Annotated in this window: 82 protein-coding genes and 19 pseudogenes; 26 read left to right on the plus strand and 75 right to left on the minus strand. The window is 33.9% G+C overall.

Annotated features, from left to right (window positions below; genetic code table 11):
• Positions 1 to 75: 75 nt before the first annotated feature.
• The 5 genes from MHH59_RS30120 to MHH59_RS30140 all read right to left on the minus strand — a co-directional run bounded on the left by MHH59_RS30120 (position 76) and on the right by MHH59_RS30140 (position 6,670).
• A complete protein-coding gene (locus MHH59_RS30120; RefSeq protein WP_340853672.1) occupies positions 76 to 615 on the minus strand; it encodes a helicase in 540 nt (179 codons plus the stop codon).
• A gap of 385 nt (positions 616 to 1,000) precedes the next feature.
• Positions 1,001 to 1,573 (minus strand): tyrosine-type recombinase/integrase, encoded by a 573-nt coding sequence (locus MHH59_RS30125; RefSeq protein WP_215551254.1) that lies wholly within the window; start codon positions 1,571 to 1,573, stop codon positions 1,001 to 1,003.
• A 646-nt stretch (positions 1,574 to 2,219) separates the two neighbouring features.
• On the minus strand, positions 2,220 to 3,668 hold the full coding sequence (locus MHH59_RS30130; RefSeq protein WP_340853677.1) for a serine hydrolase domain-containing protein: 1,449 nt from the start codon (positions 3,666 to 3,668) through the stop codon (positions 2,220 to 2,222).
• A gap of 313 nt (positions 3,669 to 3,981) precedes the next feature.
• Positions 3,982 to 5,925 (minus strand): FtsX-like permease family protein, encoded by a 1,944-nt coding sequence (locus MHH59_RS30135; RefSeq protein WP_340853679.1) that lies wholly within the window; start codon positions 5,923 to 5,925, stop codon positions 3,982 to 3,984.
• Positions 5,897 to 6,670, minus strand: coding sequence for an ABC transporter ATP-binding protein (locus MHH59_RS30140; RefSeq protein WP_340853680.1), 774 nt, complete (start codon positions 6,668 to 6,670; stop codon positions 5,897 to 5,899). The genes MHH59_RS30135 and MHH59_RS30140 overlap by 29 nt, the downstream gene beginning before the upstream one ends.
• A gap of 827 nt (positions 6,671 to 7,497) precedes the next feature.
• On the opposite strand from MHH59_RS30140, the gene MHH59_RS30145 reads away from it, so the two are divergent.
• Entirely contained in the window at positions 7,498 to 8,091 is a 594-nt protein-coding gene (locus MHH59_RS30145; protein WP_340853682.1) for a DUF4030 domain-containing protein, read from the plus strand.
• A gap of 338 nt (positions 8,092 to 8,429) precedes the next feature.
• Here MHH59_RS30145 and MHH59_RS30150 read toward each other — a convergent pair whose 3' ends face one another.
• Together MHH59_RS30150 and MHH59_RS30155 are read right to left on the minus strand one after the other, a co-directional pair.
• Positions 8,430 to 9,002, minus strand: coding sequence for a hypothetical protein (locus MHH59_RS30150; RefSeq protein WP_340853684.1), 573 nt, complete (start codon positions 9,000 to 9,002; stop codon positions 8,430 to 8,432).
• A 13-nt stretch (positions 9,003 to 9,015) separates the two neighbouring features.
• Positions 9,016 to 9,153: pseudogene (locus tag MHH59_RS30155) on the minus strand (transposase); the annotation flags it as partial.
• 1,268 nt (positions 9,154 to 10,421) lie between these two features.
• Here MHH59_RS30155 and MHH59_RS30160 point away from each other — a divergent pair.
• Positions 10,422 to 11,852 carry an IS4 family transposase gene (locus MHH59_RS30160; protein WP_340853777.1) on the plus strand — a complete coding sequence of 477 codons (1,431 nt, stop codon included), beginning with the start codon at positions 10,422 to 10,424 and terminating at the stop codon, positions 11,850 to 11,852.
• 257 nt (positions 11,853 to 12,109) lie between these two features.
• On the opposite strand, the gene MHH59_RS30165 is transcribed toward MHH59_RS30160, so the two are convergent.
• From MHH59_RS30165 to MHH59_RS30205, 9 genes and pseudogenes are all read right to left on the minus strand, one after another.
• Positions 12,110 to 13,537, minus strand: a complete 1,428-nt coding sequence (locus tag MHH59_RS30165) for an IS4 family transposase (protein WP_340853685.1) — start codon at positions 13,535 to 13,537, stop codon at positions 12,110 to 12,112.
• 173 nt (positions 13,538 to 13,710) lie between these two features.
• Positions 13,711 to 14,337, minus strand: coding sequence for an ABC-2 transporter permease (locus MHH59_RS30170; protein WP_149191162.1), 627 nt, complete (start codon positions 14,335 to 14,337; stop codon positions 13,711 to 13,713).
• Positions 14,330 to 15,199: an ABC transporter ATP-binding protein gene (locus MHH59_RS30175; RefSeq protein ID WP_097914508.1), complete on the minus strand. Its 870-nt coding sequence runs from the start codon at positions 15,197 to 15,199 to the stop codon at positions 14,330 to 14,332. Before MHH59_RS30175 ends, MHH59_RS30170 begins: the two co-directional genes overlap by 8 nt.
• A 2-nt stretch (positions 15,200 to 15,201) precedes the next feature.
• Positions 15,202 to 15,576, minus strand: a complete 375-nt coding sequence (locus MHH59_RS30180) for a GntR family transcriptional regulator (protein WP_340853690.1) — start codon at positions 15,574 to 15,576, stop codon at positions 15,202 to 15,204.
• Positions 15,577 to 15,925: 349 nt separating this feature from the next.
• Positions 15,926 to 16,087, minus strand: a pseudogene (locus MHH59_RS30185) (DNA cytosine methyltransferase); the annotation flags it as partial.
• A gap of 753 nt (positions 16,088 to 16,840) precedes the next feature.
• Positions 16,841 to 17,674, minus strand: a pseudogene (locus tag MHH59_RS30190) (anthrax toxin lethal factor-related metalloendopeptidase); the annotation flags it as partial.
• A gap of 157 nt (positions 17,675 to 17,831) precedes the next feature.
• Positions 17,832 to 18,185, minus strand: a pseudogene (locus MHH59_RS30195) (IS4 family transposase); the annotation flags it as partial.
• 518 nt (positions 18,186 to 18,703) lie between these two features.
• A complete protein-coding gene (gene tnpB / locus MHH59_RS30200) occupies positions 18,704 to 19,825 on the minus strand; it encodes an IS200/IS605 family element RNA-guided endonuclease TnpB (protein WP_041867962.1) in 1,122 nt (373 codons plus the stop codon).
• Positions 19,826 to 20,565: 740 nt separating this feature from the next.
• Entirely contained in the window at positions 20,566 to 21,378 is an 813-nt protein-coding gene (locus MHH59_RS30205) for an S-layer homology domain-containing protein (protein WP_340853779.1), read from the minus strand.
• 199 nt (positions 21,379 to 21,577) lie between these two features.
• Here MHH59_RS30205 and MHH59_RS30210 point away from each other — a divergent pair, with 199 nt between their 5' ends.
• The 3 genes from MHH59_RS30210 (at position 21,578) to MHH59_RS30220 (ending at position 23,290) form a co-directional block, all read left to right on the plus strand.
• Positions 21,578 to 21,811, plus strand: coding sequence for a hypothetical protein (locus MHH59_RS30210; RefSeq protein ID WP_016127790.1), 234 nt, complete (start codon positions 21,578 to 21,580; stop codon positions 21,809 to 21,811).
• Positions 21,812 to 22,035: 224 nt separating this feature from the next.
• Positions 22,036 to 22,281 (plus strand): hypothetical protein, encoded by a 246-nt coding sequence (locus tag MHH59_RS30215; RefSeq protein ID WP_002169373.1) that lies wholly within the window; start codon positions 22,036 to 22,038, stop codon positions 22,279 to 22,281.
• A 31-nt stretch (positions 22,282 to 22,312) separates the two neighbouring features.
• Positions 22,313 to 23,290, plus strand: a complete 978-nt coding sequence (locus tag MHH59_RS30220; protein WP_113938468.1) for a CgeB family protein — start codon at positions 22,313 to 22,315, stop codon at positions 23,288 to 23,290.
• A gap of 124 nt (positions 23,291 to 23,414) precedes the next feature.
• Here MHH59_RS30220 and pseI read toward each other — a convergent pair whose 3' ends face one another.
• Genes pseI through MHH59_RS30265 form a run of 9 tightly spaced genes read right to left on the minus strand, consistent with a single transcriptional unit; the run spans position 23,415 to position 32,553 of the window.
• Positions 23,415 to 24,464: a pseudaminic acid synthase gene (gene pseI, locus MHH59_RS30225; protein ID WP_002169371.1), complete on the minus strand. Its 1,050-nt coding sequence runs from the start codon at positions 24,462 to 24,464 to the stop codon at positions 23,415 to 23,417.
• Positions 24,457 to 25,017: a UDP-4-amino-4,6-dideoxy-N-acetyl-beta-L-altrosamine N-acetyltransferase gene (gene pseH / locus MHH59_RS30230; RefSeq protein ID WP_002016604.1), complete on the minus strand. Its 561-nt coding sequence runs from the start codon at positions 25,015 to 25,017 to the stop codon at positions 24,457 to 24,459. The genes pseI and pseH overlap by 8 nt, the downstream gene beginning before the upstream one ends.
• Before the next feature lies 1 nt (position 25,018).
• Positions 25,019 to 26,119 carry a UDP-2,4-diacetamido-2,4,6-trideoxy-beta-L-altropyranose hydrolase gene (gene pseG / locus MHH59_RS30235; RefSeq protein ID WP_061675967.1) on the minus strand — a complete coding sequence of 367 codons (1,101 nt, stop codon included), beginning with the start codon at positions 26,117 to 26,119 and terminating at the stop codon, positions 25,019 to 25,021.
• Positions 26,120 to 26,158: 39 nt separating this feature from the next.
• Positions 26,159 to 27,154, minus strand: coding sequence for a cytidylyltransferase domain-containing protein (locus MHH59_RS30240; RefSeq protein ID WP_033729003.1), 996 nt, complete (start codon positions 27,152 to 27,154; stop codon positions 26,159 to 26,161).
• A complete protein-coding gene (pseC, locus tag MHH59_RS30245; protein ID WP_201039821.1) occupies positions 27,155 to 28,360 on the minus strand; it encodes a UDP-4-amino-4,6-dideoxy-N-acetyl-beta-L-altrosamine transaminase in 1,206 nt (401 codons plus the stop codon).
• The gene (locus MHH59_RS30250; protein ID WP_340853696.1) at positions 28,360 to 29,322 is read right to left on the minus strand and encodes a dTDP-glucose 4,6-dehydratase; all 963 of its coding nucleotides are present in this window, start codon (positions 29,320 to 29,322) and stop codon (positions 28,360 to 28,362) included. The genes pseC and MHH59_RS30250 overlap by 1 nt, the downstream gene beginning before the upstream one ends.
• Positions 29,319 to 30,344, minus strand: a complete 1,026-nt coding sequence (locus tag MHH59_RS30255; RefSeq protein WP_002191469.1) for an SDR family NAD(P)-dependent oxidoreductase — start codon at positions 30,342 to 30,344, stop codon at positions 29,319 to 29,321. The genes MHH59_RS30250 and MHH59_RS30255 overlap by 4 nt, the downstream gene beginning before the upstream one ends.
• Before the next feature lie 33 nt (positions 30,345 to 30,377).
• The gene (locus MHH59_RS30260; protein WP_340853699.1) at positions 30,378 to 31,781 is read right to left on the minus strand and encodes a CDP-glycerol glycerophosphotransferase family protein; all 1,404 of its coding nucleotides are present in this window, start codon (positions 31,779 to 31,781) and stop codon (positions 30,378 to 30,380) included.
• Between the two features lie 4 nt (positions 31,782 to 31,785).
• On the minus strand, positions 31,786 to 32,553 hold the full coding sequence (locus tag MHH59_RS30265; RefSeq protein WP_016093944.1) for a glycosyltransferase family 2 protein: 768 nt from the start codon (positions 32,551 to 32,553) through the stop codon (positions 31,786 to 31,788).
• Between the two features lie 307 nt (positions 32,554 to 32,860).
• Between MHH59_RS30265 and MHH59_RS30270 the strand changes: the two genes are divergently transcribed.
• The gene (locus MHH59_RS30270) at positions 32,861 to 34,150 is read left to right on the plus strand and encodes a glycosyltransferase family 2 protein (RefSeq protein WP_098168522.1); all 1,290 of its coding nucleotides are present in this window, start codon (positions 32,861 to 32,863) and stop codon (positions 34,148 to 34,150) included.
• A gap of 489 nt (positions 34,151 to 34,639) precedes the next feature.
• Here MHH59_RS30270 and MHH59_RS30275 read toward each other — a convergent pair.
• The 4 genes and pseudogenes from MHH59_RS30275 to MHH59_RS30290 all read right to left on the minus strand — a co-directional run bounded on the left by MHH59_RS30275 (position 34,640) and on the right by MHH59_RS30290 (position 36,452).
• Positions 34,640 to 35,353 (minus strand): annotated as a pseudogene (locus tag MHH59_RS30275) (IS6 family transposase).
• A 32-nt stretch (positions 35,354 to 35,385) separates the two neighbouring features.
• Positions 35,386 to 35,559, minus strand: a complete 174-nt coding sequence (locus MHH59_RS30280; protein WP_340853791.1) for a hypothetical protein — start codon at positions 35,557 to 35,559, stop codon at positions 35,386 to 35,388.
• 108 nt (positions 35,560 to 35,667) lie between these two features.
• Positions 35,668 to 35,901, minus strand: coding sequence for a hypothetical protein (locus tag MHH59_RS30285; protein ID WP_098169172.1), 234 nt, complete (start codon positions 35,899 to 35,901; stop codon positions 35,668 to 35,670).
• A 353-nt stretch (positions 35,902 to 36,254) separates the two neighbouring features.
• The gene (locus MHH59_RS30290) at positions 36,255 to 36,452 is read right to left on the minus strand and encodes a hypothetical protein (protein WP_002069589.1); all 198 of its coding nucleotides are present in this window, start codon (positions 36,450 to 36,452) and stop codon (positions 36,255 to 36,257) included.
• 640 nt (positions 36,453 to 37,092) lie between these two features.
• Between MHH59_RS30290 and tnpA the strand changes: the two genes are divergently transcribed.
• Both tnpA and MHH59_RS30300 read left to right on the plus strand, forming a co-directional pair.
• On the plus strand, positions 37,093 to 37,479 hold the full coding sequence (tnpA, locus tag MHH59_RS30295; RefSeq protein ID WP_340853705.1) for an IS200/IS605 family transposase: 387 nt from the start codon (positions 37,093 to 37,095) through the stop codon (positions 37,477 to 37,479).
• 11 nt (positions 37,480 to 37,490) lie between these two features.
• Positions 37,491 to 38,603, plus strand: a complete 1,113-nt coding sequence (locus tag MHH59_RS30300; protein ID WP_340853707.1) for an RNA-guided endonuclease TnpB family protein — start codon at positions 37,491 to 37,493, stop codon at positions 38,601 to 38,603.
• A gap of 332 nt (positions 38,604 to 38,935) precedes the next feature.
• Here the strand turns inward: MHH59_RS30300 and MHH59_RS30305 are convergent.
• Positions 38,936 to 39,445 (minus strand): annotated as a pseudogene (locus MHH59_RS30305) (DUF6944 family repetitive protein).
• A gap of 1,726 nt (positions 39,446 to 41,171) precedes the next feature.
• Between MHH59_RS30305 and MHH59_RS30310 the strand changes: the two are divergent.
• Both MHH59_RS30310 and MHH59_RS30315 read left to right on the plus strand, forming a co-directional pair.
• A pseudogene (locus tag MHH59_RS30310) lies at positions 41,172 to 41,311 on the plus strand (IS6 family transposase); the annotation flags it as partial.
• A 19-nt stretch (positions 41,312 to 41,330) separates the two neighbouring features.
• Positions 41,331 to 41,762 (plus strand): annotated as a pseudogene (locus MHH59_RS30315) (DUF6998 domain-containing protein); the annotation flags it as partial.
• A 22-nt stretch (positions 41,763 to 41,784) separates the two neighbouring features.
• Here the strand turns inward: MHH59_RS30315 and MHH59_RS30320 are convergent.
• Entirely contained in the window at positions 41,785 to 41,895 is a 111-nt protein-coding gene (locus tag MHH59_RS30320; protein ID WP_078401698.1) for a YjcZ family sporulation protein, read from the minus strand.
• Between the two features lie 270 nt (positions 41,896 to 42,165).
• Complete coding sequence (locus tag MHH59_RS30325; RefSeq protein ID WP_340853708.1) at positions 42,166 to 42,375, minus strand: hypothetical protein; 210 nt, start codon at positions 42,373 to 42,375, stop codon at positions 42,166 to 42,168.
• A 204-nt stretch (positions 42,376 to 42,579) separates the two neighbouring features.
• On the opposite strand from MHH59_RS30325, the gene MHH59_RS30330 reads away from it, so the two are divergent.
• Entirely contained in the window at positions 42,580 to 42,876 is a 297-nt protein-coding gene (locus MHH59_RS30330; RefSeq protein ID WP_002068911.1) for a metalloregulator ArsR/SmtB family transcription factor, read from the plus strand.
• A 219-nt stretch (positions 42,877 to 43,095) separates the two neighbouring features.
• Here MHH59_RS30330 and MHH59_RS30335 read toward each other — a convergent pair whose 3' ends face one another.
• Both MHH59_RS30335 and MHH59_RS30340 read right to left on the minus strand, forming a co-directional pair.
• Positions 43,096 to 43,539: a DUF5065 family protein gene (locus MHH59_RS30335; RefSeq protein ID WP_151304161.1), complete on the minus strand. Its 444-nt coding sequence runs from the start codon at positions 43,537 to 43,539 to the stop codon at positions 43,096 to 43,098.
• Positions 43,540 to 44,007: 468 nt separating this feature from the next.
• Positions 44,008 to 45,437: pseudogene (locus MHH59_RS30340) on the minus strand (IS4 family transposase).
• Positions 45,438 to 45,711: 274 nt separating this feature from the next.
• Here MHH59_RS30340 and MHH59_RS30345 point away from each other — a divergent pair.
• A complete protein-coding gene (locus MHH59_RS30345) occupies positions 45,712 to 45,951 on the plus strand; it encodes a DUF4318 domain-containing protein (protein WP_445290626.1) in 240 nt (79 codons plus the stop codon).
• Positions 45,952 to 46,465: 514 nt separating this feature from the next.
• Here MHH59_RS30345 and MHH59_RS30350 read toward each other — a convergent pair.
• The 6 genes and pseudogenes from MHH59_RS30350 to MHH59_RS30375 all read right to left on the minus strand — a co-directional run bounded on the left by MHH59_RS30350 (position 46,466) and on the right by MHH59_RS30375 (position 50,587).
• Entirely contained in the window at positions 46,466 to 46,630 is a 165-nt protein-coding gene (locus MHH59_RS30350) for an aspartyl-phosphate phosphatase Spo0E family protein (protein ID WP_201054985.1), read from the minus strand.
• Between the two features lie 73 nt (positions 46,631 to 46,703).
• Positions 46,704 to 47,412: pseudogene (locus tag MHH59_RS30355) on the minus strand (IS6 family transposase).
• Positions 47,413 to 47,466: 54 nt separating this feature from the next.
• A pseudogene (locus tag MHH59_RS30360) lies at positions 47,467 to 48,891 on the minus strand (IS4 family transposase); the annotation flags it as partial.
• 121 nt (positions 48,892 to 49,012) lie between these two features.
• On the minus strand, positions 49,013 to 49,195 hold the full coding sequence (locus MHH59_RS30365) for a hypothetical protein (protein WP_269481993.1): 183 nt from the start codon (positions 49,193 to 49,195) through the stop codon (positions 49,013 to 49,015).
• Between the two features lie 520 nt (positions 49,196 to 49,715).
• Positions 49,716 to 50,318: an SdpI family protein gene (locus MHH59_RS30370; RefSeq protein ID WP_340853712.1), complete on the minus strand. Its 603-nt coding sequence runs from the start codon at positions 50,316 to 50,318 to the stop codon at positions 49,716 to 49,718.
• On the minus strand, positions 50,318 to 50,587 hold the full coding sequence (locus tag MHH59_RS30375) for an autorepressor SdpR family transcription factor (RefSeq protein WP_340853715.1): 270 nt from the start codon (positions 50,585 to 50,587) through the stop codon (positions 50,318 to 50,320). The genes MHH59_RS30370 and MHH59_RS30375 overlap by 1 nt, the downstream gene beginning before the upstream one ends.
• Positions 50,588 to 51,191: 604 nt before the next feature.
• On the opposite strand from MHH59_RS30375, the pseudogene MHH59_RS30380 reads away from it, so the two are divergent.
• Together MHH59_RS30380 and MHH59_RS30385 are read left to right on the plus strand one after the other, a co-directional pair.
• Positions 51,192 to 54,051, plus strand: a pseudogene (locus MHH59_RS30380) (Tn3 family transposase).
• A 98-nt stretch (positions 54,052 to 54,149) separates the two neighbouring features.
• A pseudogene (locus MHH59_RS30385) lies at positions 54,150 to 55,415 on the plus strand (IS4 family transposase); the annotation flags it as partial.
• A 157-nt stretch (positions 55,416 to 55,572) separates the two neighbouring features.
• Here the strand turns inward: MHH59_RS30385 and MHH59_RS30390 are convergent.
• Both MHH59_RS30390 and MHH59_RS30395 read right to left on the minus strand, forming a co-directional pair.
• The gene (locus MHH59_RS30390; protein ID WP_086389219.1) at positions 55,573 to 56,802 is read right to left on the minus strand and encodes an NAD(P)/FAD-dependent oxidoreductase; all 1,230 of its coding nucleotides are present in this window, start codon (positions 56,800 to 56,802) and stop codon (positions 55,573 to 55,575) included.
• Between the two features lie 595 nt (positions 56,803 to 57,397).
• Entirely contained in the window at positions 57,398 to 57,676 is a 279-nt protein-coding gene (locus MHH59_RS30395; RefSeq protein ID WP_340853717.1) for an AbrB/MazE/SpoVT family DNA-binding domain-containing protein, read from the minus strand.
• 799 nt (positions 57,677 to 58,475) lie between these two features.
• Here MHH59_RS30395 and MHH59_RS30400 point away from each other — a divergent pair.
• Positions 58,476 to 59,738, plus strand: a complete 1,263-nt coding sequence (locus MHH59_RS30400; protein WP_340853719.1) for an MFS transporter — start codon at positions 58,476 to 58,478, stop codon at positions 59,736 to 59,738.
• Between the two features lie 132 nt (positions 59,739 to 59,870).
• On the opposite strand, the gene MHH59_RS30405 is transcribed toward MHH59_RS30400, so the two are convergent.
• Positions 59,871 to 60,098, minus strand: a complete 228-nt coding sequence (locus MHH59_RS30405; RefSeq protein WP_340853720.1) for a hypothetical protein — start codon at positions 60,096 to 60,098, stop codon at positions 59,871 to 59,873.
• A 29-nt stretch (positions 60,099 to 60,127) separates the two neighbouring features.
• Positions 60,128 to 60,315 (minus strand): annotated as a pseudogene (locus MHH59_RS30410) (hypothetical protein).
• Positions 60,316 to 60,376: 61 nt separating this feature from the next.
• On the opposite strand from MHH59_RS30410, the gene MHH59_RS30415 reads away from it, so the two are divergent.
• Entirely contained in the window at positions 60,377 to 60,529 is a 153-nt protein-coding gene (locus MHH59_RS30415) for a hypothetical protein (protein WP_340853721.1), read from the plus strand.
• Between the two features lie 214 nt (positions 60,530 to 60,743).
• Here the strand turns inward: MHH59_RS30415 and MHH59_RS30420 are convergent.
• Together MHH59_RS30420 and MHH59_RS30425 are read right to left on the minus strand one after the other, a co-directional pair.
• Positions 60,744 to 60,824, minus strand: a pseudogene (locus MHH59_RS30420) (restriction endonuclease); the annotation flags it as partial.
• Positions 60,825 to 60,844: 20 nt separating this feature from the next.
• On the minus strand, positions 60,845 to 61,246 hold the full coding sequence (locus tag MHH59_RS30425) for a DUF3888 domain-containing protein (RefSeq protein ID WP_061660631.1): 402 nt from the start codon (positions 61,244 to 61,246) through the stop codon (positions 60,845 to 60,847).
• A 313-nt stretch (positions 61,247 to 61,559) separates the two neighbouring features.
• Here MHH59_RS30425 and MHH59_RS30430 point away from each other — a divergent pair.
• Positions 61,560 to 64,539 (plus strand): annotated as a pseudogene (locus MHH59_RS30430) (Tn3 family transposase).
• Positions 64,540 to 64,722: 183 nt separating this feature from the next.
• Here the strand turns inward: MHH59_RS30430 and MHH59_RS30435 are convergent.
• Together MHH59_RS30435 and MHH59_RS30440 are read right to left on the minus strand one after the other, a co-directional pair.
• Positions 64,723 to 65,202: a hypothetical protein gene (locus tag MHH59_RS30435; RefSeq protein ID WP_078176714.1), complete on the minus strand. Its 480-nt coding sequence runs from the start codon at positions 65,200 to 65,202 to the stop codon at positions 64,723 to 64,725.
• A gap of 21 nt (positions 65,203 to 65,223) precedes the next feature.
• Positions 65,224 to 68,088: an S-layer protein gene (locus MHH59_RS30440; RefSeq protein WP_131829210.1), complete on the minus strand. Its 2,865-nt coding sequence runs from the start codon at positions 68,086 to 68,088 to the stop codon at positions 65,224 to 65,226.
• 210 nt (positions 68,089 to 68,298) lie between these two features.
• Between MHH59_RS30440 and MHH59_RS30445 the strand changes: the two genes are divergently transcribed.
• On the plus strand, positions 68,299 to 68,859 hold the full coding sequence (locus tag MHH59_RS30445; RefSeq protein ID WP_078176713.1) for a recombinase family protein: 561 nt from the start codon (positions 68,299 to 68,301) through the stop codon (positions 68,857 to 68,859).
• A 66-nt stretch (positions 68,860 to 68,925) separates the two neighbouring features.
• Positions 68,926 to 69,174 (plus strand): annotated as a pseudogene (locus MHH59_RS30450) (IS4 family transposase); the annotation flags it as partial.
• A 405-nt stretch (positions 69,175 to 69,579) separates the two neighbouring features.
• Here the strand turns inward: MHH59_RS30450 and MHH59_RS30455 are convergent.
• Positions 69,580 to 69,744: an aspartyl-phosphate phosphatase Spo0E family protein gene (locus MHH59_RS30455; protein ID WP_002166777.1), complete on the minus strand. Its 165-nt coding sequence runs from the start codon at positions 69,742 to 69,744 to the stop codon at positions 69,580 to 69,582.
• Between the two features lie 569 nt (positions 69,745 to 70,313).
• Between MHH59_RS30455 and MHH59_RS30460 the strand changes: the two genes are divergently transcribed.
• From MHH59_RS30460 to MHH59_RS30475, 4 genes and pseudogenes are all read left to right on the plus strand, one after another.
• On the plus strand, positions 70,314 to 70,796 hold the full coding sequence (locus MHH59_RS30460; protein WP_002166778.1) for a thioredoxin family protein: 483 nt from the start codon (positions 70,314 to 70,316) through the stop codon (positions 70,794 to 70,796).
• 39 nt (positions 70,797 to 70,835) lie between these two features.
• Positions 70,836 to 72,008 carry a DUF418 domain-containing protein gene (locus tag MHH59_RS30465; protein WP_113937441.1) on the plus strand — a complete coding sequence of 391 codons (1,173 nt, stop codon included), beginning with the start codon at positions 70,836 to 70,838 and terminating at the stop codon, positions 72,006 to 72,008.
• Positions 72,009 to 72,135: 127 nt separating this feature from the next.
• Positions 72,136 to 72,354: a hypothetical protein gene (locus MHH59_RS30470; protein ID WP_000240392.1), complete on the plus strand. Its 219-nt coding sequence runs from the start codon at positions 72,136 to 72,138 to the stop codon at positions 72,352 to 72,354.
• A 113-nt stretch (positions 72,355 to 72,467) separates the two neighbouring features.
• Positions 72,468 to 73,727, plus strand: a pseudogene (locus MHH59_RS30475) (IS4 family transposase); the annotation flags it as partial.
• Here the strand turns inward: MHH59_RS30475 and MHH59_RS30480 are convergent.
• The 10 genes and pseudogenes from MHH59_RS30480 to MHH59_RS30525 form a co-directional block, all read right to left on the minus strand.
• A pseudogene (locus MHH59_RS30480) lies at positions 73,717 to 74,376 on the minus strand (VanW family protein); the annotation flags it as partial. The pseudogenes MHH59_RS30475 and MHH59_RS30480 sit on opposite strands and share 11 nt — an antisense overlap.
• A gap of 241 nt (positions 74,377 to 74,617) precedes the next feature.
• Positions 74,618 to 74,776 carry a hypothetical protein gene (locus tag MHH59_RS30485; RefSeq protein ID WP_181777933.1) on the minus strand — a complete coding sequence of 53 codons (159 nt, stop codon included), beginning with the start codon at positions 74,774 to 74,776 and terminating at the stop codon, positions 74,618 to 74,620.
• 100 nt (positions 74,777 to 74,876) lie between these two features.
• On the minus strand, positions 74,877 to 76,022 hold the full coding sequence (locus tag MHH59_RS30490) for a hypothetical protein (RefSeq protein WP_340853728.1): 1,146 nt from the start codon (positions 76,020 to 76,022) through the stop codon (positions 74,877 to 74,879).
• A complete protein-coding gene (locus MHH59_RS30495; RefSeq protein ID WP_340853729.1) occupies positions 76,019 to 77,356 on the minus strand; it encodes a F390 synthetase-related protein in 1,338 nt (445 codons plus the stop codon). Before MHH59_RS30495 ends, MHH59_RS30490 begins: the two co-directional genes overlap by 4 nt.
• Positions 77,349 to 78,200 carry an MBL fold metallo-hydrolase gene (locus MHH59_RS30500; RefSeq protein ID WP_044438644.1) on the minus strand — a complete coding sequence of 284 codons (852 nt, stop codon included), beginning with the start codon at positions 78,198 to 78,200 and terminating at the stop codon, positions 77,349 to 77,351. The genes MHH59_RS30495 and MHH59_RS30500 overlap by 8 nt, the downstream gene beginning before the upstream one ends.
• The gene (locus MHH59_RS30505; protein ID WP_044438642.1) at positions 78,197 to 79,183 is read right to left on the minus strand and encodes an NAD-dependent epimerase/dehydratase family protein; all 987 of its coding nucleotides are present in this window, start codon (positions 79,181 to 79,183) and stop codon (positions 78,197 to 78,199) included. Before MHH59_RS30505 ends, MHH59_RS30500 begins: the two co-directional genes overlap by 4 nt.
• Positions 79,180 to 80,343: an ATP-grasp domain-containing protein gene (locus tag MHH59_RS30510; protein ID WP_340853733.1), complete on the minus strand. Its 1,164-nt coding sequence runs from the start codon at positions 80,341 to 80,343 to the stop codon at positions 79,180 to 79,182. Before MHH59_RS30510 ends, MHH59_RS30505 begins: the two co-directional genes overlap by 4 nt.
• Positions 80,333 to 81,322 (minus strand): beta-ketoacyl-ACP synthase III, encoded by a 990-nt coding sequence (locus tag MHH59_RS30515; RefSeq protein ID WP_044438638.1) that lies wholly within the window; start codon positions 81,320 to 81,322, stop codon positions 80,333 to 80,335. The genes MHH59_RS30510 and MHH59_RS30515 overlap by 11 nt, the downstream gene beginning before the upstream one ends.
• Positions 81,323 to 81,849: 527 nt before the next feature.
• Complete coding sequence (locus MHH59_RS30520; RefSeq protein ID WP_044438729.1) at positions 81,850 to 83,790, minus strand: M56 family metallopeptidase; 1,941 nt, start codon at positions 83,788 to 83,790, stop codon at positions 81,850 to 81,852.
• A 2-nt stretch (positions 83,791 to 83,792) separates the two neighbouring features.
• Positions 83,793 to 84,191, minus strand: coding sequence for a BlaI/MecI/CopY family transcriptional regulator (locus MHH59_RS30525; protein WP_340853736.1), 399 nt, complete (start codon positions 84,189 to 84,191; stop codon positions 83,793 to 83,795).
• A gap of 188 nt (positions 84,192 to 84,379) precedes the next feature.
• Here MHH59_RS30525 and MHH59_RS30530 point away from each other — a divergent pair, with 188 nt between their 5' ends.
• The 3 genes from MHH59_RS30530 to MHH59_RS30540 all read left to right on the plus strand — a co-directional run bounded on the left by MHH59_RS30530 (position 84,380) and on the right by MHH59_RS30540 (position 86,976).
• Complete coding sequence (locus MHH59_RS30530; protein ID WP_340853738.1) at positions 84,380 to 85,813, plus strand: IS4 family transposase; 1,434 nt, start codon at positions 84,380 to 84,382, stop codon at positions 85,811 to 85,813.
• Positions 85,814 to 86,338: 525 nt separating this feature from the next.
• Complete coding sequence (locus tag MHH59_RS30535; RefSeq protein WP_016121334.1) at positions 86,339 to 86,545, plus strand: helix-turn-helix transcriptional regulator; 207 nt, start codon at positions 86,339 to 86,341, stop codon at positions 86,543 to 86,545.
• Entirely contained in the window at positions 86,542 to 86,976 is a 435-nt protein-coding gene (locus MHH59_RS30540) for a hypothetical protein (RefSeq protein ID WP_098318343.1), read from the plus strand. The genes MHH59_RS30535 and MHH59_RS30540 overlap by 4 nt, the downstream gene beginning before the upstream one ends.
• A gap of 154 nt (positions 86,977 to 87,130) precedes the next feature.
• Here the strand turns inward: MHH59_RS30540 and MHH59_RS30545 are convergent, their stop codons facing one another.
• The 16 genes from MHH59_RS30545 to MHH59_RS30620 all read right to left on the minus strand — a co-directional run.
• Positions 87,131 to 87,814, minus strand: a complete 684-nt coding sequence (locus tag MHH59_RS30545; RefSeq protein WP_340853743.1) for a CPBP family intramembrane glutamic endopeptidase — start codon at positions 87,812 to 87,814, stop codon at positions 87,131 to 87,133.
• 129 nt (positions 87,815 to 87,943) lie between these two features.
• Entirely contained in the window at positions 87,944 to 89,743 is a 1,800-nt protein-coding gene (gene ltrA, locus MHH59_RS30550; RefSeq protein WP_340851458.1) for a group II intron reverse transcriptase/maturase, read from the minus strand.
• A gap of 1,413 nt (positions 89,744 to 91,156) precedes the next feature.
• On the minus strand, positions 91,157 to 91,330 hold the full coding sequence (locus tag MHH59_RS30555) for a hypothetical protein (RefSeq protein ID WP_340853745.1): 174 nt from the start codon (positions 91,328 to 91,330) through the stop codon (positions 91,157 to 91,159).
• A gap of 83 nt (positions 91,331 to 91,413) precedes the next feature.
• A complete protein-coding gene (locus MHH59_RS30560) occupies positions 91,414 to 91,842 on the minus strand; it encodes a hypothetical protein (protein ID WP_113937429.1) in 429 nt (142 codons plus the stop codon).
• A gap of 18 nt (positions 91,843 to 91,860) precedes the next feature.
• Complete coding sequence (locus MHH59_RS30565) at positions 91,861 to 92,052, minus strand: hypothetical protein (protein WP_113937428.1); 192 nt, start codon at positions 92,050 to 92,052, stop codon at positions 91,861 to 91,863.
• 322 nt (positions 92,053 to 92,374) lie between these two features.
• The gene (locus MHH59_RS30570; protein ID WP_002169762.1) at positions 92,375 to 92,674 is read right to left on the minus strand and encodes a DUF2325 domain-containing protein; all 300 of its coding nucleotides are present in this window, start codon (positions 92,672 to 92,674) and stop codon (positions 92,375 to 92,377) included.
• Positions 92,671 to 93,054 carry a hypothetical protein gene (locus tag MHH59_RS30575; RefSeq protein WP_340853749.1) on the minus strand — a complete coding sequence of 128 codons (384 nt, stop codon included), beginning with the start codon at positions 93,052 to 93,054 and terminating at the stop codon, positions 92,671 to 92,673. Before MHH59_RS30575 ends, MHH59_RS30570 begins: the two co-directional genes overlap by 4 nt.
• A 165-nt stretch (positions 93,055 to 93,219) precedes the next feature.
• Complete coding sequence (locus MHH59_RS30580) at positions 93,220 to 93,795, minus strand: hypothetical protein (protein ID WP_002166785.1); 576 nt, start codon at positions 93,793 to 93,795, stop codon at positions 93,220 to 93,222.
• A 16-nt stretch (positions 93,796 to 93,811) separates the two neighbouring features.
• Complete coding sequence (locus MHH59_RS30585) at positions 93,812 to 96,022, minus strand: lysozyme family protein (RefSeq protein ID WP_340853752.1); 2,211 nt, start codon at positions 96,020 to 96,022, stop codon at positions 93,812 to 93,814.
• Positions 96,019 to 100,413: a hypothetical protein gene (locus MHH59_RS30590; RefSeq protein WP_340853753.1), complete on the minus strand. Its 4,395-nt coding sequence runs from the start codon at positions 100,411 to 100,413 to the stop codon at positions 96,019 to 96,021. The genes MHH59_RS30585 and MHH59_RS30590 overlap by 4 nt, the downstream gene beginning before the upstream one ends.
• Before the next feature lie 30 nt (positions 100,414 to 100,443).
• Complete coding sequence (locus tag MHH59_RS30595) at positions 100,444 to 102,543, minus strand: VirB4 family type IV secretion system protein (protein ID WP_340853755.1); 2,100 nt, start codon at positions 102,541 to 102,543, stop codon at positions 100,444 to 100,446.
• Positions 102,544 to 102,545: 2 nt separating this feature from the next.
• Positions 102,546 to 103,460 carry a hypothetical protein gene (locus MHH59_RS30600; RefSeq protein WP_002139685.1) on the minus strand — a complete coding sequence of 305 codons (915 nt, stop codon included), beginning with the start codon at positions 103,458 to 103,460 and terminating at the stop codon, positions 102,546 to 102,548.
• The gene (locus MHH59_RS30605) at positions 103,461 to 103,811 is read right to left on the minus strand and encodes a PrgI family protein (RefSeq protein WP_002139686.1); all 351 of its coding nucleotides are present in this window, start codon (positions 103,809 to 103,811) and stop codon (positions 103,461 to 103,463) included.
• A gap of 66 nt (positions 103,812 to 103,877) precedes the next feature.
• Positions 103,878 to 104,297: a hypothetical protein gene (locus MHH59_RS30610; protein ID WP_201063550.1), complete on the minus strand. Its 420-nt coding sequence runs from the start codon at positions 104,295 to 104,297 to the stop codon at positions 103,878 to 103,880.
• Positions 104,298 to 104,453: 156 nt separating this feature from the next.
• Positions 104,454 to 104,636 carry a hypothetical protein gene (locus MHH59_RS30615; RefSeq protein ID WP_137059664.1) on the minus strand — a complete coding sequence of 61 codons (183 nt, stop codon included), beginning with the start codon at positions 104,634 to 104,636 and terminating at the stop codon, positions 104,454 to 104,456.
• A 330-nt stretch (positions 104,637 to 104,966) separates the two neighbouring features.
• On the minus strand, positions 104,967 to 105,952 hold a 986-nt coding region (locus MHH59_RS30620; RefSeq protein ID WP_445290627.1), incomplete at its 5' end, for a DUF7035 domain-containing protein.

Raw genomic sequence — 105,952 nt, forward strand, 5'->3', positions numbered from 1 at the left:
GACCGTCTAACGACGGTCTCATGAAGTAAAGCCCCCCTTTAGTTGAACAAAAGCAGGTAAGTTTCTCATGATTTCTCACTTCTTAAAATTTTTTTGTTTGACAAAGATAAAGTGGTCTTCAGGCTTCCAAACGTGCAGATGGTCAGCGATGTATCCGCGTAGCCAAAACACGCCATTAATTTGTCTAAGATAAAAGCCTTTCGGAAAATCATCGTCTTTAGTTAATATTTCCGATGCTATTGTGATGGAGCCAGATGGAGCTTGATGTTGTTGTGAGGCATTCCCCAAATAACCTTCAGGCTGTTCCAGATACTCCAATCTTAGTTGAGGTCCCAGCTCAAGCGGACACAATTCCAAACCAAGTTCGCTCGCTCTTTTAAAGAGCTGAGCCGTAGTAGCTCCATCAGGAAAGCCAAGGTCTATAACGGTTAGTTCAACGGTCTCCAGGCTGTACTTTGTATTAGAAGTCGTAAATTTATCATCAGCTAGCAGTCTTTCTCCATACTCATTCATCAAAATGGAGTATTGTTGCAATTTCTGAATAAGCTGTGATTTCGTAAGTCCGCCAACCTCTACTGTTCTAGTAATAATTGGACAATCAGGGTATATTCGCATTTGTAGTCACTCCTAAAAAATTGGGTATAAGAATTTAAAATTAATACATTCTACAATTTTCCATAAATCCCTTTGTTGGAGTAAAGACCCATTGCTATTAAGCTAACAAAACTAAACTTTCTTAAAATGAAAAAATACGCTATTCTTTCTGTAGAATCATAGGTAAGGATGGCGTTTTTTATTGATTACAAATGGTCAATTGGTGTTCCCGTCCGAAAGAGGTATGAAATAGAGTCTTAAATTACAGTCCAGTTTATAAAAATCACCCTATAAAGGGGACTATGGAAAATGCTAATCCGTCCTATATGAGGTACCATCAACATTTTAACGTTTGTTGATAGTACCTCATATATTTTCAACAAAACAAAAAAGCATTTCATTTAAATTAGATGCGGAATGTGTCAAGTACATTATCTTTTTCTTCCTTATTAATCCCGATGTATCTTAGTGTAATTTGTGGTGTACTATGATTCAATATTTCTTGTAACATAGCAATATCCTTTGTTTGCTTGTAAAACCAATATCCAAATGTTTTACGCATGGTATGGGTACCTAAAGATTCGACTCCGGCAAAATCCCCGGCTTTTTGTAACTGTCGATAGGCTTGAATTTTACTAATGGGTTTATCACCTTTTCGAGAAGGAAATAACCAGATACTTTTTAGATCTTCAGCGTATGGAAGTACTTCCTCAAAAATGGATGTAATATTTATGATACGCTCCTTTTTTGTCTTTCCTTCTTTCACTTTAAATTCTTTCCGTTTTTTTCGCTTCAGTTTTAAAATTTCATTCGTTTCCATTTTGAGTAAATCACTTACACGTAACCCCGTATTAATACCAATTAAAAATAATATATAATCACGATCTGAACAATGACGTTTGAGCGACCATTTCATATCATTAAGCTGTTCTATGCTCCGAATTGGTTGTACATCAATTAAATGTTGCTTTTTATCCATCTGCTTTTCAATCCCTTTATTTTCAATGATTTGAATGTATACTTTTTTGTCTATTTTTATTATATCAGTGAAATTAGATAAAAGTCAATGTTTAAGGAAAAATGAATGTAAACTTTTGGCTAAAAGTTTACATTGGAGACACCTTATTATTATGATTGGAATTTTACATCTGGAATGAAATTCCGAATACAATAGTGAAAAATAGGGAAATGAAAATTTTGAAAACTTAAAATAAACATTGCAATCTGAATATAAGGAATGCGGCAACCATTCCTTCTTTTTGGATCCACTTACAAATGATTAAGTCAACAGTGTCAAGAGAAATTGGAACAAACACAGATTAATCTTGGTATATTGTTTAACATATTGAAGGTGCAGACTCAATCATATTTAGTGATTGAGTCTGCACCTTCAATTTTTTGTTGTACAGAGATAATAAAGTTGTTTAATTTACAATAAAGTCATTTAAAAAATAATATAGTAGTTTAAAAATCCTTCTTCTACTAACGAGGCAGGTTAGTGGAAGAAATAGCAAGTGGGTTTAACTAGGAGAAGTGTCGATGACATTACAGAAGACACCGAGGTGTCTTCTGTTTTTTAAATTAAGGATATCGATAAATTAAGATTTATTTACTTAACATTGTACTTATTTTCGGACCGAGGCATCTAATCGGTGAGTATATACAAACCAAGTAATGCTTGCTGTTAATAATGTTGACGAAATTAAAGCTGTAAGAACACTATATGTTTGCCAAATAAGTATCGTTGACCAATCGAAGGCAAAAAACATTATACACTGGGCAATCGTAGCGATTAGGAAAATAATTGTTACGATTGTTCTCTTTTTTGTCATTGGCTGCTGCTCATTCGTTTTCCTTTTTCTTAATCCTAAGAAAAATAACAGAACGGCTAATAGGCAAAGAATAATTGTGGTAGACGACAAAATGATGTCCAAAAGCTGTGTGCCACTTATCTCATATGACTGAGTTAGATTGCCGTTTAATATATTTTTAACTTGTAGTACCAGGTTTATATTGGTATTTGCGCCGTTGCTCAGTAAGCAGATGGCTGTTCTTTCATTTGGCAGTATGGCTACTTTGGTACTAAAATTTGGATTACCCCCAGTGTGTTCTATAAACGTTTGTTCGGCGTTTACCGACCAACCTGCCGCATAATACATATCATTGACAGCCGAAACAGACATATCACCCCTATGTGATTTTTCGATGGCCCTGTGAAATATTTCGGGTATGTCCTGCACGATACCCATCTGTATGCCCATCCAACGCGCCATATCTTTTGTATTAGAAATGATATAGCCGGCAGGTTTATTCCCAGTATAATCCGGAGCGTTAAATGGAGTTGTTATAAAAAAGGAAGAACGGTAACCCTGTGCTAACTGTCCAGTGGCTTGAGCATCTTCTTTATAAACATACGTCTGGTGAAGACCTAAGGGTAGAAATACCTGCTCCTTCATAAAGTCTTCATAGCTTTGTCGTGATACAATCTCAATAACCAAACCCAATACGTCATAATTAACGGTTCCATAGTTATATTGTTCACCAGGAGAGAACGCCAATTCTGCATCTACCAGCGTTTCCACAGTCTTTTGCAACATATCAGGCGTATTACCTTGTGGAATATTTTGAAGATGTCTAATATTTGTTAGGCCGCTGGTATGGTGAAGAAAGTTATTTAATATAAGGTTTTGCATATCAACAGGTTTACCTTGATACTTTAACGTAAACCAAGGTAAATATTTTTGGATAGGGTCAGTCATTGATAGCAGCCCTTGCTCTTCCAATAGCAAAATCCCCATACCAGTAAAAGCTTTACTCACCGAGGCCAACTCATAGAGTGTATTTTCACTTGCAGACAGTCCCTTTTCAAGATCTGCATACCCAGAAGAAAAGTAGAACACTTCACCATCAGCAAGTATTGAGAGTGACATTCCAGGCACACCTGACGTACGACAGGCATCATCTAGCAATGCTTGTATTGCCACAGATTTCGAATCTGACAACGCATAACTTTGTGTTGCGAATCCTGAGAATAATATAAATATCGTTAATACAAAAACAATAGTCTTTTTCATACACTCTCCTTTCTGAAGAATTATAAGGGTATAAATAACTTATTTTTATAACTATAAACTAAATTCTGATTTATATTTCTATTTATCTATATAATATCAAATAATTGCGAAGAGTTACACTTAAACTAACGGGGGCGTTAGTTTAATAAGAAGTAAACAACTTTATTATTCATTTTTTAAGCATTACATAAGCAGATGGATATAATTTGAAACAACTTTAAAGAGCCTTGCTGCATATAGAATGTAGTAAGGCTCTTATCTTTTTTAATCAAAATTCAATAACTTTATTATCACTATACATTTGTTTCTCTTTTTATGAATATATTTTTGTACATATGCGTTTTATATAGTGATTTCTAATAATAAGGAAGTAAATAATTTGCATACAAATAAAGCTTACTAATACAACAATTGAGCTTTGAATAACGGACAGTTCTCTACTTACTGTTTGTCCTAATTGGTGAAAAGTTATAAATGCAAAACTGCTGTGAACCATAGCTATTACAATCGGCAAGAAAAATAGAATCATCATTTGTCTTGTCACAATTTGCTTTAACTCTTTTTGTCTTAAACCTAATTTTGAAAGCATCTGATATTGCTCTTTATCACGTTCTAAATCAGTAAATAGACGGAAATATAGAAAGCTTAGTGTAAATACGAAAAATACAATCCCCACCAATACACTTGAAATAGAAAGTAATCCATTTTGTTGTTTCAGTTCAAGCCATTTTACATACAAAGATGAAAAGGCATAATAATCATCTTGACTCGTACCAATGAACTTCATAAGTTTTGTAGAAATTGCACTTGTTTCAGGCCAATTTTTTATGATAAAACCGTATATGGTGTAATCTCGGAGTACGCCTTCTTGTTGTACATTTAGAACTTTACTGTAAACAGCATCAGAGACAATAAAAGGGTTGTCAATCTCGGTGAATTCTGGGATATAAATTGTTTTTTGAACAGAAAGTGGTACTTCTAGTTCGCCATGTTTTAATTCCAATGTTTTTTGATCCTCTGCACTTGTGGGATTTTTCTTTGGTAGTATAGCGATACTTTCAGTTTCATTTGTTAATTTTTCTATTTCATACCCTAATTTTTTTGCGTATTCATTATACGTAGAAAGATTAATTAACACCGGACCGTTTTGTGACCTTTTAAATTTTGTTGCTACAAGTTTATAAGAAAATCCAGATTCTTTTAATTGTTTCTTTATCTCTTCAATATGGGATTTTTCTTGTGTATTTCCATTATCCGATCGATAGGTAAATGCATATGGCGTCGCACTTTTTGCCAATTCAGGATTTGCGATTGCCGTACAAACTCCAATTGCTGTAAAAGATACAGCTGATATAATTGTAACGATAAAGAACGTTCTCGCATTATCTTTCATTCGGAACGCTAATTCTGAAATAACAAGGAGATTGGTTCTTTTAAAGAATGTAGTTTCTCTATTTTTTAAAGTGTATATCACATATACACACAATTGAGTAAAGAAAAAATAGGTTCCACATACAATTAATAAGACACCTACTCCTACGAGTAGAAGTAATTGTTTTAAACTCATAAAATCGACCGCGACGATACAGTAGTGGACGGCGGAGTAACCTGCTCCAATTAAGATTATTGCCAACAAGGATATCCAAACGGACGCTTTCGGCTCAGGTTTTGGTTTTTCCTCTGATTTTATGAGTTCTACAAGTTCATTCATTTTCACCATTTTTGATGTAAATAATGAAATGAGTAGGAATAAAACAAAAAAGGAAATAGCTGTTACTCCCATAGACTTTAATGGAAAGTACAAGGATAATGTATGCTCTACTCCTAATAAAGACCCACTAACTAGTAAAAATAATTTAGAAAAAACCATCCCAAGTCCAATGCCTGCTAGTATAGAAGGGATTCCAATCAACATGTTTTCGAAAAAAATTAATTGATGAAGCTGTTGATGAGACATTCCATGTAACATTAATAATCCAAACTCTTTTTTTCTATTTTTTAAAAATGCGCTAACAGAATAGAAAATAAATAAGAAAGAGAAAACAAAGATTAAGTAATACGATAGTTGAAATCCTATTTTCCCAAATGTATTCATTATGGTACTTGCATGAGTCAGTTCGCCTTGTAGATTTGGATGAAAGACAAGTAGCCCATAAGTAAAGAAAATCATTACCGCAAATGTACTACTAAAAAAATGTCCAAGATATATTCGTTTATTCCGTATAACATTATTGAATGCGAGCTGTCGAAAAGTCATGTTTATTCCCTCCTAACATAGAAAGAATGTCCATAATATTTTGATAAAATAACGAACGATTGTCATTGTAGAAAATTTCATTATATAACTCTCCATCTTTAATAAAAATAACGCGGTCACAGTAACTTGCAGCAACTGGATCGTGCGTTACTAACATCATTGTTGCCTTTTCCTCTTTATTTAATTGTGTTAATATCTCCATTACATCTTGAGAAGCTTTAGAATCTAAGTTTCCTGTTGGCTCATCGGCAAGAACCAATTTAGGAGCATGAATGAGTGCACGGGCAATCGCTGTTCGCTGTGCTTGTCCTCCAGATATTTCATATGTTCGTTTATTCAAAATTTCACTGATTCCTAATTTTTTTGAAATAGATTCTACTCGTTTATTTATTATTTTCACATTCATACCATCTAATACGAGCGGAAGAACCATATTCTCTTTTACTGTTAATGTATGCAACAGGTTAAAGGATTGAAAGACGAATCCTAATTCCTGTCTGCGAAATACGGCCAAATCATTGGGTGATAGTTGATAAGGATTTTTACTATTAATGAATACACTACCTGATGTTGGCGAGTCAATAGTAGAAATCATATTCAATAACGTTGTTTTCCCACTACCAGAAGGACCCATAATCCCAACAAATTCTCCTTCTGTAATTGTTAAATTAATATTTGAAAGTGCTGTATGTGAAACCTTGCCTGTGTATTCTTTACTAAGATCTTTTACTTTTACTATTTTCATATGAGAAATTCCCTCCAAATTTACACACTAAGAATGAGCGTCGATAGATGATGCCTGCCAACATTTTTATTTTTTTAAAATACGAGTAATTTACCATTAATTGTTGGTCTAGTTTCGTATTTCCTTATTTAAGCTGTAATACTTGGTCGAATGTTTTAAGCACTAAAATAACTTGATATTGCATCACAGGTATTTCATGAATGTTTCTGTTATTCATTGTAGTAGTAAGAGTGTTTTTCTCATATTGAATTGTCTTACATTATACTTACATGCTTGTCATATTTCTGAAAATACAGTTTATAAGGTCCTCGGCAACGATTCTTTTTTGGGGAGGTAACAAAGAGGGATTTTTTATATGCACTTTACTATACCGAACTAGATTTCGGTATAGTTTTTATTTGCAATTCATTGTGTCTTCTTTACCAAACACTTATAAAAATCAATAGTATGAAAGTAAACTACTGGGTAAAAGTTTACTTTCGGATTTTGAATCATTTATAGCTAATTTTGTAATAAATTTCTCAATATAGATATACTTGCGAATTATGGATTTAATATTCAAAATTAACAAAAATTAAAGTATAATAAAAATATGATGGTTATCACTTATGTTTACTCCTTGTGCTGAAGATAAGATCGTATTCTCCGATCTTATCTTTTTTTGTTTGTAGAAATTTAATGCAAAAAAATAGAATCCTTGTGATAAGGATTCTGCAACAGGAAATAACAGACTTATAAGAAATTGAATGTAGTATATACAAAATATGATTACCACAACAATTATAATAAATGATATAAAGACAAGAATAATTTAGGAGGTTATTACGATGAGAAAAGGAAAAAGATTATTTGTACCTCTATTTTCCCTCGTTTTATTGTGTTCCTGCCAGAGTGATATAGAGGAATCAAAAAGTGAAGGTTCAAAAGTCATGGATACTGTTAAGAATACGGTAAATGAAAAATCTTTTCTTAGCACTTCTATAAGTGAAGAAAAAACAAGAGTATTAGATTTAGAAGTAGCTGATACTGAAAAAACAGAAAAGGTAAAAAAGGAAATTAATACTCAGCTAAAGAACCAAGGTATTCAGCCGTATACAATTAATGTAACTGAAAAAAATATGGATATTGTGAAGATAGAAAATAGATGGGACAAAATTTTCGGTTATATTTTCGATGATGTGTTTATAAAAAACGAATATAGTTTTGGAATCCAGCAAATGAACTTTGAAGCAAAACAACCTTATATTCTAGCTATACATACAAAAATAAATAATTCTGATCCAGAAGCCAAAGAATTTGGAAGGAAAGTAGAAAAAGAAATTGATGATTTGCTCAAAACAAAGAAAGTAAATAAGTGGGTTGGAAATGATTCATATACTATTGAAATTTATAGTGAAGATAAGCAAAAAATTAACTTATAAGGGTTTCGCTACATGTCCATCAAGTTTTTAAGGGGTACAGCCGAGATACATGTAATTTTGAGTCATAGCCTTACTTTTATTTCCAAACACAATCAGAACGAGGGGTTTCTCTAAGATTTTTGAACCTAATATCATACACCCTAATCACACAATTGAAACGAAGTATTTTCAGTAGATAACTAATGGGTGATTAGGGTTAACCCCTAATAGACAAAACGATATTTAGTTATAAGTTCAATAGGGCTTATTTTGGAAATAAAAGTAAGCCTATGATCTATTTTTATACGTATCTCGGCTGAACCCCAATATTAGTTTAAATTTATTATTCACTACATTTTTTAGCATCTAGTCTTTCCTTTGATATATTGTTCTTTTAAATGAATATCTGTTTTAAAATTCATATACTCTTCATCAAGAATATCATTTGGTATTTTTGTTTTCTGATTTAACTTTAATATTCTTAATATCTTGTTTTTCATCTTACTATTTTCAATTTGAATCTTTTGTTTGCATCTACAAGCAGAACAAACCCAAATATCTTCACTATGCATAGGCTCAATTTTTGCATATATTGTTTGGAGGTTTAAATGTTTGGCAATACAGGTTCTATGTTGACCATCAGTAAATTCATAATGACCACAATGTCTTTGGTGCATTCTAATGGAGTAAGCTTCTTTTTGAAAGGTTATATTCTCAAAATAATTCATTTGGAATAACCTCTTAGCTAAATTACGACAATACAGTACATCACTTTCATCAGTTATTCCATCCTGTTCGTGGATACTTTCTGCTTCACTTTCGCTTAGATATAAAGAACATTTTCCAGATCTTAATTCATAGCAATCATATGAATTTAAACAATAAGAAAAAATATATTTTGTTGGATTGATTTCTTTTAATTCATATCCCAATGTTATCCTCCATTCTATGATTCAGTTGTACAAATTTTGTATATTCCCTACGAAGCCAATTAGAAATGCGTTCTTTTTGTTGTTGTCTGAGATGCGACCATTTCTTATTTGTTTGACGGATCTGTCCATTAACTTTTATATGATGTTTCATAGACACGCCCCCTATTACTGTCAAAGCGAATATATAACTATCGTAGCACATTGAATCCACAAAATGGAAAAAAACCTGGTAAGGATGTTTATTTTTTTACTTCTAAATACGGTACGTGAAATTATTTAAAGTTCTAATTAAAAGCCCCCATAGACCATAAATCTATGAGAGCTGCCTAAGGGTATTTAGACTTTCGACTCGATTCTATTGTAGCAAGCTTCACCAAATAGCAAAAACATAACGATCCAAAACCAAATAATCAAACTAAATGCACTCTTGAAACCTCCCCAGAGAGGGGTCCTGCCGCATGCCCATCAAGCTAAGAAATTCATTGTTCCCCAAAACGAAAAAAATGACCTAAATTCTCATAAATAATGGTTGTAGTTATATAAAATTTTTGTTTTAGGGATACCTCAAAGTGTTAGCTTAATAAGAATAATACTTAGCCTCCTTTAGATAAAAAAGGGGCTTTTTTACATATAAAATCACATGGGTCTTGATTGAAACTGAACTACCAATAACATTTGAAATAAAATCCCTTTTAATAACTAATGTAGATATATTTGCGAAATATATGAGAGCAACCGCTCAAAAGTAAAATGGTGATTTAAGTTAGCAAAAAGTACTCATCTGAGTACTTTTTCGCTCCATTTACGATGATATAAAGGGGGTTGTAATATACGTATTAATATTTCTTGTTGCTGAATATGTTTAAAAGAGATCGTTCTGCAATTCACAGAATGGTTAAATGAAAATACTTTTATATACGATTAATTTTAGTAATCATTCAACTTGGAAGATGTTAAAATATACCTATATATCTTAGGATATGAAAAAAGGCGGTAATTTATAGATAGTGGGATATACCATTCGAAATTAAGTATATGTATGGAGGGATAGTTTGAAAATATTAAAAGTACTTTACCGTATTTTACTGATAGTATTTCCGGTATTTCTATTAATTTTTTCTATATTGAATCTCAGTGCAAGAGCCTTTGGTCAACCAGCTAACTTTGATTACTATTTAATATGGGTATTAATTTTTTTACTTTTAATAGGGTATATTGTTCAGTTCTTTTCAAAATATAGAATAGTTGGATTTATAATTATTTTGGTTTCACCCATAATAATTATAAGTTGCTCGGTCTTTTTTCATCAATATTAGGGGTCCCGCCCTATCGCTATCAAGCTAACAAAACTAAACTTCCTCAAAATGCAAAGATACGCTATTCTTTTTGTAGAAACATACAGAAAGGATGGCGTTTTTGATGAACCCTATCATTTCAAATGAACTGAATCTTTTTGCACAAGAGCTACAATACTTTTTATCTCCAGTAGTCCTACAAGATATCGCCAGACAAGTTGGCTTTGTACAGCGATCTAGTAAGTATCAAGCAAACGAACTCATTACCCTTTGCGTATGGCTCAGTCAAGAAATCGCTAGCACATCACTTACACAATTGTGCGGTCAGTTAGAAGCCTCAACTGGGGTATTGATGAGCTCAGAAGGATTGAATCAACGCTTTAATCCAGCAGCTGTCGCATTTCTTCGAGAAGTCTTTACTTCTCTTCTCAAACAAAAACTCTGTTCAAATCACTCACTTTCTGCACACGTGATCTCTACTTTCAATCGTATCCGTATTTTAGATGCAACAGTGTTTCAACTGCCTGATCATTTCGCCACTGACTATCAAGGTTCAGGTGGAAGTAGTAATACGGCAGGCGTGAAAATCCAATTGGAATATGATTTACTTAGTGGTCAATTGCTTAACGTGCAGCTTGGACCAGGAAAGAATAATGATAAAACATACGGTACCATCTGCCTTGAAACCGTAGAGGCGGACGATTTATGTTTACGTGATCTTGGTTACTTCGATTTAGGAGACTTACAAACTATCCATGATAAAGGGGCTTACTACATCTCGCGGTTGAAGCTGAATACAAGGATTTATATCAAGAACCCTGAGCCGGAATACTTCAACAACGGCACGTTAATAAAGCAAACAGAATACATCCAGCTTGATATGACACAAATGATGTTGGGTCTAATCCCTGGTGAAACGATAGAAATTCCCGAGGTATACATTGGCCAAAATCAGAAACTTCCAGCACGTGTCATTATCCATCGTTTAACCGATGATCAAACGCAAACACGCCTGAAAAACCAAGCGATACGTGAAAAGAAAAAAGGCATTGTCATGAAGGATAAAAGTAAACGTTTAATGGGTATGAATGTATATATCACGAACACTTCTCTAGAAGGGGTACCAACGAACTACGTGCACTCACTGTATTCACTTCGTTGGCAGATTGAAATTTTGTTTAAAACGTGGAAGTCATTTTTTGAAATCGATGAATGTAAAAATATTAAAAGAGAACGCCTAGAGTGCCATTTATATGGACAACTCATCGGCATTCTCCTCTGTTCTTCTACGATGTTTCAAATGCGACAGTTTCTGCTTGAAAAGAAAAAGCAGGAGCTGAGTGAATACAAAGCGATTTATATGATTAAAGATTACTTTCCGTTACTGTTTCAAGCGATAGCCATTGGCACAGAAGAACTTTTGAAAATTTTGCATCGTCTTTATCTACTGCTCAAAAAGAACGGTCGTAAATGTCATCGGTATAAGAAAATGACCGTCTTTGATATTTTAGGGATTGTGTATAAAACGACGGTGAAGTATAGACAAACTGCCTAGCGAAAAAATCACGCTTTAATAGGCTTCTTTAGTATGCCTACTTTTCTATCAATTGCTAGTCTTAAACCAAGGATCGCTTCATATCTAGTAAGTTACTTGGTTAGCTTGATGGGCATGTGGCGAGACCCCATCGCTATCAAGCTAAGCTTATGCAAAGTCAATTTTAGGCGAGATTGTTTCTTTTTTCTAAGGGGCAAGTGTAGGTGATTGAAAGATTTGCATACGAAATAAACCCTAATGGGTTTCACTTTTTTGAATTAAGCGGCTTGATTATCAAACATGGAATTGTAAACGACACCTAATATATCAAAGACCGTTTTTTTCTCATATCGATGAGATTTCCGCCCGTTTTGCTGTAGGAGATTGAACAGACGAAGTAACACCTTTGATAGCTCTTGGGTGTTTTTTTGTATAGTTTGGAATAGAAGAAGAAAATAGTCTTTAATCATATATATGGCTTTATACTCACTAAGCTCTCGTTTTTTCTTCATGAGGAGCAATTGGCGCATTTGAAACATGATAGAAGAACAGAGTAGAATGGCAATCAACTGACCATATAAATGGCACTCCAATCGTTCTGGTTTTATCTTTTTACAATGATGAATTTGAAAGAATGACTTCCACGTTTTAAATAAAATTTCGATTTGCCAACGCAAAGAATACCAGTCATGTACCTGTCCCATCGGGACAATATCTGTAGGGGTGTTTGTCATATATACATTGATACCACTGAGTCGTTTACTACGAGGAGAATACTTCATTCCTTTCTTTTTTTCTCTTACAGCTTGATCTTGTAATCGTTTTTGTTGCTGTTGTTTTGTTAATCGATGAACAATTACACGAGCTGGCACTTTATCAATCATTCCTACATAAGCATCAGCTATTTCACATGTTTGTCCTGGTTGAAGGGAGCTCATTAACGTCTCCATATCTATCTGTATATACTCTGTACCTTTCTTAATTCTTCCGTCTTGAAAATAATCAGGGTTAGGATTTTTTTGATAAATACGTGTATTCGACTTGATACGAGAGATATAGTAGGCCTCTTTATCTTGTATATATTGAAGGTCTTTTAAATGAAAATAACCTAAATCTCGGATACATAAATCATTCGCTGTCACAGTTGGGGCACACAGAGAGCCGTAAGTGCGATCATGTTGTTTACCTGGACCTGTATGAATATGTAGGAACTGTCCACTTAACAAATCATACTCAAGCTGAATTTTTATCCCAGCCGTATGACTGCATCCTCCTGCACCCGGATAAACAGATGAAAATACATCGGGAATTTGAAACCCAGTTGAATCTAGGATACGAATACGCTTGAACATAGAAGTGTATGGAGAAAAGGGCAGCTTAGTTGAAAATAACTTTTGGTTGAGAAGTTCGGCTAACACTTGTTGTAGAAATTGCACGGCTGTGGCATTAAATCGTTGATTCAGTCCTTCAGGACTGATGAGCACTTCTGTTGACGCTTCTAAACAGCTACATAACTGAGTTAAAGAGGTTTTAGCAACATTTTGACTAATCCATACACATAAAGCTACTAAATCTTGTGCTTGATACTTACTGGTTCGTTGTACAAAACCAACATCTCTAGCAAGATTTCGTAAGAAATTTGGAGATAAAAAACTTTGAATCTCTTGAGCAAATAGTTGTAATTCGTCGGACACAGAAACAGACATAAAAAACGCCATCCTTTCCTATGATTCTATAGAAAGAATAGCGCATTTTTTCATTTGAGGGGAGAACTTTGTTTTATTAGTTTGATAGCTATTGAGTAGCACCAAAGTGTTTAAGAATAAAACTGTACAACAGTTATTTGTTAGGTATTCTATATTTCAGTTAAAAAGAATTTTTAAAAATCAGTACGTTTATAAATTCTCACCGTTAAGAAGTAAGAACCGATAAATATAAGCATGGTAACGATTGAAGCAAGTGTAATTAGTTGATTAATAGTAAATTGTGTAGTAACGCTATATACAAGGTCGGTAATATTTACATATTCCTCAATTGGTCTCCATAAAACAACACATACAGGGAAAATAATGCTGACAGCAGCCATCAAATATTTATTGGTGAAGCGATAGAAAAATGGTAAGTAGATAGACGTAAACAACATGACAGTAAGAACACTAACCACAATTGTCTGTGGAGTTTCAATTTCAACTCCATAAGTCGGGGATGCAACTTGAATTACTGCTTGTATCAATAATGAGAATAGAACTACTAGAATTGTAAACAACACTGTACCAATATATTTTGACATAATAATTTTATTTCTACTATAAGGCAAGCTATTAATAAATTTGTGACTATTATTCTTTTCGTCGTAATAATGTAGATTTATCATATAAGAACCAGCCACCAAAACGACTATGAACCCAAAACTTCCAAACGTCCCTATAAAAAAGCATATACCAAGTAGATAGAGTAAGATCAATAATTTTTGCAATCTAAAATCCTTTAATATTAAATTATACATATTGAACATTCCCCTTTTTTGTATAGTACATAATATCTTCTAATGTTGCTTCTTCAATTAATACATCATTCCCTAATTGCGTACGTGAACGGCTGGCGTTACTTGTGAGTGCTTCAAACCCCATGTTTGTTTCACGAATCCCGATTAATTGTTCTCTGATTTTAGGCGTAAGTAAGGATTTATCCCCTTTTACAGTTGCATATTCTTCAGAAATACTATGTATATCTTTTTCAAACACAATCTCACCATTATGAATAAATACAATATAATCAGCAATACGATCTAAATCAGTGGTAATATGTGTGGAGAAAAAAATTGTTTTATCTTGATCGACCATTAAATCATAAAGGATGTCTAAAAGTTCTCTTCGAAATACAGGATCGAGTCCAGATGTCGGTTCATCCATAAGTATAAATTCAGCATGGTGTGAAAGTGCAAACGCTAGGGAAGTCTTCATTTTCATCCCTGTAGACATCTCTTTCATTTTTATGTTAGTCGGTAACTCAAAGCGCTGTAAGTAGGATTGGAACTGATTTTCATCCCATTTTTTATACGCTGGAGCAATGAATTTTTTCAGTTGATGAATTGTCATATCTTCATAATAGATATTGTCATCGTATACGAATCCTATACGCTCTTTAATAGAAACTTGGTCCTTTTGATGATCTTTACCGAAAACTGTGATATCTCCGCTATCCTTGCTAATAAGATCCATAATAAGTTTAATTGTCGTACTTTTCCCAGCACCATTTGCGCCAATAAATCCCGTTACAAACCCCTTTTTGATGTTGAACGATGCATTTTTTAAAGAAAATCCCTTATATGTTTTTGAAACATTTTTCACTTCTACAATGTTCTCCATTTTTATTCCTCCTCATAAATATGATTAATAATTTGTATTAACTCATCCCTTAATAAATGATTAGCCTTACTCTCTCGAACGATTGTACTGAACTTTTCACGTATTGGATCACTTGGTTCATCCGCTCGTTGTTTCTTTGTTTGTTTTGCAACAAACGAGCCTTTCCCTACTATAGAGTAGATGTAACCCGCCTTTTCAAGTTCTTCGTACGCTCTTTTTGAAGTAATAACACTTACCTTCAAGTCTCTTGCTAATGAACGCATAGAAGGTAACAAATCATCTACTTTCAATGTTTCATTTGATATTTGTAATATAATCTGATCAATGATTTGTTGATAAATAGGAGACTTAGACTTATTAGATAGTAAGACCCTCATGATTCAACTCCTTGCGTCTTAAATGCTTATGAACACATTATACACAATGTGTACAATATATACAATATATACATTTAGGACGGTGTTAATTTTTCATATAGGATACCGTCATATTGATATAAAGACGTTATCCTTTCCTAAGATTTCTCAGAAAGAATAACGTCTTTTTCATTTTAGAGGGTATTTTGTTTTGATAGCTTGATAGCGATATGGCGGGACCCCATCACCATCAAGTTAATTAATTTATTGCTCCATAAAATTTTCTTTATGGAGTTACTTTGAAATCCTAGGTCGATGGGCATTTGTTTTTTTTAGCTTGATAGCGGTGTGGTAGGATCCCTTGTTAATCAGCCTGATTACAAGAAGTATCTAATGTCTGAGCAACACCTTTCCCTCCTCTTCCCCTTCTAGTTTTACTCCCTGGAACAGAATAATTAACACTATCCCCCACTTCAGCTACTGCATATCCTTTTTTTGTAGCTTCTTTAATATGGATTTTATAGCTTTTCATCATTTACACTCTCCATTTAATTCATTTCTAATTAAGCTGCCTTTTTATTAGGAAGTAAAACCCTGGGATCATCTTTGCATGTAATCGTAGGGGATATCCCCATAGGATTACACATCTCTCCACCCCTTCTCCAACCACTAGAATTAATATTTCCTATTATTTAAATACGATTTTGTCCAATTTTTCTTCTGATAGGAAATACTTTTCTTGTACATTTTTTTCGAGAATGTCTAATAATAGCATCCTTTAACGAATTCCCCGAAAGAATTCTCCTTCCTCAAGCTTGTGAAGGGCGTAGCCCAACGGTAGGTGGGAGATGAATTTCGGTTTGGCATAGCCAAAAACTTTTGATAAACTAGCTATATGAAGTTCTTTGATAACTTGATATATGAGGTTGCAGGAAGAAAATAGAGTGCGAAAAACAAGCCATTCGGTTCCTGCGTAAAATATCAACCGTACCAAAAGAGCGTCCAAGCGTTGGACATCTAGGGATGGAACACCCCGAAGTAACGCTCAGGGAGACGAAAGGTTGCTTTCATCGTGGAACTGAGAAACTCCCACTTCAAGCCTTGCTAAGTGGCGAGTGTTCACAGGAATAACTTATTGCCACACAACAGTTCCCTAGTCTATCCTTCAATTCAGATGTTCTTTTCCTTTTTAGTATAAAAATACCCCTTTAGATAACCACCTAAAGGGGTAGAGCATCGTATCTTTTTTATAAACATCGCGACTTTATTTTAAAGCCATAGTTAACTCTGCCTTCTTGTTATAATCTACTTTTGCGAATTCTCGATCACTATATCCTTTTAAAGACCAACCAAATTGATTTCCGTCTAATAGTTCATTAATAGGTTCTGTTGAATTGGAATCCCCTTGAACAGTTTTAATTAATAAATCTATGCATCTATAAGTCAATGGAGCCTTATCTTTTAGCTCTTGCTTAGATGATTCGCTAAAATAATAATATGTAAAACATTCCGCAAAATATTCTTCCTTATTTTCGTAATATTTATCCGGGAAAATTTTCTGTCTCTCTTGACTGAAAGGAACATCAAACAAATCAGTATGACTTATATTAAAAAAAACCACTCGATCAATTGCATGCGCTATTTCATGAAGTTCTAAATTAATGGAACCATGCCCCTTTCCTCTTTCACTAAAACCTATTCTAGCCATTACAGGTTTTCCACCAATATCAGATCCCACACCTGGTACATCATCCCAGGTCAATTGTTTTCCTTCGGCATTGGTTTGCCCTTCCCATCCTCGTGGAATTAATCCTTTTAGGTCCCTGTATTCGTCAGACTCAGTGATAGGATAATTAACAAGTTTTACATATGTTCCGTCTGCCACTAATTTATCAAGTATGCCGCTTTTTATTTTTTTTATTCTATCAACCATATGTTGTGCCTCTTGATATTCTTCCACATTATTTCCTCTTATATCAATATGAATAAGCCTTTCATTTTTAGTCTGTTGTTCTTTTATAAACTCAAGGTTGTTTAAAGTTTCGGCTGCAAGGGGATGGTTTGTAAGGGAAATAGACAGAATAAATATCAATAATATCAAAATTGTATTTTTTTTCATATAAATCCTCCCGTTATATGATTTTTAATAACCCTTTGATTAAATAGGGATATTTCAAAAACAAAATTGATAGTGATTGAAGAAATAAGCATTCCTTTTAAAAGCCTCATTTCATGATTCCAATAATTCTGGGTTAATTTTATTTTCCATACTGGCTTGCCTTTTTATATTGTATGTATTGAAGGTCTTTTAAATGAAAACAACCTAAATCTCGGATACATAAATCATTTGCTGTTACAGTTGGGACACACAGAGAGCCGTAAGTGCGATCATGTTGTTTACCTGGACCTGTATGAATATGTAGGAACTGTCCACCTGGATAAACCGATGAAAATACATCTGGGAGTTGAAATGCAGTTGAATCTAAAATACGAGTTTGCTTGAAAACAGAAGTGTATGGAGAAGAAATCGGCATAGATGCGGCCAATTTTTTGCTTAGTAGTTCTGCTAGTAGGGGGTGTAAAAGTAGGACGGCCGCCTTATTAAACCGTTGATTCAGTCCCTCAGGACTTGATGAGTGCTTCGATTGATGCGACTTACTTTAAAAACGGACTCAAGTTCATTTAGTGAATAATTACCATCCTCCCATTCTTTCAATATGTTAAATTTATCCTCCGCAGAGTAAACTTTTTTAGACATTAACAAAACTCTCCTTCAAGCAAACAGATTTTTATTTTTTATCTGTCTACCTAAAGGAGAGCATATCAGTTTAGAAAGAATAACGTTTTCTTGGTACTTAGGGGTATTGTTGATAGGCATGTATGGTGCTCCTATCAGTATATCCAAGTTTGATAAACCATTTTTATATGTTTCAAAGTTTTTACATCAGAACCCATATTAGTTTAGCTTTTTTTTGCACCTATAACTTGGACATCATCAAATAATACATTAGATATTCCATTTGACGTTAGAATCCCAACATGAGTGTTTGCTAAATCCCTACTTGTATTGAACTACCCCCACTTTCACTTCGTTTAGAAGTGAAAGTGGGGGATTCCTAAGTAAAGAGTTCTATCGAACTCTAATTTATTAGGCTATCTCCGCAGTCCTTGCGGTTAGAAGTCTTATCGCTTCATTCTTTAGATTGATACTTGCGTTAATATCCCTATCATGATGTGTACTACAAGAAGGGCATTCCCATTTACGTAGGTTTAGATTTTTAACGTCTTTGTTTTGATATCCACAACAAGAACATAATTGGCTTGAAGCAAATGTTTTCGATACGACAATGACTTGTTTGCCGTACCATTTTGCTTTATATTCCAACATGGTTCGAAACTGTGACCATGATACCTCACTAATTGCTTTTGCTAACTTATGATTTTTTAACATATTCGATACTTGCAAATCTTCTATACCGATAACATCGTGGTTTTTGATGATTTCAGTTGAGATTTTGTCCAAGTAATCTTTTCTAGAATTCATTATATATTCATGAATTCTAGCTACCTTAATTCTTTGTTTATTCCAGCGAGAAGATCCTTTCATTCTTCTAGAAAGAACACGCTGTACTTTTGCCAACTTCTCTTCTAACGATCGAAAAAACTTCGGGTTTTTATAGGTTGTTCCATCTGACAAAATCGCGAAGTCTTTTAGCCCTACATCCATTCCAATGTAAGAAAGTGTTTTCGGGAGTTCTTGCACTTCTGTTTCCACTAACAATGACACAAAGTATCTACCAGAAGGGTTCCTTCTAACCGTAGCATTTAAAATACGTCCCTTTACTTCACGACTTTTGGCAAATCGAACAAGACCTAGTTTTGGCAATTTCATTTTGTTGCCTACAACGGCAATGTTTTCATTTGTTTGTTTTGTGGTATAAGATTGTACGTTGTTCTTCTTAGATTTGAAACACGGGGAGCTGTTTTGTTTTTTGAAAAAGCGTGTATAAGCATCCGCAAGGTTGCGAACGGACGACTGAATCGCAATACTATCCACTTCTTTTAGCCAAACAAACTCTTTCTTCATGGCAGGGAGTTTGGCAGAGCATGTACCATATGTCAAACCTTTTCCTGTTTCCTTGTATGCATTATCCCATAGAGATAGGAAATGATTGAATACAAAACGAGAACAACCAATCGTTTTATTGATTAGAGTTGCTTGTGCTTTATTTGGATATATACGAAATTTATATGCTTTATTGATAATCATAAGTTTCACCTCCATTTCAATATATATCTATTATACACCGAACGTACATTCGACATATAGTAAAATGATCATGACAATTTGTCAAGTAACACTTTACTACCTGTCGAACAATTAAGAGGGCTCTTGCCATCCCTTGTCCGAAGCCAATTCATCTCCCACCTACTCACTAGGCTGTGGCCCTTCACGTTCCTTGAGGAAGGAGTCTTCTTGGCTAAAATGATAAAGTTTGATTCAAAACATATTAATAAGTTGTTTGTATTAAAAGAGACCCTTCATACTTTGAAAAAAGATTGATTAAAAATAGAATTACTCTTGTGAACTAATACACAATTTTTATAAAAAAGTTTGATTGAAATTCATCATAAATCCTGCTACAACAACATTTCTTTTAAAATGTATTCTTTAAAACGGTTAAACTTTTTTCAAAACGGTACGACTTTATTTCAAATCCACACTTAGAAATTGTTTTTTAATTTTCAACACCTTATATACCGTCTTAGTGCTTGTATTTTAAAAATAGACTATAAAAAATGCACCTCTAATTGTCAATTATGTGACTAACAATTAGGGTGCATTTTTTGATCAAATTAGTTAGTTTTTTCAAAACCTATAACTTTGATTAGAGAAAAGATGAATTGTGTTGATATAAACTTTTTTACACTCAAAATGATGAGTCAATTTCAAAACAAACTGGTACGAAGCCTATATAGGCTTCGTATTAAAACCATCTTATTATAAGATTAAATAGGCTTTGGTACAAAATTTAGATTTAAGTTGATTGCTCTATATAAAAATACAGCCATTTCTGCTCTTGAAACATTCGCTCCTGAATTAAAATTTTTATTTCCTGTACCACTTGCAATCCCATTGCTATATAAAGCTTTTACATATTCATTCACCCAATGATCTTTCATATCATTGAATTCATAATTAGCTTTGATTTTCAAGTTAAATGCTTTTGTTAACACTACTGCAATTTCAGCCCTTGTCGCAGTGTTTTTTGGATTAAATGTCTTTTCCCCATTTACTGAAAAAATACCGCTCTTCGTTAAGGACAAAATTTCTTTTTTAAATGGGCTATCATTTATATCTGTAAAAGGATTATCACTTGTATCCGGCAGTGATAAAGATTTATATAAGACAGCTGCTAATTGTTCACGTGTAAGATTATCATTTGCTCCAAAGTAACCATTCCCATATCCATTTATAATTTTATTTCCTGCCATATATGATATTTGGTCATACCCCCAATGACTTTCTGGAACATCTAAAAATACATTAGGAACTTTAATGCCATTTTCATTAAAATAATACCATTTATTATCTACGTCTTTCCAATCTGTAACCATAGTACCATTTTCGTTAAAATAATATACTTGTCTCTTAATAGTTTGTAAGCCTGTTTGCATAACACCATCTTCATTAAAGTAGTATTTGTATCCATTAATAGATTGTAGGCCTTTAACCAGAGGGCCCTCTTTATCACGATAATACCAGTTTCCATCTTTTTGAAACCATTTAACCCAAGGATATTTCTCACTAACTTCTTTTATATTAAAATATTATATTTTTAAAAACAAATAACATCCAGGCTAACTAAAAAAGATAGATGTAAGTTAATATACTACTTTTACATTTTTATATAATTCTAGTTTTTTTATTAGTCCAAACATTTCATATTGTTACCACATACAATATAAAATGTTTGGATTGTATTATATTAATCAACACTTAAAGTTAGGAGGGCTTAATATGGCAGAATGCAAAGGTTTAGCTTGTTTTTTATTCTCTTCGTGGCCAACAGGAACGGTTGTTACAATTACCACTAAATCAGGACAAATTATTGGACCTGCTACTTTTTCATTGTTCTTTCCGACTATTTGTGCGGTTGTATTAGTTGAAGAAGATGTGATAACCCCCTCTTCTACCAATACCATATTCATAAGTTGTGAAGATATAGAAAGTGTTACTTTAACCACCCCTTAAGATGCTTCAGGTGGTTAAAGTTCAATCCATAGTTAAGACATTCTAATGAATGTCTTAACTATGGATAATCTAATCAAAATGCTCCAAAATGTATTATTCCATTGTATCTATCATTTCAATAAGTTGCTTTAAACTGAATTTTTTCCCTTCTAAAGGTTACTTGTCTACACATCCCTCTACATACTTTCATATGATATAGTATATTGTTTAAAGGAGGGATAAATTTGTTCTTATGTAATTTATTTCGTTGTTCAGGTGGAGTATGTAGTATTTTTAAAAATTTACAACCAGGCGAAGTCGTTACTGTGACTGGTAAATCTGGAAATATTATTGGACCTGCTATTTTTACAAATTTTAACCCTAATACTTGTATCGTCACATTAGAAGAGGAAAATTCAGTTACTCCTCCTACTACAAGTATTACTAAGATCAGTTGTAAAGAAATAGAAAGTGTTACATTTATCTCATAATATATTTTAAACCTAAAGCAGGGATTGAAATATGAAACTCTTATACATTACTTCTGGTTACTCAAAAATCTATCAATATCTAGATCAAAGCATACAGAGAACACTTATCGATCAAAATTTCGAATGGTTAGCAGTACAGCCGAGTGAATTAATAGAGCAATTGGATTTCATTACAACAACGTTTCATCCTGATATTGTTTTCACCTTATTAGGTAATCATCTACCACAAAAAGCAATTCAATATTTTAAAAAAAGGAACATTAAATTAGCTGTCTGGTTAACAGAGGACCCATTTTATATAGATACCTCTCTTCTTCTATTAAAGAACTTTGATTTTATATTTACTATTGATAGTGAAGCACTTAAATATTATTCAGGTTTAGGATATACCAATGTATACCACTTACCATTAGCAACTAATATAGATGTATTTAAGCCTGGTCTAAGAAATTCGAAATATAAAAGTGAAATATTGTTCATTGGATATCCTTATCCAACCCGAGTAAAATTGATGCAGTTTCTTTTGGAAAAAACCCCTTATCACTATACCGTTATTGGTCAACACTGGAGAAATAAGTTAATTAAAAAATGGAAAAATCACCGGAGAATTAAAATTATAGAAGAATGGATTCCACCTCAAGAAGTTGCACTCTATTATAATAACGCTAGTCTTATATTAAACCCTCATCGTAGTCATCTATTTTCACAGAATAAAAATAAAAATAAAGTAAAAAATAATACCATTAATAATCGTACGTTTGATATTGCAGCTTGCCAAGGCTTTCAAATTATTGAAGAAAAATCTGACCTTTCATCTTTCTTCAATAAAGATGAAATTATATCCTATAATAGCTTTGAGGACTGTTTAAATAAAGTATCTTTTCATTTGAATGATACGACTTCGAAAAGATTAATGGTCGAAAAAATTCATACAAAAGTTATTACACAGCATACTTTTCATGAGAGAATCCATTTTATTACGACTATTTTACAATCACAACTTTATTAGGTTATTAAATTAAAAATATCTTTTTTCTATAATCATTCTGAATAAATTAAAATGCCTTTTCATTAAATTGAAAAGGCATTTTAATTTATTCAACGAATTCCTAGTAGTATCTAATTGTACCCTATCAAATAAGATCCCACGAAACAGGCGTTCCTTTTTCAATGTCCTTATTCGCTTTCTTTCCGATAATTTTGGATAGGTGTTTTGGTAATAAGCCATTACCTGGTCTAATAGCTTTAATATTTTCTATCGTGAAAGCCTCTCCCGCTTTTATGTTTTCTACAACATATAATGACCTTCTAAATTTTAAAGAATCTTTTTCTAAATCAGTAGGGCCATAATATACTTTCCCCAAAGATTCCCATGCTTTTTCAGTTTCGCTTACTAATAATTTAAATTCAGCAGGTTCCATTGAAAAATCAGCGTCAACTCCTCCATCCGATCTCGAAAGCGTTAAATGCTTCTCTATTACTGTGGCTCCCAAGGCGACACTCGCTACAGATACTCCTACACCAAGTGTATGATCAGACAAACCTACTTCACATTTAAATAGCTCCTTCATATGAGGTATCGTAGCTATATTTGTAGATTTCGGAGATGCAGGATACGTACTTGTACATTTTAATAGAATTAATTCTTTACATCCCTCTTCTCTCGCAGCTCTTACTGTTTCATCTAATTCAGCAATAGAAGCCATACCTGTCGAAATGATTATTGGTTTTCCTGTCGTTGCTACTTTACGTATGAGGGGAATATCAGTATTTTCAAAAGATGCGATTTTATAACAAGAAACATTCAATGATTCTAGAAAATCTACAGCAGTTTCATCAAATGGAGTACTAAATGGTATCATTCCTAATTCTATACAGCGATCAAAAATGGGTTTATGCCACTCCCATGGTGTATATGCTTCTTTATATAAATGATAAAGTGTTTTACCTTTCCATAAGCTTTTCGTATCCTGAATTAAAAAATCACCATTTTCTATATTTAAAGTCATTGTATCTGGTGTATATGTTTGAATTTTAAATCCTTGTGCTCCAGCCTCTGCTGCTGCCTCTACAATTTGCAAGGCTCTATCTAATGATTGATTATGATTCCCTGACATTTCTGCAATAATAAATGGTGGCGAGCTATTGCCAATCTCTCTACCCCCGATATATAAATTACTCATATTTTTCACCTTCAATTTCTTTTTTTATAGCTTCTTTCCTTTCCATCCATTGTTCATAAAAAAGGGTCATTGTAATAACGTCGATAAATTCATTATCCCTGAAAATATGGTTCACATATCTTCCATCTTCCTGGAAGCCGAGTTTCTGATGAAAGTTTAAACTAATACGATTTGATTCTAATATTTCTGCACATACTTTTTGTATGCCATTTGTTTCAAAAATATAGTCTAATGCTACTATACCTAATACAGTTCCAGCACGCCTTACACTCTGTTTGTCTCCTATATAAAATCCCCAATTACAAGTTCGATCTATTTTATTTATTTTTGTAAAATTAACAAATCCAATTGGCTTTTCTTTATATATTAGTAATCTTGCAATCATTGTTTCATCATATTTTAGTTTTTCAAACCATTTATAGTGTTCGTCTATTGTTATTTTATGATCTTCGTACATAACAGAACGAATTTCTTCTGTATTCCTCCACTTTAAAATAAGATTTAAATCTTTCTTTTCTATACATTTCAAATGGAATTTTTCAATGTTTAACATACTATCCTCCTAAAATAATTTTTGTTATTTCATCCGAATTACTGGCACACTTTATGGCAAGAGCTTTATTAGACATTTCTCTCACTTTATCTGAATCTGTTAAAAGTTTGTTTAGACATTTCGTAATGGTTTCATCTGAAACACTTTCAGCTGTACCGATATTCCATGTAGCTCCGGCCTCCGCAACAGCTTTGGTTACTTCTATTTGATTTTGTGCAGTTGTAATTGTTATAGAAGGTAATCCAAGAAAACAGCGCTCCCATGTTGTTGTGCCCCCAGCTCCTATCCCTAAATCCGCTCGTATCATAAACTCTTCAATATTCTCTATTTGACAATAAAATGAAGCGTTTGAAATGCTCTTGCAATAATTTTGAATATCTTTCTTATGAGGATTTTGGCTTCCTACCACTACATCTATTTTTAAAGTATCACTATTAATATTTTGTATAGCTCTTAACGTTTTTAATGTCTCATTCGTTACATCGTGCCCACCAAAAAATATAAAAATATGTTCAACCGCACCCGTTCTTTTTTGTAAAAATTTCTTAGCAGAATGGAACTCTGGCCGTAATATGGCATATTTAGGTCCTAATTTTATTAAAGAGTGCTCTGGTATTAATTCTTTATAGCGTTCATTAAGACTCTCGTATAGATTTTGATCTAATAACAATTCACAATCATGTACTCGATCTGCAAGATCATCGATTACCATAATCTTTTTTACAGTTTTTCTTAAAGCAGTTTCCCACTTTTCATCTAATCCATAATGATCAACAATTAACCAATCAAAATTGGGAAGTTGCGACAAAATATCATTGGTCTGTCGTGCATCAACAAACCAATGACATTTTAGCCAATCCAAATAACTCCCGTGTACTGTACTTAAGAAATTCGTATTTTCACCATCTGCATCTAACAAAAATACATGAAATCCCTTATTTAAAATATATTGCTGCAAATCACCTTGCAGCTTACGACAAATGAAATAAACTTGAGCACCTTTATTCCGTAACTCATGGGCCAGTGTTAAGCAACGCATAATATGACCGGTACCTATTTCAATAGATGCGTCGGCGCGAAAGGCAATTTTTTTCTCAAGCAAGTTACTCCCTCCTCACTAAAAGCACTACAATTTATTAATTTATAATTTCGTTTCTCTATTTAACTCATCCACTAATGATTGTTGATTTGCCCATTTCAATTTCACATGACTATTGATTTGAATAAGTTCAGGATTTCGAAGGATATAATCTTTTATTTGATGAAAAAATAAAGGTTTAGATTTTACATTCAGACTTTTATAAAGTTCATTGAACATATCTAAATCTGGTTGTTCATCTAATGTTAACCTCCAAGTAGGGTAACAAAATGGCGGAGGGAGTTTTACTATATTGACCCGGAATAAATGTGGATTATTAATAAAATAAAACGGAAGGTATTCTGCATAGGTTAAAGTTTTTGGGGTTTGTAGCAAACGTTCAATTGCTTCTAATGTGAAAATATCGCCTGCTGTTCCGACAGGTAACGTACTTAGCTGTGCTTGTGTATAATCTGCTCCACTTTTCAAATGTTGCTCTAGTAAATAATTATTGATTTCTGGTGATACAACTGGGCAATCTCCTGTAATCCGCATAACAATGTTTGCTTTTTCTTGTTTTGCAGCTTGGAGTATGCGATCTGCGGTATTTTCTGGATCACCTCTGAAAATTTTAACCTTCCCACCTAGATCAAATTTTTCTAAAGGATCATCTTGTGCTACATCTGAAGTAGCAAGTATGACTTGGTGTCCCCCAGGAATAGCTAATGCATTTATAAGACAGCGTTCAATAGAAGGGATTCCATGTATTGGCAATATTGCTTTTAAAGGCAACCTAGTAGATTTTAATCTACAAAGTACAATAATTACTACTTTAGGAGGTTCAATAACCTCTTTCGTTAATGGAGTTCCTGCTTGCAAATTATATAAAGCTACTTGAGGTAATAATTCCTCGAACTGAAGCTGGTTCATTGCATTTTCAACGATACCTAGTTCCATATCAACTTTATTAACTGTAATGATTTCTCCTTTTTTTATATCAACTTTTGTTACTGCTCTTAACAACTTTTTGTTTCGCAATTCTAATAACACCCCTTTCATTTAATGTTTAGCAACTCTATAAAACGAAAGAACTTTTCTTACTGCTTTTATTACATCCCCTACATCACCTTTTGTCATTTTAGGAAATAGAGGAAGTGTAATAATTTCCTCATATAAATTTTCGGCTTGTGGACAAAGGCCTTTTCTATAACCCAAATTTTGATAAAACGGTTGTAAATGTACTGGTATATAGTGCACATTCACACCAATATTTTCTTTTTGTAATGCCTCATAAATTTCTTTTCGATTACCCTTTAATAATTTAGTATTTAACCGAATGATATAAAGGTGCCAACTTGAGTGGGTTTGGGGCAATTGCTTTGGTATGATGATTTCAGGTAAACTATTAAATTCTTTATTATAAATGTCTACATATTTCTTTCTAATCTTAATAAAAGAATCTAATTTACTTAACTGTGATAAGCCAAGAGCAGCCTGTATATCAGTCATCCTGTAGTTGTAACCCAAAAATTGCATTTCATAATACCAAGGCCCATGATTATCAAGAAGTTTTTGAGGATTCCTTTCAATTCCATGTGTACGAAATTGAACAAGCTTTTCATAAAGCAAAGTATTATTTGTAGTAATTACTCCACCCTCTCCTGTTGTAATATGTTTCACAGGATGAAAGCTAAACATTGTCATATCACCAATTGAACCAATCTTTTGGTTTTTATAAGTGGCTCCTAATGCATGTGCTGCATCTTCAATGATAATCAAGTTATTCTCATTTGCTATTTTTTTTATTTTATCTAATTCTACAGGCTGCCCAGTAAAGTGTACGGGAATAATAGCCTTTGTTTTGTTTGTAATCTTTTCCTCTATAGACTTAGTACTGATATTGTATGTTTCATAGTCTATATCAGCGAAAACTGGCTTTCCACCCTGGTATAAAATACAATTTGCACTTGCTACAAATGTCATTGAGGTTGTAATTACTTCGTCTCCCTCTGTGATTCCAGCTGCATAGCAGGCAGCATGCAAAGCAGCTGTACCACTTGAAAAAGAAACAGCGTATTTTGCCCCAACGTATTTTGCTATAGCCTCCTCAAACTGTTGAATCGTTGGTCCTGTCGTTAAAAAGTCTCCTTTTAATATATCTATAACTGCCTGAATATCATGGTCATCAATTTGTTGTTGACCATAAGGCAAATATGTTCCTCTAACAGGATTTCCCCCATGTATACCGAGAATTTCCCTGGCCATTATTCTTTCTCCTTAGGCTTAATTTTTAAAGATTTAATCCACTCTTCTGTTTTAATAACTCCATCTTCTAAAGAAACTTTCGGTTCCCAATTTAATATTATTTTTGCTTTTTCATAGTTACATAATAATTTTTGAATTTCACTTTGTGGATGGATATGAGTTACATGTTGAATACTTACTTTATTTCCCGAAATCAATTCTGCTAATTTATTAATTGATATATCTTGTCCTGTTCCTGCGTTGATAATATGACCATTTGCTTTAGAAGAATAGCCTGCTTTCACAACGAAATCTGCACAATCTTCAACGTATAAAAGGTCTCTCGTTTGTTTCCCATCTCCATAAATATTTACTGGCATTTTATCTAATTTATTATTTATAAAAATGGCAACAACCCCACCTTCACCTCCAGTTTTCTGGAATGGTCCGTACGTATTAAATGGACGAATTACCACAACTGGAAGCTTATAAGCATAATAGTAAGATAGAACCATATTTTCAGCAGCTATTTTTGATCCAGCATATGGAGAAGCTGGTTTAATGGGGTCTAATTCTGATATTCCTTGTGTATTAGTAGCTTTATCATATACCATACAAGTACTCATAAAGACCATTTTGACATTATGCTTATGACATTGTTCTAACAAATTAAAAGTACCTATTGTATCATTTTCAAAAGTCGTTCTAGCATCATCTATACTATCTTGAACATTAATACTTGCTGCTAAATGATAACAAAGGTCAAATGAATGATTTTTAAATAATTGGTCAAGCAATTTTTTATCTTTAATATCTCCTTGTATACATTGCTTCAAGTTTAAATCATAAACGAACTCGATAATATTTGCTGTAGTTGAATTCGCTAAATTGTCTAATATCCATACTTCATGCTTATCTTGCAATAATCGCTTTACAACCCACCTACCAATAAATCCTGCACCACCAGTTACTAATATTTTCATAATTTCTCCCCTCCTGCTAGTAGTTGCTGGTTTATAATCAAATTTCTAAGTTCTTCTTTTGAAATCGCATCTTGATGATCTGAGCGATAAAATCCTGGCTTCGCTCTATTGGCATTTTCATATTGAGCACCCTTTTTTAGTGGACTTGGTATGATAAACATATCCGGTAATTCAAAAGCCTGTAAAGATTCATCATGTGTCATAAGTTCTTCATACATTTTTTCACCAGGTTTTAATCCAATTTCTTCAATCTTAATACTATCCTTGGACAAACTATACAACTTTGTAACTTCTTCTATCATCACTTCACTTAAATCTTTTAATGAAATAACTGGCATTTTCAATATGAAAGTTTCACCGCCCTTTGCTATTTTCATTGCTTCAATGGTTAACATCGTTGCTTGTTTCAGTGTCATCATAAATCTGCTCATACTAAGATCAGTTACAGTTATTTTGTGATTTTCTTTAATTTGATTTTCAAATAAGGGAATAACAGAACCTCTCGATCCCATAACATTTCCGAAACGTACACTTGCAAATATTGTTTCACTAGATCCTTTTGAATATTCTGCTGATGTTATCAATCTTTCAGCTGTTAGTTTTGTTGCACCATAATTATTTGTTGGTGAAATTGCTTTATCAGAGCTTGTGAAAATCACCTTTTTTACTTTCTGGGCAATTGCTGCTTTTATTACATTTTGTGTTCCAAAAATGTTGGTCAATACCGCTTCAAACGGATTATATTCACAAAATGAAACATGCTTCATCGCCGCAACATGGAACACATAATCAATATTTTCCATTGCGCTATATAGGCGATCATAATTTCGAATATCCCCAATTAAATAGCGAATATTTTGATTTTTACCCCTAAACTCTTCTTGTAATAAAAATTGATTATATTCACTTCTACTAAAAATTCTTATAACTTTTGGCTTTCCCTCTAAAACATTAGAAAGAATGCTTTTTCCAATTGTTCCTGTTCCACCAATAATTAAAACGTTTTTATTTTTAAAAAACATAGATATGAATACCTCCTCTTTTTAAAATAATGTTTATCCTTGTGCGCTTTGAATTAAGCCTTGCAACTTTTTGGTGCTTACTTCTTGTGGATAATTTTCACTAATAAATTGTTGTCTTAATTCTTTTGCTAGACTTGACTGCAAAGAATCGTTTAGGACCTTTTCAATCGTGCCCACCATATCTTCAATAGAGTGATTTACAAGCCAATCTAATTTATCATAATACTTATAATCTCTATCCTCTAATAACGATTTATAAACAACTACAGGTATATCTAATAACATTGCCTCTAACCCAACTGTTGAATTAGAAATAACCACAAGATTCGCATGTAAAATAACATCATACATGTTCACTTCATTTGTTATATATTTAACATTAGGATATACGTTACTTAACCGAACATATTCTCCCACTAGGTTACGCCCTTTTTCCCAAGGATGAGGCTTTATAATAACTGTGATATTTTTGCCTTTAACTAATTCTTCTGTCAATTCGATATAAAATGAAGTTTTAAATGGCTGGGTTGCAATAAAAACTACTTTTGTAGAGGGGTCTATTTTTAATTGTTTAAAAAGATTCTTTTTATCCATATATACCCTATCGAAGATATCATCATATCTGGGATGCCCTATAACCTCAATTTGAGATTCACTGACCCCTTTTTGAAGGTACCAATCTCGTTCATATCTTCCATATACAACCTGTTTTGTAGCGAAAACTGGAAAGTATGCTTCTTCACCCATTATCGCACCATGCTGAAGACAATAACTCGGTATCCCTTCACTTTTAGATAGAAAAGTAAGAGCTCTGCTTGCTATATCCTCCGTTGTGCCAACAATCACACCAGAAATAACTTGTTCTTTAAATATGAAATATGCCATATTAAGTTTCTCAATCATAATAGGGAGGTCACTGAGTAATTTTTTTTGAAAAAACATGTTTGAAAATAGTGGATGTTTATTAAACTTTGAATAAATTTTTTTAGCCTTTTCGATGAAAACATGTGCAGTATTAGGGGCTTTATTTATATAATCTGGTGCACAAATTGTAGGAAGACCATAAAGTTCTGTCTTTTTTGATCTAGTTAATATCTTTGTATGATTTGGATTAAAGTGAGTAAAATTACTTACTGAAAAACGGAGATAATCTGAATTCAGGAGAATCACTCCATTTTGATTTATTCTTTTTATCTTTGATTGAAATGAAGACATTCTTTTTTCAAACTCTAACTGCAACTGTGTTTCCTCTATAGGTTCAATTGACAGTTGTTTATAAAAATCTTTTTCTTTCATTTTATTTTTTACATCTTCGTCCAAATATTGATAGAAATTACTCAGTAATGGTAAAGGAACATTATAATGCTTTAATTCAGAAAAAACATTTATATATTCTAGATTTAATAACCAGTAATTTTTCAAATAGATGTCACTCAATATTTCACCCTCTTTTTTTTCTTAAGTCTTCTCTTAATTCTTTACATGTTCTTTGTGATGGTAATAATTGTACAAATTCATTTTTTTCTTCCGCAAATAACTGCGCATGTATTGAATGTGAAGTAATATAATTGATATCTAAAATTTCATCTAAAGGATAAAAATCCCAATAATGATTTAATCTCCAAAAAAAGCGTGCATCTCCTATACGATAAAACTGAGGGTCTTCATCCCAGTAAGTACTCCACCTTTTTTCAAGAATCGGCAAAACAGATGCTCTATGCATTATAGAACAATGATCAATTGCGCATGGCGCATTATTAGTGACTTTTTTTGCAGGCCTTTCAACAGTTTTGATAGGTAAATCTGATTCATCTAGATGGATCGTTTTTGATGCAGAATATACAATTTGAACATCTTTATTCTCATCAAGATAACTAGACATCATTTTAAGTCGCTCTTTTTCGTATTGATTATCATCTGTAATATAAGTAATATACTCCCCTTTTGCATGTTTAAGTGCCTCGTTAATTAAAGCAGCATATCTGACTTTTTTTGTTCGTTCAGAAATATGGGCTACATTACTTTTATAAAAGTGTACATTTTTCTTGTTTATGAATGGTTGAATCACTTTCTGAGTCAGTTCGTTAGAATCATCATCCATAATAAAAAGTTCAAAATCTTGGAAAGTTTGGTTTAATACACTTAATATCGATTTTTCTACAAATGTGGGCTTATTATAACTCGTCATAATAACTGTAATTTTAGGCAAATATTACTCTCCTCCTTATCATTAAATAAAAAATAGTTACGTTATTATATAAAGAGAAAGGACGAACCGTTCCGATAATTTTAAAAAAGATTTATATATGTAATAAAATGATAAAGTAGCTATTTTATTTGCCCATGCATCTTTTTTATAATCCGCTATAGTCTATACCATATCTATGAACAAGTAATAAACTATTTAAGTACAAAAAAGAAAATATCAATAGTTAGAAACAACTAACTCCAAAGATTCAATTAATATTCACCTGAAAATATTAAGCTATCCAAAATTCTCACAAGAGGTGACAACTTTGAAACCCCTAATTTCAATTATCCTCACTAGCTATAATAAACCTTCTTTAATTAATCAAGTTATTGAAAGTGTTCAGATGCAAACTTTTAAAGAATGGGAACTTTTTATTATGGATGATAACTCTTATCCAGATACTATAAATATCATAAAAAAGTATTTAGATGACCCTCGAATTTATTATAAGAATAGTTTTATACAAGGTAATGAAAGATATAAAACCACAAGATATGCAACGCTCATTAATGAGGCGCTTCCATTAACATGCGGAGATTATATTTGCTATTTAACCGATGATACTATGTACGTTCCAAATAGATTAGCTGAAATGTTATCTTTCTTACAAAAAAGTCCTGAAATAGATGTGGTGTATTCTTCTCAGCACGTAAAATGTGTTGATTATAATCTACAACCTACTCATGAATATGTAAGAAAAGCCTCGGAAATTTTATATACAGCTGCAAATGTTGTGGATCACTGTTCAGTTATGCATACAAGAAGAATTTTATTAAAGGTTTATCAAAAATACAGTAATTATTGGGAGACCGATTCTCTATATTGGTTTAACGGAGATGCAATGTTTTGGAAACGTCTAAATACATTCCAACCTTTCTATCCTATTAACAAAGTGCTCGATATTACTTTCAAAACACCTTTTTCCTTCCAAAATCTATATGCCAACCTCCCATCTAAAGATTTAAATGGTATATTGCTTAGAAATTCACAAGGTGACGTATTTTTAGTTGATAATTATAAACGTAGGCCCATATCAAAAGAAATGCTTTCTTACTTCAAATATAATCAAAATCAAATTGTCCCAATACCTGAACCATTTATTTACAAATACACAGAAGGACCACCTATATCTCTTACAGAACCCATTCCAAATTTACGTGTTGTAAAAAATGAAAAAGGAGAATTATTTTATATAGAAAATAATCAAAAACGTCCATTTATTAACACTACAGCATTTCGCAAGTTTAAATTTTCAGCTCAAGAAATTATTAAAGTTTCGCAACGTAATTTAGATGAATTTTCAGATGGACCACCTATTTACCCGAAATTATCTAATTACACGATTCTACCTGAAGGGAAAGTATTTATCTATCATCACAATTATTTCATTATGACAGATCGCATGCTTCACCCAATAGATAAAGACATGTTACAAAAACTGTATCTATTAAAGAACTGTATACCGATTTCAAAAACTAGCTTATCCTACTTTAAAATTGGTCCTCCTATTTCATCATATCCATCTCACTTAGCTGAAGAGTACCAAGAAGACTGACAAACGAGATTGTGCCAAGAAGTACTATCCCCATGCCCATCAACTTAAGAAAAGTAAGCACCCCAAAACAAAAAAATGAGCTGTTTTCTCAAAATATCTACCTGTAGAGAAAGAAAGTTTTCATTTAGGTGGTACTTCAAAACCTTAGCTTGCTAGTAGGGGTCACCATCTATCAATATTAGTAATGCAGATAACATCATCCTATCGAATAATAAGAAATATAGATAATGCCATACTTCATCATTATTGCATGCATGCTTGTTTCTTTCATCTTTCACAACAAATTCTATATGATAATAGGTGCACTTCTTCTCTTCATGAAATTTTGATGTACCATTATGACTCTCTCAATTCTGTCAAAACAGTCACTTCTTTTTTTTATTTTTTCTTTCTCAAATAGTTCTGATTTTCCCATTGATTCTTTTAGGTTCTGGTGCAAAAATAAAGTAAAAGAGAATAAAGCATATATATTCCTAACAGAATCGTATCTTATGCTACAAGTCCAAACAATTGATGGACGAATTCTTTCTGATTTTGTATAGACTGGTTCCGTAAATTAATCTGTTCTTTTTTAATCATATGCATGGCTTCTACTCCAGAAAGAATGGATATAGCTGTGTCAAAAGATTTGAGCCCTAGCATAGAACGGATACGCTTCTTTATAAAGCGATGATCTTGTTCTACTATATTATTCAAGTACTTTTGTTGTCTAAGTTGCATACCATCAGGTATGCTTTTTTCTTTTTTCAACAGTTCAATTTCTATTGGATAAGCCGGATTCTTATCGACTGTTATCACACGTGGCTTTGATACATGAAAAGACCGCAAAGCTTTCTTGAAAAAGCGCTTTGCAGCCTTTCGGTCTCTTGTTTTGCTTAGACAAAAATCGATTGTGTTTCCTTTCGAATCAACAGCACGGTACAGGTACATCCATTGCCCTTTAACTTTTATATATGTTTCATCAACTCTCCAAGAGTCATTGGTTTGCTTAAGGTGACGACGAATTCGTTTGTCCAATTCCGGGCCATACTGATGAACCCAACGCATAATCGTGGTATGAGAAATAGATAAGCCCCGTTCCTTCATCATTTCCACCAAATCACGAAAACTGAGGTTATACCGTAGGTACCATCACCATCTTACCGTTAACAAAATTATATCAGGCTGATAATGCTTCCATTTGAACAAATTTTCCTTTTTCATACTGATCAAACACCTTTTCTAGAGTAGTAATATCAGTATGTCCAAGTTTTATAGATTTTTTGCACCAGAACCAGCCAACCCGTTCCTAATCCAAGTGAAAATACTGGAATCCCTATAGGAAGTAGTGCTTTGAAAAACTCCCACTTGTAGTACCAAATAATCTCTAAAACACCCTTAAAACTTGTTGGACCCCACATTCGCCTCACCCCTTATCATCCCCTTAACAACAAACAAGACGGCAGCGCCTACGATAATTGCTATTGGTTTCATCACTACTTCACCAACAATCCTAATTCACGTAGGATTCCTGAGAACTAATAACCATACGCAAAACCTACAATACAAATTCCTGGAGTGTATCTATGTTCTAAATCTTCATTGTACGTTTTCTTATAATAAGCTAGTTTAGAATCAATGTTATGTTTGTCGCTAATAATTACTTCCTCGCTAGGAAATCCATCCATTTCAATCTGAACAACTACATACTCTGCTTCTTCATTTACAGCTTCATTAAAACACTTTTCTAATTCCTCTAATGTTACACCCACCATTAACCTTCTATTTAAATGTACATTTTGCTCAATAAAAAAGAGCACCCACGTCAGTAGATGCTAAAATATGTGAATGGACTTCTCGATGAGCATTGAATAGGATATAAGCGGTTAACTTGTCCTACACTATACTATATGATTTCTTTATCAAAATAGTTCATCAAAAAGGCACCTTATCCAGGTGCCCTTTCGTGAACATAGAGGTAACACTAAAACGCAGCAATAAACTTGATATCGTGGTGTGTCAATCTATCATTTTATGCTCGATATTCCCTAATATGCTTGATGGTTAATGTGTAATTTCTATATAACAAAGAAAAAAGCACCCTTTTTGGATGCTTTTTTTGTATTTAATCCTTCTTCTCTTTTACCACTAAAGAGAATACATTGTCCAAATTAACCATACGATCTCCAAATCTGAAGAATCTAGCTTCTCTTGCTTGTATAGAATTTTCTATAGCAGCAACTGTTACTGTCTTTTTATACTCAATTTCAAATTCGTGTTGTTTACCATCGACTGCTTCTATGCTTATTATAAATTTTTTCATTTACTTATTCCCCACCTCTCCCAATCTATCTATTCGACAGAAAAGAAGAATATCCTACAAAACAAAAAGCCATCACCGAAGTGACAGCTCCTGAAGGGGAAGAGAGAGAACAAATGGCAATAAGTATCTCTTCAAGCCTCTGCTATTCTAGATACTCTCAGTCTTCTCGTTTATACTCCGTAGAGTCGGCTACTTAATGTCATTTTCGCCAATGTCGAATTATAAAAGATTTATATCCAGACGCATATGTTTCTTCCTACGCCTTGTTTGAACCAACACATAAAACTGAGGGAATGTTCAGCTGTATTGGCTCAAACAAAGAGCGGAAGCTCTCTGCTCGGTTAATCGTTTAAGAAGAACAGCCTGACTTATATCGGTGATTGTCGGTAGCAATTACTAATATAATTTAGACTTTCCTTCTTTTATGACATGCAGTTCATTCAATCAAACCATCATATCCAATTGGTGCCGATCTAGTTTTAACGAATTCCTTGAAAAAATTCTCCTTCCTCAAGCGCGTGAAGGGCGTAGCCCAGCGGTAGGTGGGAGATGAATTTCGGTTTGGCGTAGCCAAACGGCTTTGCTTTTTATTTTGCCTCTGATATAATCAGTCTTATAAAGTACAAAGGTTGGTATATCAATGAAATTATACAGAAATAATCATTCAGTGTTCTTGTTGTATTATCATCTTGTGTTGGTCGTAAAATACAGAAGAAATGTGTTTGATGATGATATGTCAGATTATGCAAAAGACATGTTTGTCAGGTTATCCGAGAATTACAACATAACACTGGTAGAGTGGAATCATGATGTAGACCATGTTCATATTTTGTTCAAGGCACATCCGAATACAGAAATGACAAAATTCATCAATGCTTATAAGAGTGCAAGTTCTCGAATAATCAAGAGAGACTTTCCACAAGTGAAAAAGAAACTTTGGAAAGAGTTGTTTTGGTCAAGAAGTTTTTGCTTACTAACTACTGGTGGTTCTCCAATAGATGTAGTAAAGAAATATATTGAAAAGTGAGGTGAAATGATATGACAAAGCATAATAAAGCATATAAATTCCGTTTGTATCCAACAGAAGAACAAGCATATCTTATGCGTAAAACCTTCGGTTGTGTACGTTTCGTGTATAATAGAATGTTAGCTGAACGAAAAGAAGCGTACGAAAAATACAAAGATGATAAGGAACAACTAAGGAAACAAAAGCCTCCAACTCCGGCGAAATATAAAGCAGAATTTGAGTGGTTAAAAGAAGTTGATTCATTAGCTTTGGCAAATGCTCAACTAAACTTGCAAACTACCTATAAGAATTTCTTTAGTGGTCAAAATGACTTCCCAACATTCAAAAGTAAAAAAGACAGAAAGTCTTATACAACGAATGTAGTAAACGGAAATATTATGTTGCTTACTGGTCATATCAAATTGCCAAAACTGAAAATGGTACGTATCAAACAGCATAGAGAGATACCACAAGATTATATGATCAAGTCATGTACGATTTCTATGACACCTACTGGTAAATACTATGTGTCCATCTTGACTGAATACGAAAAAGAGATTGTACAAAAAGAAGTAGAAACAGTTGTTGGATTAGACTTTGCGATGGATGGATTATACGTTAGTTCTGAGGATGAGAGAGCCAATTATCCTAAGTTCTATCGTAAAATGTTAGACCGATTAGCAAAGGCACAACGAGTATTAACAAGACGCAATAAAGGTTCTGAGCGTTGGAATAAACAACGTATTCGTGTAGCTAAGTTACATGAGAAGGTAGCTAACCAACGTAAGAATTTCCTTCATCATGAGTCTAAAGAGTTGGCTACTCATTTTGATGTTGTAGCTATTGAAGACCTAAACATGAAAGGAATGTCGCAAGCACTTCATTTTGGACAAAGTGTCGCTGACAATAGTTGGGGAATGTTCACTTCTTTTTTAGCTTATAAACTATACGAACAAGGAAAACAATTTATGAAAATAGACAAATGGTTTCCTTCCACAAAAACATGTAGCAGTTGTGGAAATGTAAAAAATATGTCATTGTCTGAACGAGTATATTCTTGCATATGCGGTGTAAATCTCGATAGAGATTATAACGCAGCTATCAATATCAAAAATGAAGCAATACACCTATTAGCGTTAGCATAAATAGCAATAAAATAACCTTTGGAACAAGGGAGTTAGCTCGGCTGTCTTAGGACGAATTCGTTAGCTATCAAAAGTAACGACTAACCGAGAAGCCCCCACTTCAAACAGTCCGTTAGGACGTTAAGTGGCGGGTGGTTCACGTACATGTAATACTCCAACTCAGTTTTAGAATCAAACTATATACCATCAATCATGATCGGCTTGCTCTTAATCTTCGGTTTCCTCTTTTTCTGTACTTTCACTTTTTGTTTATTTTTAAGAGGTTTAGTCTTTTTCTTTTTAATCAACTGCTAATCTCACTTTCTAATAAAAGGATTATTTTATTAAGTTCTCTATGAATTATTTTCTTCTATCTCTTGGCTTTCTTCTCTTATTTGACCAATTAATGAAACTACTGAACCGACTGCTTGGACCCAACTCCCCGTAATCACTATAAGTTGTCCATCCTCCTCATCACCTTCCGAAATTTCCTCCACTTTATCCCGACTAGCTTTCAATTCCTATATCCCACCTATTGATGTAACACCACCTAATGCTTGTATCCAATTCCCTGAAATTACTAATTTTTTTTGTGTTTCATCTTCAAAGTCTATAATGAGTCCTGTTAGAACCGTTATATTACCAATTGATTGGATTTCGTTCCCAATCAATTCAAGGGATATTTCTCCTTGTCCATCAGCTTCCAGACCGTTCCCCGTTGCCTGTAATACATTCCCCCATATGTTCAAGTCTTTGCTTAATTCGCTGTTCAATCTTTTTAAAGGTGTACTCCCAATCGCAGCAATAATTGTCCCTACTGCAACAAACCAAGCGCTAGCTATCTCCTTAATCGGATCATCCATTCTCAATCTACCCCGTCATTAATTTATTACTTACAGGATATGAATTTGCGCATATCCATGTTAATATCCTACTTCTCTCCCCTTGAATAAAACTAAATATTACGTCAATAATATAGATGACATTAGATTTTTCTCCTTGTTCCCCCTTGGAGATGAGCAGTTAGTTTTTGCTAACTGCTCTTATATTTATAACAAATATAAGATTCTTTAGAATGATTCTTCTTTATTTCTCAATATAAGGAGCCTTGGATTTTCATTAAAACTCCTGTAGTATATGAACAAAGAGTAAGGTAAGAGTTACTCTTTGCCATTTTAGGAGAGGTTCTGTTGGAGACAACAGGACCTTTTTTCGTAAAGAGATGGTTTTGTTTAATTTTTCACCACTAACCACAAAAACATCTTATAATCGTTATATACTGAATTAAATTAAAAGATTAGGAGTAGATCAAATGCCAGTTACACTAGAACTTATTCTTTTCATTCTTATAACAATTAGTGCTGTTGGCTATTTAATAAAAGAATTTCAAAAAACTAGGAAAAGAAGACTTGGAATTTCAATAGAATTTTTGGTTCTTTTCTGGTCAATATGGAGAATATCGACTATCATAATCTAATTTGTAAAATATAATCTCCCCTGAATAAAACTTAATATTCCGTCAATACTACGGATAGGCTGTTAAACAGCCGGAAATCTCTTGTGTGTAACCTTACTAATCGAGACTTCCTTCAAGACTGAGCAGTTAGCTTTTGCTAGCTGTTTTTCATTTGAAATCAAATAGTGTTTTTGTTCAAAATAATGCCCCATTCATTTGGACACATTTACCACTATTTTTACCAAAAAATTCATGATATGGTTAATTAGTCGAGTACGTCATTACTTGACGATTACCCTTAGAATCCCCGCAGACAAACGGGGGTTCTTTTATTTAAATAGCTTTTTGGTTAAAAGCCTTTCACACTTAAACTAGACAAGCATATGTTATTGTATGGAGACCTTCCAAGCATAGCAATCTACCTTTCAAGGAGCATACTTATTAGTGTGCTCTTTTCATTTGCTACTAAATAACGATTTTGTTCATTTTTTTCGCCTTTTAACTGGACAAGCATATGTTATTGTATGGAGACTTTCCACTCATAGAAATCTACCTTTCTTGTCAAAGAGCATACTTATATGTGTGCTCTTTTTCGCTTGTTATGAAATAAAGATTTTGTTCATTTTTTTGATACATTTATGAAACATTCATGTGTTATCTTCAGTAAGTCCTTTTAAAAACAGAAAAATTTATTATGTAAAAGACCCTAGTCCCCTCTAGGGCTTTTTACGTTCAAATAAGGATTTTATTAAAAAACTGCACATACATTAAGGCTTTTCGATATGAGTCTTGGTCATAGGGCGCCTTAAAAAGCGCTCTTTATTTTTATAGTAACAGGCTCAATAACTCCAAGTAACAAATACAATATAAAAAATTCACTCATGAAAATCTGATTACGATTATTTGAATTTTTTATATCTCATGAGACATTCATCTATCTTACTAAGAGTGCATATAAAAATGTGCTCTTTTTATTTGTTGTTAAATAAGAATTTTGTTTAATTTCCATTAACCGTTTTATCCACTTTACATATAGTAATATCACATGGAATTTCATAGGTTTCTCTGGACCAGTTACCTTGTATTCCTTGTGAATCTTGTGGAAAGAATCCGTTTATGACTAACGGGTTCTTTTATTTATTTTTCATACAACGATTATGCGTTGGGTTCATCAGTATGGTCCTGAATTGGACAAACGAATCCGTCGTCACCTCAAACAAATGACTCTTGGAGAGTCGATGAAACCTATATAAAAGTAAAAGGTCAATGGATAACTTATTCCTTACAATGGTAAAAGTGCTATAGGAATCTCGCAAATCCAAAAGTTATATGAATCATATTTTGAAGTTTTACCATATGAAATAAATGTCCTTGGATGGAAAGCAACCGAATTAAGACATCTTATAGGTCGTCTAGGTGAATTCTTTTGTGTTCTTTATACGAATGACGAGCTATCCAAAGTGACTAATCAGCATGGATATGATGTCATCAAAGATGGGAGAAGAATAAGTGTTAAAACAACTGCCCAAGGAAAAGGTTTTATCACGATCAATCAAAATACATTCTACCAATTCGATGATTTCTTCGTAGTTCAGTACAAAGATGATGATTTGAAACTATTATTTTACGGGCCAAAGGAAGAAATTCCATCGCTTAGACCATATGGGAATAATTATGAGGTCAATATAAGTTCTTTAAAGAGAATAGAAAAGACACTCCTTTAAGAGTGTCTTTTCCTATATTTTTTTAGCAGAAGCAACTGCATCCGATAATGATTAATAGTATAAAGAGTACAACGAGTAAAGCAAATCCGCCACCAAAACCGCAGCCTTCGCCGCAACTACCACCATAGCCCATAACAATAGTTCCTCCTTTAGATAAGAGGGTGAGACTAGGGTTCATTCCATGTATTTTAACGGGTTCACTTTACCTTATGTTTTTATGCCTGAATTGAGCAGGTCCTAAAAAAAAGACGCCATAAGGCGTCCCCCACAATTGGGTAGATAAGGTTTAGTTTTCTAATTTAAAGAAATTATGTATCACACCTTGAGAGTATATCATAATATCTATTAAATTTAATATTCTATGCATTATTACATAAAAGAAAAGAGACCCTAATGTGCCTTTCTACTCTGTAACAAATTTAAATACATAGTACATAAAAAATAAACAAGATAGATATGCTAGTCTGCCAGCAATCAATTCTTTCATAAATTTCATAAGTATCACTTTGACAACCAATGCTAAGAATAACGGTATAAACAGTACCATAGCAAGTTTGATCGCTATGGCATTTATAGCTGGGTTAAACGGTTCAAAATTAATTATGATATCCACTTATCTTTCTCTTAATCCTTTTATCTTTATAATATAATTTATATTGTTTTGTCCACTAAAAAATGACACTTTAAGGTACCTTCCTCTCACTTAAACCACCCAAACTTTAAATTTTTACATTTCAATAGAAATTATTAGGAGGTTAATTTTCATTTTTATGTTAAAATATTCAATATTCGTATTGATATTAGGGAGATGAATAGTATGTCTGGTGATTTCAACATGGATTCTAATTATTATGTAAGTGGTGCTGAAATCTTAGAGTTATTAGGTAGTTTAAGTCGTTTATTAATTGTACGTGAATTGGTTGTAAGTGGGACTTTAACAGTTTCTCAGTTGAGTGCTGCGACGCATATTTCGGAACCTATGATTTTACAACACTTACGCAAACTAACTATAGGTAATATTGTAATTAGCGAGCGCAAGGGTACAAGGCTTTATTGTAGAATAGAAGATAAGAAAATTATTGATATTATCGATTTATTAGGATTATTATATTAAGTTTTATTTGATGTCTTTTTTTGAATTTAAGCACTTTATAATTGAAACAATAACAAATAAAAAAGACACCCTAAGGTGCCTTCCTGCGACTTGAACCATCGTATTGTAATATGGTATCGGATGCCAATCCAATTATTATTTTACCACGTTAAATAATTTCGGTTATTGAGAAATAATAAAAGCCCTCTTTTGAGTGCCTGTTTCTAATTTATTACATCCTTAATTGATTGTAAATTGATTTGAATACGTGAATTCACCACGATATTTAATTGCAGCTACATAAGTACCACTTGTATAGCTATCTGTGATAGGAGTTTGCCAAATTTCTGTTCCAGGAAGAAATTCTGGTTCTATTGTTTGGAATCGTTCTAGGGTACCATTTGTGTGGACTTTAAAAATTTTCATTTGCGCACCAAAATGTTCTCTACCAAAGTGCTGTGTTAAGTAAAATGTATCACCAGTTATTAAATCCCCAATTTTCCAATCAGGTTGATATGTACTTTCCACGGAACTTTCCAGATCCACAATGGTTTTAAATCCCCAATCATCATTAAATGGATCTGAGTAAGCTGCAGTAACTTGTGAGGTAGGCTTAATCATTTCTATTGCAGTAAACCCGCTAAATGTTAACGCCCCAATTAATACTAATTTTCCTAATTTCATTATTGTTTCCCCCTATTAATTTTCAGAAATATTAAAAATCAGAAGTCATACACACATAATAATATAATTTATTGTATTATATTTCAAATATTTTCTAAAAAAACCATAAACATAAAAAAGACACCCTAAGGTGCCTTCCTCCGACTTGAACCATCTGAATTTTAATAATATGTATTGGACTCCTATCCGAATATTATCTTATTATTTCTCATGAAAAGACACTCTCAGATTTCATCTGATGACCATATTTTGTGTGATTTTGTAAAAAAATGTAGAAATTTAAGTTGAAATATTACATTATTGTTAGGACTTATTTTTTATATATTAGGGGTTCTACCACATCGCTATCAAGCTAAGCCCGTGTAACGTCAATGATAAGCAAGATTGTTTCTTTTTTTCGAAAGTCTATAAGTAGATGCTTTAAAGATTTGCATACGAAATAAACCCTAACGGTTTTCCTTTTTTGAATTAAGCTGCTTGGTTATCAGACATGGTACAATTATAAATAACACCTAATATATCAAAGACTGTTTTCTTCTCATACCTATGGGATTTTCGCCCGTTTTGCTGTAGGAGATTGAACAGGCGAATGAGAATCTTTGATAATTCTTGGGTGTCTTTCTGTATGGCTTGATAAATAAGAAAAAATAATCTCTAATCATATATATGGCCTTATATTCACTCAGCTCTCGTTTCTTTTTCATAAGAAGTAATTGACGCATTTGAAACATAGTAGAAGAACAGAGGAGAATGGCGATCAGTTGCCCATACAAATGGCATTCTAATCTTTCTCGTTTTATCTTTTTACAATGGTGAATATGAAAGAATGATTTCCATGTTTTAAATAAAATCTCGATTTGCCAACGTAAAGAGTACCAATCATGTACTTGTCCCATCGGGACAGTATCTGTAGAGGTGTTTGTCATATATACATTGATACCACTGAGACGTTTACTACGAGGGGAATACTTCATTCCTTTCTTTTTCTCTCTTACAGCTTGATCTTGCAATCGTTTTTGTTGTTGTTCATCTGTAAGTCGATGAACAATCACACGAGTTGGTACTTTATCAGTCATTCCTACATAAGCATCGGATATTTCATAGGTTTGTCCTGGTTGGAGAGAGTTCATTAATACCTCCATATCTATCTGTATATACTCTGTACCTTTCTTTATTCTTCCATCCTGAAAATAATCAGGTGTGAGATTTTTTTGATAAATACGTGTATTGGATTTAATACGAGAGATATAGTAAGCCTTTTTATCTTGTATATGTTGAAGATCTTTTAAATGAAAATACCCTAAATCACGGATACATAAATCATTTGGTGCCACAGTTGGAACACACAGAGAACCATAGGTTCGATCATGTTGTTTCCCTGGACCTGTATGGATATGTAGGAATTGTCCGCTTAATAGGTCATATTCAAGTTGAATTTTCATCCCAGCAGTATGGCTACATCCTCCAGCCCCAGGATAAATGGTTGAAAATATATCTGGAAGCTGAAATGCAGTGGAATCTAAAATGCGAATACGCTTGAAAACAGAGGTGTATGGAGAAGAAAGTGGCATAGATGAAGTTAATTTTTTATTTAGAAGGTTAGTCAATATATGTTGTAAAAACTGAACGGCTGATGTATTAAACCGTTGATTCAGTCCTTCCGGACTGATGAGTACTTCTGTGGATGCTTCTAAACAGCTAGATAACTGAGCTAAAGAGGTTGTAGCGATATTTTGACTCATCCATATACATAAAGCGACTAAATCTTTTGCTTGGTATTTACTAGTTCGTTGTACAAAACCAACATCTCTAGCAAGATCCCGTAAGGTATTTGGAGATAAAAAACTTTGAATCTCTTGAGCAAATAGTTTTAATTCGTCAGACACAGAAACAGACATAAAAAACGCCATCCTTTCCTATGATTCTATAGAAAGGATAGCGTATTTTTTCATTTTATGGGGTATTTTGTTTTTTAGCTTAATAGCGATGTGCGGGAACCCATTTCTATCAATCCAAGTAATCCACTTTTCTAGATTTAATTACTTTAAGTTCCTGGAGGCTAACCAAATCCCCTGCCAGTACTTATACTCAAAAACAGGGGGTATTTTATGGTATAATATGGATGATTCAGAATATTGATTTATATTAAGGGTGAAGGGGGAGTAGATTAGGATGAAAAAGCAAAGATTTTTAAAAAAACTATTAAGAAAAACCTTTTATATTGAACTAGATGATTCTCTTCATTATCCATCTTCTAAAACAATTTGTTCAGCTGTTGAAACCTATGCTATACAGTCTAAGGAGAAATTAAGTTTTGAAAGTAAAACAAAACCGATTACTTTTTATTTAGAAGATACATTGTATAGTGCAGATGTACGAATGGCTCGTGGAGGATATTATATATTTTGTTGAGAAGTATAGAGGGCTTGAGTTAATATGATTCTCTGTATTGGTTAAGCAAAATAAACAGACTAATTAGTACTAGTATCTAGGATTTATTTAGGGCTAGTACCACCAGTAACTTAATATTTTGAAGTATCCCCAAAACGATAAGAATGAACTTCTTTCTATAAATGACACAAATTTTTCGTTTTGGGGGCATTATAAAATTTAAACTTGATAGCGATGGGGTTCTACCACATACCCATCAAGCTAAGAAAAGCAAATACCCCCAAACGAGAAAATTGACATTGATCAAACAAAAGCGTTAGATGATTTTCGAATAAAGTTTAGGTAACAATAGGAGTATGTGGGGTAGCGTCACATGCCCATCAACTTAAAAATATTAACTACCCTCAAGAGTAAAAAATGCCATCCTTTCCTATGATTCTACAGAAAGAATAGCGTATTTTTTTATTTTAGGGGGCATTTCTTTTTATTAGCTTTAAGCGATGTGGTGCTTTCCCTATGTATGTAAACTGTAACTTCATCCACCTTTATTAATATTATTATATATAAATTCATTAATTAATATATCGATGTCTTGACTTAAATACAAAACTTGCTTATGGGTAAACCCATACTTCTCTACAAGTTTAATTAGTTCTTGTTTCTTTGATTCAATTAGTTTTTGTAAATCTCTCATCTCCATCTCTTTAAAAGGTTTTGGTGCAAAGATAAAATGAAAACCAATAAAATGCATATGTTCCTAACAGAATTGTATTTTATACTACAAGTTCAAACAATTGATGGATGAATTTCTTTCTGATTTTGGACAGACTGGTCCCGTAAATCAATCTGTTCTTTTTTAATCATATGCATAGCTTCTACTCCAGAAAGAATGGATGTAGCTGTGTCAAAGCATTTAAACCCTAGCATAGAACGGATTCGTTTCTTGATAAAGCGATGATCTTGTTCTACTATATTATTCAAGTACTTTTGTTGTCTAAGTCGCATACCGTTAGGTATGCTTTTTTCTTTTTTCAACTGTTCAATTGCTATAGGATAAGCTGGATTCTTGTCGACTGTTATAACACGAGGCTTTGAAACATGAAAAGACCGCAAAGCTTTCTTGAAAAAGCGCTTTGCAGCCTTCTGATCTCTTGTTTTGCTTAGGCAAAAATCGATTGTGCTTCCTGTCGAATCAACAGCACGATACAGGTACATCCATTGCCCTTTTACTTTGATATATGTTTCATCGACTCTCCAAGAGTCATTTGTTTGTTTGAGGTAACGTCGGATCCGTTTATCCAATTCAGGACCATACTGATGAACCCAACGCATAATCGTTGTATGAGAAATGGATAAACTCCGTTCCTCCATCATTTCCACTAAATCACGAAAACTGAGATTGTACCGTAGGTACCATCTTACTGTTAATAAGATAATATCAGGCTGATAGTGCTTCCATTTGAACAAATTTCTCTTTTCCATACTAATCACACACCTTTTTAGAGTAATAGTATCAGTATGTCCAAGGTTTATAGATTTTTTGCACCAGAACCCATTATACTCATAGGCAACACCCATAATATCAAAGATAGTTTTCTTCTCATATCTGTGAGATTTTTGTCCATTCTTCTGTAGAAGATGGAACAGGCGAATTAAAATCTTTGTTATTCTTCGGGTGTTTTGCTGTATAGCTTGATAAAGAATGTATAGATGGTCTTGAATCATTCCAATGGCCTTATATTCGCTTAATTCTCTTTTCTTCTTTTTTAAAATTAATTGTCGCATCTTAAACATTGTAGAAGAACATAGAAAAATAGTGATGAGTTTTCCGTAAATGTGGCATTCTAATCGCTCTCGTTTGATATTGTGCCACTCATGAATTTGAAATAAGGATTTCCAAGTTTTAAAGATAATTTCAATCTGCCAGCGGAGGGAATAAAAATCATGTATTTGTTCCATCGGAACCCATTCCAAAGGGGTATTGGTAACATAAATGTTCATGCCAGCTAATCGTTTACTTTTTTCTGAGTACATAATACCCTTTTTACTTTCCGTATACACTTGTTTTTTCTTACGTTCTCGAAGTTGTTTTTCAGTTAATCGATATATAATAACTCGTGTAAATAGTTTTTTATCCTTTCCAATATAAGCATCTGTTATTTCATAGACCTGTCCTGGTTTTAAAGTATTCATAATGTGTTCTAAATCAACTGTGATATACTGAGACTGTTTTTTTACTGTTCCATTTCGAAAGTATTCAGGAAACTCATTTTTGATATACACCATATTATTTAGTTTAAGCCGCGATATATAATACACGCCACGTTGGTCCATTTGATCTAAATCCTCCAGTGAATAATAGCCTAAATCCCGAATACATAGATCGCCAGGTCGTAATGTCGCTAAACATTCTGTTCCAAAGGTCTTATCATTATTTTTTCCTGGTTCAACTTGAAAATTTAAAAACTGTCCGCTATGTAAATCATATTCTAGTTGAATCTTTATACCTGCTGTTTGTGCACAACCACCTGATCCAGGATACACACTAGCTAAATGTTTTGGTACTTGAAAAATCGTTGCATCTAAAATACGAATCCGTTGAAAATAGGTGATTGAAGAGCTTGGAATCAATGATGTTTCACAAATTTTATTTTTTAATAGTGTAGAGAAAATATGTTTTAAAAAGCAAACCGCCTTCTTATTGAAACGTTTATTGAGTCCTTCTGGACTCATAAGAGTTCCTGTAACAGCATGAAGTTGACTACACAGTCGAACTAAAGAATCACTCGCGACACGTTGACTAATCCAGACACAGATAATAGCTAAATCATTTCCTGAAAATTTACGCTTTCGTTGTACAAAAGTTAGTTCTTTAGCCAGATTCTCTAAAAATGAGGGAGTAAGATGTTGATATAACTCTTCAGCAAATAATTGTAGTTCACTTTGAATCGAAAGATTCATAAAAAAACGCCACCCTTTCTGTATATTTCTACAAAAAGAATAGCGTTTTTAAGGTCGAATTAATATGAGATTATATTGGTTTAATAAAATCTTTTATAGAGTTTAATCTTTGGGAACCGTATTATAATTTATAAGGATTATTTTTCGTTAAATTTTTCAATTCGTTTTCAAGGGAAAGCTTAAGGCTTTTCTTTTTCTTTTCAATGGATGTGATCTTATGAAAAGTTAACAAAGATAACATAGAGAATAATTTATAATATATCTCTGTAGATCCGTTCTTATTGTTTAAAATAATTTGCTCCATAGTATAGAATCTCCTTTTTTAACACAGTCCTATTTCTAATTTCAATACTTGGTTATTATTTTACCAATTTTTATTGAAATCTTCTACTTTACTAATTATTATTTCTTGATAATCTATATTCTAATTCTATATTTACCTTTAAAAGTGCAATTTTTTCATTTGGGGGATACTTCAAAATATTAAGTTGATGGGCATGTGAATGATACCCTTTGACACGAAATTCTACAAATCTATCATAAATGGAATATTAATTTTAGAAAGTAATATATTCTCGATTTCCAAATCTTATTTTTCTGCACTAAAATACCCTTATTAATGAAGATTTTATATTATTAAATATAAAAATTTTAGAAACGAGGTGTTAAAATTCATAAATTTTTCCCAAAAGTTAATATTAATTATGATATGAGGGCTAAATTATAATTTTCTATGCTATCAATCGTATAATTAATATTCCTTCCACTTCATAAAAAAAGATGATCCATTATTATAGATCATCTTTTGTGTTCTTTATATGCAATCAGCTTTGTATATTTTTATTCTCAATTTTCCTAAAATATATATACGAAGAAAACACAGATATTAAAGCAGCAATTGCCACAAGCCCGATCATAATTAAAATCACAAATTTTGGGATCAAAATTGAGAATAGTATTATTATTAAACCTGTAATAAAAAAGATTTTTGCAGAGAATCGATTAGTTAATCTCCATACTTCCTTATTCTTTAAAGTCCAAGGTGTTCTTATTCCGTATATATAATTTTGTTCTACTCGCTGCATAAAGTTAGATAAAATCATAATGAATATACCAGTTGCTATACCCACTATTAATTCAAAAGTAACAGTATATCCAAACTCTGTACTTATAATTACTAAATGAATAATACATAACAACATTAACATTGCATTAGAAATGATTCTTAAATCAAGTTTATTTTCTGGATTTTCCCCAGTCAATAATGTATTTTTCACTAATATATTAAATATCACATTTGAAATAAGCATTATTGTGGGCATAATGCTTAGGATCCATATTTTCTCATCCCCTAATTTAAAATAAGAAATGAAACTTACCAATAAATTAATCATAATAATAAGATATGAACATGTTTTTTTCCTCATTATCTATTTTCCTCCCCGCTTTTAATGTTTATAAGCCAATTCAAAATATCTTGGACGACTGTTGTATTTAATGAATAAAAAATATACTTCCCTTCTTTTCGATTTTTAACTACACTTGATTGCTTCAAAATATTTAGATGTTGAGAAATACTTGGCTTTGACATATTGAAATGTGAAGCAATTTCTCCTGCAGTAAGATCTCTCTCCTTTAACAAATCTAATATCTTTCTTCTTGTTGGATCTGCCAAAGCCTTAAAAAGATCATTCAATGAATATCCTCCTTTCAATAACATTTAAGCATTTACTTAAATGTTATGTGTAAAAATAAAAAAAAGCAAGCAATACTTAAATTTAATATAACAATGCAAAATTTTTACGTTCATATCGCATGCATTCTAAACTATTTGTTAAACATGTTATATCTAGGCCTAGGGTACCACAATTTTAATATCCCCTTTGCTTGTGTAGGAGGGGTATCGCCACATCGCTATTAAGCTAACAAGACAAAATACCCCCTAAAATGAAAATGACGTTATTCTTTCTGTAGAATCATAGGAAAGGATGGCGTTTTTTATGTCTATTTCTGTATCCAATGAATTACAACTATTTGAGGTCACCATATCATTTTAAGAAAATTGTACGCTAAGGAGTTTATAAGGGTCATAGAGACTTAATAAACATGTTTATTCACGTTACAAACCTTGATTTTATAAGGTTTAAGGTTGTGTCCTTAAAGGTATACCTTTTTAAACGGTTTTGTATTTTTGTAGTAATTGCTAAATTTGATTATTATTATAGTAGTAATTTTAATTTTAAAAATATTTAAATCACTTCTATAATAAATACTATAACTATACGAAGGGAAATGGGACGTTGAAAACGAGGGAGCTTCTTACTACAGAACAAAGAGAATACTTTTATGAAATTCCTGAGCATATGGACGAGAGAGAAATCCTGCGATATTACACAATATCTGATGAAGAATTGCAAATTATAAATAAGCAACGCGGTGCTGCCAATCGATTAGGTTTTGCCATACAAATCGCTTACTTACGCTTTCCTGGGAGACCATTATCTGCAAATGAAAAAGTTTCAGATTTTATTGTACATACGATTGCTAAACAATTAAAAATTTTGCCTTCAGCTATACAGAACTATGCACGTGGGCGTGATGCAACTCGACGAGAACATTTGAGTAAAATCAGAAATGAGGAAAAGAAAAATTATTCTACCAGCCATATATGCAGTTGAACATGTAGCATGGGCTGTACGTGAACGAGCACATAGAAAGATTTTCAAACAATTAACAAGAAATCTTACTTCTTCTCAATGTAAGCAACTAGACAAGTTATTAAGTGTAGGAAAAGGATACAAGTCTTCGTATTTATCATGGCTTCGACAACCTTCAGGTGTTGTTTCCGTTAAAAATTTTCACAAGATTATGGATCGAATAGAGTTTATCCAACAATTAAATTTACCTTTAGATAACGGCAGAGAAGTGCATCAGAATCGATTGCTACAGATGGCACGTGAAGGATCACGTTATTCCAATCAGCATTTATCCAGGTTTCATGAGCTCAAACGACATGCAACTCTTATGGCCTTTCTCATTCATATATATGCTTTTTTAACAGATCAAGGAATAGAAATGCTTGAGAAACTAATGGGTAGAATGTTTAATCGTGGAGAAAAGAAACATAAGGAACATTTTCAAAAGGACGGAAAAGCGATAAATGAAAAGGTTCGTTTATACGCGAAAGTTGGAAAGGCTTTAATTGAAGCAAAAGAATTAGAACAAGACCCATTTGAATCTTTACAATCCATCATTTCATGGGAACAATTTGTACAATCAGTGGAACAGGCAGAAGAATTAGCTAGACCAGCAGAGTTTGATTATTTAGAACTGCTGGATAATCACTATGGACACTTTCGAAAGTTTGCACCTAGATTATTAAGAACGTATGTATTTAAAGCCTCTAAAGCAAGCCATACTTTATTTCAAGCCCTAGAGATGTTGAAAGAAATAAACCAAACAGGAAAAAGAAAAATCCCTGAAACAGCTCCGATGAATTTTCTCAAATCGAAATGGTTCAAGCATGTGATGAAAGAAAATGGTATTGATCGTCATTACTATGAGTTCGGTATCTTTTCAGAATTATGTAATCACCTTCGTTCTGGGGACATGTGGGTCGTAGGAAGTAGACAATATAAGGATTTTGAAGAATATCTTTTACCTCAAGAAAAATGGAAAGAATTAAAGGAGAAAAACCACGTTCCACTAACAATTCCAACCAATATAGATCAGTATTTGCAGGAACGATTTGAGTTAATGGAAGAGCAACTCACTAAGGTAAATTATTTAATTCAAAATCAATTATTGCCAGATGTTGAAATCTATGCAGATAAAATACAAATTGCATCTTTAAAGAAAATGATTCCGGATGAGGTCGAAGATCTAACTAGACTTATTTATAGTGTATTACCCCGTATTAAATTAACAGATCTATTGGTAGAAGTAGATAGCTGGACCCATTTTAGCAAACATTTTGTTCATCTTCATACCCAAACTGAGCCAAAGGATAAATCCGTATTATTCGCAGCTATTTTGGCTGATGGAATTAATCTAGGCCTTTCAAAAATGGCAGATGCATGTCCAAATATATCTTATACACAATTAGCTTGGATATCAGATTGGTATATAAGGGATGAAAATTACTCCAAAGCTCTTGGAGCAATCACTGATTTTCAGCATAAATACCCATTCTCTTCTCACTGGGGAGATGGTTCAACTTCATCCTCTGATGGACAATTCTTTAGAGCAGGTGGTCAGTCTAGCCCTTTGGCACAAGTAAACGCAAAGCATGGTAGGGATCCAGGGTTAAGTTTTTATACACATATCTCAGATCAATACGCCCCATTTTATGTACAAGTTATTAGTTCTTCAGAAGAAGCGCCACATATTATTGATGGATTACTATACCATGAAACAGATTTAGAAATTGAAGAACATTATACGGATGCGGCAGGCTTTGTAGATCATGTTTTTGCCATGTGTCATATGTTAGGATTTCGATTTGCTCCTAGAATTAAAACGTTTAGTAAAAATAAAATTTATACTTTTGAAAAGCCCTTAAATCAACCGCACCTAGAATTTATGATTGGTGGAACAATTCATACAAAGAAAATAAGAGAAAATTGGGATGACTTATTACGATTAACTAGCTCTGTTCGTAATGGAACAGTCACAGCTTCTCTGATTCTCAAAAAGCTTGCGGCCTATCCTAGGCAGAATAGCTTGTCTGTAACTTTGCGTGAGATAGGAAGAATTGAAAGAACTTTATATACATTAGAATGGTTGCAGAGTCCGGAGCTTAGAAGACGTGTTCAGGTTGGTTTAAATAAAGGCGAAGCAAAACACGCACTTGCTCGAGCTGTATTTTTCAATCGATTAGGAGAAATTCGTGATCGTTCTTATGAGGACCAATTACATAGAGCAAGCGGATTGCAACTGCTTATTTCAGCGATTGTATTATGGAATACGGTATATATATCACGTGCAGTAGATGCTTTACGTGCAAAAGGCGTGGACATTCCAGAAGAATATTTAAAACATATATCTCCACTTGGATGGGAACATATTACGTTGACAGGTGATTATGTTTGGAACTTGAATGAAAAAACAAATTTTAATAATCTAAGACCATTACGCGAAAAAAATTATATCAAAAAATAGCAAACTAAGTAGCCGGTTCCTTAACGTACAGGGAACCGGTCGATTTGTGTCCAATTTGTGTCTAAACGTACAATTTTCTTTTTTTGATATGGTGACCCCATGTAGCAAGTGATTCTCTCACTCAATTATGTAGTCAGCTTTATGCCAATACAGCTACACTCATAAGTCCAGAAGGACTGAATCAACGCTTTAATCCAGCAGCTGTCGCATTTCTTCGAGAAGTTTTTACTTCTCTTCTCACACAAAAACTCTGTTCAAATCACTCACTTTCTGCACATATAATCTCTACTTTCAATCGTATCCGTATTCTAGATGCAACAGTGTTTCAACTGCCTGATCAATTCGCCACTGACTATCAAGGTTCAGGTGGGAGTAGTAATACGGCAGGCGTGAAAATCCAATTGGAATATGATTTACTTAACGGTCAATTCCTTAACGTGCAGCTTGGACCAGGAAAAAATAATGATAAAACATATGGTACCATCTGTCTTAAAACCGTAGAAGCAGGCGATTTGTGTTTACGTGATCTTGGTTACTTCGATTTAGGAGACTTACAAGCCATTAATGATAAAGAGGCTTACTATATCTCGCGGTTGAAGTTGAATACACGCATTTATATCAAGAACCCTGAACCAGAATACTTCAAAAATGGTACGTTAAAAAAGCAAACAGAATACATCCAGCTTGATATGACACAAATGCTGTCTGGTCTAATCCCTGGTGAAACGATGGAAATCCCCGAGGCATACATTGGCCAAAATCAGAAACTTCCAGCACGTGTCATTATTCATCGTTTAACCGATAATCAAACACAAACACGTCTGAAAAACCAAGCGATACGTGAAAAAAAGAAAGGCATTGTCATGAAGGATAAAAGTAAACGTTTAATGGGCATGAATGTATATATCACGAATACGTCGCTAGAAGAAGTACCAACGAACTACGTGCATTCATTATATTCACTTCGTTGGCAGATTGAAATTTTGTTTAAAACGTGGAAATCATTCTTTGAAATTGATGAATGTCAAAATATAAAAAGAGAACGCCTAGAGTGCCATTTATATGGACAACTCATCGGCATTCTCCTCTGTTCTTCTACGATGTTTCAAATGCGTCAGTTTCTGTTTGAAAAGAAAAAGCAGGAGCTGAGTGAATATAAAGCAATTTATATGATTAAAGATTACTTTCCATTACTGTTTCAAGCGATAGCCGTTGGCACAGAAGAACTTTTAAAAATTCTGCATTGCCTTTATCAACTGCTCAAAAAGAACGGTCGTAAATGCCATCGGTATAAGAAGATGACCGTCTTTGATATTCTAGGGATTGTGTATAAAACGACAGTGAAGCATAGACAAGCTGCCTAGCGAAAAAATCGCGTTTTAATAGGCTTCTTTAGCATGCCTATTTTTTTATCACTTGCTAGTTTTGAAACAAGGATCAATTCGTACCTAGTAATTTATTTAGTTAGCTTGATGGGCATGGCGTGCTACCCCTTAAATCACTTAATCTCTAAAATTATTGCTAGATCGATTGCATAATTCGTGCGAGTTCTTTTTCTAAAGCAGCGGGCTCGTTTGCATAATTGTAAATCCCTAAAAACTTCTCTATAGCCTCTGGATGGGAACTGATTAGCTTGTTGACAGCATCCTGTTGTTCAGATATGCGTTCATTCTTCGAAATTTGGCATCCCATGTGAAACCGAACCATAAACTCATCTTCTATTGCCTTTTGATATTCTTCAGACATTTGATTTGATTGATCGGATTGTCCCTTATATTTTGATAGAATATTGGATAATATACGTGCTCCACATATAGCATCATGGATACCCTGCGCCATGCCAGGATCTTTAAAACAAACTGCATCTCCAACCAACGCCCATCCTTTTCCCATTCCTTTATACCAGTAATTATCATATCCGAGAATGCCTTTGACCGGTTCTACTAGTTCTGCATTTTTCAAGCGCGCCCCAATTGTTGTATTCGGAAAGTTATCTGTAAAGAAATTGCGTAGACAGCTTTCCGGATTTAATTTCAACCGTTCTATCAATTCCTTATTTTCTAATGGGAAAATGCCGACAATTACATATAAATCATCATTCGTTGGAAAGAGAATGGCTGTGTTATCTTTTATCTTGTATACTTCAAATTTAGGGACATTATCGTGGCGAAATCCAGAGAAATACCCGAAATAGATGCCGACTGTTGCCGGAATACTTATTTTGAGTTCACTTTTTACCAGCTTGCGAATAATAGAGGATCGGCCGTCTGCCCCGACTACCAGGCGAGCTAAAAATTCTTGTTTCTCGTTGTCGCCGTCTAAACCTTTCACGCCTATCACTGTTTCGTCATCACGGATGACATCCGTCACACGAAATCCTTCTAAAACAGTTACATTCATTTGGGATTTGGCTTGTTCAAGTAGAATATGATCGAGATAAGTTCTTCTAATACAATAACAACTTTCCTCTCCGTAAACCTCAGGGATGAGACCTTCTATCACGGTATCCTCAAATTGAAATTTAATATCCCGTACCGGCGGTACTTTTGTTTCCAATAACTTGTCCAGGACACCGGTTTCTCGAAGAAGAGCGACAGTATTATTGAAAAAGGTATGGGTTGATAATGTGTCCCTTGGAAAATTCGCTCGGTCCACTAACAACACATGGAAACCTGCCTTAGCAAGATAAATTGCCAGGGTAGAGCCGGCACATCTAGCACCGGTAATGATGACATCATACGTCTTATTCATCGTATCACTCCATTTTCAAGTATAATTATTAACTTGCTTATCCATTAGAAGAGTTCTAAAGTTAATGCCCCTACGAGTTAAAGTAATGGGGAAAATTGATAAGAATGCACTACATACATAAAGTATGGAAGCTAAAACGAAATAAGTACAGAAAATTCTCACCTGCTATACAATTAAAAAGAATTTGTGGTAAAAATCGGAATGATAATTTAAGTATTAAATAAAGGTCCGTTTACTTGTCTCGTGAAGAGTTAATAGATGTATATTCACAAAAATGGTTGTTAAAACATCGACTCCAAACTCCTTGTATAAAGTTTTGGAAATCAAGTCCATTTGCTATGTTAAATGCGCTATAATTTTGGGGTAGTCGTCCTTATCATATGTTGAATGAATTATATCAAAATCGTTTTAAAGAGTGGGAATTAAAAAAAAACGCCTACAGGATTCTGGACAAAAGAGAAGGGACTCCATTTAGCAGATGAGTTCAACATAAGATTCAATGTAGACTATTGATTATGTATCTTGTTTTTTATTAAATATTACGGTACGTGAAATTTTAAATATCTTTACTAAAAAAGCCCCTTGAAAGGAGCACTTATTTTACAAGATACTGTTCTATTTCTTTTATTAATAGTTCTGCACCTTCTGGGCTTAATGTGATCTTACCATTTGCTAATGCCATGTTACGATTTGACACTTCTCCTGTTAATGCACAAACATGACCAGGCTGATACTTCTGTAAAATGATGTCTTCCCCTTCTACAAAAATCTCTAATGGTGATTTTTCTTTAATACCAAGTGTATTTCTAAGTTCCTTTGGAAGTACTACACGTCCTAATTCATCTACTTTTCTAGTCATTCCGGTTGCTTTCATCTATTATCTTTCCCCATTTCATTATTAATTTGTACCCAAGTTATTCTTGACTATTGTAACAGGATTTCGCCATACATGAGTAACATAAAAATCTAAAAGCCAACGATCATAACAAGTACTTCTTTAACCCTTTGCTGAAAGGAAATACGCCCTTCTTCCATTCTACATCCCCCTTTTCTCTACAACTTTTAATATGTTAAAATATAGAGGAAAGAAATCTGCCAATTTCTTTCCTCGACGGTCACTCATGACTTTGCTCTTTGTTTGCTTTTTGCAAATGAAGAGCTTTTATTTTGCATACTTATACTTGCTTTCTAACATCGCATAACGCAATAGCTTTAACTTTGTCCCTTTTTTCAACGCTTTCCACTCAGATACAGCAATCTTCATTCTTCATTCCTCCATTACTTTGTTATTTATTTAGACTTATAAGTTCCATTTGTAAATTTTTTAATTTCTTTATCACTAAACCCTTTATGGATAGCGAAAATTTCTGGAAAATCCGAGAGACACAAATCAATAATTGGTTATTTTTTCCCATCCCCCGAAAAGAAGGTATAATACATAAAATACCAATTTATAAACAATCAACGTAACAAAAAGGTAGAAGTTTTATATTGTGACAAACGTTAACTTAGCATAAATAGGCACTTACAGCAAAATGAATAATTGATTAAAAGAAGGGATACCTTTGTATTTTAAAGAATTTTATACTTTATTAAATATTTGATAAGTAAGGGGCTTACTGCCAGTTAATATAAGTTTTGCTACTAAAAAAGGAAGTAAATTAGAGTCGATAATGAAGAAAGAAACAAACTTTAACTCATCGTTGAAACCGAATGCACAAAGCAGAAATCTAGTTTCAAAAACTACACATTTTCCTAGTACCTACGTGATTTTTATTTTTGGTTTACTGATTTCCAGGATAGGTGATTCCCTTTATACGTTTGCTCTTCCTTGGATTGCCTATAAGTTAACTGGATCAGCAATAATTATGAGTTCACTTTTTGCTATCGGTGTGTTACCTATTGTTTTATTTGGTCCAATCGTAGGAGTAGTAGTGGATCGTTTTGATCGGCGGAAATTAATGTGGGTTGCTGATGCAGGATGTATTATTTTAGTATCCTTAATTCCTCTCCTGTATAACTTGAGCGTACTTCAACTATGGCATCTATATGCTATTTCTTTTATTTTAGCCGTACTATCGATGTTATTTGACGTAGCGACTATTACAGTAATTCCACAAATTGCAGGTCCATCGTTAACACGAGCCAATTCCGCATACCAAATGGTTAATCAAATTGCTAGTTTAGCAGGGCCCACATTAGCCGGTATTATAATTGCTTTAATGGGTGGGATTAATGCCCTCTGGATAAATGCTATCTCTTTTATGGCTACTCTAGTTGCTGTATTACTATTGCCAAAATTAGAAAAGAAGAAACCTACAGATAGAGCAAAAACGCCATTGCAAACTATAAGGAATGATATGAGAGAAGGGCTAAAATGGTTAATGAATGATCGCCTTAACCTTGCTTTATCTCTTCAAGCAATGGTGGGAAACTTTGGCGCTAGCGCTGTATTAGGTGGGCTTATGTATTATTTACTTTCTACATTAAATCTATCTGCTGAAGAAAGTGGGATTAATTATACTTTAATTGGGGTAGGTGGTCTTTTAGGAAGTATCATTGTTATTCCACTAGAACAACGCTTTCGAAGGGGAATCCTTATTCCAACCCTTCTTGCTGTGGGAGCAATTGGATTGACCTATGCAATATGGAGTGAATATTGGCTTGCGCCGGGCATTTCATTTGGTCTTGCTATGATTTGTAATATAGCCTGGAATACTATTGTAGCATCCGTCCGACAGGAAACAGTCCCCACCGATATGCAGGGAAGAGTTTTAGGATTTTCACGTGTGCTTACTCGTTTGGCTATGCCATTAGGAGCACTAGTAGGTGGATTAATTTCCGATTTTAATCCGGTTGCAATATTTATTTTGGCATCAACTACAAAGGTCATTGAAGTTATTATCTCTCTTACTAGTCCTATTCGTAAATTATGAGCAAAAAGCCAATTTCCCTCACATGCAGGAAATTGGCTTTTTGTTTATCGTGATGTAAGCATTTTTACTTGAAAAACTACTGATGAAACTATAATCCGTTTTTACACGTATCTCGGCTGAATCCCAATCTATTCAGTGTTTAATTGGTATATTTTGTCTTATTCTCCTTTTTCGGGGGATGGGCAAAAACACCCTAATTGTATTATCAGTTGTACTTATATAGTAATATTGAACAGCTCCCTGATAATCTGAATATAAATAGTACTTATGAATCTTATAATCGAATCCATTTTTCTCTAATACCTCATAAAGCTTATTTTTAGTTTCATCCATTACGTCAAAAATCGTTAACTGCTCCATTATTAACAGCCCCTCATTGCGTAAATTTACTAAACTAACTCTAAGAACAAGGTTGTTTCATTATGTTCATTGGTATGCACATTAAAACTTTTCCGGTAGCTTCTAATGCACTAAAAAGCATTCTTTTATATCCTTGATCTATAAAATCTACACTGATTTGACCATGATTCATAATAAATTGAAGATCAGCCATCATCTTTTTAACTTTCCGTTCCATGTAATAACCTCCTCAATAAAGTTATATAACTTATAATATTTTTTATAGAGGAGGTTGCTATATGGCTGTTAATAAAGACAAGTACACTCAAATTTTAGTTACTTTTACAAAAGAACAAGTAGAACAAATAGAAAATTACTGGCATGAAAATAAGCTGAAGAATCGAAATGAAGCAATTCGTCAGGTCGTAGACAAAAGGTTAAGTCGTAAATAATGGCTACCCTTTTTATTTTTCTTGAAAAACCTAAAAACGCATTTAAATCCTCTCTCTCCCTTTACATGCGTTTTTATAACAAATATGACTTATTGTATTGATAATCATATCAAAATCTCATACAACTAAATCTGAAGGTTCATTTTTTAGTTAAACTGATTTTTTTCATGCATTCTTTAAACAAATGAAAAAAGAGCCGGATTTTCATCACAGCTCATGTATGAATTGGTTCTGTATGTGTACATGTTGGATAGTAAGAACAACCAAGAAACTTATTTCCTGTTTTATTTGAATTCCAAAAGTCTGCTACTCTGCCTATTGATAAAGAAAATGAGTTGTAAACTCACTTTCTTTCTTTTTTTGTTTGAAATCGATAACTTTTACCCCACTTGGACTAACATTATAAGTTATTGTTACAACATGATTAGGTGGATTGTGAGCGTTAGTATACGTTCTATATTTAGCTACTACAATAAAGGTGAAGGTATATTTTTGAGAACGCTCAATTTTTATAATCTTTGTATCCGTTAAACTATACTGGTGTTCTGGTCCAAGTTTACTTCGGATAATCTCACTTGCGTAAGGAGCTAATAAAGTATTATAAGAATCATAAAAATCTTTATTAGATATATTTTCTGCCTTTCCTTCTATTGGAGATGTAAATAAAACCATCATTATAACTCCGCAAAATGTCATTAACAGTTTCCATTTAAACATATAATTAACTCCAAACTTACTGCATAATATGGATTAGATTGCGTAAATAATAGAGGATTATTCATTTGCAGTATTTTTAACAGCGCCTAAATAAAAAGAAAAAGAGCTGGATTTTCATCACAGCTCATGTATTGATTGGTTCTGTATGTGTACATGGGGTACGGAAACGATTCAAGGTATGAGGGGCCACTCTGGGAAAATATTCAAATTAATAAGATAAATTTAAACAAGAAACCTATCTGCGGATAGGTTTTTATTTTACAATGAAGATGGTTGAATATTGAAACATATATAGATTCTAGGGGGATTAGTTATGCCTAGTATTCAAGATACGATATATCCAAGAATCAAACATAATCTAAGTACGGAAGATTTAAGGAGTGTATACACGCCAACCAGAAGCGAAATAGAATGGACAAGTTTGAAAACAAAAGGAACATTACAGCAACTAGCGTTACTAATTTTGCTAAAAACTGTACAAAATCTTGGCTTTTTTACACGTATTTCAGATATACCTCCAATCATAATTAAACACATTGCACAGTCCGCTCAATTACCTATCCCTATTGAAACTGAATGGGAAGCATACAGTAAAACACGTACTATAAAAAGACATTATCACTTTGTAAGACGGTATCTAAAAATTCAACAATTTGATCATAATGCTCGTCAAATCATGCTTGATACAATGAAACATATAGCTGGAAGCAAAGATGATCCAGCTGATTTAATTAATGCAGCTATTGAAGAGTTAATACATCAAAGATATGAATTACCCGTCTATAACACTTTTAAAGAAGCGGCTAACGAAATAAGACACAAGTCTTATCGTTTCATTTACGAGCAAGTATATGAATCCTTACAAGAGCAACACTTACAACAAATAGACTGTTTATTTGAAACAGGACCTGACACTTTTTATAGCCCGTGGAATCGTCTCAAAGAAGACGCCAAACGTGCCTCTTTATTTCATTTAAAAGAGTTAATTCTGCATTACGATTGGTTAATACATCAAAAAATACCTGTTTACCTTCTTGAAAGCTTTTCTTCAACCAAAATAAAACAAATGGCTGCTGAAGCTAAAACCCTAGATTCTTATCGTATGTCAGAAATAGAAAAGAAGAAAAGATATACGTTAGCCATCTCATTGGTTTCTGTACAAACATCAAGAATACTAGATAATATTGGTGAAATGCTAATAAAACGTATGATGAGTATCCATAAAAAAGGACGTGAATTTTTACAGGATTATAAAAAACAGACACAAAAACGAACGGATTCTTTAGTAGCCACTTTACAGCATGTACTTATGGCCTATCAAACGGAAGGAATACCTGAAGAACGTTTACAAGCTATCCAACAAGTACTTGGAGATACAGAAGATCAAGTATTACAGGATTGCGAAGATCATCTAGCACTTAGTGGGGATAATTACTATTTATTTTTACAAAAATTCTTTAAAAGTCATCGCTCTACACTATTTAAAATTTTAGAGGTATTTCCTTTACGATCAACAAATCAGGATTCATCTATAGTAGAAGCCATTCAGTTTCTATTATCTCATCAACATACTAGAAAAGAATGGATATCGGTTGCTCATATAAAAAAGATTGGACTGTGGAAAAGAGAAGTGACACCTCTTCTGAACTTGTCTTGGATACCTGATGGTTGGTGGAGATGGTTAAGCCCTAAAAAGAAAAGAGAAGTTGTTCCGGAGGAACTGAATCGTCGGCATTTTGAAGTATGTGTATTTTCACAAATTATGTGGGGTTTGAAATCTGGAGACTTATATATTGAAGGAAGTGAAAAATATGCAGATTATCGAAAACAACTGATGTCATGGGAAGAATATGAAGAGAACCTTGAAGAATTTTGTAATCAATTAAACTTACCTAGTTTAGGTTCAGATTTCACAAAAAAGATACATGATGACCTTCAACAAGTTTGCCATAATACCAACAAATCTTTCCCGCATAATCAACAAATTCGAATTGAAAAAGGGGAAGTAGTAATTGGAAAACTAAAAAAGAAGAAGGTTCCTCCTGAATTAAAAGAGCTTGAAAATTATATTATGTATAATTTAGAACCGATTAACGTTCTAGATATGTTAGCAGACACAGAGTATTGGCTCAATTGGTCACGTTTCTTTGGACCTATTTCCGGGTATGAGGGCAAATTAGAAAATCATGTCGAACGTTATGTAACGAATACATTCTGTTACGGATGTAACTTAGGTCCTACTCAAACAGCTCGTTCAATACAAGAAATAGATCGAAAACAAATTGCTTGGATTAATCAAAGACATGTAACAGTTGAAGATTTAGACAAAGCAATTCGATATATTATTAATGCTTATAATCGTTTTGAACTTCCAAAATATTGGGGAGATGGAAAAAGTGCATCTGCAGATGGAACGATATGGAGGTTATGGAGGCATTGGATATTATCATGTTTCCGACACATATATTGCTTTATTTAGTAATTTTATTCCTTGTGGCGTTTGGGAAGGAATACATATATTAGATATTTTGATGAATGAAAAGGTAGATATTCAACCGGAAATTCTGCACTCGGATACGCAAGGACAAAGCACCACAGTCTTTGGTTTAGCTACTTTATTAGGTATTCAGTTAATGCCTCGCATTCGCAATTGGAAACACTTAAAGTTATTTCGCCCCAATACACAAGACAATTATGAACATATTGATGAACTATTTTCAGGAGAAATCAATTGGAGTATAATTGAAAATCACTACCCAGATATGCTTAGAATCGCGATGTCAATCAAAGCTGGTAAAATTACTCCATCTACTATATTGAATACACTAGGCACATACAGTAAGAAAAATAAATTATACCAGGCATTTTGTGAATTAGGCAGAGCTATTAGAACGATGTTTTTGTTACAATTCATGTCTAATGAAGAATTACGACGTACTATTCAATCTGCTACAAACAAATCAGAAGCATTTAATGGATTTACAAAGTGGCTCTTTTTTGGTGGGGAAGGCATTATTTCTGAGAATGATCGTGAGAAACAGAAGAAAATTATTAAGTATAATCACCTAGTTGCTAACTGTCTTATTTTTTATAACGTATTTTCCATGTCTAAATTACTTCACGGGTACGAGAAACAAAAAGAAGGATTTAATAAAGAGTTGATTTGTTATTTAAGCCCCTACATGACAGCACATGTAAATCGATTTGGAAAATATCATATTGATTCAAATCGCGAACCTGGAAAACTACCATCCGATCTTTCGCTGTTTTCAAAAGATATGGTATTTACTTAAAAATTGTATACTAAAAACCGTAGGAATCAATTATTGCTACGGTTTCAATATTAAAAATTATTAAATTTTCTTAATTGGGACAGATATCAAGTTAAACCTGGACTAGAGTATGTACATTAACTTGAGCACCAAATAAAGATGCACCTTCTAGAAAGAGAATATCCTCAACAACCCCATCTAGTATTAATTAATATTTTCTAGTGCCGAAATATCACAATATTTTAGAGTAAATGACTTTAGAAAAGAAAGTACTTCTTCCGTTAAAATAAGATCTCCTCTAGGTGTTAAACAAAATTGATGCCCTGACCACTCGCTATAATTTCCATTTTCATAATTTACTGTACCTAAAGGAATGAGCCTCCAAAAATCCGGTAATTCTTTATTGGGATATAATTCCTGGAATTCCTCAGAAAGACTAATTAAGCATTCTTCCAATCTAAAGTCTTTCAATTCGCTAGATAATAATGCGTTTTTCAATTTCTCGGAAACAATAAAACAAGGTGTAGATTCTAACAAATCATCGCCAAGCCATCCATAGAATTCATAATGTAAAAATTGAACTTTTCCTGAAATTCCTTCTGCACCAATGCTCTTTTCATTACCATAAACCGTGTGTTCCCCATGTCCACCAGCTACTTCAGGTGATAATAGATATAAATTCATAGTTTTAATCTTCCTTTTATATTATTTATTTACTGGAGGTGTAAATTTATCTCCATATCTTTTATCTAATTCTATCATATAATCAATCACTTCTTTTTTTGCTGGATTAGGATGTGATTTGTAAAATTCATTCCAATCTTTTCTTATGCTTGATAAATGTATTTCATTATTTATTTCTTTTGGTATACCCCTTAAGTTTTGGATATCATGAATTTCTGCTTCAGTAAATAGATTTGGATATTTCTTTAGTACTTGTTGTTCAACTGCATGATGTACAACCACATTACCTTTTAGTTCTGGATATTGATCAAAAAATGTTTTTCTATAATTTTTAGAGGCTTTTTCAAGATTTTTAGCTTTATTTTCAATATCAGCTACTGTTCCTACTACCTTACCAATGGTCTTTACGGTTCCACCTGTAGCAAGAGTTACGATACCCATGACATAATCGGATGATTCATATGGACGATCTGTACCTAGCTCTTTTCCTTGCCACATTTGAATAACTTCTTTTGGTACGTTAAGTATAGGGACAAAGTCTAAGGATGTTGTCATGAATTGATTAGCAGCATTTTGACCAGCTATAAACTCATCGTATTTTTCCGGTGGAACACCAAGGTCATATAAAGCGTTACTTAAATCAATATTCCCAATATTTCTAGCTGCTGCAGGTATATCAATCTTATGACTTGCTATTCTATTAGCGGAGTCCATAAATGTATTTGCAAGATCTAATCCCATGTTGAAATCTGTGAAAAATCCTGGAACTTTCGCATCCAATGCTTGTAAATCTTTCGCAATGATTGGAGCGTTTTTTCTTGTTACTTGTACAAGTTCCTCCATCCCAGGTTTCGCTTCATCTATAGAATGCTTTAGGCGAATCGAACTATTTACGACTGGCCCTAAATCCTTAATTGCACCAGAAAGTCCTTCAGCTAGCTTACGATGATTCTCTTCGATTTCAACTGTTGCTTTAGCAAGAACATCTAAAAAGTCTGCAGTTTTCCCAGCAACCACATCTAATGCTTGATAATATCCAACATAGGTTTGATAAAGGGATGTATAGTATTGCAAGATAGATACATATACATCAGCACTAAATCCCATCCACTCTTTTCCGTACGCTAAAGCATCTTCTCTCGTATTTCCAAGCAGTTTAAATAGCTCTTTTCTTTGAGTGACTGTTAAATTTTTAATGTCACCTTTCATTGCATTCACTAATTCTTGCAACTTATCATGTGCTTCCTTTATTACTTGCATTTTATGCTGCACATCTTTTTTCTCAGCATCTAAATCGTTAGAAATTTTTCCCCAGAGTTCAACATCATCCAATGCACTTTGCTCTGCCTTTTCCATCGCTTTGAATGCATCATTCATTAATGTTTGATCATTTTTCAAATAATCAAATACACCTTGAAATATTTTTAATTTTCCATCTAGTAATGTCAAAGGATTTTTTGCTTCCTGATCAAAAATAATAGCATCATGGATACGTACATATCCTTTTACTCCTTGATAATTGACCTCATACCATGAACCGACTTTTCCCGTTACTTCTATCACTTCACCATTATTCACACGTTTTGCACGCAATACTTTCCCTAAATCTGGCTCAGGATATACTTTTTTAACAAGGGATTCTAATGTAATCCAGCCTTTAACCATTTCCCCGTCTTGATTAAAGGAGAATTTCTTATCTTTATACGTAAAGTCACCTGTTTGTAACGCACCATTTGGATGCAGTAAATACCAATCGTATTCTAATTTCATCCATCCGCTTTTTGCTTCATGCGTGTCATCAAAATAATAGGGTTTTCCCTCAAAAGTATGTAATCCACTTGTTAACCAACCAAATTCATTAAAATAATACATTTTGCCATCAATATATTGTACACCTGTTTCCATCACACCTGATGGACTAAAATAAAAAGTTTTGGTTCCTTGTTGAGACCATCCCGTTTTTATAAATCCATCTGTCCCAAAATAATATTTTTTGCCATCAATTGTTTGAAAATCTGTTACACGTTGGCCATCCTTTCGATAATAGGTCCATTTTCCATCTTCTTGTATCCAACCTTGTTTATGATCTAATAAAATATCCGCTTTAATTTTATCAATAAAATCATATCCATTCGCTAATGCATTGACATCACTATCTAATTGTTTTTCAAATTTCTTAATAATATTAGGAGGGAAATATTTTTCTGGATCTTTATGATACTCAGTCATCGTAAAATGGGAAAGGTTTGCTGCTTCTTTTACCACATCCCAAGAACGAACAGGTGATTCTCCTATCACGACTGATTCAAAAATCCGAACGTATCCAATTTCTCCTTGATAATTGACTTGATACCAAGGGCCTTGTTTTCCAATTACTTCAAGAATATCCCCATCTTTTACTGGCTTTGATTCAAGTAAAAATTTTGTTTCCGGTTTTGGATATACTCTCTTAATCTTAGAGCGTAAAGTAACCCAGCCTTTCTCCATTTCTCCATATTTATTGATTTCAAATTGCTTACCTTGATAAGTAAACGGACCTGTTACATATTTTCCATCTTTTATATAACTCCATGCTGTGGCAGAAAAACTCCAGCCATTTTGTAATTTTCCAGGAGCATCATAATGAATCCATTCAATCCAACCATATGGATTATCCCCTTTCTTTGTCCCACTTAGAAAACTACCATCCCCTCGAAATTCATATTCTACCCCATCTAAGGTAATATTTTTTGTTCGTTTACTGCCATCTTTTTCGTAATAGTACCACTTCTCATTTTCTTTAACCCAACCTACCTTATTTAAAACTTCAGCTGCTTCTGTAAATGTTGGTGCATACGTAGAAAATAATAAAAATAATGATACTATAAGTCCTATAGCTTTCTTCATGCTCGCATCTCCTTATCCATTCGTTTAAAAACCTTTTAATTATATATTAGATTTCATTACTATAAATATAATGAAGATGGATATGCATAATTGCATATCCATCTTCTCAATAGAGCGTACCCTATTGAGAAGAAATCCTTTCCTTGATATTATTAGTCTCAGAGACTCTCAATAACACTTATCAAAAATACGTTTGAAATGAGGAGAAACATGGTCTATGGATACGCTCGTGTAAGTGCACAAGATCAAAATCTAGATACACAGATTGAACAGCTCATGAAATATGGAGTAGATGAAATTATTAAAGAGAAAATAAGTGGAGTAACAAAACAAAAGCCAGAGTTAGACACTATACTGTCAAAACTAATTACTGGGGATACTTTGGTCGTAACTAGAATGGATCGTTTAGGTCGAAATACCATTCAGCTATTACAGTTAGTAGAACAACTTCAAGAAAAGGATGTTCACTTCGCGATTTTAAATTTAGGAATAGATACGAGAACGCCAACAGGAAAATTCTTTTTAACTGTCATGGCTGCCTTTAGTGAACTTGATCGAGAAATGATTAAAGAAAAGCAACGTGCGGGAATAAAGCTAGCGAAACAAAAAGGAGTATATAGAGGAAGATTGAAGAAATACACGGATAAACACCCAGGTATGAATCATGCGATTGAATTACGGGAGCACACCACTAAAACAGTGAAAGAAATATGCCAAATTACAGGTGTGAGTCAGGCCGCCCTGTATCGTAGATTAAAAGAACTTGAATAAAGTTCTTTTTTAATTTGTAATTAAATCCCAGAGTGGCCCCTCATACCCAGAATCGTTTCCGTACCCCAATTACTCCTCACCAAGAAGAAACGAGAGTTGAGTGAATATAAAGCGATTTATATCATCAAAGATTATTTTCCACTTCTTTATCAAGCTTTACAAAAAGACACTCAAGAGATATCAAAGATATTACTTCGTTTATTCAATCTTCTACAGAAAAATGGGCGAAAATCCCATAGGTATGAGAAGAAAACAGTCTTTGATATCTTAGGCGTCGTATACAACTTTTCTATGTCCCACAATCAAGTAGCGTAATCTAAAAAAATTATAACCCGATAGGGTTTATTTAGTATGCAAATATTTAAAGAACTTACACTGGACCTTTAGAAAAAAGAAATAATCTCACGTGAGAATAAACTTATATAATCTTAGCTTGATGGGCATGTGGTGCTACCCCGAATACTATCCCTCCACAAATTGAGGAGCTGGAACAAGACTTAAAAGCGTTAGATGATTTTCGAATAAAGTGTAGGTAACATTAGGAGTATGTGGGGTAGCGTCACATGCCCATCAACTTAAAAATATTAACTACCCTCAAGAGTAAAAAATGCCATCCTTTCCTATGATTCTACAGAAAGAATAGCGTATTTTTTATTTTAGGGGGCATTTCTTTTTATTAGCTTTAAGCGATGTGGTGCTTTCCCTATGTAAACTGTAACTTCATTCACCTTTATTAATATTATTATATATACATTCATTAATTAATATATCGATGTCTTGACTTAAATACAAAACTTGCTTATGGGTAAACCCATACTTCTCTACAAGTTTAATTAGTTCTTGTTTCTTTGATTCAATTAGTTTTTGTAAATCTCTCATCTCCATCTCTTTAAAAACTCCTTTAATACTATTTAGCAGTTAAATTATAGTATAAATATAAAAATAAGGGAACTGGTAATTTTGGTAATTGAGATTTAAGGTAGAATTATATATATAAGAATCTATATATGCAAAATTGTATTTAAAATCTTCTATATTGATGTTATACTAAGATTAATCGAGAAGCATCTAATTAATTATGATTAATCACTACATTTTCTTAAATAGCATGTCAACGTATAAAAAGACACTTTAAGTAGTGTCTTTTTATACGTTTTGGCCCCTAATACTAGGGTAGAACTAACACATAGTTATAAACTGTATAGAATCCCCTATTGTATGTTGTTTGCTTTTTTTATTATTATTCTGGTACGTGAAATTATAATGATTTTGTTTGTTTTTTTGTCACTTTTAAAAATTAATATAGCATTCTATATAGATTATATGGTAATATATAAGTAGAAAATTTGTTACCATTGTTTATACTCTATTGTACGTAGCGTGAAGGACAAACCTTACGCCCAGTTAACTCGGGCGAGGTTTGTCCTTTTTTTTATTTTAAGGAGGAATTTACTATGAAAAAAATGTATAAAATCGGAGCAGTTGTAACCACCCTATTCGTTGTTTGTATCACGATCTTCACTTTAACAAAAAATGAATCCGTCAAAACAGAAACTGTAACACCAGAAAAAGCAATTGTATCTGCTGTAGATGCAGAAAGAGCACCAAAAAATATAAAAGATATTTCAAAAGAAGAATTAAAGCAAAAAATAGAGTCTCAAGACGAGTTCATTGCCTATTACTATCAACCAGCGTGTCAATATTGTAAAAAAGCTGCCCCAGATATCAATAGCATGTCGCAGAAACATGATAGAACCATTTACCGTATTGATATCTCTACACCAGAAAATCAAAGTGCATTCCAAGATTTTAATATTCCTGGTACTCCTGTAGTTGTGGCTTATAACAAAGGACAAGAGGCTGAACGCCTTGAAGGAGCAGTGTCAGCTGCGACATATGATGGATTCTTTGCGAGACGTAATTCGAGCGCTAGTTAATATAGTGCTCGTTTTTCTTTGTAAGAAAGGAGAATTTACATGCAACAAAACGCCCGTATTTATTCTTTAGACATAATAAGGGGTATGGCCATACTATGTATCCTATTTGCTAATCTACCTACTATGACAGGACTAGATTCCTTTAATCAAGCAGGTTACTCCGGTATAGATAAAGTAGTTCGTTTTCTAGTAGATTTACTGATATCATCAAAGTTTTATACCATTTTTGCATTCTTATTCGGCGTGGGATTTTATATCTTTATGAGAAATACAGAAAAAAAGGGGTATCCCATATATATACTATTTAGTCGTAGGTTATGTATTCTATTACTATTTGGTGTAATTCACTTTATCTTTCTGTGGTATGGAGATATTTTACATGCATATGCTATAGCAGGTTTTGTTCTATTGTTCTTTTATAAGCGGTCTACTAAGCTTATTTTTATAACAGGTTTTAGTTTTTTACTAGCTAGTTATACTCTACATGTTATTTTATTTTTACATGCAAGCCCTTCTATTCCTGAAGAGATACCAAAATACTATCAATATATGTTTACAGGCAACACTACTAATCACACAGTGAATCTATTTTTAAATTATTTACATCAAATAAAAGCTCGTTTGTTCTTTCTTATGACACAGGAATTTCAGCAACTTCTAATAGGGATCCCGGAATATATTGGGTTATTTTTAATAGGTTTATGGGCTGGAAAAAAGAATATTTTTAGACGCGTATCGGAACTCAGAGGGAAAATTCAAATTTTACAGTGGAGTTCGCTATTCCTATCATGTCTGCTCTCCCTCCCTATCATCTATTATTTTATAGAAACAGATGTCTATTACTCTAGCCATATCCAGCTATGGATTCTTTTTGGAGGAAAAACGCTAGCTATATTCTATATTTGTTCTCTACTTTTAATTTGTGAGAAAAAAAGATATATAAAGTGGCTATCCCCCCTTATGAACGTAGGTAAATATGCTTTAACAAATTACATAGCCCAAAGCATACTAACACTTATCATTCTTTCAGGATGTTTTCAGGATATCTCACACTTATTTTACTGGCAGCTATGTATCTTTGGACTTCTTATTTGTATCGTACAATGTATATTCAGTACACTATGGAGTAAGTATTTCCGATATGGACCTATCGAATGGCTATGGAGAAAATGGATTTATAAATGGGGTACCGCCACATTGCTATCAAGCTAAAAAAATAGGTCACCCCCAAAACGAAAAAATATGTTAAATGCCCATAGATAACTATCTTATATTAATTACATAACCTAGTGTGTGATATAATAATATAAAGATATTATGTTTAAAGGGGGGATTCAAATTGGTTAAAAACTTACCTTTACTAATAGTGATTTTAATACTAGGTGTAAGTTCTTCTACATTAAGTACGAACGGATACTTTTCTCCAGTTATAGAATGGTCTTTAATGATTATAAGTATTATTTTAAACATTACTGCAGTGATAGGTTTATCACTACACGTCCTTGTATATCAGCCTATGAAAAGATTTGAAAAAAATTTAAAAGAGACCTTCAAATAAAATAATTATATTTGAGGTAACACCACATCGCCATCGAGCTAAAAAAATGTATCCATAAAAAGAAAAAATACGCTATTCTTTCTGTAGAATCATAGGAAAGGATGGCGTTTTTTATGTCTGTTTCTGTGTCTGACGAATTACAACTATTTGCTCAAGAGATTCAAAGTTTTTTATCTCCAAATACCTTACGGGATCTTGCTAGAGATGTTGGTTTTGTACAACGAACCAGTAAGTACCAAGCAAAAGATTTAGTAGCTTTATGTGTATGGACGAGCCAAAATGTAGCTATGACTTCTTTAACTCAGTTATCTAGTTGTTTAGAAGCATCAACAGAAGTACTCATCAGTCCTGAGGGACTGAATCAGCGGTTTAATAAGGCGGCCGTCCAACTTTTACAACACCTACTAGCCGAACTACTAAGCAAAAAATTTGCCGCATCTATGCCGATTTCTTCTCCATACACTTCTGTTTTCAAGCGTATTCGTATTTTAGATTCAACTGCATTTCAACTCCCAGATGTATTTTCATCGGTTTATCCAGGTGCAGGAGGATGTAGCCATACAGCTGGGATAAAAATTCAACTTGAGTATGATTTGTTAAGTGGACAGTTCCTACATATTCATACAGGTCCAGGTAAACAACATGATCGTACTTACGGCTCTCTGTGTGCCCCAACTGTTACGGCGAATGATTTATGTATCCGAGATTTAGGTTATTTTCATTTAAAAGACCTTCAATATATACAAGATAAAGAGGCCTACTATATCTCTCGTATCAAGTCGAATACACGTATGTATCAAAAAAATCCTAACCCTGATTATTTTCAAGATGGAAGAATTAAGAAAGGTACAGAGTATATACAGATAGATATGGAGACGTTAATGAACTCTCTTCAACCAGGACAAACATGTGAAATAGCTGATGCTTATGTAGGTATGATTGATAAAGTGCCAGCTCGTGTAATTTTTCATCGATTAACAAAACAACAGCAACAAAAACGATTACAAGATCAAGCTGTAAGAGAAAAAAAGAAAGGAATTAAGTATTCTCCTCGTAGTAAACGACTCAGTGGTATCAATGTATATATGACAAACACCCCTACAGATATTGTCCCGATGGGACAGGTACATGACTGGTATTCTTTGCGTTGGCAAATCGAAATTTTATTTAAAACGTGGAAGTCATTCTTTCAAATTCATCATTGTAAAAAGATAAAACCAGAACGATTGGAGTGTCATTTATATGGTCAATTGATTGCCATTCTACTCTGTTCTTCTATCATGTTTCAAATGCGCCAATTGCTCCTCATGAAGAAAAAACGAGAGCTTAGTGAGTATAAAGCCATATATATGATTAAAGACTATTTTCTTCTTCCACGATAGAATACGTATATGGGGGGTACTGGGATGCTCTAATTTCTCCGTATATGTATTCTTCATCAATATTCAGATTGACTTGATAAGTAATATTGGAATTATTTATGAATTTGAGATCAATAATACCATTCATCAAGGTGGCACCTGTTCCAAATGGAATCACACGTCCATAGTCAGGGAATGGATCGAAACTATGACGATATCTTTCCACTGTTTCTAATTCTGTATGCAGAAACATCCAGTAAAGAAGATTCCCTAACTGACAGAGACCACCACCTATTCCCTTAATCGCTTCCCCATTCATTAGAATAATTCCTTCTTTATATCCAGCCTTTTCACTGGAATTACCAACAAGATACCAAAATGAAAATGTTTCTCCCGGTTTAATTACAATCTGGTTCATTTTGCAGATAGCTAGCTTTAGATTAATGATTTTGTTATATTGTAGCTGTATATCTGTATCACCTAATTTTCTGATAAGTAAAGATTTATGTTTGTAAATCCTGTAAGGTAATGGATTTCGTTCAAATGTTTTTGAAAATTTATAGCCTTTAAGACGGTCACTTATTTTTTTAAATAGCCTACGTTGTCCAATTCTAATAGGAATTAAAAAGGGAAACCTCTGTGTTAATAATTTTCTTGCCATTGGGAGTTGAGCTCCTTTATATATTATTCATCATCACTAAGCAAATGATTTTGGTGCAAAACCTTCAAGATAATTGCAATGAATCTATAAATCTTGAACATACCGATACTATTACTCTAAAAAGAGTGTATGAATGGAGTGAAAAAGGAAAATCCATTCAAATAGAAAAGCTATCAAATGATCTTTGCATCAGAACCATAAAAGGTGTTCTAAAGATATACTTCTTCAAAACACCTTTTTATTATTTCAACATTAATAGCATTATTTTTTCCATTTCTGCTTTGTTTACATTCCTATCAAGCACTGTTTCTGCTCGATAGTCTAAGCCGCGATTGATAATGACTATTTGATATGCACTATTCTTTCCTTTTGCGGGAATAATCATTTCCAATCGAATCAAGTGTATCCTCTAGCCCGAAAAAACTTTTTCATATGTAAAATTTAATAATATACTTACTACTTATAGCTCCTACACATTACAAGTCTTATCTCTTTTTTATTTAAAATTGATGTTTTTTTGCCATCGGTTCTATATATGTATTTAATATCCACGTTAATACTTTCCATACCTTTTGTTGGCTAGGTGGTAAATGAGCGTTATACACATAACTGTATTCAATCTGCTGTGTTGCACCACGATTTCGTTTGAACTCTCCAGCACCAGCACTACAATGACAAATTAAATCCTTTTCGATAGAATCCATTGTAATAAGGAGAGAAAGTATACGGTATAAGCCTTGTTGCTGGTCAGAGTTTGTATTATAGCCAAGGATTGGAGTTGTCATAACTCCATCCCTAATAAAATAAGCAATGACACCATCAATTGTATCCCCTTTTTTTATGACCTTTATCTCAAATAAACGATGCTGAAGAGCATTCCATAAATAAGCGGGTGTAAACATTGGGTTATGGACGGAATATTTTTCGATATATAGTTGATTGTATAACTGGGAAATTTGTAAAATATCATCTTTTGTTAATTCTTCATTCGTAATGATTTCATAATTGCTTTTCTCTAATAAACTTTTATCATTTAATAAGTCTTTTCGTTTTTTTCGATTCATTTTTTTATATTGTTTCGGATCAAATAAGTATATAGAACGAGACATGATTTTATTGTAACCTAGCGTAGATAGTGCTTCTGTCGTTACGGGATATAATTGGGTATTTAAAGAGCGAAATAGAATTGTATGCTCTGGAAATTTCTCAACAAATAAATTCGTAATTTGTTCGATTTGTTGTTCGTTGATAGAGTGATAAAGATTTGTTGAAAGCATCCAATTATTTACGACAATTACTTTATTAATATTCGTTCGTCGTAGCCAACTTCCCATAAGATGAATCGGATAGGTTAATAGCTTCTCTAGCCATGGTTTTTTCAACTCCCATAGCTCTTCTAATGCATAAGATATGTAATGTGTATAAGGAGAACATACATATGAATTTTCGAACTCTGCATTATTAAGAGTAACTGGCAAGATGAGATCATCGATTTCTAATAGAAAGAGCTCCGTGTTAACATTTTCAATAAATGCTGTAACGCCCTTTTGAAAAAGAGGCAGGAAACTATCTCGCACATATGCCCCATCTTTTTTTGATTCCCAATCAATACTATGCAAGGAATGAACATCATGTAACTGAATCATTTATGTTCACCACGCCTTACAAGACTTTCTATTCTTTTTAATTTTTTATCATATACTTGAATATCGTAATGTGAAAAGAAGAACTGTGGTATCGCACACTTTTTAGTAGCCCACAGTGTATGTAATTCTTGCATTACCTTTGATTGACATAATTCGAGATTTTCAGGTAGTGCTTTAAGTTTAATTTCAATTTTGTCTACGCTATGCTGTATTACTTTAAATTCTAGAATGTCACTAGATGCAAACAAAATTGCTCTTCTAATGAAATCTGGAAAAATAGATATTTCTTTATTATCCAATTCACTTATTCCAATAAATATATCGTCACATCGACCATCAATTCGTTCTAATGCTAAGAAAGGTGAACCACAGCTGCACGGCGTTTTTTTCTCAATTAATATGTCATTGAGACGATAGCGTATAATAGGCTGTGTTTTCCTCATGAAATCAGTAATAATGGGAACGAATATCCCTTTCTCTTGATCTAAGTATTCTTTTTCAATATGAATGAGATCTTCATTAATGTGTATTGTCTCCTGCTTGCAGGTGGTAGCAAGAAAACCTTCTGTACATTGGTAAACTTGGTGTACTGTTTGCTTAAAAGTTGCACGAATAAAGTCTCTATCAATATCTTCAAGCACTTCTGCTACAGAGATAATTTTTTGGGGACAAATCGTAATCAGTCCTTCTTGCTGCCAGTAAGCGATTTTCCGTAACATAGACGGAGGTGCAATTAAAATAGATGGCTGTATTTCATTTAATCGCGTGATATGCTGCTGAAACGAGTCTAGTAAATCAAAAAAATGAAATGAGATTCGCTTATTTTTTGTCGCTTCGTATAAATTGCTATTTGCACGTAAGAAAAAAGCAATCGTGTGTTTATGTAGAATGCTAGAAGGAAGCACCTTTCCAATAATCGAGCCAGCCCACAACGTTTGTTCTTCCTCGGAAACGAGAAAAACTCCACGATTCCCACTAGTTCCTGAGGATAAACCGATAGTTATATTACGAATGGTTGGCGAGAAATTCCGGGTCTTTTCTGCTTCAAATGCTACATGAAACGCTTCTTCCTTTGAAATATGGACTGTATTTAATGTATCAAAATGTTCCATCATTACTTCTTTATCAATAATGGGGAGTGCAGACAAATTCCCCTTTTGAATTTCATTTAAAAACGGCGTATATAACTGGCGATAAAAAGGAGACGCCTCTATCGTGAACAAAAGTTGTTTTTCTATTTGTTGTTTATGAAACTGTTCCAACTGTTTGCGATTTGAAAATCTCAAGCCATATTTTGTTTTCAAGTATCGCTTGAGAATCCGTAGTTTATTCATAGTACACCCCTGCTTTAATTTTATCCCATGTATGTTCACAATGAGTTGGTACAATTTCAATCTCAGGTGATGTTTGTGATAAATGGTGTAACTTCTCAATATTCTTTCGGTAAGACTTTGGATCGCTAGTTAAAAGGTTGGCAATCTTACTAGGAAATACAAGGTTTTGATAAGTTTTACTTAGCCACACTGCGTCTGCACAAAGAAAGACAATTTTTTCACTCTGTAAATGGACGAATAAACCGAATTGTCCCGTTGCATGTCCTGTTAAGTCAACAGCAAATAATGAGCCATCATCAAATACATCATACCCCTCTTCAAACTTTCCATATGTAGAAGGTAAGTTAAGGGATGGAGTTTGATCAATGAATGACATCCTTTTTTCTAAATCCATCGGCAGTGTATCTTTTAGACACCCTTTTAATAGAGCACCAAATTTACTTCTCTTTTTAATATCCTCATAAGCTTTTGCGAAGGTTAGTATTTTCGCTTTTGGAAAGTCAGGTAAACCAGCTGTATGATCGCCATGAAAATGAGAAAGAATAATATATTTAATTTCTTCTGGCTGAATACCATCAAGAAGAAGTTGCTGTTTAATAGATTGCTCTTCCGTGAAATGAACAGGCGTAAGTTTTGCATATACAGAGTAAGGGAATTTTTTTGTCGCCTCCTTAAAATGTCCCGCATATCCAGTATCAAATAAAATATATCCTAATACTGGATGCTGGAGTAACCCTACTGTAGCAGGAAAACATATTTGTTTCCAACTGCCCTTGGAGTATGCAATTTTTTCTGGATGTGTGCAATATCCTGTATCATATAGCTTTAAAGATTTGATTTTCATTGTATTTTCCACCAGTCTACAAATTTTGTAATTCCTTCTTCTATACTGATTTTTGGAGCATATCCTAGTTCTTCTTTAGCTTTATCAATATTTAATGTCTGGCTTTTTGAAAGGACACTAACAGTATATTTTGTGAGAATAGGTTCTTTTCCGAATAAAATAGTTTTTGAGATTCCTTCTAGTATAGCAGCTAGTGTAAAAGCAGTTTTGTAGGGAATTTTTTTATATTTTACTTCCTTATCAAGACGCTTCATTACATTTTCTATGACCTCATATAAATTTACACGTTCGTCATTTGTTATATTGTACTTTTGTCCTAATGTATGTTTTGGGGAATGCATACAAAGAAGTAAAGCATCTACAACATTCTCAACATATGTAATATCAACAAGAACATTTTCTGTACCAATTCTCGGTAAGGCACCTTTTTCACATACTTTAATAAGACGCGGAAGAATAGCGTTATCTCCTGGTCCGAATAAAGCGCGCGGGCGTATTGTGATAACAGGTAAACCATTCGTGAAAGCTTGATCAATAGCTTGTTCAGCCATGTACTTCGTTGTCGCATAATGATTTACAAATGTACCAGGAAGTTTCGCGTTTTCTACTACATTTTGTCGCTCATCATAATAGAAATAAATACTTGGTGTTGATACGTGGATAAGGCGTTTTATACCGTACTTTTGACTTCCCTCGATAATATGTTTCGTTCCTAACACATTCGCATTATAAAAATCTTCATATTTGCCCCAAGGAGAAGAAAGTGCGCCGCTATGAAAGATATAATCTTTATCTTTACAAACTTGTAGCGCACGATCCCTGTCTTCAAGAGGACAATGGACAAACTCGATTCCATTTTGTTCTAATAACTTACCGATTGTTTTATTTCTCCCCGTTGCCGTTACTTCATAGCCCATATTCTTCAATCGAAAGGCGAGTTTTTGTCCTAGAAAACCCGTTCCACCAGTTACTAGCATTTTCATAAATCTTCACCATCCCACGATATGTCATATGTTGTTTGCTCTAAAATAGTCCGTTCATGTTTATAACTTTCACGCCATAATTTATACATGCTAAAAAACTGATAAAAAAATGGTTTCCTATCATTGTGACGATAAATGATATCTGGATAGGAGCATAAAACTTTTAACCATCGCTTACATTTTTGTTTACTTTTTAAGTAAGGAAACCCATATAAAAGCATTGCTAACCGAATTGCACACTCAGAATTTAGTTTTGGAATTCGTGTATTGTTTACTTTTTCATTAAAAAAAGCGGGCAATATTTCCTCATCAAATAAATGTAATCCACTTGTAGTACGTGGATTACATTCAATTGGAATAGCATCTCCATTCTCTGTAACAATAAAATCAAAGGCAATTTGTCCTGAGAAATCTAGCTCTTTTACAATATGTCTAACAAACTGGTCAATTTTAGGATGATTAATATGTTTAAACGCAATGGTAGCGCCTAAGCCTGCCGTGAATTCCGTTTTATAAGTAGAGTGAGCTAACACTTCCCCAGATTGTGCGATACTGTAGGAACAATGCTGCGTTCCTTGTATAAACTCTTGCATAATATAATTCGACTTATCTACCAGGACTTCTTTTATAGTAGCCTCTTTAGTAATAAATTCCACTTTATCAGAAAAACGGGAGAAAATCGGCTTTAATACAAAAGGAGTATTAGCTGGTGTTTTGTGCATCATTGACCTTATCGCTTCTTCATTATTTATTCTATATGTCGCAGGTACTTGCCACCTTAAATTCGCTACTAACTGAATAAATTCCCACTTATTATGGAGTAATGAAAGTTTTTGAAAATCATCTACTAATACATGACAAAATGAGCTTAACTCTTCTCTATATTTAGATATATAAAATATTTCTTCACAAGTAGGAATAAGCAAATCCACATTGTGACGTTGAATAATTGATAGTAGCGCACGGATACTTTCATTTGTTTTCAACTTTGGAGAAGGAATTTCATAAAAATAATCCGTACTTATTGAAACTTTGCTTAATGGATAAGGAATACTATCTGCAATAATAACGGTATGTCCGGCGTTATGAAACAGTCTACATAAATGCAGAGTTGCTGGTGCACGTGCCCCTGTAATTAATACTGTTTTCTTAGTATTCAAGAAGGATGCCCCCGATAGAAAGTCCCGCAGAAGTACCTAGTAATAATATTTTACTTCCGCGTTGCACTTTCTTTTGCTTAATCGCTTCGAAAAGGGCAACTGGAATAGATGCGGAAATCATATTACCGTAGTCTTCAAAAATGGTCATAAAGCGCTCTTCATCAACCCCTAATTTTTTACGAATTAGTCTCATAGCTGGTCCACTTGCTTGGTGAGGAATAATTAAATCAATATCGGCTAGAGAATAACCAGTATCCATAAGTAATTTTTCGATAAACTTCAACAGATACTTAGAAGATAGTTTAAAAATAGCTCTTCCATTCATATCGAACAAGAAGTCTTCTTTTCGTTCTTCGCTATACTCCCTAGGATGAATCATCGTTCCACCGCCACGAATTTCTGATAAATGTGCACCAGAGCTATATGTTTCCATATGGGAAGCAATAATAGAAGATGTATGATCGCCTTTTGTTATGACAACAGCTGCCGCACCGTCACCGAATAAAATGCTGCTTTCATTTTGTCCCCAATTTAATCCCACAGAAGAAATTTCAGAAGAAATGATAACAACATTTTTGTATCTCCCGCATTCAATTGCGTAAGAAATTGTATCAAATGCTGTTATGAAACTTAGGCATGTTGAGTTGATATCAAAACATGGAATACCAGAGTGCTGTAGTTCAAGCTGTTCTTGAATAAGTGATGCAGTAGAAGGAATTGCCTGTTGAATCGTTCCACTTCCGCAGATGATACAATCGATATCATCCCACGTTAGCTGAGCATCTTCTACAGCTTTTTTTGCAGCTTCAGCACCCATATAAGAAGATGTTTCACCATCAACATAGTATCGTGTTTTTACCCCAGCTTTTTTTAATGTCCAGCCTTCTGGCACATCTAGCATACGATCTATTTCAAAAGAATCTACTTTGCGTTTTGGAAGATATGTGCCAATTCCTTTTATTCTAATATATCTTTTCATTCTCTATCGCCTCTTAATCTTTTTATAAATTTTAAAATTCTGTTATACCTGCATATTATTATGGATACATACAGAAATTCTCTCATGAAATTCAAGTACTCCCTTAGAGCCCTCTAGTAATGTTTCTCTGTAAAAAAAAGAGCAAGTTCTCAAGTAGAGAATTTGCTCTTTTTGCATGAGGACCCTTCAAATATATAATATAGAAAAAACTTTTATATCAATCTAGTCATATTATAACAATTATATGGAAATTTTTATTAGTTTTTCATAAAATAATTAAAATATGCACAATCATAGAATGGACATGCAAGTAATGAACTTATCTTTCACCAGCAATTCCTGTTTAATAATTACATAAAAAAACTTCCAATGTATTGACTCAGTTACTAACATATAAACTATTACAACATCATACAAAGTAATGCTAGGGTGTTATATTTATTCGGATTCATATCTTTTTCTCCTTGTATTTGTTTAATATAACTAAAAGATGTTCTAAGGATATAAATCTTCAAAACACTTCTTTATTATTTCAGCATTGAAAGCATTATTTTTTCCAGTTCCGCTTTATTCACATTACTATCGAACACTGCTTCCCCCGGATTGTCTAAACTATGATTTATGATGACTATCTGATATGCACTGTTCTTTCCTTTTGCAGGAACAATCATCTTCATACCTTGTAAATTACTATCCGAGTTATGAGTAGCGTAGAATATTTGATTTCCTTCTAATTCGTACTGTTCAATATTTTCTTCTACAACAAACAAAGCATGGAACGGATCTTTACTTTCTCCAAATATTTGTGATTGATAAGTTGTATAGTTCCCTTTTCCGTTCGTATATTCTAATTCAATAATTAATTCAGGCCTTCTCTTAATAAAATAATTTACCTTTTCATCCTTAAGATTGTACCCTTCAATTGTATAAGTTGGCTTCTTAATTTGAAAATCAACATGTTGCTGCGCTTCCTTTACCGTGTAATTTAAAGATTCGAATACTTTGTCATCAAGTGGTTTTGACTGATCATAAAGTGCATATAATGTTTCAAGATCAGCTTTTGTTAAACGTTCCCCTCTAAAAAATATTGACTCGGGGTCAGAATCTCTAGGAGCACCTTTTTTCTGTATATTAATAATTTCTTTGTATAATTTTATGTACTGTTCGAACTCATCTTTTGTTAAAGCCTTTTCAGCTAAATATAAATAATCCGTCTTTTGTTCATACACTCTTGCTGAATAATGATATTCTTTTCTCGCATTTTCTTCTGTACCAAACAGCATATCTACAGCATTTTGAAAAGCATCTTTAGATTTCTGCTTTTTTTCTACCACTTGTCCCTTCTGCCTTTCATCTCCTTCTACTGCACGTGCATTGAATAAGGAAATAGATGCAACAGCAACTATAGCAATAATTCCAAGCGCGGACCAGCGATAGGATTTTTTCTGGAATTTCTTAATCATAAGAATTCTCCTTTTTAGCATACGTTTATTTCTACTTAAATTGGCTAGATTCGGTGCTTGATAATAACTTGAATACTGTTCTAAAAGAGTAATAATTGTATGTCCATATGCAATTTGTTCCTCTGATTCTATAAAAGTGAGCGCAAATGCATCACATGCAAGTTCTTGATCTTCTCGCATACATGAATAGGCATACCAAAGAATCGGATTAAACCAATTTAAAATGATTAAACTATACATAACCCAATTTACAGCTATATCTCTTCGTTTCATATGAGATAGCTCATGGTAAAAAATATATTGCAGTTGTTGCTCATTCAATATTTTCATATGTCTGCTTGATAATAATACTCTCGGGCGAAAAAGCCCAAAAACAGTCGGACTCGAGATTTTCCCAGCCAACCGTAATGGAATTTGCTTCTTAATTCCCATAGATTGTTTACAGTTTTCAAAAATCCCAACAATTTTTTCATCCGTAATATTGGGTTGCTTTTTTATGTAAGAATATAATCGTCTATTCGTAATACAAGTTATCGTTGCTAGAATAGCAACTCCAAAAAGCCAAATATATAACGTAACTTTATAAACGGAAAGTGTAGTATCTTCTTTCTTTTTATTACTATCTATTTGGTCACTCTCTTTCATTACATTTACGGAGTTAGATTTGTGACTATCTCCTTTTGTAGTTACTGAATGATTCGTTTTATCTTCTAACACGCTTTTTTGTTGTATAGCTGGAGTAGTATCCTTTTGAAAAATCTCAGACACGCCAGAGCTATATGAAAGAAGAGAATAAATACTGTAGGAACTATCTGGTGACCATGGTAATAGAAGTCTTACAATTAAAATCATCCATAACATGTACTGCCATCGCGGAGTTATCTTATTTCTAAGCAAGATTTTGACACATAAGATTAAGCCGACTAATATACTTGCCATAATGGATGTTTCTATCACCCAATCAAAAAATCGAGGTAGATAGACGTTTACAAACATATCTATCATCATTATCTATCCTTCCTCTGATTTTCCTCAGACTTCTCATCCAGAATACGTTTGAGTTCGTTAATGTCTTCTGAAGATAGTTTTTCTTCCTTTAAGAAATTCACAAGTAAAGGTTTAAATGCCGCACCATAGAAACGTTTGAGGAGGGATTTTGTTTCTACTTGTAGATATCTATCTTGCGACACTAAAGGATAATATGCATACATACGCCCTTTATCTTGCTGGTAAGAAACAGCTTCTTTTTGGACTAATCGATTAATAAGCGTTCGAATCGTTTTCGGTTTCCAGTCCATTGTTGCCTCTAACGCTTCAATCACTTCATTCGCTGTTTGGGGAAATTTTGACCAAAGAACCTTCATGATTTCCAATTCAGCTTCCGATATTTTAGGTAATTCTTTCATTGTATAAAATTCCACTCCTTGTATTACATTTGTAATCTATAATTAAATATTACAAATGTAATCCTTGATTGTCAACCATATTTTGGTTTTTTAAATACATTTCCATAAAACTTTAGAATTTTACCCAAAAAAATAATGAAAATACGCTATTCTTTTTGTAGAAATATATAGAAAGGATGGCGTTTTTTATGAGTCTTTCGATTCAAGAAGAGTTTCATTTGTTCGCTGAAGAACTACAGCGATATCTATCTCCACATATTCTTCAACAACTTGCACAAGAGACAGGTTTTGTAAAACGTAAAAGTAAGTATGGCGCACGAGATTTGGCTGCTTTATGTATCTGGATTAGTCAACATGTAGCAAGTGATTCCCTCACTCGATTATGTAGTCAACTTTATGCAAATACAGCTACACTCATGAGTCCAGAAGGACTTAATCAACGTTTTAACCGATGCGCTATTTTATTTCTACAGCGTATATTTTCTCTTTTAGTCAAAAGCCAACTAAACGATTCGTCTCAAATCCAAAACCAATATACTTCTTATTTTCAACGTATACGTATTTTAGATGCTACTATTTTTCAAGTCCCTAATCATTTGGCTACTATTTATCCTGGTTCAGGAGGATGTGCACAAACAGCCGGTATTAAAATTCAGCTAGAGTATGATTTACATAGTGGAAAATTCCTCAATTTTCAAATGGAACCAGGTAAAAATAATGATAAAACCTTTGGTACAGATTGTTTAGATTCCTTACGTCCAGGAGATTTATGTATTCGAGATTTAGGATACTTTTCTCTAAAAGATTTAGACCAGATGGATCAACGAGGTGTATTCTATGTTTCACGGTTGAAATTAAATAATAGAGTATATGTAAAAAATGATTCTCCAGAATTCTTTCGGGATGGGACAGTAAAAAAGCAATCCCTATATGTTTTACTTAACCTTGAAGATATTATGCATCAGATAAAACCAGGAGATACTTATGAAATTCGGAATGCCTATATTGGGCAACAAAAATTACCCTCACGAGTTGTGATATACAGACTGACATCGACTCAAACTCATAAACGTAGGAAACAGCAAACCTATGTTGAAAAGAAAAAAGGAGTTACATACTCTGAAAAAAGTAAACGATTAACAGAAATCAACGTTTATATTACCAACATACCATGGGAAATTGTTCCGATGGAACAGGTTCATGATATCTACTCACTACGTTGGCAAATAGAGATTGTATTTAAAACATGGAAATCTCTTTTTGGTATCAATCATTGTCACAATATTAAGCGAGAGCGTCTAGAATGTCATCTTTATGGACAGTTAATCGCTATTTTTCTTTGTTCTTCCACTATGTTCAAAATGCGACAGCTGTTACTACAGAAAAAACAAAAAGAATTAAGTGAATATAAAGCAATTTATATGATTCAAGATCATCTGTACTTAGTATATGAAGCTATACAAAAAGACACCCAAGAAGTATCAAAAATTTTCCTTCGTCTGTTTGCCCTCTTACAGAAAAACGGACGGAAATCCCATCGATATGAGAAAAAGACAGTCTTTGATATTTTAGGCGTCATTTATCAGTACACTGTATCTAATCTAAAGCAGAAAACTGCATAATCTTTAAAAATACACCTTATCAAGGTGTATTTGGAATGCGTATTTTTAAAAACAAATAAACAAAATATCAAGCATGTAGGCAACAAGAACGGAAGTTCATCGAATACCCAACCTTAGCTTGATGGGCATGGGGTACCGCCAGTATTTCGGAAAAAAACCATGCTAAGAGCATTCAAGATTTTATACAGTTTTTCGGCTAATCCAATAACAAACGAGAACCCTAAAACCCACGCCAGGATAGGAATGTATAAAATGATGCATAGAATAATACAAAAAGAAAACGCACAAACCCAATTGTATCAAAGGTTTGTGCGTTTTCTTTGCTACCGATAATAGGACGTTATTTTAATTAGGGTGTATAAAGTATGCATTCCATCCTTTCGGATCTTCTTCAACTAAAAGGCCCGATTATTGTATAAAAAGAAACCATTTTGTTTAATGAAAAATACTGATCTGCGAACCTTAATGTAACATATAATTTACATTAAGGAAATTATATGTTACATTAAGGTTGGAGGATATGCTATGAAAAATAACGTAAAGCTCGCCCGTGTAAAAGCGGAGTTAACACAGCAAGAACTTGCCGATGTCGTAGGTATTACTCGGCAAACAATCAGTTTAATTGAAAAAGGAAAATATAATCCATCATTAAAATTGTGCCTACAAATTTGTTATGCGGTGAATGCCAAATTAGATGAGATTTTTTGGATTAATAGGGAGGAATTCGAATGAAAAAAATCACTGATGAACGACTAATAGTACAAAATTTACAACACATAAAAATAGCTTATATAGTACAAACAATCGGGGTTCTCAGTATTCTTGGCTATGAAGTCTTTAAAGGGGGCATAGAAGGAATGACAAAGAACCCACTATGGATGGTTTTCATGCTTACTTCCATTATCTACAGTTATCTGAACATGAGTGTTAGTGTAGAGCATGAAAGAAAGCTAAAAAATCCAGTAAAGTCGTTAATTATTAGTCTCATTGTGGTCACAATCATTGCACTTGTTTTTGCCATCCTTACGTCCATTACCCCAAACTTCAACTGGGTCAACGGTTTATTGATAGGAGGAATTATATTTGTTTGTGGAGTTATCCCTGTTTCTTATGTGTACCGTCTTAGGATTAAACAAGAAAAAGATCTGGAGCAAAATGACTAAGCAATACCGATAACGATAATTATGTAAACGAGCTGTCTATATGGGCAGCTCATTGTATTTTTTGCTTAGCGTGAGTTTATTCAAAAATGCTAGCGATATCCCTAAATAAAAAGACGTGCTGTTTTATCCAGCATGTCTTTTTATTTACTCCTATTTAGATTATTTGCAACATCAGTACAATGAAGTTCATCACTGCGTGAACAATATAAGAAACTAATAATTGATTTGAACGTTTATATACGAAGGCTAATACAACCCCAATACAGAAATACCCAAAGATAAATGGGAAATCAAAATGCATAATTGCAAAGAACAATGCACTGATTAAGATACTCCCTGTTTCTTGAAACTTCTTCATTAAAATATTCATGGTCGCATATCGAAATACCAGTTCCTCTACTAACGGGGCAAGAATTACAATTGATACAATCGCAATTGGTGATATCACTGCAGCTGCGACTGTGCTAGATGTATTTTCTGATTGCGTAGATAACTGGAATAAACTTTTATCTAAAAAGCTACCAATCAGCTGTGCAAGAAAAACGAATACGATTCCAGCAAGAATCCACCTCCATGTGGATTTCGATAATTTGATTGATAGCCTAGGTTCTTTAATCCGTTCTTTCTTATATAAAAGAAATATGATTCCTAGTGTAAGCAGAAACCCTATTAACTCCCAATGTACAAGGATCTCTTGAATCGCTTGTTGCTGATTCCCTTGAATATCATACCAACCTGTCTTAGCCAGTAATTGTACTCCTATAATTCCTACAAATTGAGTCATAACAAAATAAATAAGAATGACATAACCTGATTTGTATATATTACTATTATTCATATTCTTGGATTCATCCTTTACCTTTTTCTCTAGTTGCGATAGGTAAGACTTTGAAGTTATCTCCATCTTTTCCCCCGCTTAGCACTGTACGTGCGACTTTCATCGCATACAGCGCCCCATCTTATTCTTCTATACTAAAGTAACTAGATTACAAGCTTTACGAAGTTTGTTTATTTTCTTCAATTGTTTATCGTTCAACTGAAGTATTCTCATATACGTTCTAATCGTCTCTTCATTTGTAGCGTGAATTAGTCTGTGAACAAATTCATGTACAATAATTAGGTTATTGAACTCGTCAGTTCCTCCCATACCTTTCGGTACTTTGTGATGACAGTGTGCTTCATCAGCTAGCAAAAAGATTCTAGTTACAGCACATATTCCGTTTTGCATGGAATATCTCGACATTCTGTTATCTGTATACTCCATGCTTTTCCCTTTGGTGGAGGATAGCAACATTTTTTGTATTTCATTGGCAATGTTACCTTTTAAGCTTTTGATGAGTTTTTGTCTTCCTTTTCTAGTGTAATTACATATATCTTGACTAAAACTTTGAGGAAATCGTGTTTGTATGTCCGCTAGTGGATATACATGATTACCCGCTACTTCAAAGGTTCTATAATTGTTCCTGTGAATTCTTTTGTATAATGTATTAGCGTTGATAGGAATTTCATATTTCCCTATTGATTTTAGACGATTAAATAAGGTTTTCGAGAGACGAAAGGCTATTTCAGCAAAATCTATATTCACATGTGTTGCAATTCTGTAATAGTTTTTAATACCAAGCACATAAGAGTTATAATCCTGTACTGCTTTTGCTGATGGACTCTTTTGAATTGCTTTAATCCTTGTTTTTGCTTTTTCAAGGATATCCTTTTTCTTTTTCTCACTTATATGTGTGTTTGCCACATATCTTTTGCGCTTTTTAACAGATTTGATAGAGAATCCTAGAAAATCTGAAGATTTTCTTTTCAGGTTAGTTATAGATGATTTTTCATTAGATATATTAAGGTTTAATTGATTTTTGAGATAACCTTCCACTGCATGGAATATTTTAGTTGCAGATTCTTGATTGTTTGTAAATATTTTAAAATCATCTGCATACCTAACTATATACATTCTCTTCAGTTTTGCTTTTGATAAACGGTAGTTTTTAGTTTGTACTGTATGTGGTTTTCTTGTTTTGATATTTTCCCACTGACTAGATATCCACCAATCCAAATCGTTTAATACAACATTACTAAGTAATGGACTTAGGATTCCTCCTTGCGGAGTCCCTTTTGTAGGAATGCCTACTCCTTTGATTGGTGCTTTTAACATTTTCGAGATGATTGTCAGTACTCTTCTATCAGTTATACCTATGCTGTATAGTTGTTTTAATAATTTGGAATGGTTTACGTTATCAAAGAAACCTTGTATATCAATATCTACTACGTGATTATATCCCCCTCTATTAATCAAGAATTGACACCTAGCCATTGCATGATGTGTTGACCTGTTGGGTCTGAATCCATATGAATGCTTGTAGAATTTTGCTTCGCATATTGGTTCTAGAACTTGTTTGAACGTTTGTTGAATCAATCTATCTCTCATTGTAGGGATTCCTAATGGACGTTTCTTTCCATTTGGTTTAGGTATTTCTACCCTACGTACCGTATTTGGTTTGTAGTTTACAAGAGCTTTTCTTATGTTATCAACAAAAGAATTTACATCTTCCATTTTATAGTGGTCGATTGTAATACCATCTGTTCCTTCAGTTTTAGAACCAGTGTTAGCCTTTATGTTTCTATATGCCAGTAAAATATTTTCTTTTGATATGATGTGTGTATATAAATTTATACCTTTAGTGGCATTATTTACGCTACGTTGATATAAATCATCAAACACTTTCTGCATGTCGTAATATTCTGCGTGTCGTAATGTTGTACTCACCGATGTATTAATCCCCTTTCTTACGAAAAGTCCCATCATCTTACTCGATCCTGTGAGTTACATCTAGTTAATTTAGTTTTCAAAGAACAAGACTAGGGACTATCCCTCCACATTTGTTATATGCTTCGTAGGTACTGTGTCCCCACCTTCACAAGAATTAAGCAATTTCGGTTCGTTAGAACCTTATATGCATCTGTCCGCTAGTAGACGTTGGTGACAGTTTCTTGCTTACCACGTTCCGATTGACTTAGCTATACATATCTCCTTAAGTGCTTGCTTTAAGCCTGTTATCTTTACATCCTCATCGTTAGATGTTCCGAATTTCATACTATTTAATCTTACTTCTCGGTAGATAACGCCGTCGTTGACGACATACACATTTCTGATGTATTAAACGTTTAGACCCGTACATTCGCAAGTTCGCCAGTCCGTTAGGACATTCTCACCATAGATATTTTGTAGCATCCCGACCTATCCATTACCATATGATTTCTCACTTAGGTTCTGTTCAGCCAACTTCACCTAGCTTCATACAATTTGTGACTACTATCACGCCTTGCATGTAGGAGTATCAGATAAGTAGTTTCAGCTCAACCTGACGGCTTTCATTCCTACTTTCAGTCAATCAGTTGTTGTCATCAAATTGATAACCCTCCTATTTCGTGTTTGCACACTTATAAGGAAACGTGTCGCGCAAATAGCGTTTTTGTTTAAAAATTATCACCTTTGTTTGGTGATATTTATATATATAATGCATATACTTTTACTAACCAGTTACCTCTGTAATATATACTTAGTGCCATTCCTTTTTATCAAGACAGCAACCCCCTCCGTTTGTTGTCTTTTCATTCAAATAACGATTTTGTTAAAAATTTTTCACCTTTTAACTGGACAAGCATATGTTATTGTATGGAGACTCTCCACTCATAGAAAACTACCTTTCTTGTCGAAGAGCATACTTATATGTGTGCTCTTTTTCGCTTGTTATGAAATAAAGATTTCGTTCATTTTTTGATACATTTATGAAACATTCATGTGTTATCTTCAGTAAGTCCTTTTAAAAACAGAAAGATTTATTATGTAAAAGACCCTAGTCCCCTCTAGGGTTTTTTACGTTCAAATAAGGATTTTATTAAAAAACTGCACATACATTAAAATCATACATACATTAATCATGGTAAGCTTTTCGATAGGAGTCTTGGTCATAGAGCGCCTTAAAAAGCGCTCTTTATTTTTATAGTGACAGGCTCAATAACTCCAAGTAACGAATACAATATAAAAAATTCACTCATGAAAATCTGATTACGATTTCTTGAATTTTTTATATCTCATGAGACATTCACCTATCTTACTAAGAGTGCATATAAAAATGCGCTCTTTTTATTTGTTGTTAAATAAGAATTTTGTTATAAATTACAAACGACCATGTTTTGTTAAAAATTTTGCTAATTCATCCAAATATTCATTAGCAAAATCTGATGGTTCTTCATTAATATGACTAAGGATTGAAGCCAAGTTGTGATGTGCAGTTTCCGCTTCATCCAACTGCCCTTCTAAATAACCTTTTTTGTACTCTTTACTTTCCATCCTTCATTCCACCTTTATTGTTATTACAGTGTTTTGGATCTAATAAATGTTGGCCAACTTTTTTCTCCCAAATAACTATTTTGTTAAAGTTCGATAGGTTCATTTAATTTAACTGGACCCGTATGACATATAACTTCTAAACATTCTCCTAACGAATTAATAACGGCGTTTATTACGTATTTGATTTCCGATTCACAATTAGTGCATTCCGTTTCGCCTGAGTTACTTGAAAACTCATGTGTATCTTGATCAACAAAACCGCAATACGGACATTCAACACCACCTTCATTTCTAACATCCGCATTAGGACTGTAGTTGATTTTAATTTCATCAACTGCTATATATTCACCGTACGCGCTGCAAGGCTTGTACAATTTACCCTCTATTTTTAAGATATTCTCGAAAAAATCGTTCTCCGTTGGTTTCATTTCTTTTAAAACTTCCATACTGCTATACTCTTTATCCCAAGCTCCAATTCCGTTTCTTTCGTATTTAACTATTTTTGTATACATATAAATTCCCCTTTTCGATTAATTTTTGTAAGGTTTCCAATCCCAACTGTCCAAATTGCATGTTTCCTTACCGTATACCTTACGACCACGACCTTGCTCGACTTCAGTTATTTCGTACCATTTGCCAGTATCATCATCTTTAACAACACCTTTACTTGGCTTGTAAGAGAATGAAAACACCCTTTCGCCATCTACATAAAATGGATACATCATAGTCCCCCTTTCCGACCAAATAACGCTTTTATATGAAAATCGTACACAGTTTTGACACATCAGCCACCGCAATTACTTGAAAATTCGTGATAATATTAATTCGTCGAATCCGCCAAATTTCGACATTGTACGACAACAATATCTCTCCTAAAAAGTCCCTGTCCCCGCAGGGATTTTCTCTTTTATTCATTACTTTTTGTTATACTGAATCCCCATCCTGAATGAAATTCAAATTATATATTATTAAAACCTACCAAAATATAATCTGTATATAAAAATTTTATGATTTATAAACCGAAATATTCTTTTCCTACTAATCTCACGCTGCCTGCAGGTGTTTTAAACCTATTTCTAACGCACCCGTTCCACCAAACCCTTGATTAAATAGAAGCGGGACATCATACTTCTTTGCGTATTCCTTTGCTACATCAATAGAGACATGGCCACATGCACCTTTCTGCACTACAATGACATCACATTTTTTAATGACACTACGAAAAGTCTTCTTTACGCCACCATGATTCTTTCCGTCATGAAAAATCACCTGACAATCTCTTTTTTTCGCTAGTTTTTCTAACGTCCTACCATTTGATCCACCTAATACTAGAATTGTATTCATTCCCACTCACTCTCCTTATTTTTCTTTTTTGTGTATGTACTTGGTGTTGTTAACAATACAAGCGTACAAACTACAATATTCATGATTATTAAACCTACTATTAATACAATTGCGAAAATAGGTAACAACAGCATAAAAATAAAAGCACTTACGACCAAGCATACAAAGATGAACCCATTACTCATGTCTTCATAACCGTCTAACCCTTGCACTATATTTAAGCTATGCATCCAAACCGTGATACTGTCCCAATGTTCTACTAATAGATATCCTCCACCCAAAAACAAAGCCCATCCGAATAATGTCCCTAAAAATCCTAAACCCCTTCCAGAAGAATATCCCGCAAAAAAGTTTGCTGCTGTTCCAAATAACATTCTCATTTTTTCTTTCCTCCATATCTATTTCAAATCAGTTATATATATAGATTTCATTTAGCTATGGTTTTATTATATCAGAAAATTATGAATATTCAATAAATATTTTTGGGGTACTCTTTATTTTTTAGAAAGGGTTGTGTTTTTTCTTCCACAACCCTCATTTTCCACTTAATCCACTGGTACTTCTTCTTGCCCGTGCGGAATTTGTTCAATTGGTGTTACAATTTGTGCATATTGATTGACTTGCACTTTAAATTGACGTGGTTCAAGGAAATTCACTTGTTGAATTTGAACTTCAATGTGGTACGTATCTACTTTTTTTCCGCGTTCTATTTTTGTAATACGAGCATTATAGAATTTATCTCCATGCAAAAAGTAGCGTTGTACAGCTTCTGTAGCAAGCATGCGCTCATTACTTGTCATTTTCATTGGCTCAATACCAAATCCAGCCTTTGTAAACAAATATGGTACATCATAACTACTGGAAGATATTTTTCGTAGTAAGTCTTCTACTGTTTTTGTTTTCGCGATATATTCCTCTTCTTTTGTATCAAATCCCTTTGGCTTATCTCCAAGCATCTCTATTTCATCTTGATTTACTTGTTCTTCCTCTTGTACTTGTGATTTCATCATGTAACGATGAATGGTATTATAGGTAGCTACACCTAGCACTAAAACTATGACCCCCAATACCACCAAGTACTTACGAGGCATATTGGACAAAATATTGATTACTTTCTTCATCTTCTCTCATCCTTTATCAGTCTATAACATTACGAATTTGAGTCATATGTTGTCCTCTTGCCGTATAGTTTAGACCTGTAATTTGTACACCCTTATCATCACCAATATGAATCATTTTCTGGTTCCCCATATAAATTGCAACGTGTCCTGGGTTTTCATAGAAGATGAGGTCTCCTGGTTGTGCATGATTGATGTCTGGTACTTGTTTACCTTGTCCAACTTGAGCACCTGTCCACTCTCCAAGTTGCACACCTATACTTGTTCTAAAGACATACTGCGTAAATCCTGAGCAATCTGAAGTGCCACCTGGTGGATTACGATCCCCTAATACATATCTAACTTTTCCTTGCCCAAGCCATTTTTTCGCTTCTGCTAGTACCTTTTGTCTTTTGTCATTCGTCATAACAGGAGAACCGCCTGATGATAATCCCGGATCATCATTTTTCTTAAAGAATTTCATTGGATCTGTTGGTTGGTCGTTAATACGAATCTGGAAGTCTAAATGGACAGCGTATCCATTCATATTAAGTAAACCAGTATCTTTATTATAGTTAGAACCGCCCATCTCCCCAATGATTTGTCCTTTTGTTACCATGGTTCCTGGTGCAACTGATATTTTACTCAAGTGTAAGTAGCGAGATACAATGCCATTTCCATGGTCTACATAAACACCTAAACCACCACCATTTACATTTCCTGTTTGGTTCGTTACAATACCAACTTCCATCGACCACACAGGGTCTCCAGCTTTTCCGGCGGTCATGGCCCCAATATCTACAGCGTTATGTTGTTTTCCACCACGAACCGCATCAAACGTATCTGTAATACGCCCTGATTTCGTTGGCCATTTCCAACCTTTATCAGACACCCATTCTCCATCTCCAGACGCTACACAACCTAAATCCTTGTAATATTTCAAAACTTTGGTAACGTACGTATAATCCCCATAACACGCTCCCACTTTGGTTCGGAAGTTATTAGGGTCTGAACAACCACCCGGATTTAAATGTGCCTTACTTCTTGAGAATTCAATGGCTGTTTCCTCTGAATAACCACCTTTTGCTAATGCATAGCTAATAAAACCACTCCCAAAATTATATGACTGTAAGGCGAGAGCGACGTCACCATTCGCTTGTCCTAGCACATCTTTAAATTCCTGTACTCCTGCTTCAATAGAAATATTCGGATCTGTAATACACCCCATTCGAGCATTTCCTTTTACACCTATACAAGATGGACTCAAGTCTCCATAATGTCCCTCTGATGCTTGCATCGGATCATTTCCTGCTCCAGCTGATTCCTGCATCATTTGAGCTGCCAGAATACCAACATATTGAGCAACACCATGTTTTTCTGCCATCTCTTTAATTTTGGGAAGATAACCTGTTACTTTTTCATTGATATTAACAGGCTCTCCACCAGGACTAACAGAACCTACGCACATGCCCCCGATAAATCCACCAGTTGGGGCTAGATGTCCATACATTCCCTCTAACATCCCTGCAGCTAATATCTCACGCGCACGATCTTTTTGACTCTCACTAAATTTTGCAAGTTCCATCGCTTTCTCTAGCCCATGAGAAGAGGTTGTCACCTTTTTACTACCACTAGCATTAATCTCATCTATTTTTTTCTTAAAATCTGTATCTCCTAAAATCTTTTTTACATCTGGTCCGGAGTAACTCTCAGATTTTGTTTTTTGCATCTCCTTTTTCTTTTTTTCACAAGGACCGTTAGGTCCTGCCTCACATACCTCTTTTTCCGTATATTCTTCATATTGGATATCCAAAAAATAAGAAATCGCATCATGTGGATCTTTATCGGTGAGGTCATTATCATAACGCGCCATGTCAAAAGCGACAACCTCTTTCCAATCCACATTTAAAGCCATCGCTACTTCCATATACTTTTTCACTTGTTCTTCTGTTTTACTTTCATCTTTTGTAAATGGTACAAATGATGCTAAAATGACACACACCACAATAATCAGCGACATAATGATAGCTGCAGGTAATCCAACCGCGGCTAATATTGACCCTACAATTTTAAGTGTTGCCTTTTTTAACAGTTTGGCAGCAGCTTTCGCTGCCGCCCTTCCTGCTTTTCCTGCCAATTTTGCCATTTTCCCGCGAGCTTGCATCCCTTTTTTCTTGATAAAGTGAGACGCTACATCTTTTAAGGGATTGCTTTTTTTCTGTTCATTTGGATCGTTTGGGTTCTGACTCATAGACTTGTCACACCATACTTTCCATGCTCATCATTTCGTCTTTTTCGCTGTGCTAAACGCGGGTTTGGTGCAAATGGAATCAGATTTTGCGGGTCATGTTCTGATAAATTCAGTTGTGTCTCTGCACGTACTACTTCGTCCTGTGTATGTGTAACCAAAATTTCTTCTTTTGGTTTAATACTGCTATCTTTTACTTCACAGATTCTTTCAATTCTTTGGTTTGTTTGTAAACGTGTATCTCCTTTTCCGAATGGTGAGATACGTGAAACTGTACCTTCTGTTGTGGTAGCCACCATATAACTACGGTCTCTTTCTACGACCATTTGTACATTCTTATATCCACCTTGATCTAAGTCAGACATATAGAAGTGGCCATTGTCTACCTTATGACTCACAGTAAGTGGTGGTTCACTTATCACTGGTTTCTGTTGTATTGGTCTTGGATTTTGATTTCCTACCAATTGATTTGGATTAGTATTAATCGAGCGATTTATACTAATTTTCCCACCACTTGAATCTTGTATATATGCTGGAGAAGCTTTCATACCATTTCGGTACTGTGTCAACTGCCCGTCTGCAATATTTAAATCTTGATATACCATTTGTCCGGAACGAATGCTACTATCTCCACTACCATAACGAGATACAACTTGTGTCATCCCACTGGAATCTTTTGCTTCAATCCATGACTTGTTATTCGTCGTAACTAAACGTACAGCCCCTTTGGCAACAGATTGCATTCCTGTATGGTCTGTTGTTGTTGGTACCATTCTCTGAATCTCTTGAATTTCTTTTGTTTCAGTTTGAACTGCTTTATTGTACGGGTTATATTTACTTACCGTACGTGCAGCTGCTTGGTAAGCACCTGCGCCACCAATCACACCAGCAGCATAGCTTAATCCTTTTGTGACATTGTAATGGCGTTCTGCCGCGTTACCTCCTAATGAAGTATGAACAGCGGCTGCACTTCCACTTATCGCTTTTTGTACTGCATTCCCTCCTGCCTGCTGAACAGCACTTGACGCATTAAAGTATGCTTTTGAAACATTCTCTAGTGCATTTGTAGGCATAAAATGTTTGACACCTTCCATCACACTCATGCCAATCTTCGTACTTTGCTGTGTCATACGTCCCACAGCTGAAGTTGGGATAGACATTTTGCCAGCACTTTGTGCAATACTTGCTACACCTGCAGACGCATCTGCATAAGAACGTTGAATTTCAGAAACGGAAAGATTTCCTGCACTCGCCATACTCGCTTGCGTTTGTGTAGCTGCATACACAGCTTTATTGATTGCACCACCTGCAGCAACACCGTGTGATCTAACTCCTTGAATAGAACTTGTAATCCCAGAGCTTACTTGTTGGCTCACTGTCCCAAGGGTTGCATGACTCTGTAAACCTTTCGTTAATTGCGATGCAAAAGCATCCTTATTGATATACGACTGGGCATGTAGACTCTTACCACTCGTATCTTTTGCTTGCACTGGCATCGCTCCAGTTTGTACTGCTGCTTGCTGGGCTACTGCTTTAAATTCATTTCCTTTTTGATTTAAATGTGTCTGCCAAGCCTGCTCTTTTTGCGGTTGAGCCATGGTTGGAGACAAGTTTTTCATAAAGTTTGCCCTGTTCTCTCCTGCATACCCTTGTTTAAAGGATTCCGTAGAAGCTTGTACCAGGTTCCCAACATTACTTATTTGTTTTGCATTCTGGCTTCCATATCCACTTGTCAAACCATGTGTTTTCACGCCATTGACTGCCTTTTGAATGCCCGCAGTACTGGATACACCCATTGCATTTAAGTTTGGATTATTTTGTAACTGCTGTGATAAATGAGAAGCGAATGCTTCCTTATTCGCAAATTTTGTTCCATCTTTTTGCTGAACAATACCTGCTTGCTCTGCAGCTCTTTGTGCATGATTTTCGAACCCTTGTACTTTGTGACCTACATGCTTGTTCCATGCCGCTTCTTTTTCTTGTTGTGGTAAATCCGCAGGCAATTGCTTCATAAATCCAGCCTTATGATCTGCAGTATATGCTTTCTTAAACGCAGCGGTTGAAGCTCCTACAAGAGCACCAACCTGTCCCATATTTTTATGGCCACTCTCTAACGTTTCTCCTTTTACATCCTCAACTGCTTTTCCGACTTTTCCTAATGCAAGTTGAGAAGCGAAAGCATCTTTATTCACATAGGACTTATCAAACAAGTTATTTCCTTGCTTATTTGGATTGCTTTGTAATTGTTGTGATAACTGAGAAGCAAAAGCTTCCTTATTGGCATAGTTAGTCCCATCTTTTTGTTGTACAATCCCTGCTTGTTCTGCAGTTTTCTGTGCATGATTTTTAAATTCTTGGACTTCCTGACTCAAATGCTTGTTCCATGCTGCCTCTTTTTCTTGTTGTGGTACACCTGCAGAAAATTGCTTCATAAATCCAGCCTTATGATCTGCATCATACGCCTTTTTAAATGCAGCAGTGGACGCCCCAACAAGAGAGTCTACTTGTCCCATGTTTTGATGACCACCCTCTAGTGTTTCTCCCTTTACCCCTTCAACTGCTTTTCCAAGTGCAAATTGAGAAGCCAATGTATCAACAGGCATAGCCCCCGCTTTTATTGCCGCTTGTTCTGCATGATTTCTAAACCCTTGTACTTTTGAATTAAGATGGCCGTTCCATTTTTTCTCTTTTTCTTCCGCCGACATATTTTCTGGCAGTTGACTCATAAACGCGTCTTTATGATCTGCCTCATATCCCTTTTGGAATGCGTTAGTCGCAGTATTGACTAAATCTCTAGCATTTCCATATGGTGTAGCGTTTTTCTTCATATTTTGCAAATCTTGTTTACGTTGATTTTTGAAATGAGACATTTGATCGCTATTTGTTTTCGCTACTTTTTTAGCAATCTCTGCATCAGAAGCACCAGGGAATGCTTGTTTTAATCGACTAGTAACTGCAGAATCTGGATTATCCGCTTTCCAAGATTCAAAATCTTTTGTAGCTAAATCCTGTGCAATATCTTCATCTGTTAGTTCTGGGTAGGATTCTCCATTTAAGTTTGAATACGTGTCCGCACCCTTCTTCACACTTGAACCAATATGTTTTCCTAAAGCAACAGCTCCTTCGCCTACTGCACCAGCAGTTCTTCCAGCAACCGCACCAGTAATTCCACCCGCTTTACTACCAACCATTGTCCCTATTACCATTCCTTCTGGTCCAAGCCCAGCTCCTGCGGCCATACCCGCAAATCCCGTTGCCGCTTTACCAATTGAACTTCCAATTTGGCCTGCTTTTAACATACGAGCTGCACGAGATGTTGTACCTATATCTGTTCCTAAATTCGCACCTAATGTATTTTTCGGATTGTCAGCATCTTCTTTTTTATCTTGCTCTCCATCTTTCTTTTCTTTCCCCTTATCCTTTGTACTGCGGTGGTCATCACGGATTCCTTTTACCAACCCAGCTACACTCGCTAAGGCACCCATCCCCATCATCGTACCCGCTTTATGAATACCACCTGATGCATTGGTGCTAAGACCAATAAAACTTTTCACAATCTCACCTATTGGGATAAACATAGCAAGTAACATTAATTTGAGTAACGGACTATTTGCTGCTCCAATTAAAGAAATAATGAGCCATAAGGTAATCGCATGAATCGCTTGTATGAACACTGCCCCCATAAATTCACGTATCCAATATAATGTCTGTTGTTTCTTTTGTGGGAATAGCCACATACCTACCATTAAAGGACCCATTAACATTAAGACATATAGTGACACCGCACGCATTAAATAGTAAAAATTTGCCCAGACGATGAGACCAGCTTCTATAAACAAACCAAATATAATAAACATATAGTCATTTTCATGACCCTTCAGACTCAGCTCAGTAATTGTAAGTCCAGCCCCACCAAATCCAGGCTGTAGAAATTTAGTACCCTTATCCGGGTCAAAATTCCCACCACTTACTCCATTGAGAGCGTCTCTGAACTCTACTATTACCCACGAATTGATATCAAATATAAGAGTATAGAAGTAATCCAAATGCCAAAGACAAATCGAGATGATCATTAAATCTTTCGCATACTCTATTAATGCCGTTCGATTATTCGGATTAATAGCTGTCGCTGAATATTTTGCTGCCGTAATCACTACACTGATGAGGACACAAAAAGCAACAAGCTTAAACATGACAGGCATACCTGTGTCTAATACTTTGGTTAGAGAATCTCCCGAAAATAAGAAATCTAAATTTGTCCCTTTTCCTTCTGTCCCATTTCCCCCAAACACTAAGACTGGAAGAGTATCCAAAGTCGCATAAACCGGACCAAGAAAAGCCTTCACTAAAACAATAATTAGGCCACCGACCCACTCTACTATTTTCTCTAGCATAATTTCACCTTCCTTTTCAAAGGTACGCTATTACCCTGCGTACCCTTGTACTTGCTTCATATTATTTAAAAGCTCTTGTAGTACTGCTTCATTCGATTCAATGAACATCATTTCTTTGTCTGATGGATCTGTTTGAATCCAAACCGAACTATCTCCTACACGGAAGATTCCTTCTCCTTTTCCTGGGTTGTTGAGAATAATATCAAGCTCCCCAGCAGTTAAGTTAAAGTTCTCTTGAATCTTTTTCTTATCGATCTTATTTTGTTCTAAGAAGAAATAAGAGAAAGTGGATTGCAAGATACCGCGCGCTTTTACATTTTCTAAAATACGAACAAAGTCCTGACTTGCCCAGCACATACCTGCATTTCTCTTACGAGAGCGGCGTGCTACTTTTTCTAAGAAGTTAACTGTTTGTTCATAGTCGATAAACTGCCACATCTCATCCACATATAAAACTTTTCGTTTGATAGCGTGTTCTGGACTCTTAATCCAATGCTCCCAAATATAGTTCAAAATAACGTGGAAGGCGATTGGTTTTAAAAACCCTTCCTCTAAATGACTAATGTTGAAGTTAACAACACGTGACTCATTTAACTGCGTTTCCACACCACGTCCAAAATGACTTTGCCCATCAAATAATGGTTTTGAACCATCACGTAGGAATGAACGAATTGCCGCAATTAACTCTTCTGCTTTCACATCTTCTCCATGATGTTCTACTAATACATCGTAGATTTCTTTTAACTCTGGCTCTGGCTTTCTCACTTGAGATTGAATTAATTGTCCACCCACCTTTTTCACTTCATCTGTATATAAAGATGAAGGATGAGAAGTAATACCATGTTTATCAAACACTTCGCGAATCGCATCTTCCAGCATCGTACGTTGGAATACATTTAATCCTGGTTGATCAAAATCTTGTCCACGAATAATAATGTCAAAGAATCCTAGTATTTCATTAATTTTCTCTAAAATTGGTACGAATCTTACATACTTCACTCCATCACGTTCTATGAGTTCTTTCTTATCATATTGTTCAAGTGCTTCTAGTTCTTCATCTTTATCTGTAATCTGAAGTTCTGTTACCGCGATTGCACAAGGGTTAATAATGATATTACTTTCTGGTGAAATATTTAAGTTAATACCGCCTAGACGTTTTGTAATTTTTACGAATTCTCCCTCTGGATCGATAATCATTGCATGTGTATCTGCAAGTGACGTTTCACGAGCTAACTTCATCTTTAAAAGTAAACTTTTCCCGGAACCTGAGATCCCCGTCACACCAATGTTATAATTTGGTGGGCGATAATCTGCATTCCCGAACGAATTTAAAAATTCTATTTGCCCAGTAATTTTGTTCTTTCCTATTGGTATACCACCATTAAATCTTCCGGAACCTGACACAAACGGTGCAAATGTACATAAGGCTCGTCTATCGATATTTCGATATGTATCTTGCAAAGTGTTTGGTGCACCTAGTGGCATAACCGCTTTCAAACCACTTTTCACACGATTCCAAGTACTTGCTATCTTAAAGTGTGATGCTTGCATTTCATCCTCAAGATACTCACATAAAACGTCTAATTCTTTCTTTGATTCTGCATACGCAACAGCCATCGTACTCACCATATAGGAGTCATTCTCATTAAATTGAATTTCATCCATTAAATTGTTTGTATCTTGAATTTTTGCATCTAAGTCTTTTTCTTGGTCAATGTTTCCTCGTGTGCGTTGGAAAGAAAGGTTTGAACGTAACATCGTTAGCTGCATATCTAACGATCGCATCGCTTTCGCTTTTGGCTCTTTATGAATATCAATCATGACATCGACTTCCCCAGCTGAAGTTAACATGTTCAACCAATTGGTTTGCATCATACGAGGGTATCCATCACGTGGAATATAAAACGGACGGAAGAAGGTATTACTTCCTAAAGACTGCTTAATCACCCCATAGTCTTCTGCATCAATTTTCATGCCTTCTGGGGCAATGACATCAAACACGGTTGTTTGATTATCTAATTGAGTGGGTACCTCTTCTTGCTCCTGCTCTTCCTCCTCTAGTTCCAATTCATCCTTCTCTTCTGCTTCTAATTTCTTTTTTTCTTTTTTCTTCTTTCCAAACAACTTCATATTTACGCCACCCCATTATTTGATTTTTCAGCTTTTTCTTCTGCTAGAACTTTCTTTATTAACTCTAGTTTTCTCTCATTTGTTTCACCTGTTGAATACAGAGAGAAGTTTTCATTTTCAATTAAATCTTGGAAACGCGCTTTCACAGCTTTACGGCGATTAAACGCTACGTATAAGAGTTCTATCAATTTATCTTTCGTTAACATTTCTACATTAATTTTTGCTTTTGATAATAAATTTCGCGAAGCATTATAACGACGATATAATTCGTTAAACGCTTTATCTACAATCTTTTCTTCCAATTCTTCCTCTGTATCAGCTGTAATCGTACTAATATCCACCTTGTATGGGTAAATTAAATAACGTTTTTGCTCATATCGGGGCTGCGAACGTTGCCAGTACTCTAAGTTATCGATAACTTCTTGACCATATAGTATTGTCTCTGGTGTAAGGTCCTTCGCACCTTTCATCGTTTCTGTCATTTTTCGTACAGGATCTGTTAAATCTACAAATTTACTTTGTATATATACTTTTGTATTAAACTCTAATGTTGTTAACCATGATTCAATTTTGATATCAATTGCTTCTTGTTCCATGTTGGAAAGTAAGTAATAGTTTACTGGATGTGCTTCCGCGATTAGGACAAACGTGTCATCATGATATCGAATCATATGATTGTCAATTTCCTTAATGTCTTCTACAAAAGCGCTAAAGAAATCAACATTATCCTCATCAACTTCTGATTTAGGAGGCATATTCTTTTTATTTTTCTTTCCGCCGTTTTCAGCAATGTGTTTCTCTATCCCACCCTGGTTTTTCCCCTTTTTTTTAGACCCAAACAGCGGTTTCCCGTTCATTTTCCGATAAAAGAAAAATCCTACAATGGCTATCGCCGCAAAATATATCATTTCTAACATCTATAACGTCTCCTTTACCCATGTAGTTGGCTCGTACCCTTTTCTCCACTTGCCTTTTTCAGAACGGCTACGCATTTTGATAAGGAAAAACTTATCTAGATACATGTGTTGTTTCTCTTTATAAATAAAAGCAAAAGCTATTACACCTACTACCGTTGGTATTGCTAAAATTAAGCAAATAAAAAATGCTACTACCGAATTAAAAGGTGCAAATAGCCGCCATAAGAATGGTACATATAAATAAAGGGATGCTCCGCCACCTAATAGATAAATCAATTGGCGTTTGCTCAGCACACCTAATAGTGTTTTTTGTTCCGAAGTCATATCAACAGGAACGGTTACTTTTCTCATTCTGCTTCCTCCCTTGTATAAGAGAAGCTCTCCCCAAATAGAGGAGAGCTTTTACAAACTCTTATGTTAGATTTTTGTAACCCAAGCAGCGATGTCGTATGCTTTGATCATGACAAAGCCTCCAATTGCCGCACAAGCTAAACCAACCATGGCTTGTGTACGGTTTTCAGGGTTCTTCCCTTGTGCACCAGAAAGTTTAATACTTGCGAATACAACACAAGCAACTACCCAAATACCACCAAAACCAATTAGTGTTGTTACAAGGGTATTCATGCTTTTTTGTACAGTTTCAGCACTCGTACCACTGGTGTGCCCAGTAAGACCCTTCTCAAAACTACTTTTTGCCAGTAGAAAATCTCCTACCGATGTTGTCATAAGCTTTGCAGACAACCAATTCAACATAATTCCTGCACCTCCGGGAGTTTTTGCTCGCAAAACGCAAAAAGACCCCAATACGCGCACACGTCCCCTAAGGACATGGCGCATATTGAGGTCTTCTCTTATATGCGAACTGATTAATTTTTTATTTTATTGTAAAATCTTATTACTTTTATATTATAGCAATACGATTTTAAAAACACAAGTCCTTATTTACCCCTAAAAAACAAAAGTAAAATAGACGATTCCTTTTCTATTTTACTTTTATTGCTTCTTCTTATTATTGCTTGGATCGTACCATACCATTTGTATTTGAAATATATTACTGTCCTTAAGACCTAAAACATTCATTTTTTCTTTAAATGAGCGCCATGGCTCTATTTTTATTGATTTCGTACTTTTGTCCTTTAGCTTATAAACATATATATAATATAATTTTTTTATAATAACAAGACAACCTCTAACACCTTTTTATACCGATAAAATAATCCACTAAATAACTACATAAAAATTACATAATTACTAACTGTTTTTCGGAAAATTTCTACTTAATGAACATAGAAATTATTGATTCCCCTAAAACAATGAGTCTAATGAAACAACTTCCTCTCTTTTTATTCTCTTACCTACTTACCTCTAATTTTTCAGAAATAGAAAAAAGTAACCTATCAGATTAAAACTCCTCATTAAATAATGAATGACCTTCTACCTGATAGGTTACTTATACTTATATCAAAGAAAAATTCTATAACATATTATTAAAATTATTAAGGCTTATTAACTTTTTATAACATTGAAGAAAACGTTAAAGTCTTGTCCACCCCAGTATACTTTAGCATGATTAGCATTGTCATATAATATAACTGTTTTCACCATATATTCCCCAGGATTAGCATATGAACTTAATGGAATATCAGCAATCCACTTCTTACTTTTTTCATTATAAGTGGCTTCTACTTGTTTCTCTTCCTCTGTAGCTCCTTTTATTGCTACATAAGCATAACGAACACCTGATACATCATCTTCCGCCTCTATACTTACTTGTACCGTCTCTCCTGCTTTATATGTTTCTTTTTCTATCTCTATCTTTTTTAGAGTAGGGGGCAATTGATCCGCTACTGTATCATTTTCAACATTAAAGTGAATATTAAAGTCTTCTCCACCCCAGTATACTTTAGCATGATTAGCATTGTCATATAATATAACTGTTTTCACCATATATTCCCCAGGATTAGCATATGAACTTAATGGAATATCAGCAATCCACTTCTTACTTTTTTCATTATAAGTGGCTTCTACTTGTTTCTCTTCCTCTGTAGCTCCTTTTATTGCTACATAAGCATAACGAACACCTGATACATCATCTTCCGCCTCTATACTTACTTGTACCGTCTCTCCTGCTTTATATGTTTCTTTTTCTATCTCTATCTTTTTTAGAGTAGGGGGCAATTGATCCGCTACTGTATCATTTTCAACATTAAAGTGAATATTAAAATCTTCTCCACCCCAGTATACTTTAGCATGATTAGCATTGTCATATAATATAACTGTTTTCACCATATATTCCCCAGGATTAGCATATGAACTTAATGGAATATCAGCAATCCACTTCTTACTTTTTTCATTATAAGTGGCTTCTACTTGTTTCTCTTCCTCTGTAGCTCCTTTTATTGCTACATAAGCATAACGAACACCTGATACATCATCTTCCGCCTCTATACTTACTTGTACCGTCTCTCCTGCTTTATATGTTTCTTTTTCTA

This window comes from Bacillus sp. FSL E2-0195 (assembly GCF_038003645.1).
In the GTDB taxonomy this organism is placed as follows: Bacteria; Bacillota; Bacilli; order Bacillales; family Bacillaceae_G; genus Bacillus_A; species Bacillus_A mycoides.

Excerpts from the sequence above, each read along its gene's own strand:
- MHH59_RS30405 (WP_340853720.1), bottom strand. The coding sequence starts at position 60,098 with ATGGAGCAGTTAACGATTTTTGACGTAATGGATGAAACTAAAAATAAG.
- MHH59_RS30160 (WP_340853777.1), top strand. The coding sequence starts at position 10,422 with ATGAACCCTATCATTTCAAATGAACTGAATCTTTTTGCACAAGAGCTA.
- MHH59_RS30465 (WP_113937441.1), top strand. The coding sequence starts at position 70,836 with ATGCAACAAAACGCCCGTATTTATTCTTTAGACATAATAAGGGGTATG.
- MHH59_RS30125 (WP_215551254.1), bottom strand. The coding sequence starts at position 1,573 with ATGGATAAAAAGCAACATTTAATTGATGTACAACCAATTCGGAGCATA.
- MHH59_RS30335 (WP_151304161.1), bottom strand. The coding sequence starts at position 43,539 with ATGAAATTAGGAAAATTAGTATTAATTGGGGCGTTAACATTTAGCGGG.
- MHH59_RS30605 (WP_002139686.1), bottom strand. The coding sequence starts at position 103,811 with ATGAGAAAAGTAACCGTTCCTGTTGATATGACTTCGGAACAAAAAACA.
- MHH59_RS30520 (WP_044438729.1), bottom strand. The coding sequence starts at position 83,790 with ATGATAGATATGTTTGTAAACGTCTATCTACCTCGATTTTTTGATTGG.
- MHH59_RS30565 (WP_113937428.1), bottom strand. The coding sequence starts at position 92,052 with ATGTATCCATTTTATGTAGATGGCGAAAGGGTGTTTTCATTCTCTTAC.
- MHH59_RS30600 (WP_002139685.1), bottom strand. The coding sequence starts at position 103,460 with ATGTTAGAAATGATATATTTTGCGGCGATAGCCATTGTAGGATTTTTC.
- MHH59_RS30145 (WP_340853682.1), top strand. The coding sequence starts at position 7,498 with ATGAGAAAAGGAAAAAGATTATTTGTACCTCTATTTTCCCTCGTTTTA.
- MHH59_RS30490 (WP_340853728.1), bottom strand. The coding sequence starts at position 76,022 with ATGATTCAGTTACATGATGTTCATTCCTTGCATAGTATTGATTGGGAA.
- MHH59_RS30440 (WP_131829210.1), bottom strand. The coding sequence starts at position 68,088 with ATGAAGAAAGCTATAGGACTTATAGTATCATTATTTTTATTATTTTCT.
- MHH59_RS30350 (WP_201054985.1), bottom strand. The coding sequence starts at position 46,630 with ATGGAGATGAGAGATTTACAAAAACTAATTGAATCAAAGAAACAAGAA.
- MHH59_RS30130 (WP_340853677.1), bottom strand. The coding sequence starts at position 3,668 with ATGAAAAAGACTATTGTTTTTGTATTAACGATATTTATATTATTCTCA.
- MHH59_RS30240 (WP_033729003.1), bottom strand. The coding sequence starts at position 27,154 with ATGAAAGGGGTGTTATTAGAATTGCGAAACAAAAAGTTGTTAAGAGCA.
- MHH59_RS30445 (WP_078176713.1), top strand. The coding sequence starts at position 68,299 with ATGGTCTATGGATACGCTCGTGTAAGTGCACAAGATCAAAATCTAGAT.
- MHH59_RS30585 (WP_340853752.1), bottom strand. The coding sequence starts at position 96,022 with ATGAGTCAGAACCCAAACGATCCAAATGAACAGAAAAAAAGCAATCCC.
- MHH59_RS30425 (WP_061660631.1), bottom strand. The coding sequence starts at position 61,246 with ATGTTTAAATGGAAACTGTTAATGACATTTTGCGGAGTTATAATGATG.
- MHH59_RS30570 (WP_002169762.1), bottom strand. The coding sequence starts at position 92,674 with ATGAATACAATTCTAGTATTAGGTGGATCAAATGGTAGGACGTTAGAA.
- MHH59_RS30290 (WP_002069589.1), bottom strand. The coding sequence starts at position 36,452 with ATGAAAAAATTTATAATAAGCATAGAAGCAGTCGATGGTAAACAACAC.
- MHH59_RS30165 (WP_340853685.1), bottom strand. The coding sequence starts at position 13,537 with ATGTCTGTTTCTGTGTCCGACGAATTACAACTATTTGCTCAAGAGATT.
- MHH59_RS30530 (WP_340853738.1), top strand. The coding sequence starts at position 84,380 with ATGAGTCTTTCGATTCAAGAAGAGTTTCATTTGTTCGCTGAAGAACTA.
- tnpB (WP_041867962.1), bottom strand. The coding sequence starts at position 19,825 with ATGATTATCAATAAAGCATATAAATTTCGTATATATCCAAATAAAGCA.
- pseI (WP_002169371.1), bottom strand. The coding sequence starts at position 24,464 with ATGAGTAATTTATATATCGGGGGTAGAGAGATTGGCAATAGCTCGCCA.
- MHH59_RS30495 (WP_340853729.1), bottom strand. The coding sequence starts at position 77,356 with ATGAATAAACTACGGATTCTCAAGCGATACTTGAAAACAAAATATGGC.
- MHH59_RS30435 (WP_078176714.1), bottom strand. The coding sequence starts at position 65,202 with ATGAATTTATATCTATTATCACCTGAAGTAGCTGGTGGACATGGGGAA.
- MHH59_RS30300 (WP_340853707.1), top strand. The coding sequence starts at position 37,491 with ATGACAAAGCATAATAAAGCATATAAATTCCGTTTGTATCCAACAGAA.
- MHH59_RS30560 (WP_113937429.1), bottom strand. The coding sequence starts at position 91,842 with ATGTATACAAAAATAGTTAAATACGAAAGAAACGGAATTGGAGCTTGG.
- tnpA (WP_340853705.1), top strand. The coding sequence starts at position 37,093 with ATGAAATTATACAGAAATAATCATTCAGTGTTCTTGTTGTATTATCAT.
- MHH59_RS30610 (WP_201063550.1), bottom strand. The coding sequence starts at position 104,297 with ATGCGCCATGTCCTTAGGGGACGTGTGCGCGTATTGGGGTCTTTTTGC.
- MHH59_RS30180 (WP_340853690.1), bottom strand. The coding sequence starts at position 15,576 with ATGAGGGTCTTACTATCTAATAAGTCTAAGTCTCCTATTTATCAACAA.
- MHH59_RS30590 (WP_340853753.1), bottom strand. The coding sequence starts at position 100,413 with ATGCTAGAGAAAATAGTAGAGTGGGTCGGTGGCCTAATTATTGTTTTA.
- MHH59_RS30320 (WP_078401698.1), bottom strand. The coding sequence starts at position 41,895 with ATGGGCTATGGTGGTAGTTGCGGCGAAGGCTGCGGTTTTGGTGGCGGA.
- MHH59_RS30345 (WP_445290626.1), top strand. The coding sequence starts at position 45,712 with ATGAAAAAGCAAAGATTTTTAAAAAAACTATTAAGAAAAACCTTTTAT.
- MHH59_RS30135 (WP_340853679.1), bottom strand. The coding sequence starts at position 5,925 with ATGACTTTTCGACAGCTCGCATTCAATAATGTTATACGGAATAAACGA.
- MHH59_RS30515 (WP_044438638.1), bottom strand. The coding sequence starts at position 81,322 with ATGAAAAGATATATTAGAATAAAAGGAATTGGCACATATCTTCCAAAA.
- MHH59_RS30595 (WP_340853755.1), bottom strand. The coding sequence starts at position 102,543 with ATGAAGTTGTTTGGAAAGAAGAAAAAAGAAAAAAAGAAATTAGAAGCA.
- MHH59_RS30555 (WP_340853745.1), bottom strand. The coding sequence starts at position 91,330 with ATGGAAAGTAAAGAGTACAAAAAAGGTTATTTAGAAGGGCAGTTGGAT.
- MHH59_RS30170 (WP_149191162.1), bottom strand. The coding sequence starts at position 14,337 with ATGTATAATTTAATATTAAAGGATTTTAGATTGCAAAAATTATTGATC.
- MHH59_RS30545 (WP_340853743.1), bottom strand. The coding sequence starts at position 87,814 with ATGAATAATAGTAATATATACAAATCAGGTTATGTCATTCTTATTTAT.
- MHH59_RS30255 (WP_002191469.1), bottom strand. The coding sequence starts at position 30,344 with ATGTTTTTTAAAAATAAAAACGTTTTAATTATTGGTGGAACAGGAACA.
- MHH59_RS30580 (WP_002166785.1), bottom strand. The coding sequence starts at position 93,795 with ATGAAGAAAGTAATCAATATTTTGTCCAATATGCCTCGTAAGTACTTG.
- MHH59_RS30250 (WP_340853696.1), bottom strand. The coding sequence starts at position 29,322 with ATGAAAATATTAGTAACTGGTGGTGCAGGATTTATTGGTAGGTGGGTT.
- MHH59_RS30370 (WP_340853712.1), bottom strand. The coding sequence starts at position 50,318 with ATGAGGAAAAAAACATGTTCATATCTTATTATTATGATTAATTTATTG.
- MHH59_RS30210 (WP_016127790.1), top strand. The coding sequence starts at position 21,578 with ATGGCAGAATGCAAAGGTTTAGCTTGTTTTTTATTCTCTTCGTGGCCA.
- MHH59_RS30525 (WP_340853736.1), bottom strand. The coding sequence starts at position 84,191 with ATGAAAGAATTACCTAAAATATCGGAAGCTGAATTGGAAATCATGAAG.
- MHH59_RS30575 (WP_340853749.1), bottom strand. The coding sequence starts at position 93,054 with ATGAGAATGTTATTTGGAACAGCAGCAAACTTTTTTGCGGGATATTCT.
- MHH59_RS30535 (WP_016121334.1), top strand. The coding sequence starts at position 86,339 with ATGAAAAATAACGTAAAGCTCGCCCGTGTAAAAGCGGAGTTAACACAG.
- MHH59_RS30395 (WP_340853717.1), bottom strand. The coding sequence starts at position 57,676 with ATGAAAGCAACCGGAATGACTAGAAAAGTAGATGAATTAGGACGTGTA.
- pseC (WP_201039821.1), bottom strand. The coding sequence starts at position 28,360 with ATGGCCAGGGAAATTCTCGGTATACATGGGGGAAATCCTGTTAGAGGA.
- MHH59_RS30505 (WP_044438642.1), bottom strand. The coding sequence starts at position 79,183 with ATGAAAATGCTAGTAACTGGTGGAACGGGTTTTCTAGGACAAAAACTC.
- MHH59_RS30415 (WP_340853721.1), top strand. The coding sequence starts at position 60,377 with ATGGCTGTTAATAAAGACAAGTACACTCAAATTTTAGTTACTTTTACA.
- MHH59_RS30540 (WP_098318343.1), top strand. The coding sequence starts at position 86,542 with ATGAAAAAAATCACTGATGAACGACTAATAGTACAAAATTTACAACAC.
- MHH59_RS30460 (WP_002166778.1), top strand. The coding sequence starts at position 70,314 with ATGAAAAAAATGTATAAAATCGGAGCAGTTGTAACCACCCTATTCGTT.
- MHH59_RS30400 (WP_340853719.1), top strand. The coding sequence starts at position 58,476 with ATGAAGAAAGAAACAAACTTTAACTCATCGTTGAAACCGAATGCACAA.
- MHH59_RS30330 (WP_002068911.1), top strand. The coding sequence starts at position 42,580 with ATGTCTGGTGATTTCAACATGGATTCTAATTATTATGTAAGTGGTGCT.
- MHH59_RS30120 (WP_340853672.1), bottom strand. The coding sequence starts at position 615 with ATGCGAATATACCCTGATTGTCCAATTATTACTAGAACAGTAGAGGTT.
- MHH59_RS30455 (WP_002166777.1), bottom strand. The coding sequence starts at position 69,744 with ATGGAGATGAGAGATTTACAAAAACTAATTGAATCAAAGAAACAAGAA.
- MHH59_RS30140 (WP_340853680.1), bottom strand. The coding sequence starts at position 6,670 with ATGAAAATAGTAAAAGTAAAAGATCTTAGTAAAGAATACACAGGCAAG.
- pseH (WP_002016604.1), bottom strand. The coding sequence starts at position 25,017 with ATGTTAAACATTGAAAAATTCCATTTGAAATGTATAGAAAAGAAAGAT.
- MHH59_RS30220 (WP_113938468.1), top strand. The coding sequence starts at position 22,313 with ATGAAACTCTTATACATTACTTCTGGTTACTCAAAAATCTATCAATAT.
- MHH59_RS30175 (WP_097914508.1), bottom strand. The coding sequence starts at position 15,199 with ATGGAGAACATTGTAGAAGTGAAAAATGTTTCAAAAACATATAAGGGA.
- MHH59_RS30500 (WP_044438644.1), bottom strand. The coding sequence starts at position 78,200 with ATGAAAATCAAATCTTTAAAGCTATATGATACAGGATATTGCACACAT.
- MHH59_RS30365 (WP_269481993.1), bottom strand. The coding sequence starts at position 49,195 with ATGGAGCAAATTATTTTAAACAATAAGAACGGATCTACAGAGATATAT.
- MHH59_RS30390 (WP_086389219.1), bottom strand. The coding sequence starts at position 56,802 with ATGAATAAGACGTATGATGTCATCATTACCGGTGCTAGATGTGCCGGC.